General features: G+C 50.5%; 103 protein-coding genes, 1 tRNA gene, 1 other RNA gene and 3 pseudogenes (1 of these 108 cut by a window edge). 56 read left to right on the top strand and 52 right to left on the bottom strand.

Features of this window, described 5'->3' with window-relative positions:
• Positions 1-34 precede the first annotated feature (34 nt).
• The 8 genes from speB to dagF all read left to right on the top strand — a co-directional run bounded on the left by speB (position 35) and on the right by dagF (position 8,530).
• Positions 35-955 (top strand): agmatinase, encoded by a 921-nt coding sequence (gene speB, locus FQZ95_RS17635; RefSeq protein WP_000105566.1) that lies wholly within the window; start codon positions 35-37, stop codon positions 953-955.
• Positions 956-1,213: 258 nt separating this feature from the next.
• Complete coding sequence (gene dagR, locus FQZ95_RS17630; RefSeq protein ID WP_032185088.1) at positions 1,214-4,012, top strand: transcriptional regulator DagR; 2,799 nt, start codon at positions 1,214-1,216, stop codon at positions 4,010-4,012.
• A gap of 118 nt (positions 4,013-4,130) precedes the next feature.
• On the top strand, positions 4,131-4,559 hold the full coding sequence (locus tag FQZ95_RS17625) for a PTS sugar transporter subunit IIA (RefSeq protein WP_032185087.1): 429 nt from the start codon (positions 4,131-4,133) through the stop codon (positions 4,557-4,559).
• A gap of 10 nt (positions 4,560-4,569) precedes the next feature.
• On the top strand, positions 4,570-5,055 hold the full coding sequence (locus FQZ95_RS17620) for a PTS system mannose/fructose/N-acetylgalactosamine-transporter subunit IIB (protein ID WP_032185086.1): 486 nt from the start codon (positions 4,570-4,572) through the stop codon (positions 5,053-5,055).
• A gap of 25 nt (positions 5,056-5,080) precedes the next feature.
• Positions 5,081-5,830 carry a PTS mannose/fructose/sorbose/N-acetylgalactosamine transporter subunit IIC gene (locus FQZ95_RS17615; protein WP_000380263.1) on the top strand — a complete coding sequence of 250 codons (750 nt, stop codon included), beginning with the start codon at positions 5,081-5,083 and terminating at the stop codon, positions 5,828-5,830.
• Positions 5,827-6,687 carry a PTS system mannose/fructose/sorbose family transporter subunit IID gene (locus FQZ95_RS17610; RefSeq protein WP_160530475.1) on the top strand — a complete coding sequence of 287 codons (861 nt, stop codon included), beginning with the start codon at positions 5,827-5,829 and terminating at the stop codon, positions 6,685-6,687. The genes FQZ95_RS17615 and FQZ95_RS17610 overlap by 4 nt, the downstream gene beginning before the upstream one ends.
• 3 nt (positions 6,688-6,690) lie before the next feature.
• Complete coding sequence (gene dgaE, locus FQZ95_RS17605; RefSeq protein WP_088541723.1) at positions 6,691-7,800, top strand: D-glucosaminate-6-phosphate ammonia lyase; 1,110 nt, start codon at positions 6,691-6,693, stop codon at positions 7,798-7,800.
• Positions 7,787-8,530, top strand: a complete 744-nt coding sequence (gene dagF, locus FQZ95_RS17600; protein WP_032185084.1) for a 2-dehydro-3-deoxy-phosphogluconate aldolase — start codon at positions 7,787-7,789, stop codon at positions 8,528-8,530. Before dgaE ends, dagF begins: the two co-directional genes overlap by 14 nt.
• A 55-nt stretch (positions 8,531-8,585) precedes the next feature.
• Here dagF and loiP read toward each other — a convergent pair whose 3' ends face one another.
• On the bottom strand, positions 8,586-9,344 hold the full coding sequence (gene loiP / locus FQZ95_RS17595; RefSeq protein WP_000701841.1) for a metalloprotease LoiP: 759 nt from the start codon (positions 9,342-9,344) through the stop codon (positions 8,586-8,588).
• 277 nt (positions 9,345-9,621) lie between these two features.
• Here loiP and tkt point away from each other — a divergent pair, with 277 nt between their 5' ends.
• Positions 9,622-11,613 carry a transketolase gene (gene tkt / locus FQZ95_RS17590; protein WP_000098632.1) on the top strand — a complete coding sequence of 664 codons (1,992 nt, stop codon included), beginning with the start codon at positions 9,622-9,624 and terminating at the stop codon, positions 11,611-11,613.
• 219 nt (positions 11,614-11,832) lie between these two features.
• Here tkt and FQZ95_RS17585 read toward each other — a convergent pair whose 3' ends face one another.
• Positions 11,833-12,741, bottom strand: coding sequence for a prohibitin family protein (locus FQZ95_RS17585; RefSeq protein WP_000646925.1), 909 nt, complete (start codon positions 12,739-12,741; stop codon positions 11,833-11,835).
• A gap of 374 nt (positions 12,742-13,115) precedes the next feature.
• On the opposite strand from FQZ95_RS17585, the gene cmtB reads away from it, so the two are divergent.
• The 6 genes from cmtB to FQZ95_RS17555 are packed head-to-tail and all read left to right on the top strand — an operon-like array spanning position 13,116 to position 18,470.
• Positions 13,116-13,559, top strand: a complete 444-nt coding sequence (cmtB, locus tag FQZ95_RS17580) for a PTS mannitol transporter subunit IIA (protein WP_160530464.1) — start codon at positions 13,116-13,118, stop codon at positions 13,557-13,559.
• Positions 13,560-13,586: 27 nt separating this feature from the next.
• Complete coding sequence (cmtA, locus tag FQZ95_RS17575) at positions 13,587-14,975, top strand: PTS mannitol transporter subunit IICB (protein WP_088541722.1); 1,389 nt, start codon at positions 13,587-13,589, stop codon at positions 14,973-14,975.
• Positions 14,976-14,989: 14 nt separating this feature from the next.
• Positions 14,990-16,267 carry a zinc-binding dehydrogenase gene (locus FQZ95_RS17570; RefSeq protein ID WP_105287662.1) on the top strand — a complete coding sequence of 426 codons (1,278 nt, stop codon included), beginning with the start codon at positions 14,990-14,992 and terminating at the stop codon, positions 16,265-16,267.
• Positions 16,264-17,229, top strand: coding sequence for a class II fructose-bisphosphatase (glpX, locus tag FQZ95_RS17565; protein ID WP_105287661.1), 966 nt, complete (start codon positions 16,264-16,266; stop codon positions 17,227-17,229). Before FQZ95_RS17570 ends, glpX begins: the two co-directional genes overlap by 4 nt.
• Positions 17,230-17,250: 21 nt before the next feature.
• Entirely contained in the window at positions 17,251-17,760 is a 510-nt protein-coding gene (gene fumE, locus FQZ95_RS17560) for a fumarase E (RefSeq protein WP_105287660.1), read from the top strand.
• Positions 17,757-18,470 carry a nucleoside/nucleotide kinase family protein gene (locus FQZ95_RS17555; RefSeq protein ID WP_032185078.1) on the top strand — a complete coding sequence of 238 codons (714 nt, stop codon included), beginning with the start codon at positions 17,757-17,759 and terminating at the stop codon, positions 18,468-18,470. Before fumE ends, FQZ95_RS17555 begins: the two co-directional genes overlap by 4 nt.
• Here the strand turns inward: FQZ95_RS17555 and FQZ95_RS17550 are convergent.
• The 5 genes from FQZ95_RS17550 to FQZ95_RS17530 are packed head-to-tail and all read right to left on the bottom strand — an operon-like array spanning position 18,442 to position 21,518.
• Positions 18,442-19,119 (bottom strand): ABC transporter ATP-binding protein, encoded by a 678-nt coding sequence (locus tag FQZ95_RS17550; protein ID WP_160530463.1) that lies wholly within the window; start codon positions 19,117-19,119, stop codon positions 18,442-18,444. The genes FQZ95_RS17555 and FQZ95_RS17550 overlap by 29 nt on opposite strands.
• Positions 19,113-19,790: an ABC transporter ATP-binding protein gene (locus tag FQZ95_RS17545; protein ID WP_032185119.1), complete on the bottom strand. Its 678-nt coding sequence runs from the start codon at positions 19,788-19,790 to the stop codon at positions 19,113-19,115. The genes FQZ95_RS17550 and FQZ95_RS17545 overlap by 7 nt, the downstream gene beginning before the upstream one ends.
• Positions 19,778-20,485, bottom strand: coding sequence for an energy-coupling factor transporter transmembrane component T (locus FQZ95_RS17540; RefSeq protein WP_032185076.1), 708 nt, complete (start codon positions 20,483-20,485; stop codon positions 19,778-19,780). Before FQZ95_RS17540 ends, FQZ95_RS17545 begins: the two co-directional genes overlap by 13 nt.
• Entirely contained in the window at positions 20,486-21,064 is a 579-nt protein-coding gene (locus FQZ95_RS17535) for an ECF transporter S component (RefSeq protein ID WP_000113903.1), read from the bottom strand.
• Between the two features lie 22 nt (positions 21,065-21,086).
• Complete coding sequence (locus tag FQZ95_RS17530) at positions 21,087-21,518, bottom strand: PPC domain-containing DNA-binding protein (protein ID WP_001603470.1); 432 nt, start codon at positions 21,516-21,518, stop codon at positions 21,087-21,089.
• A 371-nt stretch (positions 21,519-21,889) separates the two neighbouring features.
• On the opposite strand from FQZ95_RS17530, the gene epd reads away from it, so the two are divergent.
• The 7 genes from epd to srsR all read left to right on the top strand — a co-directional run bounded on the left by epd (position 21,890) and on the right by srsR (position 29,305).
• Positions 21,890-22,909, top strand: a complete 1,020-nt coding sequence (epd, locus tag FQZ95_RS17525; protein ID WP_000218480.1) for an erythrose-4-phosphate dehydrogenase — start codon at positions 21,890-21,892, stop codon at positions 22,907-22,909.
• 49 nt (positions 22,910-22,958) lie between these two features.
• Complete coding sequence (gene pgk / locus FQZ95_RS17520) at positions 22,959-24,122, top strand: phosphoglycerate kinase (RefSeq protein WP_000111269.1); 1,164 nt, start codon at positions 22,959-22,961, stop codon at positions 24,120-24,122.
• Positions 24,123-24,336: 214 nt separating this feature from the next.
• Complete coding sequence (gene fbaA, locus FQZ95_RS17515; protein WP_000034372.1) at positions 24,337-25,416, top strand: class II fructose-bisphosphate aldolase; 1,080 nt, start codon at positions 24,337-24,339, stop codon at positions 25,414-25,416.
• 357 nt (positions 25,417-25,773) lie between these two features.
• Positions 25,774-26,634 (top strand): small-conductance mechanosensitive channel MscS, encoded by an 861-nt coding sequence (mscS, locus tag FQZ95_RS17510; RefSeq protein ID WP_000389817.1) that lies wholly within the window; start codon positions 25,774-25,776, stop codon positions 26,632-26,634.
• Positions 26,635-26,772: 138 nt separating this feature from the next.
• Positions 26,773-27,408, top strand: coding sequence for an arginine exporter ArgO (argO, locus tag FQZ95_RS17505; protein WP_000493350.1), 636 nt, complete (start codon positions 26,773-26,775; stop codon positions 27,406-27,408).
• Between the two features lie 92 nt (positions 27,409-27,500).
• Positions 27,501-28,241 (top strand): oxidative stress defense protein, encoded by a 741-nt coding sequence (locus FQZ95_RS17500; RefSeq protein ID WP_000669834.1) that lies wholly within the window; start codon positions 27,501-27,503, stop codon positions 28,239-28,241.
• Positions 28,242-28,408: 167 nt separating this feature from the next.
• Positions 28,409-29,305, top strand: a complete 897-nt coding sequence (gene srsR / locus FQZ95_RS17495; RefSeq protein ID WP_000350807.1) for a LysR family transcriptional regulator SrsR — start codon at positions 28,409-28,411, stop codon at positions 29,303-29,305.
• Here the strand turns inward: srsR and scpC are convergent.
• The 5 genes from scpC to argP form a co-directional block, all read right to left on the bottom strand.
• Positions 29,302-30,780 carry a propionyl-CoA:succinate CoA transferase gene (scpC, locus tag FQZ95_RS17490; protein ID WP_000449950.1) on the bottom strand — a complete coding sequence of 493 codons (1,479 nt, stop codon included), beginning with the start codon at positions 30,778-30,780 and terminating at the stop codon, positions 29,302-29,304. The genes srsR and scpC overlap by 4 nt on opposite strands.
• 23 nt (positions 30,781-30,803) lie before the next feature.
• Positions 30,804-31,589: a methylmalonyl-CoA decarboxylase gene (gene scpB / locus FQZ95_RS17485; protein ID WP_000122080.1), complete on the bottom strand. Its 786-nt coding sequence runs from the start codon at positions 31,587-31,589 to the stop codon at positions 30,804-30,806.
• A 10-nt stretch (positions 31,590-31,599) separates the two neighbouring features.
• Positions 31,600-32,595 carry a methylmalonyl Co-A mutase-associated GTPase MeaB gene (meaB, locus tag FQZ95_RS17480; RefSeq protein ID WP_039021540.1) on the bottom strand — a complete coding sequence of 332 codons (996 nt, stop codon included), beginning with the start codon at positions 32,593-32,595 and terminating at the stop codon, positions 31,600-31,602.
• Positions 32,588-34,732, bottom strand: coding sequence for a methylmalonyl-CoA mutase (gene scpA / locus FQZ95_RS17475; protein WP_105276716.1), 2,145 nt, complete (start codon positions 34,730-34,732; stop codon positions 32,588-32,590). The genes meaB and scpA overlap by 8 nt, the downstream gene beginning before the upstream one ends.
• A gap of 203 nt (positions 34,733-34,935) precedes the next feature.
• Positions 34,936-35,829 (bottom strand): DNA-binding transcriptional regulator ArgP, encoded by an 894-nt coding sequence (gene argP, locus FQZ95_RS17470; protein WP_001360955.1) that lies wholly within the window; start codon positions 35,827-35,829, stop codon positions 34,936-34,938.
• A gap of 140 nt (positions 35,830-35,969) precedes the next feature.
• On the opposite strand from argP, the gene FQZ95_RS17465 reads away from it, so the two are divergent.
• The 4 genes from FQZ95_RS17465 (at position 35,970) to FQZ95_RS17450 (ending at position 38,781) form a co-directional block, all read left to right on the top strand.
• On the top strand, positions 35,970-36,155 hold the full coding sequence (locus tag FQZ95_RS17465) for a hypothetical protein (RefSeq protein ID WP_088541714.1): 186 nt from the start codon (positions 35,970-35,972) through the stop codon (positions 36,153-36,155).
• Between the two features lie 178 nt (positions 36,156-36,333).
• On the top strand, positions 36,334-36,993 hold the full coding sequence (rpiA, locus tag FQZ95_RS17460; protein ID WP_000189743.1) for a ribose-5-phosphate isomerase RpiA: 660 nt from the start codon (positions 36,334-36,336) through the stop codon (positions 36,991-36,993).
• 255 nt (positions 36,994-37,248) lie between these two features.
• A complete protein-coding gene (gene serA / locus FQZ95_RS17455) occupies positions 37,249-38,481 on the top strand; it encodes a phosphoglycerate dehydrogenase (protein ID WP_001151604.1) in 1,233 nt (410 codons plus the stop codon).
• Positions 38,482-38,721: 240 nt separating this feature from the next.
• Entirely contained in the window at positions 38,722-38,781 is a 60-nt protein-coding gene (locus FQZ95_RS17450; protein WP_106883864.1) for a type I toxin-antitoxin system Ibs family toxin, read from the top strand.
• A gap of 100 nt (positions 38,782-38,881) precedes the next feature.
• On the opposite strand, the gene FQZ95_RS17445 is transcribed toward FQZ95_RS17450, so the two are convergent.
• The 3 genes from FQZ95_RS17445 to zapA form a co-directional block, all read right to left on the bottom strand.
• Entirely contained in the window at positions 38,882-39,484 is a 603-nt protein-coding gene (locus FQZ95_RS17445; protein ID WP_001604817.1) for a 5-formyltetrahydrofolate cyclo-ligase, read from the bottom strand.
• Positions 39,485-39,504: 20 nt separating this feature from the next.
• Positions 39,505-39,688: non-coding RNA, 6S RNA (gene ssrS / locus FQZ95_RS17440), on the bottom strand.
• Positions 39,689-39,729: 41 nt separating this feature from the next.
• Positions 39,730-40,059 (bottom strand): cell division protein ZapA, encoded by a 330-nt coding sequence (zapA, locus tag FQZ95_RS17435; protein WP_001276008.1) that lies wholly within the window; start codon positions 40,057-40,059, stop codon positions 39,730-39,732.
• Positions 40,060-40,226: 167 nt separating this feature from the next.
• Between zapA and ygfB the strand changes: the two genes are divergently transcribed.
• The 4 genes from ygfB to ubiI are packed head-to-tail and all read left to right on the top strand — an operon-like array spanning position 40,227 to position 44,556.
• Positions 40,227-40,805 carry a UPF0149 family protein YgfB gene (gene ygfB, locus FQZ95_RS17430; protein ID WP_001295378.1) on the top strand — a complete coding sequence of 193 codons (579 nt, stop codon included), beginning with the start codon at positions 40,227-40,229 and terminating at the stop codon, positions 40,803-40,805.
• Positions 40,806-40,830: 25 nt separating this feature from the next.
• Entirely contained in the window at positions 40,831-42,156 is a 1,326-nt protein-coding gene (pepP, locus tag FQZ95_RS17425) for a Xaa-Pro aminopeptidase (RefSeq protein WP_105276715.1), read from the top strand.
• Positions 42,153-43,331: a 2-octaprenyl-6-methoxyphenyl hydroxylase gene (ubiH, locus tag FQZ95_RS17420; RefSeq protein WP_160530462.1), complete on the top strand. Its 1,179-nt coding sequence runs from the start codon at positions 42,153-42,155 to the stop codon at positions 43,329-43,331. The genes pepP and ubiH overlap by 4 nt, the downstream gene beginning before the upstream one ends.
• A 22-nt stretch (positions 43,332-43,353) precedes the next feature.
• Positions 43,354-44,556, top strand: coding sequence for an FAD-dependent 2-octaprenylphenol hydroxylase (ubiI, locus tag FQZ95_RS17415; RefSeq protein WP_105287658.1), 1,203 nt, complete (start codon positions 43,354-43,356; stop codon positions 44,554-44,556).
• Positions 44,557-44,629: 73 nt separating this feature from the next.
• Here ubiI and FQZ95_RS17410 read toward each other — a convergent pair whose 3' ends face one another.
• The gene (locus FQZ95_RS17410) at positions 44,630-44,713 is read right to left on the bottom strand and encodes a hypothetical protein (protein WP_122633141.1); all 84 of its coding nucleotides are present in this window, start codon (positions 44,711-44,713) and stop codon (positions 44,630-44,632) included.
• A gap of 289 nt (positions 44,714-45,002) precedes the next feature.
• Here FQZ95_RS17410 and gcvT point away from each other — a divergent pair, with 289 nt between their 5' ends.
• The 4 genes from gcvT (at position 45,003) to FQZ95_RS17390 (ending at position 50,477) form a co-directional block, all read left to right on the top strand.
• A complete protein-coding gene (gene gcvT, locus FQZ95_RS17405; RefSeq protein WP_044713457.1) occupies positions 45,003-46,097 on the top strand; it encodes a glycine cleavage system aminomethyltransferase GcvT in 1,095 nt (364 codons plus the stop codon).
• A 22-nt stretch (positions 46,098-46,119) separates the two neighbouring features.
• Positions 46,120-46,509, top strand: a complete 390-nt coding sequence (gene gcvH, locus FQZ95_RS17400; RefSeq protein ID WP_001295377.1) for a glycine cleavage system protein GcvH — start codon at positions 46,120-46,122, stop codon at positions 46,507-46,509.
• Positions 46,510-46,626: 117 nt separating this feature from the next.
• Positions 46,627-49,500, top strand: a complete 2,874-nt coding sequence (gcvP, locus tag FQZ95_RS17395) for an aminomethyl-transferring glycine dehydrogenase (RefSeq protein ID WP_039021535.1) — start codon at positions 46,627-46,629, stop codon at positions 49,498-49,500.
• Positions 49,501-49,733: 233 nt separating this feature from the next.
• Entirely contained in the window at positions 49,734-50,477 is a 744-nt protein-coding gene (locus FQZ95_RS17390) for an SDR family oxidoreductase (protein ID WP_000150658.1), read from the top strand.
• A 56-nt stretch (positions 50,478-50,533) separates the two neighbouring features.
• Here FQZ95_RS17390 and bglA read toward each other — a convergent pair whose 3' ends face one another.
• Positions 50,534-51,967: a 6-phospho-beta-glucosidase BglA gene (gene bglA / locus FQZ95_RS17385; RefSeq protein ID WP_157944747.1), complete on the bottom strand. Its 1,434-nt coding sequence runs from the start codon at positions 51,965-51,967 to the stop codon at positions 50,534-50,536.
• Between the two features lie 44 nt (positions 51,968-52,011).
• Between bglA and yqfB the strand changes: the two genes are divergently transcribed.
• Positions 52,012-52,323, top strand: coding sequence for a N(4)-acetylcytidine aminohydrolase (gene yqfB / locus FQZ95_RS17380; protein WP_001182952.1), 312 nt, complete (start codon positions 52,012-52,014; stop codon positions 52,321-52,323).
• Positions 52,324-52,486: 163 nt separating this feature from the next.
• Entirely contained in the window at positions 52,487-53,146 is a 660-nt protein-coding gene (trhA, locus tag FQZ95_RS17375; RefSeq protein WP_000250274.1) for a PAQR family membrane homeostasis protein TrhA, read from the top strand.
• A 194-nt stretch (positions 53,147-53,340) separates the two neighbouring features.
• On the opposite strand, the gene ygfZ is transcribed toward trhA, so the two are convergent.
• Complete coding sequence (gene ygfZ / locus FQZ95_RS17370) at positions 53,341-54,321, bottom strand: tRNA-modifying protein YgfZ (RefSeq protein ID WP_032171975.1); 981 nt, start codon at positions 54,319-54,321, stop codon at positions 53,341-53,343.
• A 251-nt stretch (positions 54,322-54,572) separates the two neighbouring features.
• Here ygfZ and sdhE point away from each other — a divergent pair, with 251 nt between their 5' ends.
• Positions 54,573-54,839 (top strand): FAD assembly factor SdhE, encoded by a 267-nt coding sequence (sdhE, locus tag FQZ95_RS17365; RefSeq protein ID WP_000354046.1) that lies wholly within the window; start codon positions 54,573-54,575, stop codon positions 54,837-54,839.
• Complete coding sequence (locus tag FQZ95_RS17360; protein ID WP_000244774.1) at positions 54,820-55,227, top strand: protein YgfX; 408 nt, start codon at positions 54,820-54,822, stop codon at positions 55,225-55,227. Before sdhE ends, FQZ95_RS17360 begins: the two co-directional genes overlap by 20 nt.
• Before the next feature lie 39 nt (positions 55,228-55,266).
• On the opposite strand, the gene fldB is transcribed toward FQZ95_RS17360, so the two are convergent.
• Positions 55,267-55,788, bottom strand: a complete 522-nt coding sequence (gene fldB / locus FQZ95_RS17355; protein WP_001055865.1) for a flavodoxin FldB — start codon at positions 55,786-55,788, stop codon at positions 55,267-55,269.
• A gap of 111 nt (positions 55,789-55,899) precedes the next feature.
• Between fldB and xerD the strand changes: the two genes are divergently transcribed.
• From xerD to lysS, 5 genes are all read left to right on the top strand, one after another.
• On the top strand, positions 55,900-56,796 hold the full coding sequence (xerD, locus tag FQZ95_RS17350; protein ID WP_000806638.1) for a site-specific tyrosine recombinase XerD: 897 nt from the start codon (positions 55,900-55,902) through the stop codon (positions 56,794-56,796).
• A gap of 24 nt (positions 56,797-56,820) precedes the next feature.
• On the top strand, positions 56,821-57,531 hold the full coding sequence (gene dsbC / locus FQZ95_RS17345; RefSeq protein WP_105276710.1) for a bifunctional protein-disulfide isomerase/oxidoreductase DsbC: 711 nt from the start codon (positions 56,821-56,823) through the stop codon (positions 57,529-57,531).
• Between the two features lie 5 nt (positions 57,532-57,536).
• Positions 57,537-59,270: a single-stranded-DNA-specific exonuclease RecJ gene (recJ, locus tag FQZ95_RS17340; protein WP_105276709.1), complete on the top strand. Its 1,734-nt coding sequence runs from the start codon at positions 57,537-57,539 to the stop codon at positions 59,268-59,270.
• Between the two features lie 90 nt (positions 59,271-59,360).
• Positions 59,361-60,459, top strand: a protein-coding gene (gene prfB, locus FQZ95_RS17335; RefSeq protein WP_001701073.1) for a peptide chain release factor 2 whose coding sequence is annotated in 2 segments (ribosomal slippage) — positions 59,361-59,435 and positions 59,437-60,459 — 1,098 coding nt in all. Because the reading frame shifts where the segments join, the coding sequence is not laid out codon by codon here.
• 9 nt (positions 60,460-60,468) lie between these two features.
• Positions 60,469-61,986 carry a lysine--tRNA ligase gene (lysS, locus tag FQZ95_RS17330; protein ID WP_000003061.1) on the top strand — a complete coding sequence of 506 codons (1,518 nt, stop codon included), beginning with the start codon at positions 60,469-60,471 and terminating at the stop codon, positions 61,984-61,986.
• Positions 61,987-62,028: 42 nt separating this feature from the next.
• On the opposite strand, the gene idi is transcribed toward lysS, so the two are convergent.
• Entirely contained in the window at positions 62,029-62,577 is a 549-nt protein-coding gene (gene idi / locus FQZ95_RS17325; protein ID WP_105276708.1) for an isopentenyl-diphosphate Delta-isomerase, read from the bottom strand.
• A gap of 54 nt (positions 62,578-62,631) precedes the next feature.
• Between idi and FQZ95_RS26485 the strand changes: the two genes are divergently transcribed.
• Positions 62,632-62,724 (top strand): hypothetical protein, encoded by a 93-nt coding sequence (locus tag FQZ95_RS26485; RefSeq protein WP_223344823.1) that lies wholly within the window; start codon positions 62,632-62,634, stop codon positions 62,722-62,724.
• On the opposite strand, the gene yqfG is transcribed toward FQZ95_RS26485, so the two are convergent.
• Both yqfG and uacT read right to left on the bottom strand, forming a co-directional pair.
• A complete protein-coding gene (gene yqfG / locus FQZ95_RS17320; RefSeq protein ID WP_001050745.1) occupies positions 62,699-62,824 on the bottom strand; it encodes a protein YqfG in 126 nt (41 codons plus the stop codon). The genes FQZ95_RS26485 and yqfG overlap by 26 nt on opposite strands.
• Before the next feature lies 1 nt (position 62,825).
• Entirely contained in the window at positions 62,826-64,274 is a 1,449-nt protein-coding gene (gene uacT, locus FQZ95_RS17315) for a urate/proton symporter UacT (RefSeq protein ID WP_001354956.1), read from the bottom strand.
• Between the two features lie 434 nt (positions 64,275-64,708).
• Here uacT and ygfT point away from each other — a divergent pair, with 434 nt between their 5' ends.
• Both ygfT and FQZ95_RS17305 read left to right on the top strand, forming a co-directional pair.
• Positions 64,709-66,628, top strand: a complete 1,920-nt coding sequence (ygfT, locus tag FQZ95_RS17310) for a formate-dependent uric acid utilization protein YgfT (RefSeq protein ID WP_105276707.1) — start codon at positions 64,709-64,711, stop codon at positions 66,626-66,628.
• Entirely contained in the window at positions 66,628-67,116 is a 489-nt protein-coding gene (locus tag FQZ95_RS17305) for a 4Fe-4S dicluster domain-containing protein (protein ID WP_000838417.1), read from the top strand. The genes ygfT and FQZ95_RS17305 overlap by 1 nt, the downstream gene beginning before the upstream one ends.
• A gap of 35 nt (positions 67,117-67,151) precedes the next feature.
• Here the strand turns inward: FQZ95_RS17305 and ghxQ are convergent, their stop codons facing one another.
• The 8 genes from ghxQ to mocA form a co-directional block, all read right to left on the bottom strand.
• Positions 67,152-68,519, bottom strand: a complete 1,368-nt coding sequence (ghxQ, locus tag FQZ95_RS17300) for a guanine/hypoxanthine transporter GhxQ (RefSeq protein WP_000012163.1) — start codon at positions 68,517-68,519, stop codon at positions 67,152-67,154.
• Between the two features lie 35 nt (positions 68,520-68,554).
• Positions 68,555-69,871, bottom strand: a complete 1,317-nt coding sequence (gene guaD, locus FQZ95_RS17295) for a guanine deaminase (RefSeq protein WP_001352959.1) — start codon at positions 69,869-69,871, stop codon at positions 68,555-68,557.
• 17 nt (positions 69,872-69,888) lie between these two features.
• The gene (gene xanQ, locus FQZ95_RS17290; RefSeq protein ID WP_001280192.1) at positions 69,889-71,289 is read right to left on the bottom strand and encodes a xanthine/proton symporter XanQ; all 1,401 of its coding nucleotides are present in this window, start codon (positions 71,287-71,289) and stop codon (positions 69,889-69,891) included.
• Between the two features lie 165 nt (positions 71,290-71,454).
• On the bottom strand, positions 71,455-74,325 hold the full coding sequence (locus FQZ95_RS17285; protein ID WP_160530461.1) for a molybdopterin-dependent oxidoreductase Mo/Fe-S-binding subunit: 2,871 nt from the start codon (positions 74,323-74,325) through the stop codon (positions 71,455-71,457).
• Positions 74,322-75,101 (bottom strand): molybdopterin-dependent oxidoreductase FAD-binding subunit, encoded by a 780-nt coding sequence (gene ygfM / locus FQZ95_RS17280; protein ID WP_105276705.1) that lies wholly within the window; start codon positions 75,099-75,101, stop codon positions 74,322-74,324. The genes FQZ95_RS17285 and ygfM overlap by 4 nt, the downstream gene beginning before the upstream one ends.
• A 50-nt stretch (positions 75,102-75,151) precedes the next feature.
• Positions 75,152-76,480, bottom strand: coding sequence for a putative aminohydrolase SsnA (ssnA, locus tag FQZ95_RS17275; protein WP_105276704.1), 1,329 nt, complete (start codon positions 76,478-76,480; stop codon positions 75,152-75,154).
• A 2-nt stretch (positions 76,481-76,482) separates the two neighbouring features.
• Positions 76,483-79,581: a putative selenate reductase subunit YgfK gene (gene ygfK, locus FQZ95_RS17270; protein WP_105276703.1), complete on the bottom strand. Its 3,099-nt coding sequence runs from the start codon at positions 79,579-79,581 to the stop codon at positions 76,483-76,485.
• 321 nt (positions 79,582-79,902) lie between these two features.
• Positions 79,903-80,481, bottom strand: coding sequence for a molybdenum cofactor cytidylyltransferase (gene mocA / locus FQZ95_RS17265; protein WP_032185058.1), 579 nt, complete (start codon positions 80,479-80,481; stop codon positions 79,903-79,905).
• A 102-nt stretch (positions 80,482-80,583) separates the two neighbouring features.
• Here mocA and yqeC point away from each other — a divergent pair, with 102 nt between their 5' ends.
• Complete coding sequence (yqeC, locus tag FQZ95_RS17260) at positions 80,584-81,354, top strand: selenium cofactor biosynthesis protein YqeC (RefSeq protein ID WP_105276702.1); 771 nt, start codon at positions 80,584-80,586, stop codon at positions 81,352-81,354.
• A 47-nt stretch (positions 81,355-81,401) separates the two neighbouring features.
• Positions 81,402-83,027: a selenium-dependent molybdenum cofactor biosynthesis protein YqeB gene (yqeB, locus tag FQZ95_RS17255; RefSeq protein ID WP_001020405.1), complete on the top strand. Its 1,626-nt coding sequence runs from the start codon at positions 81,402-81,404 to the stop codon at positions 83,025-83,027.
• Positions 83,028-83,067: 40 nt separating this feature from the next.
• On the opposite strand, the gene arcC is transcribed toward yqeB, so the two are convergent.
• The 5 genes from arcC to ygeW are packed head-to-tail and all read right to left on the bottom strand — an operon-like array spanning position 83,068 to position 89,197.
• The gene (gene arcC, locus FQZ95_RS17250) at positions 83,068-84,000 is read right to left on the bottom strand and encodes a carbamate kinase (protein WP_088541703.1); all 933 of its coding nucleotides are present in this window, start codon (positions 83,998-84,000) and stop codon (positions 83,068-83,070) included.
• A gap of 47 nt (positions 84,001-84,047) precedes the next feature.
• Positions 84,048-85,433, bottom strand: a complete 1,386-nt coding sequence (hyuA, locus tag FQZ95_RS17245) for a D-phenylhydantoinase (RefSeq protein ID WP_160530460.1) — start codon at positions 85,431-85,433, stop codon at positions 84,048-84,050.
• A gap of 52 nt (positions 85,434-85,485) precedes the next feature.
• The gene (locus FQZ95_RS17240; RefSeq protein WP_001107125.1) at positions 85,486-86,697 is read right to left on the bottom strand and encodes a YgeY family selenium metabolism-linked hydrolase; all 1,212 of its coding nucleotides are present in this window, start codon (positions 86,695-86,697) and stop codon (positions 85,486-85,488) included.
• Positions 86,698-86,754: 57 nt separating this feature from the next.
• Entirely contained in the window at positions 86,755-87,951 is a 1,197-nt protein-coding gene (dpaL, locus tag FQZ95_RS17235) for a diaminopropionate ammonia-lyase (protein WP_000110494.1), read from the bottom strand.
• 58 nt (positions 87,952-88,009) lie between these two features.
• On the bottom strand, positions 88,010-89,197 hold the full coding sequence (ygeW, locus tag FQZ95_RS17230; RefSeq protein WP_001360948.1) for a knotted carbamoyltransferase YgeW: 1,188 nt from the start codon (positions 89,195-89,197) through the stop codon (positions 88,010-88,012).
• 478 nt (positions 89,198-89,675) lie between these two features.
• On the opposite strand from ygeW, the gene FQZ95_RS17225 reads away from it, so the two are divergent.
• On the top strand, positions 89,676-91,454 hold the full coding sequence (locus FQZ95_RS17225) for a sigma-54 interaction domain-containing protein (RefSeq protein ID WP_105276701.1): 1,779 nt from the start codon (positions 89,676-89,678) through the stop codon (positions 91,452-91,454).
• Positions 91,455-91,493: 39 nt separating this feature from the next.
• On the opposite strand, the gene xdhC is transcribed toward FQZ95_RS17225, so the two are convergent.
• Genes xdhC through xdhA form a run of 3 tightly spaced genes read right to left on the bottom strand, consistent with a single transcriptional unit; the run spans position 91,494 to position 95,156 of the window.
• Positions 91,494-91,973, bottom strand: coding sequence for a xanthine dehydrogenase iron sulfur-binding subunit XdhC (gene xdhC, locus FQZ95_RS17220; protein WP_001016584.1), 480 nt, complete (start codon positions 91,971-91,973; stop codon positions 91,494-91,496).
• Positions 91,970-92,848, bottom strand: coding sequence for a xanthine dehydrogenase FAD-binding subunit XdhB (xdhB, locus tag FQZ95_RS17215; protein WP_105276700.1), 879 nt, complete (start codon positions 92,846-92,848; stop codon positions 91,970-91,972). Before xdhB ends, xdhC begins: the two co-directional genes overlap by 4 nt.
• 10 nt (positions 92,849-92,858) lie before the next feature.
• Positions 92,859-95,156: a xanthine dehydrogenase molybdenum-binding subunit XdhA gene (xdhA, locus tag FQZ95_RS17210; protein ID WP_160530459.1), complete on the bottom strand. Its 2,298-nt coding sequence runs from the start codon at positions 95,154-95,156 to the stop codon at positions 92,859-92,861.
• A gap of 415 nt (positions 95,157-95,571) precedes the next feature.
• Here xdhA and actS point away from each other — a divergent pair, with 415 nt between their 5' ends.
• The 3 genes from actS to FQZ95_RS17195 all read left to right on the top strand — a co-directional run bounded on the left by actS (position 95,572) and on the right by FQZ95_RS17195 (position 97,807).
• Entirely contained in the window at positions 95,572-96,324 is a 753-nt protein-coding gene (gene actS, locus FQZ95_RS17205; RefSeq protein ID WP_160530458.1) for an amidase activator ActS, read from the top strand.
• Positions 96,325-96,402: 78 nt separating this feature from the next.
• Positions 96,403-96,476: transfer RNA gene (locus FQZ95_RS17200), tRNA-Gly, on the top strand.
• Positions 96,477-96,640: 164 nt separating this feature from the next.
• On the top strand, positions 96,641-97,807 hold the full coding sequence (locus FQZ95_RS17195; RefSeq protein WP_001546991.1) for a tyrosine-type recombinase/integrase: 1,167 nt from the start codon (positions 96,641-96,643) through the stop codon (positions 97,805-97,807).
• A gap of 539 nt (positions 97,808-98,346) precedes the next feature.
• Here the strand turns inward: FQZ95_RS17195 and FQZ95_RS17190 are convergent.
• Positions 98,347-100,299: a hypothetical protein gene (locus FQZ95_RS17190; protein ID WP_001546990.1), complete on the bottom strand. Its 1,953-nt coding sequence runs from the start codon at positions 100,297-100,299 to the stop codon at positions 98,347-98,349.
• 574 nt (positions 100,300-100,873) lie between these two features.
• On the opposite strand from FQZ95_RS17190, the pseudogene FQZ95_RS17185 reads away from it, so the two are divergent.
• The 4 genes and pseudogenes from FQZ95_RS17185 to FQZ95_RS17170 form a co-directional block, all read left to right on the top strand.
• A pseudogene (locus tag FQZ95_RS17185) lies at positions 100,874-101,061 on the top strand (IS3 family transposase); the annotation flags it as partial.
• A gap of 225 nt (positions 101,062-101,286) precedes the next feature.
• Positions 101,287-102,456 (top strand): ABC-three component system protein, encoded by a 1,170-nt coding sequence (locus FQZ95_RS17180; protein ID WP_001546988.1) that lies wholly within the window; start codon positions 101,287-101,289, stop codon positions 102,454-102,456.
• 8 nt (positions 102,457-102,464) lie between these two features.
• Positions 102,465-102,932, top strand: coding sequence for a hypothetical protein (locus FQZ95_RS17175; RefSeq protein WP_001546987.1), 468 nt, complete (start codon positions 102,465-102,467; stop codon positions 102,930-102,932).
• A complete protein-coding gene (locus FQZ95_RS17170) occupies positions 102,929-104,872 on the top strand; it encodes an AAA family ATPase (RefSeq protein WP_001546986.1) in 1,944 nt (647 codons plus the stop codon). Before FQZ95_RS17175 ends, FQZ95_RS17170 begins: the two co-directional genes overlap by 4 nt.
• Positions 104,873-105,259: 387 nt before the next feature.
• Here the strand turns inward: FQZ95_RS17170 and FQZ95_RS17165 are convergent, their stop codons facing one another.
• From FQZ95_RS17165 to FQZ95_RS17110, 13 genes and pseudogenes are all read right to left on the bottom strand, one after another.
• A complete protein-coding gene (locus tag FQZ95_RS17165; RefSeq protein WP_001546985.1) occupies positions 105,260-105,481 on the bottom strand; it encodes a hypothetical protein in 222 nt (73 codons plus the stop codon).
• Positions 105,482-105,599: 118 nt separating this feature from the next.
• Positions 105,600-105,992: pseudogene (locus FQZ95_RS26480) on the bottom strand (VOC family protein).
• A 64-nt stretch (positions 105,993-106,056) separates the two neighbouring features.
• Positions 106,057-106,308 (bottom strand): zinc ribbon domain-containing protein, encoded by a 252-nt coding sequence (locus tag FQZ95_RS17155; RefSeq protein WP_001546982.1) that lies wholly within the window; start codon positions 106,306-106,308, stop codon positions 106,057-106,059.
• A gap of 127 nt (positions 106,309-106,435) precedes the next feature.
• On the bottom strand, positions 106,436-107,182 hold the full coding sequence (locus tag FQZ95_RS26475) for an SAM-dependent methyltransferase (protein WP_227474410.1): 747 nt from the start codon (positions 107,180-107,182) through the stop codon (positions 106,436-106,438).
• A gap of 366 nt (positions 107,183-107,548) precedes the next feature.
• A pseudogene (locus FQZ95_RS26470) lies at positions 107,549-107,977 on the bottom strand (class I SAM-dependent methyltransferase); the annotation flags it as partial.
• A gap of 106 nt (positions 107,978-108,083) precedes the next feature.
• Entirely contained in the window at positions 108,084-108,341 is a 258-nt protein-coding gene (locus FQZ95_RS17145; protein WP_001546980.1) for a YjhX family toxin, read from the bottom strand.
• Positions 108,342-108,669: 328 nt separating this feature from the next.
• The gene (locus tag FQZ95_RS17140; RefSeq protein WP_160530457.1) at positions 108,670-109,932 is read right to left on the bottom strand and encodes a PTS galactitol transporter subunit IIC; all 1,263 of its coding nucleotides are present in this window, start codon (positions 109,930-109,932) and stop codon (positions 108,670-108,672) included.
• 88 nt (positions 109,933-110,020) lie between these two features.
• On the bottom strand, positions 110,021-111,016 hold the full coding sequence (locus FQZ95_RS17135; RefSeq protein WP_160530456.1) for a 2-hydroxyacid dehydrogenase: 996 nt from the start codon (positions 111,014-111,016) through the stop codon (positions 110,021-110,023).
• 16 nt (positions 111,017-111,032) lie between these two features.
• Positions 111,033-111,794, bottom strand: coding sequence for an SDR family NAD(P)-dependent oxidoreductase (locus FQZ95_RS17130; protein WP_001546977.1), 762 nt, complete (start codon positions 111,792-111,794; stop codon positions 111,033-111,035).
• A gap of 11 nt (positions 111,795-111,805) precedes the next feature.
• Positions 111,806-113,344: an FGGY-family carbohydrate kinase gene (locus tag FQZ95_RS17125; protein WP_001546976.1), complete on the bottom strand. Its 1,539-nt coding sequence runs from the start codon at positions 113,342-113,344 to the stop codon at positions 111,806-111,808.
• A gap of 20 nt (positions 113,345-113,364) precedes the next feature.
• Positions 113,365-113,916: a glycerol-3-phosphate responsive antiterminator gene (locus FQZ95_RS17120; RefSeq protein ID WP_000479583.1), complete on the bottom strand. Its 552-nt coding sequence runs from the start codon at positions 113,914-113,916 to the stop codon at positions 113,365-113,367.
• A gap of 14 nt (positions 113,917-113,930) precedes the next feature.
• On the bottom strand, positions 113,931-114,722 hold the full coding sequence (locus FQZ95_RS17115; protein WP_000032488.1) for a class I fructose-bisphosphate aldolase: 792 nt from the start codon (positions 114,720-114,722) through the stop codon (positions 113,931-113,933).
• Positions 114,723-115,111: 389 nt separating this feature from the next.
• Positions 115,112-115,343: the 3' portion of a VOC family protein gene (locus FQZ95_RS17110; protein ID WP_001546974.1), read on the bottom strand. 161 nt of this gene lie beyond the right edge of the window; the window shows 232 of its 393 coding nt (coding positions 162-393); its start codon lies beyond the right edge, outside the window; its stop codon occupies positions 115,112-115,114.

Below are 115,343 nucleotides of genomic sequence, written 5' to 3'. Positions count from 1 at the left end.
TTTTTTATATCGACTTTGTAATAGGAGTCCACCCATGAGCACCTTAGGTCATCAATACGATAACTCACTGGTTTCCAACGCCTTTGGTTTTTTACGCCTGCCGATGAACTTCCAGCCGTATGACAGCGATGCTGACTGGGTAATTACCGGCGTGCCGTTCGATATGGCCACTTCTGGTCGTGCGGGTGGACGCCACGGTCCAGCGGCGATCCGTCAGGTTTCGACGAATCTGGCCTGGGAACACAACCGCTTCCCGTGGAATTTCGACATGCGCGAGCGTCTGAACGTGGTGGACTGTGGCGATCTGGTGTATGCCTTCGGCGATGCTCGTGAGATGAGCGAGAAGCTGCAGGCGCATGCTGAAAAGCTGCTGGCTGCCGGTAAGCGTATGCTCTCCTTCGGTGGTGACCACTTTGTCACGCTGCCACTGCTGCGTGCTCATGCGAAGCATTTCGGCAAAATGGCGCTGGTACACTTTGACGCCCACACCGATACCTATGCGAACGGTTGTGAATTTGACCACGGCACTATGTTCTATACCGCGCCGAAAGAAGGTCTGATCGACCCGAATCACTCCGTACAGATTGGTATTCGTACCGAGTTTGATAAAGACAACGGCTTTACCGTACTGGACGCCTGCCAGGTGAACGATCGCAGCGTGGATGACGTTATCGCCCAGGTGAAACAGATTGTAGGTGATATGCCAGTTTACCTGACTTTTGATATCGACTGCCTGGATCCTGCTTTCGCGCCGGGCACCGGTACGCCGGTGATCGGCGGCCTGACCTCCGATCGCGCCATTAAACTGGTACGTGGCCTGAAAGATCTCAACATTGTTGGGATGGACGTAGTGGAAGTGGCTCCGGCATACGATCAGTCGGAAATCACCGCTCTGGCAGCAGCGACGCTGGCGCTGGAGATGCTGTATATTCAGGCGGCGAAAAAGGGCGAGTAATTCGCTAAATATTTCCCGGTGTGCATAGTCATGCCGGGAAACATTCATCAGTGCGATATATGTTTTTATATTTCTACGCGACTTTTTCTTAGCTCTGTTCACCTGCCTGGTTGTTTCAGAACATAAGTAATATTTAAAACACGAATATTCAGAAACCAGATTGTCACAAGGAATATTAATTCTTCCCGGTAGTTCTCATTCTTACGTTTACAAATAGTGTATGTTCTGAACAACTATTGTTTTTTAAGCGGTAAAGAAATGAGACGGATTGATGTTATTTGCAAGGAGCTGGAGCGACTGACGTATGGGCTGGAACTGTCTGATTTAGCGAAGGAGAAAGCATTTACTGCTGAGGCGATTGGTTTTAACCTTGGGCTGGCACGTAACTCGGTTAGTAAAGATCTTAATCAATTATGGAATGAAGGCCTGGTGGTAAAAAGTCAGGGACGTCCTGTTTTTTTTCTACATCGTCACGCACTAGAATTGCTCATTAATCGAAAACTGGATGATTGCGAATGCATAGTTCATTCAGTGGCTAGTTTATTGCCAAAGAAAGAAAAATATACAGATGATGATCCGTTTTCCGGACTTATCGGATACGACCGTAGTCTCCGTGATGCGGTAGAAAAAGGCCGCGCAGCGGTGCTCTATCCCCACGGACTGCATGTGCTGTTAACCGGGGCATCTGGTGTTGGCAAAACATTCTTTGCTGAGTTAATGCATTGCTTCGCTTGTAAGCACACCATAGGTTCGCCACCTCCGTTGGTTTACTTTAACTGTGCCGAATATGCTCATAATCCGGAGTTGCTTTCCTCTCATCTGTTTGGTCACCATAAGGGGGCATTTACCGGGGCAAGCGAGAATAAAACGGGGCTGGTGGAGCAAGCTGACGGAGGTTATTTACTTCTGGATGAAGTGCATCGCCTCCCGTATGAAGGACAAGAGAAGCTCTTTTCTATTCTCGATAAAGGTGAATACCGCCCGCTTGGTTCAAGTGGGCCAACATATTCAATTTCGGTGCGCCTTATTTGCGCCACCACAGAGTTGGTCAACTCCTCACTATTGCGTACCTTCCAGCGGCGTATCCAGGTGTATATCGACTTACCGGGTATTCGCCAGCGTTCGGTCGAGGAGCAACTCGAATTGATTGTCAGCTTCTTCCAGCGCGAAAGTCGTAAAATTGAACGTACCATAAGCCTTGATAAAACCCTTTTGCACTGGTTGTTAAGTAAACCCCTGGAAGGCAATATCGGCCAGCTTAAAAGCGATATTCAGTTCTTGTGCGCGCAGGCGTGGGCGTCGGGAATGACCGAGCGCAATGATACACTAGAGTTAGATAAACGACTGGCGGAGATGCCGTTTAATACCACGCCGGAGCAGCGCCTGCTGGTCGATGCGTTGTTTGGCGGTAAAGATCGTTTGAACGTGGATGCGCGTACGTTGCCCGCGTTAAAAAATTCGTTGGCGACCAGCGCGGAAATAGAAGAGAGCGATCTGTTTTACAGTTTCCTGACTCGTGAATATGTCAATCTGCGCAACAGTAACGTGCCGCCCGCAGAAACGCTGGCTATCCTGAAAAACAAACTCAGTTCGATTTTTGAATACGGTCTCTATAGCCGCCATAGTACGGCGCATCCACCGCGCTATGGCGATCAAATTGAGGAGCGGGTGACGTTGCTGATCGGTTACGTGGAGCAGGTATTAGGATTTACGTTGCCAGAAAACCTGGCGAACCCGTTACGTAAACACTTTCTTGCGCTGATTGGCTATGTGCGGCGAGGGCTTATACCTCAACTCTATTCCTCCAGCTTGATTCTGGATCGCTGTAAAGATGAGTATGACAATGCCACGCTTCTGTGCCGCAAAATCAATGAGCTGCTGCATATTCAGTGCCCGGCGACGGAGGTGGTCTGGCTGTGCCTGTTCCTGAAAGAGTGTCGCCACTACCGCCAGCGCATCGACACCAGCCCGGATTGCGGCGTGATTCTAATCGCTCACGGTGCGACCACCGCAACGAGCCAGGCGCAATATGTGAATCGGGTGCTGGAGCGCGATCTGTTCTACGCAATTGATATGCCATTTGAGCAGTCGGTGCATGACACCCTGGAAACCCTGACCCGGATGATTCAGGACCGGTGCTGGCAGCGGCTGATACTGATGGTGGATATCGGATCGCTGGTTCATTTTGGCAGCACCATCAGCAAGCTGTTCCAGATTGACGTTCTGTTGTTGCCAAATATCACTCTGACCAGCCTGCTGGAGGTGGGGCTGGATTTAAGCTACGAAACTGGGGATCTATCGCAATTGGCTGTGCTTATGCAGAGTAAAAATATCCCTTGTCGGCTCTGCACGCCGCAGCAAGAGAGCGGTGGCAAAGTGCTGGTTATCTCATGTATAACCGGAATGGGGACGGCAGAAAAGATCAAAAAAGTGCTGGAGGAGAGCTTTGGCGAGCTGATGTCGCAGGACACGCGTATGGTGATTCTCGACTATAACGAGGTGCGCAGCCTGGAGCGTATTCAGCAGGCGCTTAATGCCAGTGAACGGCTGGCAGGGATCGTCGGCACCTTCCAGCCGGGACTGCCGGATATTCCGTTTATCTCGCTGGAGGAACTGTTTTCCGAGCAAGGGCCGGAGCTGGTGCTTAGCCTGCTGACTCCGGATCTCTCAAGCAGCGAGCGCCGACTGGAGATGGAGCGCAGCGCCATGCGCTTTATCAGCGCGCTGACCATGGAGAGCATCATCAACCATATTTCGGTGCTCAACCCGCAGCGAATTCTGAAAGAGATCGAGGACGTTCTGAACCACTTAACCAACACGCTCTCCCTGAAACCGAGCCGCCAGGTGACACTACGTTTTCTGATCCATTGCTGCTGCATGGTCGAGCGTATCGTGATTAACCGCAAACCGTTACAGATGGCGCTGGAAAACCGGCTTGATCTGGACGCTCGTGCCTTTAGCGTCATCAAATCCTCCTTTTTGCCGATTGAAGAGGCTTACGCTATCCGTTTATCGGACGCAGAATATTTTTATATCTACGAACTGCTCTACAGCTGATCCCCTGATTTACGGGGCTTAAGGCCTCATCCAATCTCTTTTCCTCTGAGCGTGACACAAATTCTGGCACGTCCTTTGCTCCTGACGAAATGTAAACACTGGAGCAAAGGAGGCTATTTTGACCACAACTGTATCTATTCATCCGTTACCTGAAATTTTGCTGCTAACTCACGGCGGCTGGGGGCTGCAGCTCTGCAACAGTCTGCGCATGGTGATGGGCGAAATCGAAGGCGTGACGGAAATCGCGCTGATGCCTGTCGATACGCTGGGCGAGTTTTACCAGCGCGTCGAAGCCGTGGTGAAAACCATGCCAGAAGGTTCGCTTATCGTGACCGATTTTATCGGCGGCACCACCTCTAACGTGGCGGCGCGGCTGAGCGCCGATTATCCGGTGGCGGTGATCTCCGGGCTTAATGCCTCGCTGCTGCTGGAGGCGCTGGACAAGCGCGAACATGGCCCACTGACCGCCTGCGTGGCCGATCTGGTGGAAGCTGGGCGCAACAGTTGCCTGGACGTCGTCTCCCATATTCGTCAATTACAACAGTAAGGAAAATCGTATGGCAAACATCGTGTTATGTCGCATTGACAGCCGTCTTATCCACGGACAGGTGGTGACGAAGTGGGTGGGGCAATCCCAGGCCAACCGTATTGCGGTGGTCAGCGACGAGCTGGATGCCGATCCGTTTATGAAAAATATCTACCTGATGGCCGCGCCGCCGAATATCAAAGTGGACTGCTTCAGCAACCAGAGCTTCGCGGCCGCGTGGAAAGACAACCAGCTGGGCGACGGCAACGTGCTGGTGCTGTTCCCGTCGCTGGCGGCGATTCAGGAAGCGGTGCAGCAGGGCTTTGACGTGGCTGATATTCAGGTTGGCGGCTTAGGCGGCGGGCCAAACCGTAAAGCGGTGTTCCAGAACATAACTCTGGATGAAAAAGACGTTGGCATTCTTAACGATTTGAAAAGTCGCGGCATTAAGGCTGTTTTCCAGACCATCCCGGAAGATAAGCCGCAGTCGCTGGACGATATCCTGAAAAAATTCTGACCCTCTGAACATGGGATAACAAATTATGGATACCTTACTTTTTGCAAGCCTGATGGGGCTGTATTACTGGTTTGCCCGGTTGCGCCTTGGCTATACCTTCTCCGCCATGCTGTTACAGCCAGTGGTGGTGGCGGTCTTTGTCGGCCTGCTGCTCGGCAACATGCCTGCGGCGATGATTATCGGCGCGGGGATGCAGTTGGTATATCTGGGTGTGACCTCAACGCCAGGCGGCAATGTGCCGTCAGACCCGGCGCTGGCGGCCTGTATCGCCATTCCTATCGCCGTTAAGGCCAATATGGACCCGAACCTGGCGATTGCACTGGCGATTCCATTTGGCGTTATCGGCGTATTCCTCGACCAGTTGCGTCGCACGCTAAATGCGGCCTGGGTGCATATGGCCGATAAACACGCGGAAACGGCCAATATGTCAGCCATTATGCGCTGCGCCTTTCTCTACCCGGCGCTGCTGGGGCTGGTGCTACGTTTCCCAGTGGTGTTCGCCGCCAACTACTTCGGCCAGAACGTAGTGGAAAGTTTCCTCAAGCTGATGCCGCACTGGCTGACCCACTCGTTTGAAATCATGGGCGGGATTCTCCCGGCGCTGGGCTTCGCCATCACCATTATGGTGATTGGTAAAAAGAGCCTACTGCCGTGGTTTATCGGCGGATTCTTCGCGGTGCTGTACCTCAAGGTGGACATCATGGCGATGGCGATTTTCGGCACCTGCGTGGCCTTCCTGATTAAAGGCCTGGCGAAAAATGAAGGAGCGGCATAATGAGCGGCGGCGTAATGCAGCATGAACTGGTGGAGCGCGCGCGGGAGTCCGGGGCGCTGACCAAAGCGGATATCACCAAAGCGTGGTTTATCTACTGGCTTGGCGCGGAAGTTTCCAGCTCCTATGAGCGTTTACAGAGCCTGATTTTCTGCGCCTCGATGACGCCGATTATTAAAAAGCTCTATCCGCAAAAGGAGGAGCAGGTGGAGGCGTTAAAACGCCATCTGAACTTCTTCAACTCAGAGCAGACGTTTGGCGCGGTGATCCAGGGGATCTCCATCGCCATGGAAGAGCAAAAGACCCGCGGCGAGGCGATTAACGATGCCTCTATCACCGGGATTAAAACCGGCCTGATGGGGCCGCTGGCCGGAATGGGCGACTCCATCATCTGGGCGGCCGTGATGCCGCTGTTGATTGCTATTTTTATCCCGTTCGCCGCCAATGGCAGCGCAATGGGCGGTATTTTGCCGCTGATTCTCTACCCGGCGATTACGCTGGCAATCAGCTACGGCATGGTGCACAAGGGCTATACGCTAGGGCGCGATTCGATTATCAGCCTGCTGCAGGGGGGGCGCATCAAGGAGCTTATCTACGGCGCTAACGTACTGGGGCTTATCATGATGGGTGCGCTATCCGCGAGCTTTGTCAAGATAACCTCACCTTTAAAAATTAGCGCACTGAAAGGCTCTGAAGTGGTGGTACAGCAGATTCTTGACTCCATCGCGCCCGGCCTACTGCCGCTGGCGGCAGTGTTCGCGATCTACTTCTATCTGGTGAAAAAGGGACCGCGTTACACCACGATTTTGCTGTCAATTGTGGCGTTGAGCGTGGTCTGCTCGCTGCTGGGAGTGCTGTAAGCCATGACGCAGAATATCTATCAACAACTGGGGCTGAAACAAGTGATTAACGCTTGCGGTAAGATGACGATTCTCGGCGTCTCCAGTGTCGCGCCGGAGGTGATGCAGGCCACCGCGCGTGCGGCATCCTCTTTCGTGGAGATTGATCAGCTGGTGGACAAAACCGGCGAGCTGGTCTCTCGCTTTACCGGGGCGGAGGATAGCTACGTTACCTCCTGCGCCTCGGCAGGGATCGCCATCGCTATCGCCGCCGCCATTACCCGCGGCGACAAGGCCCGGGTGGCGCTCATGCCGGATAGCTCCGGCATGGCCAATGAAGTGGTGATGCTGCGCGGCCATAACGTCGATTACGGCGCATCGATCCTCAGCGCGATCCGCTTAGGCGGCGGGCGCGTGGTGGAGGTGGGGTCAAGTAACCTGGCGGCTCTCTGGCAGCTGGAGAGTGCCATTACCGACGCGACCGCCGCGCTGCTGTATGTGAAGTCGCATCACTGCGTGCAGAAGGGGATGTTGAACATCGAGGACTTCGCCCAAGTCGCGCAGATGCACAACCTGCCGTTGATTGTCGATGCCGCCGCCGAAGAGGATTTACGTGCCTGGGTGGTGAGCGGAGCGGATATGGTGGTCTACAGCGGCGCAAAAGCCTTTAACGCGCCTACCTCCGGGTTTATCACTGGTAAAAAAATCTGGATTGCAGCCTGTAAAGCGCAGCATTACGGCATTGCCAGGGCGATGAAAATCGGCAAGGAGAACATGGTTGGGCTGGTTTACGCGCTGGAGAATTATCACCAGGGGCAGGCAATCATCACCGCGGAACAGCTCCAGCCAGTGGTTGAAGCGATTTCTGCGATTCACGGGTTAACGGCTGATATTGAGCAGGATGAAGCCGGGCGTGCAATCTGGCGTATTCGTATTCGGGTAAATGCGCAAGAATTTGGAGTTGCCGCTCGCGTCGTCGAAGCGCAACTGCGTGGTGGCGATATCGCGATTTATACACGGCGGTATAACCTCCACCAGGGCGTTTTTAGCCTTGATCCGCGTACGGTGGCGGATGGGGAGATGGCGCTTATCGTGGCGCGACTGAAGGAGATTGCAGATCATGCAAAAGATTAATTTCTATCATAATCGTGTGGCAATTAATGTGCTGGCGAAAGATATCGCCAATGCCCGTGAAATCTATGACGCCGCCGAAGGCCACGCGGTGATTGGCGTGCTTTCCGCGCAGTTCTCCTCGGTGGATGAGGGGATCCAGGAAGTTAAACGTTGGATGGCGGAAATACCGTCCATTTCAGTAGGTCTGGGGGCGGGTGACCCGGCGCAGTATTACAAAGCTGCGATGATTGCGGCGCAGATTCATCCAGCACACGTTAACCAGACCTTTACCGGTTGTGGTTTCGCGGCAGGCGCGCTTGCGACGACGGGCGGTGAGCAGACCCATGTCAACGCGCTGGTTAGCCCGACGGGAACGCCGGGCGAAGTGCTGATTTCCACTGGCGTTAGCAGCAGCCAGGGTACGCCTGCCCGCGTATCCTGCGATACGGCAGTGCGAATGATGCTAGATATGGGCGCACACGCGGCGAAGTTCTTTCCGATGGGCGGCGAGAAGTCGCTTCCGGAGCTATACGCGCTGGCGACCACGGCGGCGCGCAATGGTATGACGCTGATTGAGCCAACCGGCGGGATTGATTTGGATAACTTCAGTGTGATTCTAAAAACTTGTCTGGAGGCGGGTGTGCCGCGCATTATGCCGCATGTTTACAGCTCGATTATAGACCCTGATACGGGATATACCCGACCGGATGATGTAGCCGTTTTGCTGAATAAAGTGAAATCACTACTCTGATCGGGGATTCAGGCGTTACCGACCTACAATTATGTTGTAGATCGGTATGTCTGACTTATTTTATCCCATCCGCGCTCATACGATCGCGAATATGCTGGGCGCGTTCGGCGGATGCCGGATGGTCGTCAAACATTGAGCTTTGGCGGCCTTCTTCCAGTTTCGCCAGTTTTTCAAAGCTGGTGGCAAGACCAGCCGGGCTGATGCCGCGTTGGCGCAGAAGATCGTAAGAATAATCATCGGCTTCTGCTTCCTGGCGCTGGGAGAATTGCGAATTGACTAATTTCTCGCCCAGATCACCAAGTTGCGATTGCGATAAACTGCCGACAATCCCGCCCGCAGAGGCTGCCGCGACTCTCACGGCGTTGGTACCTAATGCAACTTGCATCCCTTTCTTCACATGGCCTAACGCGACGTGCCCCATTTCGTGACCGATCACCGCTTCGACTTCGTTATCCGTCATCATATCCATTAGCCCGCTATAGACGCGGATACAGCCGTTAGCCATTGCAAAGGCGTTCACATCCTTCGCCATATACACTTTGTAATTCACCGGCTGACCGTTGATATTGTTGCCTAGCGCATTGGCAATAGTTGTCAGACGTTTAGCGTATTCGCTATTGGCTGGCGCAATCGTCGCCTTGCTGTCCATCTCCTGACATGCCTGATCGCTCAGGGCTTTCACCTGCGCATCACTCAAACTGTAAGCCTGAAAAGCTTCCGCTCCTGATGAGAGCAGTCCGTTGGAGTCCATATTCTGGCAACCGGTCAGTACCGTTGCCACGCTCATTGCTACCAATAAGGCGCGAATTTTCATGTTTTCTCTTCCGCACAAGGTCAGGATTATTCTAAAAATGCGCCGTTTGCAGGTGAATCGACGCTCAGTCTCAGTATAAGGAAAAGCGCAGCGGACGGGCGAGCAGATTGCGCAACATGCGAGCATGATCCAGAGATTTCTGAAGCGGCAAAAGGATGTTCCATGTACATGACGCGCGGCTTGCGGTAAATTGTTGGCAAATTTTCCGGCGTAGCCCAAAACGCGCTGTCGTCAAGTCGTTAAGGGCGTGCCCTTCATCATCCGATCTGGAGTCAAAATGTCCTCACGTAAAGAGCTTGCCAATGCTATTCGTGCGCTGAGCATGGACGCAGTACAGAAAGCCAAATCCGGTCACCCGGGTGCCCCTATGGGTATGGCTGACATTGCCGAAGTCCTGTGGCGTGATTTCCTGAAACACAACCCGCAGAATCCGTCCTGGGCTGACCGTGACCGCTTCGTGCTGTCCAACGGCCACGGCTCCATGCTGATCTACAGCCTGCTGCACCTCACCGGTTACGATCTGCCGATGGAAGAACTGAAAAACTTCCGTCAACTGCATTCCAAAACTCCGGGCCACCCGGAAGTGGGTTACACCGCTGGTGTGGAAACCACTACAGGTCCGCTGGGTCAGGGTATTGCCAATGCAGTCGGTATGGCGATTGCAGAAAAAACGCTGGCGGCACAGTTTAACCGTCCGGGCCACGACATCGTCGACCACTACACCTACGCCTTCATGGGCGACGGCTGCATGATGGAAGGCATCTCCCATGAAGTTTGCTCTCTGGCGGGTACGCTGAAGCTGGGTAAACTGATTGCGTTCTACGATGACAACGGTATCTCTATCGATGGTCACGTTGAAGGCTGGTTCACCGACGACACCGCAATGCGTTTCGAAGCTTACGGCTGGCACGTTATTCGCGGCATCGACGGTCATGACGCGGCATCCATCAAACGCGCAGTAGAAGAAGCGCGCGCAGTGACTGACAAACCGTCCCTGCTGATGTGCAAAACCATCATCGGTTTCGGTTCACCGAACAAAGCCGGTACGCACGACTCCCACGGTGCGCCGCTGGGCGACGCTGAAATTGCCCTGACCCGCGAACAGCTGGGCTGGAAATATGCACCGTTCGAAATCCCGTCTGAAATCTATGCTCAGTGGGATGCGAAAGAAGCAGGCCAGGCGAAAGAATCCGCATGGAACGAGAAATTCGCTGCTTACGCCAAAGCTTATCCGCAGGAAGCCGCTGAATTTACCCGCCGTATGAAAGGCGAAATGCCGTCTGACTTCGATGCCAAAGCGAAAGAATTCATCGCTAAACTGCAGGCTAATCCGGCGAAAATCGCCAGCCGTAAAGCGTCTCAGAATGCGATTGAAGCGTTCGGCCCGCTGTTGCCGGAATTCCTCGGCGGCTCTGCTGACCTGGCACCGTCTAACCTGACCCTGTGGTCTGGTTCTAAAGCAATCAACGAAGATGCTGCGGGTAACTACATCCACTATGGTGTTCGCGAGTTCGGTATGACCGCGATTGCTAACGGTATCTCCCTGCACGGTGGCTTCCTGCCGTACACCTCCACCTTCCTGATGTTCGTGGAATACGCACGTAACGCCGTACGTATGGCTGCGCTGATGAAACAGCGTCAGGTGATGGTTTACACCCACGACTCCATCGGTCTGGGCGAAGATGGCCCGACTCACCAGCCGGTAGAGCAGGTCGCTTCTCTGCGCGTGACCCCGAACATGTCCACATGGCGTCCGTGTGACCAGGTTGAATCCGCGGTCGCGTGGAAATACGGCGTTGAGCGTCAGGACGGCCCGACTGCGCTTATCCTCTCCCGTCAGAACCTGGCGCAGCAGGAACGCACTGAAGAGCAGCTGGCAAACATCGCGCGCGGTGGTTATGTGCTGAAAGACTGTGCCGGTCAGCCGGAACTGATCTTCATCGCTACCGGTTCTGAAGTTGAACTGGCGGTTGCTGCCTACGAAAAACTGACTGCTGAAGGCGTGAAAGCGCGCGTGGTTTCCATGCCGTCTACCGACGCATTCGACAAGCAGGATGCGGCTTACCGTGAGTCTGTACTGCCGAAAGCGGTTACTGCACGCGTTGCGGTGGAAGCTGGCATTGCTGACTACTGGTACAAGTATGTTGGCCTGAACGGTGCTATCGTCGGCATGACCACCTTCGGTGAATCTGCTCCGGCAGAGCTGCTGTTTGAAGAGTTCGGCTTCACCGTTGACAATGTTGTTGCGAAAGCAAAAGAACTGCTGTAATCGGTAAGATGCTTTGTGAGAAGGGCCGCGAAAGCGGCCCTTCAGATTATTGGCAAAGTGCGCGTTGTTCATGTCGGATGCGGCGTGAACGCCTTATCCGACCTACAAGATCGTGCAAATTCAATATATTGCAGGAAGTATGTAGGCCTGATAAGCGTAGCGCATCAGGCAGTTTTGCCTTTGCCATCAGTCTCAAGGGCCGCGAAAGCGGCCCTTTTTTTACTTAGTAGAGATAAACGGAACTGTACTGCCGGGGATCATGGTATCGGGTAGCTTACCGTCCCAACGCTCAGCAGTGGTGAGGGCAACAAGTCCGGGATTATCCCGCAGAGCTTCACCGCGCAGGCGGATCGCTTCTGCTTCAGCCGCACTTTTTAAACGAATAGTTTCAGCCTCTGCCGCGCCTCTTACGCGAATAGTCTCAGCTTCTGCTTTGGCTGCCGCCAGTTTACTGTCTGCTTCTGCCTGGGCCTGAGTTACCGCTATTTGCGCCTGGATTTTCTCTGTTTCCAGATTTTGCTTACGTGTGGCAATGGCGACTTCTGCTTTCATTCGATCTTCAATCGATTTTTCATAAGCGTCAGAAAAATCAATATTTTCAATCTGGACACCATCAATCACCACCGGGCCAACAACGGCTTTACGCATCGCGTTTTGCAGATCCTGCACCAGTTTTGTACGATCCTGTACCGCGCTGATGGCGGTATATTGGCCGAAAACGTTCTCCAGTTGAGTTGGCAACTGACGGACAATCAGACGATCTTTTAATGCTTCAATGGTGTTGTAGGTTGTATAAACCGCGCCTGCTTCTGAAGGTTTAATGTGGAAGCTGACTGATACTGTCATTTGTGCCGGTTGCTGGTCGCGGCTGTAGGCCTGTAATCCCTGATAAACCACAGCCTGATTACGCGTGGAAATTTTCTCTACGCTTTCCATAAAAGGGATCTTAAAACCCAGACCCGGCTCGGCAACTTTTACGATTTTTCCGTAGCGCAGCAAAATGCCGCGTTCACCTTCATTAACGGTGTAATACGAGAGAAATGGCAGCACAACCACGGTAAGCACGCCAATGGCGATAGCAATAGATTTTTGTGGGCGAAATGAGGTTATTGAAACAGGTGCTTTCATGAGAATCTTCCTTGAGTAAAGTGTGGGAATATGTCACATGAGGTGAGGAGAAAACAGCCAACAGGTGAGAATTCAGAATCTATAAAGGGGGAGAGCGAAAAACATCGGCTAAAAAAGTATGTTTTCGAACATTCAATAGATAAATAGAGATATGCATCACAAATACATAGGCGGATAAAACATTGGTTTTGTGATAAACATAACAAACACAAACTTGACTTTATAAGTATAAATTTCATGTTGTTGTTATTTAACATTTTATTATTTTGGTTCATGTTTTTTTCTTCTCGCGTGCCCAATTGCTTTCATTAAATCGCACGAGTATTTTATTTTTACCGCCGGACGGTACCCTAAAAATAAAATAAGGATAATTTATGCGGCTTATTGATTATTTTCCAGAATCATCAATCTCAGTTATACATTCAGCAAAAGATTGGCAGGAAGCTATCAATTTCTCGATGGCATCATTGCTGGATAAAAACTATATCAGCGAGAATTACATTCAGGCTATTAAAGATTCAACACTCAACAATGGTCCTTATTACATTCTGGCACCTGGGGTGGCAATGCCTCATGCGCGACCGGAATGTGGGGCGCTTAAAACCGGGATGTCTTTGACGTTACTTAAACAAGACGTTTATTTTCCGGGGAATAACGAACCGATTAAATTACTTATCGGTCTTTCTGCTGCTGATGCCGATTCGCACATTGGCGCTATTCAGGCGTTAAGTGAATTGCTGTGCGAAGAAGAAATACTTGAACAACTCTTAACTGCAACATCAGAAAAACAATTAGCGGACATTATCAGCCGCGAATAATGACTCTCTCCTCTACAGGATAATATTATGGAAAACAAGTCTGCTCGTGCAAAGGTCCAGGCTTTTGGGGGCTTTTTGACGGCAATGGTCATCCCCAATATTGGTGCTTTTATTGCCTGGGGTTTTATTACTGCATTATTTATTCCTACTGGTTGGTTGCCTAACGAACATTTCGCCAAAATTGTCGGCCCGATGATTACCTATTTATTGCCCGTAATGATTGGTTCTACCGGTGGCCATTTAGTCGGCGGTAAACGCGGCGCAGTCATGGGCGGAATAGGGACAATTGGTGTAATCGTCGGCGCAGAAATCCCGATGTTCCTTGGTTCAATGATCATGGGACCGTTAGGTGGGCTGGTCATAAAATATGTTGATAAGGCACTGGAAAAACGCATACCTGCTGGTTTTGAGATGGTTATCAATAACTTCTCATTAGGTATCACCGGGATGCTCCTTTGTCTGCTGGGTTTTGAAGTTATCGGCCCGGCGGTGTTAATTGCCAATACTTTCGTCAAAGAGTGTATTGAGGCGCTGGTACATGCGGGCTATCTGCCTTTGCTGTCAGTCATCAATGAACCGGCGAAAGTGCTTTTCCTCAATAACGCGATAGATCAGGGCGTCTATTACCCGTTGGGGATGCAACAGGCTTCAGTTAACGGTAAATCCATCTTCTTTATGGTGGCGTCCAACCCTGGGCCTGGCTTAGGACTGCTGCTGGCGTTTACTTTGTTTGGTAAAGGGATGAGTAAACGTTCTGCGCCCGGGGCGATGATTATTCACTTCCTCGGTGGGATCCACGAACTGTATTTCCCGTATGTGCTGATGAAGCCGCTGACCATTATTGCCATGATTGCCGGCGGTATGTCTGGCACCTGGATGTTTAACTTACTGGACGGTGGTCTGGTGGCTGGTCCAAGTCCGGGGTCTATCTTTGCTTACCTTGCACTGACGCCGAAAGGCTCGTTCCTGGCGACAATTGCCGGTGTTACGGTAGGTACCCTGGTGTCCTTTGCTATCACTTCCGTAATACTGAAGATGGAAAAAACGGTGGAAACGGAGAGCGAAGATGAGTTTGCGCAGTCCGCCAATGCGGTTAAGGCGATGAAACAAGAAGGTGCATTCTCGTTAAGCCGGGTTAAGCGTATCGCCTTTGTTTGCGATGCGGGAATGGGCTCCAGCGCGATGGGCGCAACCACCTTCCGTAAGCGCCTGGAAAAAGCGGGGCTGGCAATTGAAGTAAAACATTACGCGATAGAAAACGTGCCTGCGGATGTGGATATCGTCGTTACTCACGCTAGTCTGGAAGGGCGCGTGAAACGCGTGACGGATAAACCGCTGATATTGATTAATAACTATATTGGCGATCCCAAACTCGACACTTTATTTAATCAATTAACCGCTGAACATAAAAACTGATTGCCGAGGTAAAAATGAAAACCAAAGTTGTTGCTATTTATGGCAAGCGGGATGTCCGTCTGCGCGAATTTGAACTGCCCAAAATTACCGATAATGAACTGCTGGTGAGTGTAATTTCTGACAGTGTGTGTTTATCGACCTGGAAAGCGGCGTTACTCGGTAGCGAACATAAACGCGTGCCCGACGATTTAGAAAATCATCCGGTCATTACCGGGCATGAATGTGCCGGGATTATTGTTGAAGTGGGGAAAAATCTTACCGACAAATATAAAAAAGGCCAACGTTTTGTATTGCAACCGGCGATGGGGCTACCAAGCGGGTATTCTGCGGGATACAGCTACGAATATTTTGGCGGTAACGCCACCTATATGATTATTCCAGAGGTAGCCATTAATTTGGGCTGCGTATTACCGTATCACGGATCTTATTTTGCTGCGGCGTCGCTGGCAGAGCCGATGTGCTGCATTATTGGCGCTTATCATGCCAATTATCACACCACGCAATATGTTTATGAGCATCGCATGGGCGTCAAACCTGGCGGCAATATTGCGCTGCTGGCGTGTGCGGGCCCGATGGGGATAGGCGCTATCGATTACGCTATTCACGGCGGCATACAACCGTCGCGGGTAGTGGTGGTCGATATCGACGACAAACGCCTGGCACAGGTGCAGAAGCTGCTGCCGGTGGAGCTGGCGGCCAGCAAAGGCATTGAGCTGATATATGTGAATACCAAAGGAATGGCCGATCCGGTACAGAAGCTGCGGGCGCTGACAGGAGATGCTGGGTTCGATGACATTTTTGTTTATGCGGCGGTGCCTGCTGTCGTTGAGATGGCTGACGAATTACTGGCGGAAGATGGCTGCCTGAACTTCTTTGCCGGGCCGACGGATAAAAACTTCAAAGTGCCGTTTAATTTCTACAACGTCCATTACAACAGCACGCACGTCGTCGGTACATCGGGTGGTTCAACGGACGATATGAAAGAGGCGATTGCCCTGAGCGCCACGGGGCAGTTGCAACCGTCGTTTATGGTGACGCATATCGGTGGCCTGGATGCAGTGCCAGAAACCGTTCTCAATTTACCGGATATCCCCGGTGGTAAAAAACTCATTTACAACGGCGTTACCATGCCGCTCACCGCCATTGCCGATTTTGCCGAAAAAGGCAAAACCGATCCGCTGTTTAAAGAGCTGGCGCGGTTAGTTGAGGAAACGCACGGCATCTGGAATGAACAGGCCGAGAAATATCTGCTGGCACAATTTGGCGTTGATATCGGGGAGGCCGCGCAATGATGTCCCTGGCGTGGCCATTATTTCGCGTTACGGAGCAGGCAGCGTTGGCTGCCTGGCCGCAAACCGGATGTGGCAACAAAAATAAAATTGATGGCCTGGCGGTCACCGCGATGCGCCAGGCATTAAACGATGTCGCTTTTCGTGGGCGAGTGGTTATCGGCGAGGGAGAAATTGACCATGCGCCGATGCTGTGGATTGGCGAAGAGGTGGGCAAAGGCGATGGGCCAGAAGTCGATATCGCGGTTGATCCCATTGAAGGTACGCGGATGGTGGCGATGGGGCAGAGCAATGCGCTGGCGGTCATGGCTTTCGCCCCTCGAGATAGCCTGTTACACGCGCCCGATATGTATATGAAAAAACTGGTTGTTAATCGGCTGGCGGCGGGCGCGATTGATCTGTCTTTGCCTCTGGCGGACAACTTGCGCAACGTGGCGAAAGCGTTGGGCAAACCGCTGGACCAGCTACGTATGGTTACGCTAGATAAACCGCGCCTGAGAGCCGCAATTGAGGAAGCGACACAACTGGGCGTGAAGGTTTTTGCCCTGCCGGATGGCGATGTCGCCGCCAGCGTGCTGACCTGCTGGCAAGATAATCCTTACGACGTGATGTACACCATCGGTGGCGCGCCGGAAGGTGTTATTTCTGCCTGTGCTGTTAAAGCATTGGGTGGGGATATGCAGGCCGAGCTGATTGATTTTTGTCAGGCAAAAGGGGATTACACGGAAAATCGGCAGATTGCAGAGCAGGAGCGCAAGCGTTGCAAGGAAATGGGCGTTGACGTTAACCGTGTGTACTCGCTCGATGAACTGGTGAGGGGGAACGATATCCTCTTTAGCGCTACGGGCGTGACGGGCGGTGAGTTGGTGAACGGTATCCAACAGACGGCGAATGGGGTGCGGACGCAGACATTACTGATCGGCGGCGCGGACCAAACGTGTAATATAATAGACTCCCTGCATTGATGGTGATCTATCGGAAGACCAATGGCGACGCTGACAGAAGATGATGTGCTTGAGCAACTGGACGCACAGGACAATTTATTGTCATTTATGAGAACTACACATGTCATTTTGCTCCAGGGGATACGCCAGTTTCTGCCGTCGCTGTTTGTCGATAATGATGAAGAGATCGTGGAATATGCAGTGAAGCCGTTACTCGCTCAAAGCGGCCCGCTTGACGATATTGATGTTGCGCTACGTTTGATTTTTGCGCTGGGGAAAATGGACAAATGGCTGTATGCCGATATCACGCACTTTTCCCAGTTCTGGCATTACCTGAATGAACAGGATGAAACGCCCGGATTTGCCGATGACATTACCTGGGATTTTATCAGCAACGTCAATAGCATAACCCGCAATGCGACGCTCTATGACGCGTTAAAAGCGATGAAGTTCGCTGATTTCGCCGTCTGGTCAGAGGTGCGTTTTAGTGGGATGGTCAAAACGGCGCTGACGCTGGCAGTAACGACCACCTTAAAGGAATTAACGCCGTGAAAATCGAACTGACGGTGAATGGATTGAAGGTACAGGCGCAGTACCCGAACGAAGAGATTGAAAATGTGCATAAACCGTTGCTGCGTATGCTGGCAGCCTTACAGACGGTAAATCCGCAGCGGCGTACCGTGGTTTTTCTTTGCGCTCCGCCGGGGACGGGTAAATCTACCCTAACCACTTTCTGGGAATATCTCGCGCAACAAGACCCGGAACTACCCGCTATTCAGACGCTGCCGATGGATGGTTTTCACCATTACAATAGCTGGCTGGATGCGCATCAATTGCGCCCCTTTAAAGGCGCACCAGAGACATTCGATGTGGCAAAACTGGCGGAAAATCTGCGCCAGGTAATGGAAGGGGATTGTACGTGGCCGCAGTACGATCGACAAAAGCATGATCCTGTTGAAGATGCGTTGCACGTTACCGCACCACTCGTCATCGTCGAAGGAAACTGGTTGTTGCTGGATGACGAGAAGTGGCGCCAGCTTGCGCAATTTTGTGATTTCTCGATCTTTATCAACGCGCCAGCTACTGCGTTGCGGGAACGACTGGTGGGGCGCAAGCTGGCGGGAGGGTTATCGCTGGCAGACGCAGAAGCCTTTTATGACCGTACCGATGGGCCGAATGTTCGCCGGGTGCTGGAAGAGAGTCTGCCTGCAAATTTGACCTTAATGATGACCGCTACGGGTGAATATCGTCTGGTGGATTAACGTTCCTGATTACACCATCTTCCAGTCGCACCACACGAGAGAAATGACGCCGGGTAAATGCGGCGTCATGACTGATTGCTACGACGCTCGTGCCTCGCTGGCGGCACTTTTCCAGCCAGCTTTCAAACACGCTCATCCAATTTTCGTCAAAATCCCGACTCGGCTCGTCCAGCAGCAATAGCGGCGGAGAGAGTGCTTCCAGGCAGGCGACGGCGACCATCCGTCGCTGCGCACTATGCAGATCTAACGGATGCGCGCTGGCAGTGTCTGCTAACTGACAGCATTGCAGGGCAGCATTGGTACGTTGAGTGATTTCATCCGCCAGGCATTTTTGCAGTTTCAAACCAAATGCGATCTCGTCAGCGACGGTGCTGTGAAAAAGCTGGTTTTCCGCTTCCTGAAACAGTACGCCAATCTTTGCTGCACGTTGGCGGTTTTTCAGGTTTTTCATCGCCTGTTGTTGCAGCATAACCGTACCGGCTGTGGGCGTAAGAAGACCTGCCATTACTCGTAACAGCGTCGATTTTCCCGCGCCATTGTCGCCGGTCAGCGCCAACCATTCACCTTGTTTGAGTTGCAGAGAAATGTCGCAAAGACAATCCGTTGCCGCGCCAGACCAGCGATAAGACATCTGATTTAACGTTAACATAGTGGCTGGAGCGCTCCGTTTTGCAATTGCCACGCTTGCTGGCAGTAGTTCAGGAAAGGTGTGCGATGACGTTCAAAAAGAATAATCAGCGAACCACGTTCAAACGCCCAGTGTTGTAAGCGCTGCAACAGCATTTCGCTGGCCTGCGGCGTCAGGCGACTAAAGGCTTCATCAAGAATTAATAGTTTTGGCTGCATCGCGATGGCGCAGGCGATGACCACGCGCTGTGTCTCTCCACCGGAGAGTGTTGCCGGGTGACGATGGCGCAACGGCTGGCACTCGGTCAGAGTCAGGGCAGCATCAATCCGCGCCATAATCTCCTCTTCAGCAAGACACAGATTTTCTGGCCCAAAGGCAACTTCTTCTTCCACGCTAAAGGTACAGCCGGAGAGCTGCAAATAGGGCGATTGCTGAACGAGCTGGATGGTGGCGGATTGTTCATTAAGCGGGAGATACCCAATGGGCGTACCGAGAAGCGTCCCCGTGCCGGTTATCTCTCCTGGCAGAAAGTCCGGATACCAGCCCGCCATCAGTTGCGCCAGCGTACTTTTGCCACTGCCGTTGTCACCAAAGATGGCGACTATCCCCGGTTTGACATAGTGAAAGTCATAACAGAACGGAGGGTGCGTTGAGTGTGTCGGGCAATAGCGAAACTGTTCTAACGTAACCATATCCACGCTCCGAATTCTGCCAGCATCAGCAAGATCATGGCGTAACGTGCCACTTTTTCCAGGTTACTGTCAGGCGGTGCCCATAACGTAGTGCGCCGGTTGTGGATCCGAAATGCCCGCATATCCAGCGCCGCACCACGGATAGCCAGATCGTTTAGCGCATTGTGTGTTAGCGGAATAATTAGCGCGGGTATAGCACGTAAACGCTGATACCAGCCCTCATCCAGCGGCACCCCACGGGCGCGCTGCGCTTCATGAATAATCGCTAATTGCCGTTTTAACTGCTCAACGACCAACAAAGGCCCAGCGAACAGATAAGCGACGCCCGGCGGCAGGCGAGAAGCAAACAAAGCGCGGATAAAACGTTGCACTGGGACGAATTGCATCCACAACTGCGAGGTTGAAACAATCGCCAGAATCCGCAACCAGAGCGTAATAGCATGCGTCCACCGTTCTGGCGAGCGTGGCGTGCCGCTTAGCCATTCTGTCAGCCAGCCACCGTGTACCAGCCACAGTCCAGCCCCCAGCGAGAACATCAGCCAGACAACATATTTTACCCGCCGCCGCGTGGCCTTTAGCGCAATAAGGCAGAAAAAGGTCGCCGCGCTATAGAATGGCAGTATTGTCTGTGTGGGCAGGATAAGCGTGGTGCAGGCCGCCAGCGCCCACAGCGTTAGGGATGTAAACGGATGCATTTAGCGCACGGCAGCCATTGCCGGAAAATGGCGCGTGGTGCGAATCGGCAGCTGACGCAGTAAAAGCCAGACAATCACCGCTGTAAGAATTTTATCGACCAGGTTTGCGCCTATCACCGTAATCGCCACCGACTCCACCAGGTTTTGCCCCATAGAGTGCATCCAGGCAACGAACAAATCGGCTCCGCTACCGGTGACACCGCCGAACAGCGCAGTACGCAGCGGTACAGCGACGACCGTTACTGCAAGCGTAATAATCACGCCGCTGACAACGACTTTTGGCAGGGTGCGAAACCAACCCGCTCGCGCCAGCCAACCGGCGACCAGGCCAATAACCATCGCCACGGGGGCAAAGGCGGCGGCGATCGGGTCGGTGAGCAATCCCCAGAGTAAATTGGTCAGTAAGCCGGTCAGCATCCCGATCACCGGACCAAGCAGTACCGCGCTAATAAGTGTGCCGATGGAGTCGAGAAATATAGGTAATTTGACCATGCTGGCCAGTTGCCCGCCAATCATATTGATGGCGATAGAGATAACAATCAACACCAGTGCTTGACTGGAAAAGTGGCGACGCGCCATAAGAAAACCTCTCTGAAAGTAGTTATTTAACGGGGGAAATATGCAATTCGTCGTAACCAGAAAGCGCGCAAGGTTGGCGGCTAAACGCCAGCTCCTCAAGGCAGCCGATCACCAGTTCAAGCGTGGTCCGCACGGTACAGCCGGGCATCATATGACCGCCAAGCATCGTGCCGTGTGGATCGGAAACGCAGAGATGAAGATGTTCACCACTCTGTTCCAGTGTGCCGTTCAATGCGATGACTTCGAACTTACCGCTTAGTAGGGCCGTGTTTTCTTGCCCGGCATAGCGTAAGGCGACGTCAGTCAGACTGCCGGTACAACCTGCAATCCACGCGGCGTGGAGTTGTTGTTGCTGCGCGAAGGCGCGTAATTGGGAGAGAACTTCCTGCCCTGGGAGCAGGCGCAGCGCGTAAAAGCGTGCGGAGGAAGAATATGGGTAGGGCAATGTCATCATTGGAGTACTCCGAAACTCGGACGTATTGCGGATAATATCGACGCTGCATCAGTCATATTCTGATATAAGTCAGGGTTTGTGACGGCACAACGAAAAGATTTTGCTACGCTTATTCGTGATTCTGCAAAGTGGAATAAATTCCACAGGGGCGGGGATGAAAACGTGACGTAAGTCAGATAATTGTCTTCTTTGACTGGACAATCATTCCTTTTATTCCACGTTTCGCTTATCCTAGCTGAAGCGTTTCAGTCGATTAAATGTTCGACAATTAACCAATCAGTCGCAGTTTGCGACAGGTAAGGTTTCCCCGGACGATTTGCTGGATTACTCTGTCTGGCAAATTTGCTCAGGGAAAACCTTGCAGGAGATCTATGACCGTACGCGTAGCGATAAATGGCTTCGGTCGCATCGGGCGTAATGTGGTTCGTGCTTTGTATGAATCCGGACGCCGGGCGGAAATTACCGTGGTGGCAATCAACGAACTGGCGGATGCTGCGGGCATGGCGCATTTGTTGAAATATGACACCAGTCATGGCCGTTTTGCATGGGAAGTACGACAGGAACGCGATCAACTTTTTGTTGGTGATGACGCCATCCGCGTATTGCATGAACGTTCACTGCAATCGCTCCCATGGCGTGAACTGGGCGTCGATGTGGTTCTCGACTGCACCGGCGTATATGGCTCCCGCGAGCATGGCGAAGCACATATTGCCGCCGGGGCCAAAAAAGTGCTCTTTTCACATCCTGGCAGTAACGATCTCGATGCGACCGTTGTTTACGGCGTCAATCAGGATCAACTTCGTGCGGAACACCGCATCGTTTCTAACGCTTCCTGTACCACGAATTGCATAATTCCCGTCATCAAATTGTTAGATGATGCGTACGGTATTGAGTCCGGCACTGTGACCACAATTCACTCCGCCATGCACGATCAACAGGTTATTGATGCATACCATCCTGACCTGCGTCGCACCCGGGCAGCCAGCCAGTCGATCATTCCGGTCGATACTAAACTGGCCGCCGGTATCACACGATTTTTTCCGCAATTTAACGATCGCTTTGAAGCGATTGCGGTACGTGTGCCAACCATAAATGTGACGGCAATCGATTTAAGCGTGACGGTGAAGAAACCTGTAAAAGCCAATGAAGTCAACCTGTTGCTGCAAAAAGCAGCACAAGGTGCATTTCATGGTATAGTTGACTATACGGAATTGCCGTTGGTCTCTGTAGATTTTAACCACGATCCGCACAGTGCCATTGTCGATGGCACCCAAACCCGGGTCAGTGGCGCACACCTGATCAAAACGTTGGTCTGGTGCGATAACGAATGGGGCTTTGCTAACCGAATGCTCGACACGACGTTAGCTATGGCTACTGTTGCTTTCAGGTAAGACGCAAGCAGCGTCTGCAAAACTTTTAGAATCAACGAGAGGATTCACCATGTCTGTAATTAAGATGACCGATCTGGATCTTGCTGGGAAACGTGTATTTATCCGTGCGGATCTGAACGTACCAGTAAAAGACGGGAAAGTAACCAGCGACGCGCGTATCCGTGCTTCTCTGCCGACCATCGAACTGGCCCTGAAACAAGGCGCGAAAGTGATGGTAACTTCCCACCTGGGTCGTCCTACCGAAGGCGAGTACAACGAAGAATTCTCTCTGCTGCCGGTTGTTAACTACCTGAAAGACAAACTGTCTAACCCGGTTCGTCTGGTTAAAGATTACCTCGACGGCGTTGACGTTGCTGAAGGTGAACTGGTTGTTCTGGAAAACGTTCGCTTCAACAAAGGCGAGAAGAAAGACGACGAAACTCTGTCCAAAAAATATGCTGCACTGTGTGACGTGTTCGTAATGGACGCATTCGGTACTGCTCACCGCGCGCAGGCTTCTACTCACGGTATCGGTAAATTCGCTGATGTTGCGTGCGCAGGCCCGCTGCTGGCAGCTGAACTGGACGCGCTGGGTAAAGCACTGAAAGAACCTGCTCGCCCGATGGTGGCTATCGTTGGTGGTTCTAAAGTATCTACCAAACTGACCGTTCTGGATTCCCTGTCCAAAATCGCTGACCAGCTGATCGTGGGTGGTGGTATCGCTAACACCTTTATCGCGGCACAAGGCCACGATGTGGGTAAATCCCTGTACGAAGCTGACCTGGTTGACGAAGCAAAACGTCTGCTGACCACCTGCAACATTCCGGTTCCGTCTGACGTTCGCGTAGCAACTGAGTTCTCTGAAACTGCACCGGCTACCCTGAAATCTGTTAACGATGTGAAAGCTGACGAGCAGATCCTGGATATCGGCGATGCTTCTGCGCAGGAACTGGCTGAAATCCTGAAGAATGCGAAAACCATTCTGTGGAACGGCCCGGTTGGCGTGTTCGAATTCCCGAACTTCCGCAAAGGTACTGAAATCGTGGCTAACGCTATCGCAGACAGCGAAGCGTTCTCCATCGCTGGTGGCGGTGACACTCTGGCAGCAATCGACCTGTTCGGCATTGCTGACAAAATCTCCTACATCTCCACTGGCGGCGGCGCATTCCTCGAATTCGTGGAAGGTAAAGTACTGCCTGCAGTAGCGATGCTCGAAGAGCGCGCTAAGAAGTAAAAAATCACAGGGCAGGGAAACCTGCCCTTGTTGCAGCGCGCTTTTAGAGCACGCATTTTTTCATACTCTAAATAATTCGAGTTGCAGGAAGGCGACAAGAGAGTGAATCCTCAGGAGCTTACATAAGTAAGTGACTGGGGGGAGCGAACGCAGACGCAGCACATGCAACTTGAAGTATGACGAGTATAAGGCCCGACGATACAGGACAAGAGACATGTCTAAGATTTTTGATTTCGTAAAACCTGGCGTAATCACTGGTGATGACGTACAGAAAGTTTTCCAGGTAGCAAAAGAAAACAACTTCGCACTGCCAGCAGTAAACTGCGTCGGTACTGACTCCATCAACGCCGTACTGGAAACCGCGGCTAAAGTTAAAGCGCCGGTTATCGTTCAGTTCTCCAACGGTGGTGCTTCCTTTATCGCTGGTAAAGGCGTGAAATCTGACGTTCCGCAGGGTGCTGCTATCCTGGGTGCGATCTCTGGTGCGCATCACGTTCACCAGATGGCTGAACACTATGGTGTTCCGGTTATCCTGCACACCGACCACTGCGCGAAAAAACTGCTGCCGTGGATCGACGGTCTGCTGGACGCGGGTGAAAAACACTTCGCAGCTACCGGTAAGCCGCTGTTCTCTTCTCACATGATCGACCTGTCTGAAGAATCTCTGCAAGAGAACATCGAAATCTGCTCTAAATACCTGGAGCGTATGTCCAAAATCGGCATGACTCTGGAAATCGAACTGGGTTGCACCGGTGGTGAAGAAGACGGCGTGGACAACAGCCACATGGACGCTTCTGCACTGTACACCCAGCCGGAAGACGTTGATTACGCATACACTGAGCTGAGCAAAATCAGCCCGCGCTTCACCATCGCAGCGTCCTTCGGTAACGTACACGGCGTATACAAGCCGGGTAACGTTGTTCTGACTCCGACCATCCTGCGTGACTCTCAGGAATATGTTTCCAAGAAACACAACCTGCCGCACAACAGCCTGAACTTCGTATTCCACGGCGGTTCCGGTTCTACTGCTCAGGAAATCAAAGACTCCGTAAGCTACGGCGTAGTGAAAATGAACATCGATACCGATACCCAATGGGCAACCTGGGAAGGTGTTCTGAACTATTACAAAGCGAACGAAGCTTATCTGCAGGGTCAGCTGGGTAACCCGAAAGGCGAAGATCAGCCGAACAAGAAATACTACGATCCGCGCGTATGGCTGCGTGCCGGTCAGACTTCGATGATCGCTCGTCTGGAAAAAGCATTCCAGGAACTGAACGCGATCGACGTTCTGTAAGATATTCCTTTCTGCTTACCTCAAGGCCCGCTCTGCGGGTCTTTTTTTCGCCAAAAGCAAAATTGCCTGATGCGCTACGCTTATCAGGCCTACATGTATCCTGCAATATACTGAATTTACAGGCTTTTGTAGGCTGGATAAGGCGTTCACGCCGCATCCGGCATGACAAAGTGCACATTGATATCTGTCTGAGCCCCGCTCTGCGGATCTTTTTTCACCATAAGCAAGGTGATGCAGATGAGAAATCTGTGATCTATTTGGCAAAATTATGCTTTATTGTTTACCCTTGTCAGACTGCCCGTCATAAGGCGGCGGAGTGTATTTCTCCATTTTGAGTCAGTTGAAAAGGAATATTGAATGGAAGATTTGAATGTTGTCGATAGCATAAACGGCGCGGGGAGCTGGCTGGTGGCTAACCAGGCGCTGCTGCTAAGTTATGCAGTAAACATCGTGGCGGCACTCGCGATCATCATCGTTGGTTTGATTATCGCGCGGATGATTTCCAACGCGGTGAATCGCCTGATGATCTCCCGTAAAATCGATGCCACCGTTGCTGATTTTCTTTCTGCATTAGTCCGTTACGGAATTATCGCCTTTACGCTAATCGCTGCACTGGGGCGCGTGGGCGTACAAACCGCGTCAGTCATTGCTGTACTCGGTGCCGCAGGCTTAGCTGTTGGTCTGGCTTTGCAGGGGTCACTGTCTAACCTGGCCGCTGGCGTGTTACTGGTCATGTTCCGCCCGTTCCGTGCCGGAGAATATGTTGACCTCGGCGGCGTAGCCGGTACTGTGCTGAGCGTGCAGATTTTCTCCACCACCATGCGTACTGCAGACGGTAAAATTATCGTTATTCCGAACGGTAAAATTATTGCTGGGAATATTATTAACTTCTCCCGCGAGCCAGTTCGCCGTAACGAATTTATTATTGGCGTGGCGTATGATTCCGATATCGATCAGGTTAAGCAGATCCTGACCAATATTATCCAGTCTGAAGACCGCATTTTGAAAGATCGCGAAATGACTGTGCGTCTGAACGAACTTGGCGCATCGTCGATTAATTTCGTGGTCCGCGTCTGGAGCAAAAGCGGCGATCTACAAAACGTGTACTGGGATGTGCTGGAGCGTATTAAACGTGAATTTGATGCCGCCGGTATCAGCTTCCCGTACCCGCAAATGGATGTGAACTTTAAGCGGGTGAAAGAAGACAAAGCTGCATAATCAACGCTGAGGCCAGATAATACTCTCTGGCCTCTCTCTTATTAGTTTTTCTGATTGCCAATTAATATTATCAATTTCCGCTAATAACAATCCCGCGATATAGTCTCTGCATCAGATACTTAATTCGGAATATCCAACGTGTTTTCTTATTATTTTCAAGGTCTTGCACTTGGGGCGGCTATGATCCTACCGCTCGGTCCACAAAATGCTTTTGTGATGAATCAGGGCATACGTCGTCAGTACCACATTATGATTGCCTTACTTTGTGCTATCAGCGATTTGGTCCTGATTTGCGCCGGGATTTTTGGTGGCAGTGCGTTATTGATGCAGTCGCCGTGGTTGCTTGCGCTGGTCACCTGGGGCGGCGTAGCCTTCTTGCTGTGGTATGGTTTTGGCGCTTTTAAAACAGCAATGAGCAGTAATATTGAGTTAGCCAGTGCCGAAGTCCTGAAGCAAGGCAGATGGAAAATTATCGCCACCATGTTGGCAGTGACCTGGCTGAATCCGCATGTTTACCTGGATACTTTTGTTGTACTGGGCAGCCTTGGTGGGCAGCTTGACGTCGAACCAAAACGTTGGTTTGCGCTCGGGACAATTAGCGCCTCTTTCCTGTGGTTCTTTGGTCTGGCTCTTCTCGCAGCCTGGCTGGCACCGCGCCTGCGCACGGCAAAATCACAGCGCATTATCAATCTGGTAGTGGGATGTGTTATGTGGTTTATTGCCTTGCAGCTGGCGAGAGACGGTATTGCGCATGCACAAGCCTTGTTCAGTTAGGCGCTATCTGATGGAAAAATAAAACAGAGGCGCTAAGCTTGCCTCCAGAGGTCCTGAATTTTGGGCAAGTCAATTAACACGGAGAGACTAACGTGAAGTTCAAAGTTATCGCCCTGGCGGCATTAATGGGTATTAGCGGGATGGCAGCGCAGGCTAACGAATTGCCGGATGGACCGCATATTGTCACCTCCGGTACGGCAAGCGTGGATGCGGTGCCAGACATTGCCACTCTTGCGATTGAAGTCAACGTGGCCGCGAAGGATGCCGCTACTGCCAAGAAACAGGCGGATGAGCGCGTCGCACAATACATTTCCTTCCTTGAACTCAATCAGATCGCGAAAAAAGATATCAGCTCAGCGAACTTACGCACCCAGCCAGATTATGATTATCAGGATGGTAAAAGTATCCTGAAAGGCTACCGTGCTGTGAGAACGGTGGAAGTCACGCTCCGTCAGTTAGACAAACTGAATTCCTTGCTGGATGGTGCGCTGAAGGCGGGTCTTAACGAAATTCGTTCTGTATCGCTGGGCGTGGCGCAGCCGGATGCCTATAAAGACAAAGCGCGTAAGGCAGCGATTGATAACGCGATTCATCAGGCGCAGGAACTGGCGAACGGCTTTCATCGTAAACTAGGGCCGGTATATAGCGTGCGCTACCATGTTTCCAACTATCAGCCCAGCCCAATGGTGCGGATGATGAAAGCCGATGCCGCGCCGGTCTCAGCCCAGGAAACTTACGAGCAGGCTGCTATTCAGTTTGATGATCAGGTCGATGTGGTCTTCCAGTTAGAACCTGTGGATCAACAACCCGCTAAAACACCTGCCGCACAATAATACTTGTAGCCCGACGTATTGGTCGGGCTAATGCCTTTACCCGATATTGCCTCCTTTTTCTGTAATTTTCTGTAAAACCATGACGTAATCACCTATCTTTGCTCGCGGTTTCATCAAGGATAGGCTAACTGAAACGGTTAAGCGGACAAGGATGCGGGGGAGCTGGGATGGACATTTTTATTTCGAAAAAGATGCGCAATTTCATTTTATTAGCGCAAACTAATAATATTGCCCGGGCGGCAGAAAAAATCCATATGACGGCTTCGCCATTTGGCAAAAGCATTGCCGCGCTGGAAGAACAAATTGGCTATACGCTATTTACCCGCAAAGATAATAATATCAGCCTCAATAAAGCCGGGCAGGAACTGTATCAAAAACTGTTCCCGGTTTATCAACGGCTTTCTGCGATTGATAATGAAATCCATAACTCAGGACGTCGTTCACGAGAAATTGTGATAGGCATAGATAATACTTATCCGACCATTATTTTTGATCAGTTGATTAGTCTCGGAGATAAGTACGAAGGCGTGACCGCCCAGCCAGTTGAGTTCAGCGAAAACGGCGTTATCGATAATCTTTTTGACCGTCAGTTAGATTTTATAATCTCCCCACAGCATGTATCTGCACGAGTTCAGGAACTGGAAAATCTGACTATCAGTGAACTACCACCGCTGCGATTGGGCTTTCTCGTTTCTCGCCGTTATGAAGAGCGACAAGAGCAAGAGTTGCTTCAGGAGCTACCCTGGCTACAAATGCGCTTTCAGAACCGGGCCAACTTCGAAGCAATGATTGATGCGAATATGCGTCCTTGTGGGATCAATCCCACCATTATTTATCGACCTTACAGTTTTATGGCCAAAATCAGCGCCGTGGAGCGCGGACATTTTCTGACGGTGATCCCGCATTTTGCCTGGCGACTGGTGAATCCGGCAACGCTGAAATATTTTGATGCGCCGCACAGGCCGATGTATATGCAGGAATATCTTTATTCAATCAGAAATCATCGTTATACCGCCACGATGCTTCAGCATATTGCTGAAGATCGTGACGGGACGAGTCATTAACCCAGCATCGAGCCGGTTGCAATTAAATTACGGTGTAAATCGAAGACGTGGCTAAGATCGTGGTGAATATGTCCGCCGGGCGCATTTTCCAGATAGCGATGCAGATAATCCCGATACATAGGATGTGCACAATTATCAATGATGGTGCGGGCGCGTTGAAGCGGGGAAAGACCACGCAGATCGGCGATCCCTTGTTCGGTGATGATCACTTTGACGCTGTGTTCGCTGTGATCAACATGGCTGCACATTGGCACGACGGTTGAGATCTTGCCTTCTTTAGCAATCGACGGGGCCATAAAGATCGACAGATACGCGTTGCGTTCAAAATCACCGCTGCCACCGATGCCGTTCATCAGATCGACCCCGGCTACGTGCGTTGAGTTGGCATGCCCGTAAATATCAAACTCCAGGCCGACGTTCAGAGCGATGACGCCCAGACGACGGATGATTTCCGGGTTATTGGAAATCTCCTGCGGACGCAACACAATGCGGCTGGCAAAGTAATCCATATTGTCGTAAATCTTGCGCAGGGAATCGGCCGAGATAGTCAGGCTGGAGGCGCTGGCCCCGCTGATTTTGCCCGTTTCCAGTAAATGCACCACCGATTCCTGTAGCACTTCCGAATACATCATGAACGGAGGAATTTCCGGGTTTTCCCCTAGTCGCGCCATGACTGCATTATTGATATTGCCCACGCCACTTTGCAGCGGCAGAAATTCCGGCGGAATACGCCCATGCGCCATTTCCTGCAACAAGAACGTGACCACGTTATCGGCAATCTGCTGGCACATGGGATTTTGCTTATCCAGCATATTACCGGCGTCGGGCAAGTTGGTTTCCACGACGGCGACAATCTTTTTCGGATCGATTTGCACATAGCGGGTACCGACGCGATCCATTGCATGGAAGATCGACACGCTATTGCGCCGCGGTGGCGCGCCAGGAATCACAATATCCGCCAGTTCTGCAACGCGCGGATCGTGATAGTGATTGAGTTCAATGATCACTTTCTTCGCCCGCAGCAGCCAGGTCGGCGCATTACCGATCCCGCTGGTTAACCAGACTCGACCATCCGGTGCCAGTGCCGATGCTTCAATGACGGCAACATCAATTTCGCCGAAGAAACCGTAATTGACCATTTGCGCCACTTCGCTCAAATGCAGGTCAACGAAACTCACCGCGCCCTGATTGATCTTTTTACGTAAACCGGACGATGTTTGATATGGCGCACGCCAGGAAACAGCATCGGCGTCAGAAAGTACATCGTCAGCGGCGGCGCTGATTGACGCCCCCGTCAGTAGGCGGATTTGATACGGCTTTTTGGCCTCATGCTGTTCGTTAGCTCTGCGGGCAATGGCGGTGGGAAGGGCTTTCGGCGAACCCGCCGGGGTAAAGCCGCTAAATGCCACCATGTCGTTATGCTGGATAATTTCTGCCGCTTCATCGGCGGTCATCCTTGTCCACTGAGTTTCCATTTTTACTCCTTCGTTCGCAGGGATTAATGACCAACGAAATTAGGTTTACGTTTTTCGAGGAAAGCGTTCATCCCTTCCTGGTAATCTTCGCTGTCATAAACCGCGCGGCGCATCCCCTGAATACGTTCAAATTCATCGGAGTTCATGGTGTGCGCTTCGCCCAGTACACGCAGTTCTTCTTTGATAACGGCAATGGCTAACGGCGCTTTCTCAGAGATGTGGTGCGCCATTTGTAAGGTGAAATCTTCCAGTTCTTCCACTTCCACAACATGGTTGAGGATGCCGACAGCCAGCGCGCGCTGGGCTGTGATTGGCGAAGCGGTAAAAATCAGCTCTTTGACAATGTGGAAGCCCGCGTCGCGGGTCAGGTTGTGAATGCCGACCAGGTTATACGGGACGCCGAGGTTTACAGGCGTCATTGAGAAGGTTGAGGTACTGGCGGCGATGATCAGATCGGAACTCATGATCATTTCAAATGCGCCCCCCCAAACACTACCTTCCACCATCGAAATGATCGGTTTCGGGAATTTTTGGATCATGCGGGTGATTTGACGCAACGGATCATCATAGGAGAGCGGATCGCGACCGCCAGACGGCAGTTCGTGAATATCGTGACCTGCGGAGAAGACTTTGGATCCACTCGGCGCGCGCAAAATGATACAGCGAATTTCCGGCCGGTTGAGATCGCTTAATGCCTGCATAAGATCATCAATAAAGACTTTACTTAAGGCATTAAGTTTTCGGCCATAGTTAAACTCAATGACCGCCACTTTGTTGATAGTGACAACGTTCACATACTGATAAGACATAAAAATTCCTTTAATCAAAATATTGCGTCTGGATAAATTCACTGAGCTGTCGCAGGCCGGTGCGCGGTGAGAGCGTATTGTTTTTGACCGCTAAAAGCGTCTGGCGGTAATAGCGATCGAAATCTTCATTCGCGAACAGGTGATTCAGTACTTCTTCTTCGGTTTGTTTACGCAGCCATTCCACCGATTGTTGTTGCCGCACTTGCTGTAAACGACCACTGGCAGTTAGCGCGGTTTTGAAGTCGATGATGGCGTGCCAGATCTCATCGATTCCACGTTTTTCCAGTGCGCTACAAGTCAGAACTCGTGGCTGCCATTCGTCGTATTTACGTCGCAGAATATGCAGGGCACTCTCGTACATATGCCGGGCAATGGCGACATTGGTATGGTTATCGCCATCGTCTTTGTTGATAACGATCAGATCTGCCACTTCCATCAGCCCCTTTTTAATCCCCTGCAGATCATCGCCGCCACCGGCAATTTGCAACGAGATAAAACAGTCCACCATGCGGGCGACTTCCGTTTCCGACTGTCCGACGCCAACCGTTTCGACAATCACTACGTCATAACCCGCCGCTTCGCATAACAGCATTAATTCCCGCGCTCGCTGACTGGCACCGCCCAGATGGCCGGAGGATGGTACCGGGCGAATAAACGCCGCCTCGGCACGCGCCAGGTCATTCATGCGGGTTTTATCTCCGAGAATGCTACCGCCAGTGACCGGGCTGCTGGGATCGACCGCAATAACTGCAACCTTTAATCCCTCACGAATCAACAACATGCCAAAGGCTTCAAGAAAGGTGCTTTTCCCCGCACCGGGTGTGCCAGTAACGCCCAGTCGCAGGGCGTTACCGCAGTACGGCATAATGGCATCAAGTAGTTGCGTACTTAGCGCCTGATGACGCGGGTGACGGCTTTCCACCAGCGTCATGGCCTGGGCGAGCGTGGCACGCTCACCCTGACGTAAGCGGCGAATACTTTCTGCCAGCGTGGCTTCATTAATCATGATGCTGGCTTATCAGATTCAGTACGTCGCGCACGCTGTCGAGCATAGGCGTACCTGGACCATAAATCGCCGCCACGCCGCGCTCCTGCAGGAAGGCGTAATCCTGCGGCGGAATGACGCCACCCGCGACCACGCAGATATCTTCGCGTCCCCATTTTTTCAGCGCTTCGACCAGTTCCGGGATCAGCGTTTTATGACCGGCAGCCAGTGAAGATGCGCCCACTACGTGAACGTCGTTTTCTACTGCCAGGCGAGCGATCTCTTCAGGTGTAGAGAACATCGGGCTTAAATCTACGTCGAAACCGAGATCGGAATAGGCGCTGGCGATCACTTTCGCGCCGCGATCGTGCCCATCCTGGCCCATTTTGGCGATCAGAATGCGCGGGCGACGACCATTGTCGGCAAGGAACTGCTCCGTTTGCGCAACAATAGCATCGAACTCGGAGGCCGATTTCTCAGACTGATGATAGCTTTGCGCAATCACGCCGGTAACACACTGGCTTGGCACCAGATAACGGTCGAAAGCGGCTTCCAGCGCATCGGAAATTTCACCCAGGGTGGCGCGAACGCGAGCGGCATTAACAGCGGCAGCCAGCAGGTTTTCGTTATGCTGTGCGGCGTGAGTCAGGGCGTTCAACGCGGCGGTTACGGCGGCATCATCACGGGTGGCGCGAATGCGTTCCAGCGAAGCAATTTGCTCGTTACGCACCATCACGTTGTCGATCTCAAGTACATCGGTTTCGTCTTCGTGATCCAGTTTGTACTTGTTGACACCAACGATGACACGCTTGCCCTGGTCGATCAACGACTGTTCGCGCGCGGAGGCCTCTTCGATCATTCGTTTTGGCAGACCTGCTTCGATCGCTTTCGCCATGCCACCGGCTTCGTCGATCTGTTGGATAATGGCTCTGGCTTGTTTGACGATTTGATCGGTCAGCGATTCAACGTAATAGGATCCGGCCAGTGGATCGACGGTGCGGCAGAGTTCTGATTCTTCCTGAATGATGATCTGGGTATTGCGGGCAATGCGTGCTGAGAAATCGGTAGGCAAACCAAGCGCTTCATCAAAGGCGTTGGTATGCAGTGACTGAGTACCGCCCAGCGTTGCAGCCAGTGCTTCAATGGTGGTGCGGATAACGTTGTTATACGGATCCTGTTCAGTCAGGCTCCAGCCTGAGGTCTGGCAGTGGGTACGCAGCGCCAGTGATTTCGGATCCTGTGCGCCAAATCCACTGACCGCTTCGCTCCATAAATAACGTGCCGCACGCAACATGGCGACGTTCATAAACAGATCCATGCCAATGCCGAAGAAAAACGACAGGCGAGGAGCGAAGTCATCAATTTTCAGCCCAGCGGAGATTGCTGCTTTGATGTACTCAATCCCATCAGCGAGCGTAAATGCTACCTGCTGCACGCAGTTGGCACCCGCTTCACCCATATGGTAACCGCTGATACTGATGGTATTAAATCGCGGCATGTTGCCGGAACACCAGGCGATGATGTCTGCGATAATACGCATTGACGGTTTTGGCGGGTAAATATAGGTGTTGCGGCAAAGATACTCTTTGAGGATATCGTTTTGAATGGTGCCGGTCAGTTTATCGGGTGTAACACCTTGCTCTTCTGCGGCGACAATATAAAACGCCAGTACTGGTAGTACTGCGCCATTCATGGTCATCGAAACCGACATTTTATCCAGCGGGATCTGGTCGAACAGGACTTTCATATCTTCCACGGTGTCGATAGCAACGCCCGCTTTGCCGACGTCGCCCGCCACGCGCGGGTTATCGGAGTCGTAGCCACGGTGGGTGGCAAGGTCAAACGCAACGGAAAGACCTTTTTGCCCGGCGGCCAGGTTACGGCGATAAAAAGCGTTGGACTCTTTTGCTGTTGAAAATCCAGCATACTGACGGATGGTCCACGGTTGGGCGGTATACATAGTGGCACGCGGGCCACGAACGTAGGGCGGCAAACCAGGAAGGGTACCTGTCACTTCCAGATTATCGAGATCGGCTTCAGTATACAGCGGCTTGATGGCGATCCCTTCTGCGGTTTGTTGAACCAGCGAGTCGACAGTTTTCTCCCGACGACTCAATTCCTTGTTGGCAATCTGTTGCCACTCCTGCACGTTAGACATTATTTGCTCCATAAAACGCAATCAAAATGAGGGTATTTGCGCTTACGGTGAGCTTTTTACGTGGGTTTGTCGCCAGCAAAAAAAATGCATTCAGACGTCGTTTTTTGCCGCCTGAGATTTGTCTATTTTGTGATGTGATTCAAGGAATACAAAAAGAACTGGAGGTGATGCCTGGTATGTATTACCAGGCATTATTTGATGGATTATTCCTGACGAAGAACTTTGTGACCATAATCGAGCAACGCATCAGTGACTTTACGCATCATGCGGCTTTCAGGAGCAAAGCGGTGCCAGTAGAGCATCCGGCGTTGAAATAGCCCTGGCGTTAAGTCAATCAGTTCGCCGCTGGCCAGTTCTTTCTCGATTTGCAGATGTGGGATCATACAGCAGGTGGTCCCCTGACGAGCAAGTTGCACGAACGCTTCTGAAGAATTAACGATATGGCAGGGTACGCTGCCTGGAGGCAGATCAAAGTTTTGCTGCAAAAAGGCCTGGTGCATATCATCAAGATGGTCAAACGCGACCACTGGCGCTTTCAGTAATGCCGAACGCGTTACGCCGTTAGGGAAATATTTTTCGGCAAACGGTTTTGAGCTGACGAACAGATAGTCAAGCGCACCGAGCTTATCGACAAGACAACTCGGCAGCGCCTGATGTTGAATACTCACCGCGCCGACCACTTCGCCGCGGCGCAGACGTTCCTGAGTGCGGGTTTCATCTTCTACCTGCAAGTTGAGGCGGATAGGCGAATCAGCTAACACAGGAGCCAGCGCCGGAAGCAACCACGTCGCCAGACTGTCAGCGTTGACCGCCAGTGAAAGCAGCAGCGGAGTTGAACCGGTTTGTTCATCGCCCAGCCACTCTTCTTCCAGTAACTCCACCTGGCGTAGCAGTGCCAGCAGTTTTTGCCCTTGTTCCGTCGGGCGCGGCGGTACGGTACGCACCAACAGCGGCTGCCCGAACATATTTTCCAGTTGCTTAATGCGCTGTGAGACGGCTGATTGTGTAATGCACAGCTTTTGTGCCGCGCGCTCAAATCCTCGTTCACGTATCACCGCATCCAGTGCCTGTAATGTTCTGTAGTCCGGGCGTTTCATTGCTGTTGTCTGCTCCTGGTAAATGCTTTTTCCTGCACTATGACACAATTTTGCGTCAGGTTGCATATACCGAAGCCGTCGGCGGGTACATTTGTATCAGTGGTTAAACACGCAGCTTAAAAGATCAGGGATTTGCGCTATTGCATTTCGCTCAGCGAGTTCGCGCCCTGGTTATGTTGAATGGCGTGGCGTTATTGCCTCTGTTCGCACCGTGGAGCGGCATACCCAGACCGTTGTATGCTTTATTTGCCGGGCGAAAGGGGATGCCCGCCATTGCGCGATATTTTATGGATGAGTTAACCACGCGGCTTGCCAACGGGGTCTGAATCGCTTTTTTTGTATATACTCGTCATACTTCAAGTTGCATGTGCTGCGTCTGCGTTCGCTCACCCCAGTCACTTACTTCTGTAAGCTCCTGGGGATTCACTCTCTTGTCGCCTTCCTGCAACTCGAATTATTTAGAGTATAATGCGTGTGAAATTTCATACCACAGGCGAAACGATCATGACGCAGGATGAATTGAAAAAAGCAGTAGGATGGGCGGCACTTCAGTATGTTCAGCCCGGCACCATTGTTGGTGTAGGTACAGGTTCCACCGCCGCACACTTTATTGATGCGCTCGGCACGATGAAAGGCCAGATTGAAGGGGCTGTTTCCAGTTCAGATGCTTCCACAGAAAAACTGAAAAGCCTGGGCATTCACGTTTTTGATCTCAACGAAGTCGACAGCCTTGGCATCTACGTCGACGGTGCAGATGAAATCAACGGCCACATGCAGATGATCAAAGGCGGCGGCGCGGCGCTGACCCGTGAAAAAATCATTGCTTCGGTTGCGGAAAAATTTATCTGTATTGCAGACGCTTCTAAGCAGGTTGATATTCTGGGCAAATTCCCGCTGCCAGTAGAAGTTATCCCGATGGCACGTAGTGCAGTGGCGCGCCAGCTGGTGAAACTGGGCGGTCGTCCGGAATACCGCCAGGGCGTGGTGACCGATAACGGCAACGTGATCCTCGACGTCCACGGCATGGAAATCCTTGACCCGATAGCGATGGAAAACGCCATAAATGCGATTCCAGGCGTGGTGACTGTTGGTCTGTTTGCTAACCGTGGCGCGGACGTTGCGCTGATTGGCACACCTGACGGTGTCAAAACCATTGTGAAATGATCTGACGGGGGAACCTCCCCCGTTAAAAAAATTCTCTTCATTAAATTTGGTGACATGTGTCACGTTTTTACCTGGCTATTGTCGATTGCTCTAAATAAATCCTCTGAACCAGCATATTCATCCAAGAAATACCTTTGCGTGATATTTCCTCAACATCGCGACGCAAACGTTCATATTGCCGCAATATTATTTTTTGATATGTTGAAAGGCGGATGCAAATCCGCACACAACATTTCAAAAGACAGGATTGGGTAAATGGCAAAGGTATCGCTGGAGAAAGACAAGATTAAGTTTCTGCTGGTAGAAGGCGTGCACCAAAAGGCGCTTGAAAGCCTTCGTGCAGCGGGTTACACCAACATCGAATTTCACAAAGGCGCGCTGGATGATGAACAATTAAAAGAATCCATCCGCGATGCCCACTTCATCGGCCTGCGATCCCGTACCCATCTGACTGAAGACGTGATCAACGCCGCAGAAAAACTGGTCGCTATTGGCTGTTTCTGTATCGGAACAAACCAGGTTGATCTGGATGCAGCTGCAAAACGCGGGATCCCGGTATTTAACGCACCGTTCTCCAATACGCGCTCTGTTGCGGAGTTGGTAATTGGCGAACTTCTCCTGCTATTGCGCGGCGTACCGGAAGCCAACGCTAAAGCACACCGTGGTGTCTGGAACAAGCTGGCAGCTGGCTCTTTTGAAGCGCGCGGCAAAAAGCTGGGTATCATCGGCTATGGTCATATTGGTACACAGTTGGGCATTCTGGCTGAATCGCTGGGAATGTATGTTTACTTTTATGATATTGAAAACAAACTACCGCTGGGCAACGCCACTCAGGTACAGCATCTTTCTGATCTGCTGAATATGAGCGATGTGGTGAGTTTGCATGTGCCAGAGAATCCGTCTACCAAAAATATGATGGGCGCGAAAGAGATTTCACTAATGAAGCCCGGCTCGTTGCTGATTAATGCCTCGCGCGGAACGGTGGTGGATATTCCGGCGCTGTGTGACGCGCTGGCGAGCAAACACCTGGCAGGTGCGGCAATCGATGTCTTCCCGACGGAACCGGCGACCAACAGCGATCCATTTACCTCTCCGCTGTGTGAATTCGACAACGTCCTTCTGACGCCACATATTGGCGGTTCGACTCAGGAAGCGCAGGAGAATATCGGCCTGGAAGTTGCGGGTAAATTGATCAAGTATTCTGACAATGGCTCAACGCTCTCTGCAGTGAACTTCCCGGAAGTCTCGCTGCCACTGCATGGTGGGCGTCGTCTGATGCACATCCACGAAAACCGTCCGGGCGTGCTGACTGCGCTGAACAAAATCTTTGCCGAGCAGGGCGTTAACATCGCTGCACAGTATCTGCAAACCTCAGCGCAGATGGGTTATGTGGTTATTGATATTGAAGCTGACGAAGACGTTGCCGAAAAAGCGCTGCAGGCAATGAAAGCTATTCCGGGCACCATTCGCGCCCGTCTGCTGTACTAATTCCCCTTCTCTGAAAATTAACGGGCAGGTCACTGACTTGCCCGTTTTTTTATCCCTTTTCCCGCGCATGTCACTGCCATTTGTAGTGCGCTGCAATTGCCTTTGCGAGTCTGCTCGAAGAAATAAATCAAAGCCAGATCAATGCGTTGTGCTTATTTAAAGAGAGTTTACGATGGCAGGGCAGCATGGGGCTGTAACGGTAAAGCCCTCACCGAAGCGAGGGCTTGAAGGAGAAGGGTTATGATGCGACTTGCCATCATACTGATTGTACTGTTACTCATAAGTTTGCCAGCTTATTAACAGTCAGTCACAGGGGAGGAGTCATCCTCCCTTACCCTTACTCACTAAATTAGGTTAAAGAATCAACGATGTCAATCAGGGCGATGCAGGTGTGTCGCCCTTACCACTCCCAGACTTTCGACGGTGTAACCACCGCAGGAAGTGGGATATCCCACTCTTCAACGGGGAGTTTTTCCACCAACTGACAATCATGCGCATAACCCACCGGTTGCATTTGATAGCGCTGCCAGTTCTGTAAGGTCCGATCATAAAAACCACCGCCCATTCCCAGGCGCTGACCGTACTCATCAAAGGCGACCAGCGGTGTGATCAACACGTCTAATCGGGAAAGGGGTAGCACGTCACGCACATCCAGTTTTGGCTCATGGATCTTCAACCTGTTCATCACCAGTTCGCTTTGCGGATGGTAATTCAGGAACAGCAAATTACCGGCACTAAAGGGATGCAAAACTGGAAGATATACGCGCTTACCGGCGCGCCAGAGTTGTTCTATGAGTGGCTGGGTGTCGAGTTCGCCATCAAAAGAGAGGAATACAGCGACCGTATGTGCCATCACCACCGGGGGATACGTCATCATCCGGGTAGCGGCTTGTTGACCCATTTCCTGCTGTTGTTCCGGCGTTAACGCACGACGACGTTGCCGAATCATTTTGCGGATTTCTTGTCGGGATAATGTCAGTGGGAGTTCTGGTAGTTGCGTCATGGCTGGTGCCAGATAAGAAGGGAATCTCCGAGATGCCGCCGCAGGCTGTAACCCTTGAACCCTTGGTTCAAGGTGAATGTGTCGTCGCAGTTTTAAGGCTTCTCGGACGGACCGAGCATGCTCACCAACCGCGGAGCGCCACATTCTTGTGGTATGAAATATCGGCTCAGGGGACTGGCCCGCTTGCGAACATCTCAGAGAAATTTTGTCTTCACGGTTACTCTACCACAGTAAACCGAAAAGTGTCATTCAAAGTTTTGGTTAGTTTTTTCGGTGATGCGACCTTGTTCAAGTAACGCTTGTTCTATGGTCTGCTGCAGCATCCGAATACGCTGTTCCATACTTGCCGCGTAGTCACGAGTCTTCGCTTTTTCTTGCGCTAACTCATAGCTGATATTCAATGCGGCAATGAAGACCAACTGTTCAGTATTTGTGACTCTAGTGCGTTCTTTCAGATCTTGCAACCGTTGGTTCAGATCGTCCGCTGCCTGATTCAACGCATCCCTTTGGTCAGGCGGGCAGTTCACACGCAGTGAACGGCCAAAAATTTGGATATCGACGGGTTGTGCAGACATGCCACCTTCCTGCTGATTGACTGCGCTGCCTTCGTCTTTAGACCCATGGTCTGCGAAGGGGCGACACTATAGCTACCCTGATGAGAAGAGACAAGCCCTTTTCTGGTCCACCAGGGCCCAAAGTGGTAGCATATCATGAATATTCCTCCCTTTGACGACGAATGCTTATGTCTATACAGAACGAAATGCCTGGTTACAACGAAATGAACCAGTATCTGAACCAACAAGGGACGGGTCTGACCCCTGCTGAGATGCATGGTTTAATCAGTGGGATGATATGTGGTGGTAACGATGACAGCTCATGGCTGCCGCTGCTTCACGACCTGACGAACGAAGGCATGGCTTTCGGTCATGAGCTGGCACAGGCATTGCGCAAAATGCACTCTGCTACCAGCGATGCCCTGCAGGATGACGGCTTCCTTTTTCAGCTTTATCTGCCTGATGGCGATGATGTCAGCGTTTTCGATCGGGCTGATGCGCTGGCAGGTTGGGTTAATCACTTCCTGCTTGGTCTTGGCGTTACGCAACCGAAGCTGGACAAAGTGACCGGCGAAACCGGTGAAGCCATCGACGATCTGCGTAACATCGCGCAGCTGGGCTACGACGAAGACGAAGATCAGGAAGAGCTGGAAATGTCGCTTGAAGAGATCATCGAGTACGTCCGTGTTGCCGCGCTGTTATGCCACGACACCTTTACTCATCCGCAACCGACCGCGCCAGAAGTACAAAAACCGACTCTACACTAAAAACAAAAAACGTAAGGAGAGTGTTATGAGTGAGATATCCCGGCAAGAGTTTCAGCGTCGCCGTCAGGCCCTGGTGGAGCAAATGCAACCCGGCAGCGCCGCGCTGATTTTTGCTGCACCAGAAGTAACACGTAGCGCCGACAGCGAATACCCCTATCGTCAGAACAGTGACTTCTGGTACTTCACCGGCTTTAACGAACCGGAAGCGGTGCTGGTGCTGATTAAAAGTGATGACACTCATAACCACAGCGTTCTGTTTAACCGCGTACGCGACCTGACGGCAGAGATCTGGTTTGGTCGCCGCTTAGGTCAGGATGCTGCACCGGATAAACTGGGCGTTGATCGCGCACTGGCGTTCAGCGAAATCAATCAGCAACTTTATCAACTACTTAATGGTCTGGATGTGGTGTACCACGCCCAGGGCGAATATGCATATGCTGATGAAATCGTGAACAGCGCGCTTGAAAAACTGCGTAAAGGTTCGCGACAGAATCTCACCGCCCCGGCAACGATGATCGACTGGCGTCCCATTGTTCATGAAATGCGCCTGTTCAAATCACCAGAAGAGATTGCCGTACTTCGCCGCGCGGGGGAAATCACCGCCCTGGCGCATACCCGGGCGATGGAAAAATGCCGTCCGGGAATGTTCGAGTACCACCTGGAAGGCGAAATTCACCACGAATTTAACCGCCACGGTGCGCGCTATCCTTCCTATAACACCATTGTCGGCAGCGGTGAAAACGGCTGCATTCTGCACTACACCGAAAACGAGAGTGAACTGCGCGACGGTGACCTGGTGTTGATTGACGCGGGTTGTGAATACAAAGGTTACGCGGGCGATATTACCCGCACCTTCCCGGTCAACGGCAAATTCACCCAGGCCCAGCGTGAAATCTACGACATTGTGCTGGAGTCTCTTGAAACCAGCCTGCGGCTGTATCGTCCGGGAACTTCCATTCAGGAAGTCACTGGTGAAGTGGTGCGCATCATGGTTAGCGGCCTGGTAAAACTCGGCATCCTGAAAGGTGATGTTGATGAACTGATCGCTCAGAACGCCCATCGTCCTTTCTTTATGCATGGCCTTAGCCACTGGTTAGGTCTGGATGTCCATGATGTTGGTATTTATGGTCAGGATCGCTCGCGCATTCTGGAACCGGGCATGGTACTGACCGTAGAGCCGGGGCTGTATATTGCGCCGGATGCAGAAGTGCCAGAACAATATCGCGGTATCGGCATTCGTATTGAAGACGACATTGTGATTACCGAAACCGGTAACGAAAACCTCACCGCCAGCGTGGTGAAAAAGCCGGAAGAAATCGAAGCGTTGATGGCAGCTGCGAGAAAGCAATGAGCGTAATCATCGTCGGTGGCGGCATGGCGGGCGCGACGCTGGCGCTGGCTATTTCCCGGTTAAGTCACGGGGCGCTGCCGGTACATTTGATTGAAGCGACCGCGCCAGAGTCACATGCTCATCCGGGCTTTGATGGACGAGCTATTGCGCTGGCGGCGGGTACTTGTCAGCAACTGGCGCGCATCGGCGTCTGGCAATCTCTGGCTGATTGCGCAACCGCCATCACCAGCGTGCATGTCAGCGATCGTGGTCATGCCGGATTCGTCACCCTCGCCGCAGAAGATTACCAACTGGCGGCGCTGGGGCAGGTTGTCGAATTGCATAATGTCGGGCAACGGCTGTTTGCATTACTGCGCAAAGCACCTGGCGTAACGCTGCATTGCCCTGATCGCGTGGCTAACGTTGCCCGTGCTCAGAGTCACGTTGAAGTGACGCTGGAGAGTGGCGAGACGCTGACGGGCTGCGTGCTGGTAGCCGCTGATGGCACCCATTCCGCGTTAGCCACCGCGTGCGATGTTGACTGGCAGCAGGAGCCTTACGAACAACTGGCCGTGATTGCGAACGTTGCGACTTCCGTTGCGCACGAAGGCCGGGCGTTTGAGCGTTTCACACAATATGGCCCGTTGGCGATGTTGCCGATGTCTGACGGACGCTGTTCGCTGGTCTGGTGTCATCCACTGGAACGGCGCGAAGAGGTGCTGTCGTGGAGCGACGAGACGTTTTGCCGTGAACTCCAGTCGGCCTTTGGTTGGCGACTTGGGAAAATTACCCACGCTGGTAAACGCAGTGCTTACCCGCTGGCGTTAACCCGCGCCGCCAGACCTATTACCCATCGTACCGTGCTGGTGGGCAATGCGGCGCAAACTCTGCACCCGATTGCCGGGCAAGGGTTCAACCTCGGTATGCGGGATGTGATGAGCCTTGCGGAAACGCTGACTCAGGCTCAGGCACGTGAAGATGACATCGGTGATTACGGCGTATTGTGCCGTTATCAGCAGCGTCGGCAGAGCGATCGAGAAGCAACCATCGGCGTCACGGACAGCCTTGTACATCTTTTTGCCAACCGTTGGACGCCGCTGGTTGTCGGGCGCAACATCGGGCTGATGGCAATGGAATTATTCACTCCGGCACGCGATGTGCTGGCGCAGCGCACCCTCGGTTGGGTGGCGCGTTGAAGGCGGTTTTAAGGAATAAACAATGCAAAGTGTTGATGTAGCCATTGTTGGCGGCGGCATGGTGGGGCTGGCGGTTGCCTGCGGCTTACAGGGGAGCGGCTTACGCGTTGCCGTACTGGAGCAGCGCGTACCGGAACCCCTGGCGGCGGATGCACCACCACAACTGCGCGTTTCGGCTATCAATGCCGCCAGCGAAAAATTACTCACCCGTCTTGGCGTCTGGCAGGAGATTCTCTCCCGCAGAGCCAGTTGCTATCACGGCATGGATGTGTGGGACAAAGACAGTTTTGGTCACATTTCGTTTGACGATCAAAGCATGGGCTATAGCCATCTTGGGCATATCGTTGAAAATTCAGTCATTCACTACGCGCTGTGGAACAAAGCACAGCAGTCCTCAGATATCAGCCTGTTAGCCCCTGCAGAATTACAGCAGGTCGCCTGGGGAGAGAACGAAACCTTCCTGACGCTGAAAGACGGCAGCATGTTAACGGCGCGTCTGGTAATTGGCGCAGACGGCGCTAATTCCTGGTTGCGCAACAAAGCCGATATTCCGCTGACTTTCTGGGATTATCAGCATCACGCGCTGGTGGCGACCATTCGCACGGAAGAACCGCATGATGCGGTGGCGCGACAGGTTTTCCATGGCGAAGGCATTCTGGCCTTTTTGCCGCTTAGCGATCCGCATCTTTGCTCAATTGTCTGGTCACTGTCCCCAGAGGAAGCACAGCGGATGCATCAGGCAGGCGAAGACGAATTTAACCGCGAGTTAAATATCGCTTTTGATAATCGCCTGGGCTTATGCAAGGTTGAGAGTGAACGTCTGGTGTTCCCGCTGACTGGGCGTTATGCGCGCCAGTTTGCCGCGCACCGTCTGGCGCTGGTGGGCGACGCCGCGCATACCATTCACCCGTTGGCGGGGCAGGGGGTGAATCTCGGCTTTATGGATGCTGCAGAGCTGATTGCTGAACTGAAACGGTTGCATCGTCAGGGTAAAGACATCGGGCAGTACATTTACCTGCGTCGCTATGAGCGTAGCCGCAAGCACAGTGCGGCGCTGATGCTGGCAGGTATGCAGGGATTCCGCGATCTGTTTTCCGGGGCTAATCCGGCGAAAAAACTGCTGCGTGATATTGGCCTGAAACTGGCCGATACGCTTCCTGGCGTTAAACCACAACTTATCCGTCAGGCAATGGGATTAAACGATTTGCCTGAATGGCTGCGCTAAAAATTTCTCTTCTGCTGTTTATTTGATACCCATCACACTTTCATCTCCCGGTTTTTTCGCCGGGAGATTTTCCTCATTTGAAATAAACTAATTTCACCTCCGTTTTCGCATTATATTTTCTAATGTCACGAATTTTTGATTTAGTGTTTTTTGACATTTTTTCAGTTCTTAATGTTGTCTTATTCAAATTAACTTTCTCATCTAATTATCTTTGTATAGAGAATGGTCGTTTTTTGGTTTTTTATTCTGTTGCAATTTTGACGTTTTTTAACCATAAGCTAATGTGATGTTTAATTTTACCTTATGGTTAACAGTCTGTTTCGGTGGTAAGTTCAGGGAAAAGAGAACGATTGCGTTGGGGACCGGGAGTGGCTCCGATGCTGGGTTTCGTGGTGATAATTTCACCATGAAAAAGTTGTCAGCCCCGCTTATTCAATGAGGACAAGATGGCACAACAGACTCCTTTGTACGAACAACACACGCTTTGCGGCGCTCGCATGGTGGATTTCCACGGCTGGATGATGCCGCTGCATTACGGTTCGCAAATCGACGAACATCATGCGGTACGTACCGATGCCGGAATGTTTGATGTGTCACATATGACCATCGTCGATCTTCGCGGCAGTCGCACCCGGGAGTTTCTGCGTTATCTGCTGGCTAACGATGTGGCGAAGCTCACCAAAAGCGGCAAAGCCCTTTACTCGGGGATGTTGAATGCCTCTGGCGGTGTGATAGATGACCTTATCGTCTACTACTTTACTGAAGATTTCTTCCGCCTCGTTGTTAACTCCGCCACCCGCGAAAAAGACCTCTCCTGGATTACCCAACACGCTGAACCTTTCGGCATCGAAATTACCGTTCGTGATGACCTCTCCATGATTGCCGTACAAGGGCCGAATGCGCAGGCAAAAGCTGCCACACTGTTTAATGATGCTCAGCGTCAGGCGGTGGAAGGGATGAAACCCTTCTTTGGCGTGCAGGCGGGCGATCTGTTTATTGCCACCACCGGTTATACCGGTGAAGTGGGCTACGAAATTGCGCTGCCCAATGAAAAAGCGGCGGATTTCTGGCGTGCGCTGGTGGAAGCGGGCGTTAAGCCCTGCGGTCTGGGCGCTCGTGACACACTGCGTCTGGAAGCGGGTATGAATCTGTATAGCCAGGAGATGGACGAAACTATTTCTCCTTTAGCCGCCAACATGGGCTGGACCATCGCCTGGGAACCGACTGATCGTGACTTTATCGGTCGTGAAGCTCTGGAAGCGCAGCGTGAACATGGCACAGAAAAACTGGTTGGTCTGGTGATGACCGAAAAAGGCGTGCTGCGTAATGAACTGCCGGTACGTTTTACCGATGCGCAGGGCAATCAGCATGAAGGCATTATCACCAGCGGTACTTTCTCCCCGACGTTGGGTTACAGCATTGCGCTGGCACGCGTGCCGGAAGGTATTGGCGAAACGGCGATTGTGCAAATTCGCAACCGTGAAATGCCGGTAAAAGTGACGAAACCTGTTTTTGTGCGTAACGGCAAAGCCGTCGCGTGATTTACTTTTTGGAGATTAATTGATGAGCAACGTACCAGCAGAACTGAAATACAGCAAAGAACACGAATGGCTGCGTAAAGAAGCCGACGGCACTTACACTGTTGGCATCACTGAGCACGCTCAGGAGCTGTTAGGCGATATGGTGTTTGTTGACCTGCCGGAAGTGGGCGCAACAGTTAGCGCGGGCGATGACTGCGCGGTTGCCGAATCGGTAAAAGCGGCGTCAGACATTTATGCGCCAGTAAGCGGTGAAATCGTGGCGGTAAACGACGCACTCAGCGATTCCCCGGAACTGGTGAACAGCGAACCGTATGCAGGCGGCTGGATCTTTAAAATCAAAGCCAGCGATGAAAGCGAACTGGAATCACTGCTGGATGCGACCGCATACGAAGCATTGTTAGAAGACGAGTAACGGCTTTATTCCTCTTCTGCGGGAGAGGATCGGGGTGAGGATATTTACGCCTCACCCTCACTCTCTTCGCAAGGAGAGAGGTTCACAATTCACTGCACGTTTCAGGAACCATCGCTCATGACACAGACGTTAAGCCAGCTTGAAAACAGCGGCGCTTTTATTGAACGCCATATCGGACCGGACGCCGCGCAACAGCAAGAAATGCTGAATGCCGTTGGCGCACAATCGTTAAACGCGCTGACCGGCCAGATTGTGCCGAAAGATATTCAGCTTGCGACCCCGCCGCAGGTTGGCGCACCGGCGACCGAATACGCCGCGCTGGCGGAACTCAAGGCTATTGCCAGTCGCAATAAACGCTTCACGTCTTACATCGGCATGGGTTACACCGCCGTGCAGTTACCGCCGGTTATCCTGCGTAACATGCTGGAAAATCCGGGCTGGTATACCGCGTATACTCCGTATCAACCTGAAGTCTCCCAGGGCCGCCTTGAAGCACTGCTCAACTTCCAGCAGGTAACGCTGGATTTGACTGGCCTGGATATGGCTTCGGCTTCTCTTCTTGACGAAGCCACCGCTGCCGCCGAAGCAATGGCGATGGCGAAACGCGTCAGCAAACTGAAAAATGCCAACCGCTTCTTTGTTGCTTCTGACGTGCATCCGCAAACGCTGGATGTGGTACGTACTCGTGCCGAAACCTTTGGTTTTGAAGTGATTGTCGATGACGCGCAAAAAGTGCTGGATCACCAGGACGTCTTCGGCGTGCTGTTACAGCAGGTCGGCACTACCGGTGAAATTCACGACTACACCGCGCTTATCAGCGAACTGAAATCACGCAAAATTGTGGTCAGCGTTGCCGCCGATATTATGGCGCTGGTGCTGTTAACTGCGCCGGGTAAACAGGGCGCGGATATTGTCTTTGGTTCGGCGCAACGCTTTGGCGTACCGATGGGCTACGGTGGCCCGCACGCGGCATTCTTTGCGGCGAAAGATGAATACAAACGCTCAATGCCGGGCCGTATTATTGGTGTATCGAAAGATGCTGCGGGCAATACCGCGCTGCGCATGGCGATGCAGACTCGCGAGCAACATATTCGCCGTGAGAAAGCGAACTCCAACATTTGTACTTCCCAGGTACTGCTGGCAAACATCGCCAGCCTGTATGCCGTTTATCACGGTCCGGTTGGCCTGAAACGTATCGCTAACCGCATCCACCGTCTTACTGATATCCTGGCTGCAGGTCTGCAACAAAAAGGTCAGAAGCTGCGCCATGCGCACTATTTCGATACTTTGTGTTTGGAAGTGGCCGACAAAGCGGGCGTGCTGGCGCGTGCCGAAGCGGCTGAAATCAACCTGCGTAGCGATATTCTGAATGCGGTGGGGATCACCCTTGATGAAACCACCACGCGCGAAAACGTGATGCAGCTTTTCAGCGTACTGCTGGGCGATAATCACGGACTGGACATCGACACGCTGGACAAAGACGTGGCTCACGACAGCCGTTCTATTCAGCCTGCAATGCTGCGCGATGACGAAATGCTCACCCATCCGGTGTTTAATCGCTACCACAGCGAAACCGAAATGATGCGCTATATGCACTCGCTGGAGCGTAAAGATCTGGCGCTGAATCAGGCGATGATCCCGCTGGGTTCCTGCACCATGAAACTGAACGCCGCCGCCGAGATGATCCCAATCACCTGGCCGGAATTTGCCGAACTGCACCCGTTCTGCCCGCCGGAACAGGCCGAAGGTTATCAGCAGATGATCGCGCAACTGGCTGACTGGCTGGTGAAACTGACCGGTTACGACGCCGTCTGTATGCAGCCGAACTCTGGCGCTCAGGGCGAATACGCGGGGCTGCTGGCGATTCGTCATTATCATGAAAGCCGCAACGAAGGACATCGCGATATCTGCCTGATCCCGGCTTCTGCGCATGGCACTAACCCGGCTTCCGCGCATATGGCAGGAATGCAGGTGGTGGTTGTGGCGTGTGATAAAAACGGCAACATCGATCTGACTGACCTGCGCGCGAAAGCGGAGCAGGCGGGCGATAATCTCTCCTGCATTATGGTGACCTATCCTTCCACCCACGGCGTGTACGAAGAAACGATCCGTGAAGTGTGTGAAATCGTGCATCAGTTCGGCGGTCAGGTTTACCTTGATGGCGCGAACATGAACGCCCAGGTTGGCATCACTTCGCCGGGCTTTATTGGCGCGGACGTTTCGCACCTTAACCTGCATAAAACTTTCTGCATTCCGCACGGCGGTGGTGGTCCGGGTATGGGACCGATCGGCGTGAAAGCGCATTTGGCACCGTTTGTTCCGGGTCATAGCGTGGTGCAAATCGAAGGCATGTTAACCCGTCAGGGCGCGGTTTCTGCGGCACCGTTCGGTAGCGCTTCTATTCTGCCAATTAGCTGGATGTACATCCGCATGATGGGCGCAGAAGGGCTGAAAAAAGCAAGCCAGGTGGCAATCCTCAACGCCAACTATATTGCCAGCCGCCTGCAGGATGCCTTCCCGGTGCTGTATACCGGTCGCGATGGTCGCGTGGCGCACGAATGTATTCTCGATATTCGCCCGTTGAAAGAAGAAACCGGCATCAGCGAGCTGGATATTGCCAAGCGTCTGATCGACTATGGTTTCCACGCGCCGACCATGTCGTTCCCGGTGGCGGGGACGCTGATGGTAGAACCGACTGAATCTGAAAGCAAAGTGGAACTGGATCGCTTTATCGACGCGATGCTGGCTATCCGCGCAGAAATTGACCAGGTGAAAGCCGGTGTCTGGCCGCTGGAAGATAACCCGCTGGTGAATGCTCCGCACATTCAGAGCGAACTGGTCGCCGAGTGGGCGCATCCGTACAGCCGTGAAGTTGCAGTATTCCCGGCAGGCGTGGCAGATAAATACTGGCCGACAGTGAAACGTCTGGATGATGTTTACGGGGACCGTAACCTGTTCTGCTCCTGCGTACCGATTAGCGAATACCAGTAATTTACTGATTCGACTATCTTCTAAAGGCGCTTCGGCGCCTTTGACACTGATGTCAAACTCAACATTGCCTGATGCACCTCGTTTATCAGGCCTACATAGTCTGTGCAATGTATTGAATTTGCACGATCTTGTAGGCTGGATAAGGCGTTCACGCCGCATCCGGCATAATAAAAGCACTTTGTCATCAATAATTTGAAAGGCGCTTCGGCGCCTTTATTTTTTTAGGAAAACAAATGACTATAGCACTTGTGACCGGTGGCAGTCGCGGCATCGGGCGGGCAACTGCATTACTGTTGGCGCAAGAAGGGTATACGGTGGCGGTTAATTATCAGCAAAACCTCCACGCGGCGCAGGAAGTGGTGAAGTTAATCACGCAAGCCGGTGGCAAGGCATTCGTGCTTCAGGCGGATATCAGCGACGAAAATCAGGTCATCGCAATGTTTACAGCAATCGATCAGCACGATGAACCGCTAGCCGCGCTGGTCAATAACGCCGGGATCTTGTTTACCCAGTGCACCGTAGAAAACCTTACCGCAGAGCGAATCAACCGGGTACTTTCCACCAATGTGACGGGATATTTTCTCTGCTGCCGCGAGGCGGTAAAGCGCATGGCGCTTAAGAACGGCGGTAATGGCGGTGCTATCGTCAATGTCTCGTCAGTGGCTTCACGGCTGGGATCGCCGGGAGAATACGTTGACTATGCGGCATCGAAAGGGGCGATTGATACGTTAACCACAGGGCTGTCACTGGAAGTCGCCGCGCAGGGGATCCGCGTTAACGGCGTGCGGCCAGGGTTTATTTATACCGAAATGCACGCCAGCGGTGGCGAACCTGGACGCGTTGATCGCGTTAAGTCGAACATCCCCATGCAGCGTGGCGGACAGGCGGAAGAGGTCGCGCAGGCCATCGTCTGGCTGTTAAGTGATAAAGCCTCTTATGTCACGGGAAGTTTTATCGATTTGGCGGGTGGAAAATAAAACAGGAAAGTTATCTGACCGGATGCAACGAGTATTGCATCCGGTACTTCATCGACTTAAAACTTCTCGCCGTTGCTGGCAATCACCTCTTTGTACCAGTCAAAGCTCTTCTTACGTGAACGCGACATATCGCCAGTACCGTCGTCATGTTTATTCACATAGATAAAGCCGTAGCGTTTGCTGTACTGCCCGGTGGTGAACGACACGCAGTCGATGCAACCCCACGGCGTGTAGCCCATCAGATCCACGCCATCGTAAGTCACCGCCTTTTTCATCTCTTCAATATGAGCTCGCAGGTAATCAATGCGGTAGTCGTCGTTGATGCTGCCATCTTCTTCCACTTTGTCGTAAGCGCCAAAACCGTTTTCGACAATAAACAGCGGCTTCTGGTAACGCTCATACAGTTCGCAAAGTGCGTAACGCAGACCCACCGGATCAATCTGCCAGCCCCAGTCCGAAGCCTTAACAAATGGGTTCGGTACGCTGCCTTCAAAACCAGAGATCGCATCGCCGGTGCCGCCTTCGGCCTTCACTGCGTTGGTCATGTAATAGCTGAAACCAAGATAATCGCACGTGCCTTCACGCAGTACATCGAGATCGCCGTCTTCCATTTTGATGTTAAATCCGCGACGCTCCCACTCGTTCAACACATACGACGGGTAATAGCCGCGTAGCTGCACATCGGTAAAGACGTAGCGTTCGCGCATCGACTCCTGAGCGAACATCACATCGTCCGGGTTACAGGAGTAAGGATAGAGCGGCACCATCGCCAGCATACAGCCGACTTTCATCTCCGGGTTAATGCGACGCGCGGCTTTCACTGCCAGGGCGCTGGCGACAAACTGGTGATGCAGCACCTGATACATCGTCTCTTCCGGGTTTTCATGTTCGGTATACACCACGCCAGAGCAGCAGTAACCGAACAGCGGTGCACGCCAGTTACGCTGGTTGTTAATTTCGTTGAAGGTCATCCAGTATTTGACTTTATGCTTATAGCGTTCAAATACCACTTCCGCGAAACGTACAAAGAAATCAACCACTTTACGGTTAGTCCAGCTACCGTATTGCTGCACCAGATGCAGCGGCATTTCAAAGTGGGAGAGGGTGATCACCGGTTCGATGTTGTATTTCAGCAGTTCATCGAACATATCATCGTAGAACTTCAGCCCTTCTTCGTTTGGCTGAGTTTCATCACCTTTTGGGAAAATGCGCGTCCAGGCGATGGAAGTGCGAAAACATTTGAAGCCCATTTCGGCAAATAGCTTGATGTCTTCCTTGTAGTGACCATAAAAATCAACGGCTTCATGGTTTGGATAGTATTTTCCTGGCAAGACTTCTTTGGTGATTTCGCGCGGCACGCCGTGTGCGCCACCGGTCAGAACGTCACAAATGCTCGGCCCTTTGCCGCCTTTGTTCCAGCCGCCTTCGACCTGATGAGCGGCAACTGCGCCGCCCCATAAGAAATCTTTCGGTAAGGTGAGTTTTTTCACTATCATAGGCTCCAGATGAGTCAATTCTTACAGGAAATAGTACCATGCAGCCAAACGACATCACTTTTTTTCAACGTTTCCAGGATGACATTCTGGCTGGTCGTAAAACCATCACCATCCGCGACGAGTCTGAATCGCACTTCAAAACGGGTGATGTGCTTCGTGTCGGGCGTTTTGAAGATGACGGTTATTTTTGCACGATTGAAGTCACCGCAACCTCAACCGTAACGCTGGATACACTGACGGAAAAACATGCAGAGCAGGAAAATATGACCCTGACTGATCTGAAAAAGGTCATTGCCGATATCTATCCCGGCCAGACACAGTTTTATGTGATTGAATTTAAATGCCTTTAAATTGAACTCACGCCTGTTAGTTGAAATTTCGCATTTAATTTCATGATTTTTCGGAGATTAGTCTCAAATCAGAATTTATTTTAGCTAACAGGTGTTCACTGGAACTATTCTCAGTTACGCTGGAGAGGTATACATGTGCGTGTACGTTTCTCCGGAGTAAGTTATGGTTCAGAAGCCCCTCATTAAGCAGGGATATTCGCTGGCAGAGGAAATTGCCAACAGCGTCAGTCACGGCATTGGGTTGGTGTTTGGTATCGTTGGGCTGGTGTTGCTACTGGTTCAGGCGGTGGATCTCAATGCCAGCGCCACAGCGATAACCAGTTACAGCCTCTATGGCGGCAGTATGATCCTGCTGTTCCTCGCTTCGACGCTGTATCACGCCATTCCTCATCAACGGGCAAAAATGTGGCTGAAGAAATTTGACCACTGCGCTATTTATCTGTTGATTGCCGGAACCTATACGCCTTTTTTGCTGGTGGGGTTGGATTCTCCGTTAGCGCGCGGGTTGATGATTGTTATCTGGAGCCTGGCATTGCTGGGTATTCTGTTTAAACTGACCATCGCGCACCGATTCAAAATTTTATCTCTGGTGACCTATCTGGCGATGGGCTGGCTGTCGCTGGTGGTAATTTATGAAATGGCAGTTAAGCTCGCGGCGGGCAGTGTTACCTTACTGGCGGTAGGCGGAGTGGTTTATTCGCTCGGGGTGATTTTCTATGTCTGCAAACGCATTCCGTACAATCATGCCATCTGGCACGGCTTTGTGCTCGGCGGCAGCGTGTGCCACTTTCTGGCGATCTATTTGTATATTGGGCAGGCGTAATGGGTGTGCCTTTGTAGGCCTGATAAGACGCGTCAGCGTCGCATCAGGCATCGGATCGCAACTGCCGGATGCGGCGTGAACGCCTTATCCGGCCTACGGGCCGCGTCCTTGGTGTGATAAAGGCACCAAATCCCAGGCATGATAAGACGCGTCAGCGTCGCATCAGGCAATAGTCGCCGGAGCGATACAGAGATTTACTCTTCGAGCGAATACGGCAGCGGCTCGATATGCAATGTATTCGCATCGTCACGTACGCGGAAGATGCTGTCCGGTTCCATATCGTTATTCATGACGACCTGTACCACGACCTGACCATCTTCCAGTTTTACCGCAGCCAGCACCGTACCGGTACGACGCCAGTTCTCGCCCATTTTCAGCTCTAAATCTTCACCCGCTTCCGGCAGTCGGCTGGCGCTACCTGCCAGCAGCCAGAGGGCACGTTTGTTGGCACCGCGGAATTTAGCTCGTGCCACCATCTCTTGTCCGGTATAACAGCCTTTTTTAAAGCTGATGCCGCCCAGCGCCTGGAGGTTGGTCGCCTGTGGGATAAACTGCCCGCTGTTGGCGGCATCAATCACCGGAAAACCCGCTTCAATGTTTAATGCCAGCCACTGTTGGCTATTGTTCAGTTCTGCTTCACCGCGCAGTTTATCGGTCAGCGTATTGGCGGTAGCTTCATCGGTTACGATCAGGAAACGTTCTGCTGGGTGTTCAAACCATAGCAGGGTAGTCGCACCTTCTCTGATAACCTGCTTTTCCTTCGAAGGTAATTCACTAAAGAGGTTAGCCAGCGCAGCGCGTGCCTGAAAACCGGCAACACCAAGCAGCACACGTTCATCGTCTGGCGCGATGGTCACTTTAGAGAACACCGCATATTTTTTCAGTTCAGTCAGTTGTGACTCGCGCACGCTGCGCCGTTCAATCCACGCAAAGCCATCGCCGTCGCGGAACAGACGTAAATTGCTCCACATTTTGCCTTTGGCGTCGCAATGGGCGGCGAGCAGGTGCTGATCTTCTGTCATCTGGCTGACATCTGCTGTCACCTGACCCTGCATATATTTTTCGCTGTCCGCGCCAGTAATGGTGGCAAGCGCCCAGTCATCAAGCGTCATCAGCGTCAGCGGTAAACGGGCAGAAGCCGTAGGCTGACGGGGAGGAAAAGGTGTAAAAGCCATAATGGAGTCCTGTTTTACAAACGGCGTATTTATGACTAATGGTAAAAGAGCTATGAGGCAATGCAAGTGCTTTCACTACGCGATCTGTGCCTTCTGATATGCTTTGCGAGGCGACTACCAAAAAAATGAAGCCCTTGAAATATTGTGGGTTAATTTCGCGATCGCGATTGTGTTTACTGATATTCCCGCAAAAGAAGTCGAAAAACACGTTACAATAGCCTGGTACTGGATTTTCGTGAGACAGGAAGAAGATGGACATTAATAACAAAGCCCGCATTCACTGGGCATGCCGCCGTGGTATGCGCGAACTCGATATTTCAATCATGCCGTTTTTCGAACATGAGTACGACAGCTTAAGTGATGACGAAAAACGCATCTTTATTCGTCTGCTGGAATGTGACGATCCCGATCTGTTCAACTGGCTGATGAATCATGGTAAACCGGCCGATGCAGAACTGGAAATGATGGTCCGACTCATCCAGACACGGAACCGGGAACGTGGTCCTGTGGCAATCTGATCTGCGCGTCTCCTGGCGCGCGCAGTGGCTTTCCTTGCTGATTCATGGGCTGGTTGCCGCTGTTATTTTACTCATGCCCTGGCCGTTAAGTTACACCCCGTTATGGATGGTGTTACTTTCGCTGGTGGTGTTTGATTGCGTTCGCAGCCAGCGACGCATTAATGCCCGCCAGGGGGAAATTCGCCTGTTGATGGACGGGCGTTTGCGTTGGCAAGGGCAGGAGTGGTGCATCGTCAAAGCGCCGTGGATGATTAAAAGCGGCATGATGTTGCGTTTACGTTCTGATAGCGGTAAACGTCAGCACTTGTGGCTGGCAGCCGACAGCATGGACGAAGCCGAATGGCGGGATTTACGGCGGATTTTGTTGCAACAAGAGACGCAAAGATAAAGATGACGGCAAAGGCTGTGTGCTAAGCCGTCAGTGACATCAGGCGTAATGCTCTGCCATTTCGTTGAGGATTTGCTCGCACCAGCTCTGAATACGCTCGTCGCTAAGGTCATACTGGTTAGTTTCGTCCAGTGCCAGACCCACGAACAGTTGCCCGTCAGCAATCACCGGTTTCGGGCTGGTAAACTCATATCCTTCCGTTGGCCAGTAGCCGACGAACTTCACGCCTTTGGTCGAGAGTTTGTCATGCAGCATGCCGAGCGCATCGAGGAACCACTCGCCGTACCCCAGTTGATCGCCAAGCCCATACAGCGCAACAATTTTACCTTCGAGATTCAGGTCGTCGAGCTGATCCCAGATGGCTTCCCAGTCTTCCTGGATTTCGCCAAAATCCCAGGTCGGGATACCCAGAATGAGCACATCGTACTGCTCCATTAATTTCGGGGAGTCGTCCTTGAGGTTATGTAAGGTCACCAGTTCTGGGCCGATAATATCGCGGATTTTTTCTGCCGCCATTTCGGTGTAACAGGTGCTGGAACCGTAAAAAAGACCCATATTCATAACGTAAGCTTCTCGATTCTGCTGTGGCTTTTGCGGCTAGTGTATCAGAATCGCTTTAGTCACGGCACAATAAGGCATAATGGATCAAATGAGTGACCATAAGGGGCGCAAGTGAAACAGGATCTGGCACGCATCGAGCAGTTTCTTGATGCTCTGTGGCTGGAAAAAAATCTGGCTGAAAATACGTTGAACGCATACCGTCGCGATCTGTCAATGATGGTGGAGTGGTTGCATCACCGCGGGTTGACGCTGGCGACGGCGCAAAGTGACGATTTGCAGGCATTACTGGCAGAACGGCTGGAGGGTGGGTATAAAGCCACCAGCTCAGCGCGTTTGCTGAGTGCAGTGCGCCGATTGTTCCAGTATCTTTATCGCGAAAAGTTTCGTGAAGACGATCCCAGCGCGCATCTCGCTTCGCCGAAATTGCCCCAGCGTTTGCCAAAAGATTTAAGCGAAGCGCAGGTCGAACGATTATTACAGGCACCATTAATTGATCAGCCACTGGAGCTGCGCGATAAAGCCATGCTTGAAGTGTTGTATGCTACCGGGCTGCGAGTCTCTGAACTGGTCGGGCTGACAATGAGTGATATCAGCCTGCGTCAGGGCGTAGTGCGGGTCATTGGTAAAGGCAACAAAGAACGCCTTGTGCCGTTAGGTGAAGAGGCGGTTTACTGGCTGGAAACTTATCTGGAACACGGGCGACCGTGGTTGCTAAACGGTGTGTCAATTGACGTGTTGTTTCCCAGTCAGCGCGCGCAGCAGATGACGAGACAAACCTTCTGGCACCGCATTAAACATTATGCTGTGCTGGCGGGTATCGACAGCGAAAAGCTGTCACCGCATGTGTTGCGTCACGCTTTTGCCACTCATTTATTAAATCATGGTGCGGATTTACGCGTGGTGCAGATGCTACTGGGCCACAGCGATCTCTCCACCACGCAAATTTATACGCATGTCGCTACCGAGCGACTGCGGCAACTTCATCAACAGCATCACCCGCGGGCGTGATGTCTGAAAAGAACGGGAAGATTTATGAAGAAAGGTTTTATGTTATTTACGTTGTTGGCGGCGTTTTCAGGCTTTGCTCAGGCGGATGACGCGGTAATTCAACAGACGTTAGCCAAAATGGGCATCAAAAGCAGCGATATTCAGCCTGCACCCGTGGCTGGCATGAAGACAGTTCTGACTAACAGCGGTGTGTTGTACATCACCGATGACGGTAAACATATCATTCAGGGGCCAATGTATGACGTTAGCGGAACGGCTCCGGTCAATGTCACCAATAAGATGCTGTTAAAGCAACTGAACGCGCTTGAAAACGAGATGATCGTTTATAAAGCGCCGCAGGAAAAACACGTCATTACCGTGTTTACTGATATTACCTGTGGTTACTGCCACAAACTGCATGAGCAAATGGCAGACTACAACGCGCTGGGGATCACCGTGCGTTATCTTGCTTTCCCTCGCCAGGGGCTGGAGAGCCAGGCTGAGCAACAAATGAAAGCCATCTGGTGTGCGAAAGATAAAAAGAAAGCGTTTGATGATGTGATGGCGGGTAAAGCTGCCACTCCGGCAAGTTGCGATATCGATATTGCCGATCATTACGCACTTGGCGTCCAGCTTGGCGTTAGTGGCACTCCGGCAATTGTGCTGAGCAATGGCACACTTGTTCCGGGTTACCAGCCGCCGAAAGAGATGAAAGAATTCCTCGACGAACACCAAAAAATGACCAGCGGTAAATAATTCGCGTGAAACAACAGATACAACTTCGTCGCCGTGAAGTCGATGAAACGGCAGACTTGCCCGCTGAATTGCCTCCCTTGCTGCGCCGTTTATATGCCAGCCGGGGAGTACGCAGTGCGCAAGAACTGGAACGCAGTGTTAAAGGTATGCTGCCCTGGCAGCAACTGAGCGGCGTCGAAAAGGCCGTTGAGATCCTTTACAACGCTTTTCGCGAAGGAACGCGGATTATGGTGGTCGGTGACTTCGACGCCGACGGTGCCACCAGCACGGCTCTAAGCGTGCTGGCGATGCGCTCGCTTGGTTGCAGCAATATCGACTACCTGGTACCAAACCGTTTCGAAGACGGTTACGGCTTAAGCCCGGAAGTGGTCGATCAGGCCCATGCCCGTGGCGCGCAGTTAATTGTCACGGTGGATAACGGCATTTCCTCCCATACGGGGGTTGAACATGCTCGATCGTTGGGCATTCCGGTTATTGTTACCGATCACCATTTGCCGGGCGAAACATTACCCGCGGCGAAAGCGATCATTAACCCTAACTTGCGCGACTGCAATTTCCCGTCGAAATCACTGGCAGGCGTGGGGGTGGCGTTTTATCTGATGCTGGCGCTGCGCACCTTTTTGCGCGATCAGGGCTGGTTTGATGAGCGCGGCATCGCAATTCCTAACCTGGCAGAACTGCTGGATCTGGTCGCGTTGGGGACAGTGGCGGACGTCGTGCCGCTGGATGCTAATAATCGCATTCTGACCTGGCAGGGGATGAGTCGCATCCGTGCCGGAAAGTGCCGTCCAGGGATTAAAGCGTTGCTGGAAGTGGCCAACCGCGATGCGCAAAAACTCGCCGCCAGCGATTTAGGTTTTGCGCTGGGGCCACGTCTCAATGCAGCCGGGAGACTGGATGATATGTCCGTTGGTGTGGCGCTGTTGCTGTGCGACAATATCGGCGAAGCGCGAGTACTGGCAAATGAACTCGATGCGCTAAACCAGACGCGAAAAGAGATCGAACAGGGAATGCAGGTTGAAGCCCTGACCCTGTGCGAGAAACTGGAGCGCAGCCGCGACACGCTACCCGGCGGGCTGGCAATGTATCACCCGGAATGGCATCAGGGCGTTGTCGGTATTCTGGCTTCGCGTATTAAAGAGCGTTTTCACCGTCCGGTTATCGCTTTTGCGCCTGCGGGTGACGGTACGCTGAAAGGTTCCGGTCGCTCCATTCAGGGGCTGCATATGCGTGATGCGCTGGAGCGGCTAGACACACTCTACCCCGGCATGATGCTGAAGTTTGGCGGTCATGCGATGGCGGCAGGCCTGTCGCTGGAAGAGGATAAATTCGAACTCTTTCAGCAACGGTTTGGCGAACTGGTTACTGAGTGGCTGGACCCTTCGCTATTGCAAGGCGAAGTGGTGTCAGACGGTCCGCTAAGCCCAGCCGAAATGACCATGGAAGTGGCGCAGCTGCTGCGCGATGCTGGCCCGTGGGGGCAGATGTTCCCGGAGCCGCTGTTTGACGGTCATTTCCGTCTGCTGCAACAGCGGCTGGTGGGCGAGCGTCATTTGAAAGTCATGGTCGAACCGGTCGGCGGCGGTCCGCTGCTGGACGGTATTGCTTTTAATGTCGATACCGCCCTCTGGCCGGATAACGGCGTGCGCGAAGTGCAACTGGCTTACAAGCTGGATATCAACGAGTTTCGCGGCAACCGCAGCCTGCAAATTATCATCGACAATATCTGGCCAATTTAGCGTCATATTATCTATAAAAAAGAGCGTGGATTGGGTACAATCCCGCTCTTATCACCGCATTTTGACTAGCTCAATAAAAGAAATCAGACCATGTTTGAAATTAATCCGGTAAATAATCGCATTCAGGACCTCACGGAACGCTCCGACGTTCTTAGGGGGTATCTTTGACTATGACGCCAAGAAAGAGCGTCTGGAAGAAGTAAACGCCGAGCTGGAACAGCCGGATGTCTGGAACGAACCCGAACGCGCACAGGCGCTGGGTAAAGAGCGTTCCTCCCTCGAAGCCGTTGTCGACACCCTCGACCAAATGAAACAGGGGCTGGAAGATGTTTCTGGTCTGCTGGAGCTGGCTGTAGAAGCTGACGACGAAGAAACCTTTAACGAAGCCGTTGCTGAACTCGACGCCCTGGAAGAAAAACTGGCGCAGCTTGAGTTCCGTCGTATGTTCTCTGGCGAATATGATAGCGCCGACTGCTACCTCGATATTCAGGCAGGTTCTGGCGGTACGGAAGCACAGGACTGGGCGAGCATGCTTGAGCGTATGTATCTGCGCTGGGCTGAATCGCGTGGTTTCAAAACTGAAATTATCGAAGAGTCGGAAGGTGAAGTGGCGGGTATTAAATCCGTGACTATCAAAATCTCCGGCGATTACGCTTACGGCTGGCTGCGTACAGAAACTGGCGTTCACCGCCTGGTGCGTAAGAGCCCGTTTGACTCCGGCGGTCGTCGCCACACGTCGTTCAGCTCCGCGTTTGTTTACCCGGAAGTCGATGATGATATCGATATCGAAATCAATCCGGCGGATCTGCGCATCGACGTTTATCGCGCATCCGGCGCGGGTGGTCAGCACGTTAACCGTACCGAATCTGCGGTGCGTATTACTCACATCCCAACCGGGATCGTGACCCAGTGCCAGAACGACCGTTCCCAGCACAAGAATAAAGACCAGGCCATGAAGCAGATGAAAGCGAAGCTTTATGAACTGGAGATGCAGAAGAAAAATGCCGAGAAACAGGCGATGGAAGATAACAAATCCGACATCGGCTGGGGCAGCCAGATTCGTTCTTATGTCCTTGATGACTCCCGCATTAAAGATCTGCGCACCGGGGTAGAAACCCGCAACACGCAGGCCGTGCTGGACGGCAGCCTGGATCAATTTATCGAAGCAAGTTTGAAAGCAGGGTTATGAGGAACCAACATGTCTGAACAACACGCACAGGGCGCTGACGCGGTAGTCGATCTTAACAATGAACTGAAAACGCGTCGTGAGAAGCTGGCGAACCTGCGCGAGCAGGGGATTGCCTTCCCGAACGATTTCCGTCGCGATCATACCTCTGACCAATTGCACGCAGAATTCGACGGTAAAGAGAACGAAGAACTGGAAGCGCTGAACATCGAAGTTGCCGTTGCTGGCCGCATGATGACCCGTCGTATTATGGGTAAAGCCTCCTTCGTTACTCTGCAGGACGTTGGCGGCCGCATTCAGCTGTACGTTGCCCGTGACGATTTACCGGAAGGCGTTTACAACGATCAATTCAAAAAATGGGATCTCGGCGATATCCTCGGCGCGAAAGGTAAACTGTTCAAAACCAAAACGGGTGAACTGTCTATCCACTGTACCGAGCTGCGTCTGCTGACCAAAGCACTGCGTCCGCTGCCGGACAAATTCCACGGTTTGCAGGATCAGGAAGCGCGCTATCGTCAGCGTTATCTGGATCTCATTTCTAACGATGAATCCCGCAACACCTTTAAAGTGCGTTCGCAGATCCTCTCTGGCATTCGCCAGTTCATGGTGAATCGTGGCTTTATGGAAGTTGAAACGCCGATGATGCAGGTGATCCCAGGCGGCGCGGCGGCGCGTCCGTTTATCACCCATCACAATGCGCTGGATCTCGACATGTACCTGCGTATCGCGCCGGAACTGTACCTCAAGCGTCTGGTGGTTGGTGGCTTCGAGCGTGTATTCGAAATCAACCGTAACTTCCGTAACGAAGGTATTTCCGTACGTCATAACCCAGAGTTCACCATGATGGAACTCTATATGGCTTACGCGGATTACAAAGATCTGATCGAGCTGACCGAATCGCTGTTCCGTACTCTGGCACAGGATATTCTCGGTAAGACGGAAGTGACCTACGGCGACGTGACGCTGGACTTCGGTAAACCGTTCGAAAAACTGACCATGCGTGAAGCGATCAAGAAATATCGCCCGGAAACCGACATGGCGGATCTGGACAACTTCGACTCTGCGAAAGCGATTGCTGAATCTATCGGCATCCACGTTGAGAAGAGCTGGGGTCTGGGCCGTATCGTTACCGAGATCTTCGAAGAAGTGGCAGAAGCACATCTGATTCAGCCGACCTTCATTACTGAATATCCGGCAGAAGTTTCTCCGCTGGCGCGTCGTAATGACGTTAACCCGGAAATCACTGACCGCTTTGAGTTCTTCATTGGTGGTCGTGAAATCGGTAACGGTTTTAGCGAGCTGAATGACGCGGAAGATCAGGCGCAGCGCTTCCTGGATCAGGTTGCCGCGAAAGACGCAGGCGACGACGAAGCGATGTTCTACGACGAAGATTATGTCACCGCACTGGAACACGGCTTACCGCCGACAGCAGGTCTGGGAATTGGTATCGACCGTATGGTAATGCTGTTCACCAACAGCCATACCATCCGCGACGTTATTCTGTTCCCGGCGATGCGTCCGGTGAAATAAGCATTACGTTATGCTCACAACCCCGGCAAATGTCGGGGTTTTTTATTTAAGCTGGGTAAATGCAGATAATCGTTTTCTGGCTTCGCGATTTGTCGCCTGCATCACCATCCACGGACTGAACGCCCACGGCGTGGCATCAATACCGCGTAAAACCGCTGCTAAATCACACCATTGATAATCCATCACTTCATCATCGTTGATCTGTAACGCACTGGTCGTGCGTGCGGCAAATACCGGACATACTTCATTTTCTACAATGCCATTCGGATCGGTGGCGCGGTAGCGAAAGTCAGGATAGACCGGTTCTGGTGCTGTTATTTCCACACCCAGTTCAAAGCGGCAACGGCGGATCACCGCGTATTCGTTGCTTTCGCCCAGTTGTGGGTGCCCACAAACCGAGTTAGTCCACACGCCCGGCCATGCTTTTTTGCTAAGGGCGCGGCGGGTAACTAATAATTGCCCTTTGGCATTAAACAGCCAGCAGGAGAACGCGAGATGTAAGAGAGTGTCTGCCGTGTGTGCGGCATACTTTTCCAGCGTACCCGTGGGAACTCCCTGTGCATTCAATAAAATGACGTGTTCCGTTTGCATAATTTCTCACATGTAATTCTAATCACTCATCATTATAGATAATTGAAGAGTGAAATGATTAACCAAGTGAGCGTTTATCGACAACCGCCCGTTTTGAGCGGATGTCGACAGGTAAAACCATTTAAAAAAGCAGCATCATATATTTGAAGCGACTTTCAATGGCCATTGCAACACAGTCAGAAATGACAGGAATAGAGAGAGTAAAAAGCAACAACAGACTGAATATAGCGCGCATTAAAAGATTCATATTATTCTCCATGCTCATTTTTCTTCAGCTTGCGCATCAGAAGCCACATACGTACTGTCCTGACTTTTAAATCTTTATCAGAGACGGATTCCTTCACCAGATCAGCATGATGCTGATAGCCATTAAAGAAGACGTTCAGCACAACGGCGCTAAGGGTTGCGAGCATAATGCCGCTATGCAGCAACGGTTGCAGTACGGCCGGTAACTTAGAAAAGAAATCGTGTGAGAGCGTCGGAGTCATGCCAACGCCGAGACTGATCGCCACAATATAGAGGTTGTAACGGTTAGTGGTGTAGTTACAGCGCGACAGAATTCGAATCCCCGTCGCCAGTACCATGCCGAACATCACCAGCCCTGCGCCGCCAAGCACAAATTGCGGAATCGAGGCTACCAGCACCGCCATTTTGGGCACCATGCCAAACATGATTAATATGATCCCCGAAGAAATACACACCCAGCGACTATGAACGCGAGTCACGCTAACCAGGCCAACGTTTTGAGAAAATGACGTGTGGGGGAAGCTGTTAAACGTTCCGCCTATCATTGTCCCTACACCATCGACACGCAGCCCGCGAATAATATCGTGCGAAGAGAGTTTACGACCGACTATTTCACCCAGTGCCAGGAACATCCCCATCGACTCGATAAACACGATGATTAACACAGCGGTCATGGTTAGAATAGAAACGGGGTCAAATACCGGCATACCAAACGACATTGGGGTGACAATCGCAAACCACGAAGCATCATGTAGCCCGGACAAATTGACTTCATTCATCATCCACGAAAGTAAAAAGCCAAATACAATCCCCAGTAATACGGCGACGTTGGACATAAATCCTTTCGCATAGCGAGTAATGAGCAAGATAAAAATTAAGACGGCAAAGGAGATACCTAAATAAACGGGATTACCATATTGCGGATTCCCTTTACCTCCAGCGGCCCAGTCAATACCGACCTGAATAATGCTAAGCCCGATAGAAGTAATAACCACACCGGTAACCAGTGGCGGGAATAAAGGCATTAAGCGACCGATAAGTGGTGCTAATAATGTGGTGATAAATCCCGCGGCGATAGTGGCACCAAATATCCCCAGCAGGCCGATATCCGGGTTCATGCCAATGGCTATCATTGGTGTTACAGCAGCAAAGGTTACCGACATAATCACCGGCAGACGGATCCCCATAAAGCGGCCGATACCGATACATTGTAATAATGTGACGATCCCGCAGCAAAAGAGATCCGAGCTAATGAGCATCGCAATAGCTTCTTTTGAGAGGCCCAGTCGGTCACCAATCATAAGAGGAACAGCGACTGCACCTGCGTACATTACAAGGACGTGTTGCAGACCGAGTATGATCAGCTTTCCTGGTGATAATATGCGGTCAACCTCATCAGTTGGGCGGTCTTGCCCTGAAGATGAGGGAAGTTGGGAATCTATGGCGCTCATCAGTGTTTCTCCTTTCGCCCGCCAGAGTAAAAAGCAACCGTTTACGTTCATGAAACTGTTTAAACACATGCTCGTGGAGTGCCAGTTTTTGCAAGGAAGGGGAGTTAGAGACAGGAATTGCGGAGGCAATCACATAATCGTGATTAAACTACGAAAATGAGAAGAGAACCAGACAGTGGAATTATCTGCAATTTTCTCATATTGATATTTTATTAATCATTCTGGCATGTAGCTCTCTCGCATTTAATCAAGTTTATCTGGATAGCTCTCTTTTGGACCTTGATGTTGAAATAATGAAAGCGGCACAGATTGAGGGGTAATAATTTGAACTTAGTCACAAACTTATAATTAAAAATTCATTCTACCTAATATATGCCCGTTTATTGCATCGCGAACTTTGAGAAGACATAACTCATTAAATGAAAGGGATGCAAATGAATAAGTTTATCGCTGCTGAAGCTGCGGAATGTATAGGCTGTCATGCTTGTGAAATTGCCTGTGCGGTGGCACACAATCAAGAAAACTGGCCGCTGAGTCACAGTGACTTTCGACCGCGTATCCACGTTGTAGGGAAAGGCCAGGCTGCGAATCCGGTGGCCTGTCATCACTGCAACAATGCTCCTTGCGTTACGGCTTGTCCGGTTAATGCTCTGACTTTCCAGCCCGATAGCGTACAACTGGACGAGCAAAAATGTATTGGTTGTAAAAGATGCGCAATCGCTTGCCCCTTTGGCGTCGTTGAGATGGTCGATACGATTGCGCAGAAATGCGACCTTTGTAACCAGCGCAGTTCCGGCACGCAAGCCTGTATTGACGTATGCCCAACACAGGCGTTACGGCTGATGGACGATAAAGGGTTGCAGCAGATAAAGGTGGCCCGCCAGCGCAAAACGGCAGCAGGAAAAGCGTCATCAGACGCTCAGCCATCTCGCAGTGCAGCGTTGCTCCCCGTTAACTCGCGTAAAGGCGCAGATAAAATTTCAGCGAGTGAACGGAAAACCCACTTTGGCGAAATTTATTGCGGGCTGGATCCACAACAAGCGACTTATGAGAGTGACCGCTGTGTTTATTGCGCCGAAAAAGCTAACTGCAACTGGCATTGCCCGCTGCATAACGCTATTCCGGATTACATCCGTCTGGTGCAGGAAGGAAAGATTATTGAAGCGGCAGAACTTTGCCACCAGACCAGTTCCTTACCAGAAATCTGCGGCAGGGTATGTCCACAGGACCGTCTTTGTGAAGGCGCATGTACTTTGAAAGATCACTCTGGCGCAGTCTCTATCGGTAATCTGGAACGCTACATCACCGATACCGCGCTGGCGATGGGCTGGCGTCCTGATGTCAGCCATGTTGTTCCCCGTATCGAAAAAGTGGCGGTGATTGGCGCAGGGCCTGCAGGGTTAGGGTGTGCTGATATTCTGGCGCGCGCAGGAGTTCAGGTTGATGTCTTTGATCGCCATCCAGAAATTGGCGGTATGCTGACTTTTGGCATACCTCCTTTCAAACTCGATAAAACGGTATTAAGCCAGCGGCGAGAGATATTCACCGCAATGGGAATCGACTTTCATCTTAACTGTGAAATTGGCCGCGATATTACCTTTAGCGATTTAACTTCTGAATATGATGCCGTTTTCATCGGCGTGGGGACTTACGGGATGATGCGAGCAGATCTGCCGCATGAAGATGCGCCCGGTGTCATTCAGGCTCTACCGTTCCTGACTGCCCATACCCGCCAGTTGATGGGATTGCCGGAGTCTGAAGAGTATCCGCTGACGGATGTGGAAGGTAAGCGAGTCGTGGTATTGGGCGGTGGCGATACGACCATGGATTGTTTGCGGACTTCCATCCGCCTCAATGCCGCCAGCGTGACCTGCGCGTATCGTCGTGATGAAGTCAGTATGCCGGGCTCGCGCAAAGAGGTGGTCAATGCGCGCGAGGAAGGTGTCGAGTTTCAGTTCAATGTTCAGCCGCAATATATCGCTTGTGACGTAGATGGGCGTTTAACTGCGGTGGGCCTTATTCGTACCGCTATGGGTGAGCCGGGTCCGGATGGACGCCGTCGTCCTCGTCCGGTAGCGGGTTCAGAGTTTGAGCTGCCTGCCGATGTTCTGATTATGGCCTTTGGTTTCCAGGCGCATGCCATGCCGTGGTTGCAAGGCAGCGGAATTAAGCTCGATAAATGGGGCCTGATTCAAACCGGGGACGTCGGGTATTTACCTACCCAGACGCACCTGAAAAAAGTCTTTGCTGGTGGGGATGCAGTTCATGGCGCGGATCTGGTTGTCACTGCAATGGCCGCAGGAAGGCAAGCGGCGCGCGATATGTTAACTCTGTTTGATTCGAAGGCATCGTGATGAAATCGTTAATTATCGTTAATCCGGCTGACTGTATTGGCTGCCGTACTTGTGAAGTGGCCTGTGTGGTCGCTCACCCTTCAGAACAGGAGTTGAATGCCGATGTCTTTTTACCCCGGCTGAAGGTACAGCGACTGGACTGCATCAGTGCGCCGGTGATGTGCCATCAGTGTGAAAACGCCCCTTGTGTTGGCGCTTGCCCCGTGGGAGCGCTGACGATGGGCGAGCAGGTGGTGCAGGCCAATTCTGCCCGTTGTATTGGCTGTCAGAGTTGCGTCAGTGCGTGCCCGTTTGGGATGATAACCATTCAGTCGTTGCCGGGGGATACCCGGCAACAAATTGTGAAATGCGATCTCTGTGAACAGCGGGAAGAGGGGCCTGCCTGCGTTGAATCTTGCCCGACACAGGCGCTGCAGTTGCTTACTGAAAGAGAACTCAGGCGAGTCCGCCAGCAGCGTATTGTTGCCAGCGGTGAGAATCCTCTCTGAAAGAATTCTCCGCGCTGAAAGGCGCGGAGAATCTATTAGATAGCCCATCCACCCGCGTAAAATGCGACCAGTGCGGCAGTAATGATTACCGTACCAATATTCAGCTTTTGCCATTCGCGTGCAAAGACGCGGCCTACGACCAGTGTCACAAAGCCCAGCATAATACCGGTAACGATATTACAAGTCAGAACGATAAACACGGCACACACCAGGCCAGCCATTGCGTCAATAAAATCGTTGAAATCCAGCTTCGAGACGTTACTTAACATCAGCAAACCTACGTACATCAGAGCGGGTGCAGTGGCGTAACCAGGGATCAAAAATGACAGTGGTGATAAAAACAGAATCAACAGGAATAACGCCCCCACTACGGTTGCGGTCAACCCTGTTTTACCCCCGGCGGCGGTTCCTGCCGCTGATTCGATATAAACCGCTGCGGGCGCAGCACCCACCAGGCCGGAGAATATTGAACTTACTGAGTCACTGGTCAGGGCTTTACCGCCGTTGATGATCTGGTTGTCTTTATCTAACAAATTCGCCTGACCGGCGACGGCACGGATGGTACCGGTGGCGTCGAACACTGCGGTCATCACCAATGCCAGTACACTCGGAAGTACAGTTGGCTGGAGTGCCCCCATAATATCGAGGCTGAAAATCAGAGACTTACCATCTTCGCCAGTCAGACTGGGCATCGCCACCAGACCGTGGTACTTCACCGCTGGATCAAAGATTAAGCCGATGATCGAAATTGCAATAATCACCAACAAGATCCCGCCAGGTACGCGGCACTTTTCCAGACCGAAGATGACCGCCAGACCCAGTAAGCTCATCATCACCGGGAAGGAGGTAAACGCACCGAGCGCCACCGGCAAGCCTTCAATCGGGTTTTTGATAACCATTCCCACACCGTTAGCAGCAATCAGCAGCAGAAACAGGCCGATACCGATACCTGTGCCGTGAGCGATACCCATCGGTAAATTACGTAATATCCAGGTTCGCACACCGGTTACAGAAATGGCGGTGAAGATGACGCCCATCAGAAAGACCGCACCCAGTGCGACAGGAACGCTAATTTGTTGCCCGAGTACCAGACTGAATGCGGTAAATGCCGTTAAGGAAATAGCGCAACCAATCGCCATTGGCAAGTTGGCCCACAAGCCCATCAGCAACGAGCCGAAGCCCGCGACCAGACAGGTGGCAACAAACACAGCTGCGGGAGGAAAACCTGCTTTGCCCAGCATTCCCGGAACGACGATAACGGAATAAACCATGGCCAGAAAGGTCGTTAAGCCAGCCAGTACTTCCTGACGAACGGTACTGCCACGAGCGGTAATTTTAAAATAATTATCCAGCGCGCCTTGTGGCTTTGGTGCGTCCGGTGTTTGTAGGATGTCTCCAGACATAATGATGTCCTCACGAGGATGTTAAAGTTTTATTATTAGTTGCGTTCGTACACCAGACGACCATCAACGTAGGTGCGGTAGATCGAACGGTCATCGCCCAACGTCATCATCACGAACAATTTGTCGACTAAAGAAACAGAGTTGTCATAGCGCAGCTGCTGTAGCGGGGTGGCGGTGGGTTCCATCACCACGAAATCAGCCTCTTTGCCAGGTAAAAAGTTGCCAATCAAATCGTCAAGGCCCAGAGATTTCGCCCCGCCGAGCGTGGCAAGGTAAAACGCTTCATATGCCGAGAGGCGATAGCCTTGTAATTGCAACACTTTGTAGGCTTCGTTCAGCGTTTGCAGCATGTTGAAAGTTGTTCCTGCGCCAATGTCAGTCCCCATGCCCACTTTGACTTTCTTCTGCCATGCTTTTTTCAAGTTGAATAAGCCACTGCCGAGGTAAAGGTTGGAGGTAGGACAGAAAGCAATGCTGGATTTGGTTTCGCTGAGACGATCCCACTCTTTCTCTTCGAGATGGACGCAGTGAGCAAAGACACAATTTTTACCTGTCAGACCGTACTGATGGTAAACATCCAGATAACCATCATGGTCAGGATAAAGCGATTTGACCCAGGCAATTTCATCTTTATTTTCACAAAGATGGGTATGTACCCATGTGTCGGGATACTCTTCTTTCAGGCGTTGCGCCATCGCCATCTGTTCAGGAGATGAGGTTGGGGCGAAGCGTGGCGTAATCGCATACAACAGACGACCATTTTTGTGCCAGCGTTCGATCAGTTCTTTGCTTTGGTGATAGCTGCTTTCGGCAGTGTCGAGCAGATAATCCGGTGCGTTGCGGTCCATCATCACCTTACCGGCAATCATACGCATATTGATATGACTGGCGGCTTCAAACAGCGCATCAACGGATTGCGGATGAACGGTACCAAACACCAACGCTGTGGTGGTTCCGTTACGTAAAAGCTGCTTGATGAAGAACGCCGACATTTCGCGGGCGTACTCTAAATCCTCATAACGACGTTCAGTAGGGAAGGTGTGTTTATTCAACCACTCCAACAATTGTTCACCATAGGCCCCAACCATTTCACTTTGCGGATAATGGATATGTGTATCGACAAAGCCCGGTACTACCAGTTTGCCGCGATAGTCGCGCACGCGAATGGTGTCAGGAATTTGATGCTTTCCGTCTTCCCATTCGCCAAACCATTCCACTTTTCCCTGTTTAATGAGTAATAAACCATCCTCAATAAACCGCAGCGCAGAGGCAATCTCTTCCGGGTTATCGACCGTACGGGTGACATCAATAAAACTGCCTCGTACCGCTTTTAACGTGTGTTCTCCTGACATCATTGACTCCTTTACTGTTAATCCATCTCTTCCGCTGAGGTAATACCAGGCAGAACGTTTTCCTGTCGGTAGCCACCAGGGAGGATAATATTTAATAAAATCGCAGTTAATCCACCAGCACAAATAGGGTTTTCAACTAATACATAAATAGAGGCTGGCAATATTTTAAAAATTTCCGGGTCGTAGGAGACGCCAAGCCCTAAACCTAAAGAAGTGGCGACAATAAGTGTTTCACGGCGCTTTAATCCGTTGGTGATGATGATGCGAATCCCAGCGATGGCAATCATGGAAAACATCAACGTCATTGCGCCTCCCAGAACAGCCGAGGGAATGGTCGTGAAGAAGCCGCCAATCATCGGAAACAAGCCGAGAATAACCAACATGACCGCGATGGTTCGCCCGACATAACGTGAAGCGACACCGGTCATCTGAATAACCCCATTATTTTGCGCAAACGTGGTTAACGGTAATGAACCGACAGCGGAAGCGATAACCGAAACCAGGCCATCTGCCAGTACGCCGCCTTTCAGACGCGACTGATACTCTTCTCCCTGGATGGGGCGGCGGGAAACCATTGCCGTGGCGGTGATATCACCGACAGCTTCCAGCACGCTAAGCAAATAAATCGTGCCGACCACCAGGAACTGATGGAAGCTGAAACTAAACCCGTATTTGAACGGATGCGGGATGGTGATTAACGGCAAATTGCGCATACTGCTGAAATCCACCATGCCCAGGCATAACGACGCGATATAACCGACACATAGCCCAATGGCAATCCCTCCCATGCGTAGTAACGGACTGCGGCAGCAGTTAAAGCCGATCACCACAATCAAAACCAATAAACCAACGCCGAGATGTTCGTAATTGCCGAACGTACCGCTGCTTTTGGCAGCAAATCCTCCACCAAAATCGATAATGCCGACTTTAATCAGGCTTAAGCCGATCATCAGCACCACAATGCCGCTAACGGTAGGTGTAATAACCCGACGTAAATAGGGCAGGATAAAAGAAGAGCCGACAACCAGAAATGCGCCAACGAAGGAGACGCCGAGAAGCGACGACATGATTAACTCTTCGTGAAAACCATCGCTTTTCATGCTGCTGCCCAGCGCAATCATGACTGTAACAAATGAAAAATTGACTGACTGAATTGAGAGTAGGCCAGAACCGACGATGCCATAGCGGTTTACCTGTAACCAGGTACCAATACCAGAGGCGATCATCGCCATAGAAACAAGATAGGCGGTTGTTTCAGCGGAAAGCTGTAAGGCCGCACCCACGATTAACGCAGGGGTTACCATCGGAACGAAAATTGCCAACAGATGGGTAATGGCACCAACGAGAGCCTGATGAAAGGGAGGGCGATCCTCCAGTTCAAATATAAGGTCAGAACCTGCATGGTTTATATCAGACATCCCTTCACTCCTTTTAAAGTAAATTTGATCATCTGAATCAGTAAAATAAATTCCCACGAATTTGGGGCGCAGGACGCCTTGAGAACGGCTTATCTCATTTTCGCAGTCAACTATTTAGTCATCGTTCAAACAGAGAAACAGGCCGCCGAAGCGGCCATTTATTATTTATATTTTTTCCAGCGCGGTGAGTATTTTCTCCGGTGTGAAATGCCATTCGCGTAACCAGATGCCGCAGGCATCGTGAATTGCGGTAGCAATCGCCGGAGCTGCGCCATTTACACCGATTTCTGAGATTGATTTCGCCCCGAATGGGCCGACTTTATCGTCGCTCGGCACCAGCACAGCGCGGAAATCACGCGGAATGTCACCAATTTTCGGTGCGCCGTAACTGCGTAAATCACGCGTTAACGGGTGGCCTTCGGCGTCATAAATGATTTCTTCGCTCATACTGTGCCCGATAGCACGCAGGGTGGCTCCGTAGATTTGTCCCAACGCTAACTCTGGATTGACCGGTGTACCACAGTCCAGCAAGGCGTAGAATTTATCCAGGCGGATTTCACCCGTACGTGTGTTGACGGCAACTTCAGCAAAGTTTGCGCCATACGGGAAGGCGAAATCAGGCGTGATATAACTGGCAGTTCCCACCAGTGAACCAAAACCGGTGCCGGTTTCGCCTTTATGGGCAATATCCCCGAAACTAACTTCGCCTTTCTTGCCGCGCACGACGCCCGGCGTTGCTAGTTGAACATCTGCCACTGGCTCACCCAACATTTGCGCGCCGTGGAACAGAATTTTATCCCGCAGATTTTCCGCTGCCAAACGCGCCGCGTTACCCGAGAAGCAAGTACCGGACGAGGCATATGCGCCTTTATCAAACAACGCATGATCGGTATCACCGGAGATAACATGCACGTCCTGCGGTGGGCAGTGCAGCACTTCTGCTGCCAGTTTCGTCACCACGGTATCCAGACCAGTACCAATATCCGCACCGCCAGAATGAACAATAAAGGTACCGTCCGATTCCAGTTTAATCATGCAGTTAGCCTGATCGATATCCGGGATCCCCGATTTCTGCATGATAATGGCGACGCCGCGACCGATGTGCCAGTCACCATTTTGCGGTTTTGGTGAAGACCATTGGATCATCTCGCGACCCTGACGCAGGATCTCTTCCAGCGCGCAGCTGGCGGCGGAAGGAACGGAGGTCGGCGCTTTACCTTCACCAATCGCACCGAGAATTTTCAGCTCTTGCCCTTCGTGTACCCGGTTACGTTCGATAATTTCCAGTTGGTCGATCTGTAACTGTTCAGCCAGTTCCGCTAATGCCATAGTGATAGCGAAGTTACCTTTCGGTGCACCATAACCCTGATAAGCACCATTTGGACAAATGTTGCTGTAGTAGGTGGTGACCTGGAAATCGACGTTATCGCACGGATATAACGGCAGCGACAGCGCCGGTCCGTTACATGGTACGGTGAGTGAGTGATTGCCGTAAGGGCCTGTGTTGGCGCGGAAATCCATCTTCACGGCCGTCAGGCGACCATCTTTCTTTGCCCCCAGTTTGACGGTGACTTTCGCGACGTGACGAGAGGTGTTAGCAATAAACTCTTCTTCACGGGTGTAGCGGAACAGTACCGGACGCCCGGTCACGCAGGTTGCCCAGGCGCACACTTCTTCCAGCAGGATGTCCTGTTTAGACCCAAAACCGCCGCCAACTCGCTCTTTAATTACATGAACTTTATGTTGTTTCATGCCCACGAGGCGCGCGACCTGGCGGCGTAAGTGCCATGGTACCTGGGTGGAGGCGTGGATAACCAGACGATCGCCGTCCATACGGGTAAAGCATATATGAGTTTCAGTCGGGCACTGCTGCGCCTGCGTTGAGTTATAGGTTCGCTCAATGATCACATCGGCATCGGCAAAGCCTTTGTCCATATCGCCAATATGACCATGAATACTGGCGGCGATATTTTTACGGGGGCGAGAACCGATCGGGAAGTTGATGATCATATGCTCGCCGCGCTGGGCTGCATGGCTGTTATCGTCTTCCAGAGTATCTGGCGCACCAGCAACATACACCACCGGTTCATCGTGCACGACAGGCGCATCTTCCGCCATTGCCTCGTCAATCGACATTACAGGTTTAAGCACTTCATATTCAACGTCGATGAGCTTCAGTGCTTCGAGCGCAATTTCTTCACTTTCTGCGACGACCGCAGCAACGCGATCGCCGACGTGACGCATTTTCTTGCCGAACATACGGCGGTCAAGCGGTGACGGTTCCGGTGCGCTCTGACCACCCGGGGTGTAGTAGATATCCGGGCAATTCAGATGAGTAATAACGTGGACGACGCCTGGTAAGGCTTCAGCTTTGCTGACATCCAGGTGAGTAATCAGTGCGTGAGCGTGAGGGCTACGTAACATTTTAATGACGCAGGCGTCAGCCGTTACGCGGTCTTCAACATAGCAGGGTTTCGCCTGCACCATTTTTGCGGCATCAGTTTTAGGATAATGCTTACCAATGACTTCAAGGTCATCGCGGAAAGTCGGAGCGATATCAATGGTGGCCTGCGGGTTATTTTTACGTGCAACCGCCAGTTCAATGACCTGATAGTATTGTTGCCAGCCTGCATCGCGACTGAACAAACCAGAAAGCGCGTCGTCGATCTCTTCGCGGGTCGGTGCGGCGATACGCTCGAGCAGATCAGTGATAATCAGAGCCGCAGCTGGATCGTTATAACCAGACTGCGCCACGCCAACATCAACCATTGCCTGTTGAACCAGACTTAACTCGTTCCATTTGCCCAGAGACTCTGCGGTACGAATATCTGCCTTCTCTAACTGTGCGGCGATAAGCAAGGACGCGTTAACGATATTACCGTTAAAGATAATTGCGTCAGAACCGGCAAACCCGAATCCATCATCGCTGTTGCGTACAGAGTGCATTCCCATGTTAAACAACAGCTTTTGCACGTTTTCGCCTGGATTAACGGTTAGCTCCTGAGGCGCGCCATTTAAAGTAAAGTGGATGATCATACGGCTTCCTCCCCAGCCTGTTGGCAGTCGGCATAAAGGTCGGCTACCAGAACTCCCGTGATATAGCGTTTATAGGCCACGCTGCCCCGCAAATCTTCCTGCGGGAAAATGGCGTTGGCGACAGCCTGTTCAAGTGCATTGCCTTCCAGGTTTTGTTTTTCAACATCGTGCAGACGCAGTGCTTTACTGGCCACGCCATCCAACGCAATTCGCATACCGTCGTGATCGGTAAACGCAACGGCTGCCGTTACTACCGTTAACCCAGCCTGAGAACGGCTAATTTTGCGAGTCGCACAGGTGCGATACGGATCTTTAATGATGATTTCGGTTAGCAGGTGATCGCATGGGCAGGCCAGGTACTCCTCAATTGACAGAGTTTCACCGTTGCCAAAAACCAGTTCGGCATCTAGTGCCAGCAGGACGGGAAGCAGCACCGACTCTTCCTGCCGGGCGGCGATTTCACCACCAATGGTCGACTGATTACGAATATGGCGAGAATAGACAAAGCCGAGAGCCTCACGCAGTGCTGCAGGAATAAACCGTGCATCACGCAGTGTTTGCAAGCGAGACATCGCGCCAATCCGCAATGCACCGTTATCCCAGTCAACCCAGTCCAGTTCCAGATCCTGTAAGGATATGGCAATCTTTTTATCGGTACGGGTTGGTGTGGCGTTGAGTTTACTGCCTCCGGCGAACCAGACGGCTTCATCCTGGTAGCGGCGCTTCAGTTCCAGCGCCTGTTCGACAGAGTCGGGCCTGAAAAATTGTTCAATCATCTTCTTTCCTTATTTAACCCTCTTCCCTGCGGGAAGAGGGTATTTGTCATTTATGCCAGCGCATCCATCCGACGCCACATAGCAGCAGCGGCTTTTCTGGCTTGCGCATAAATGGAATCGCAATCGAAGTTAAACTGACGGTCTTCATAGACCATAACGCCGTTGACCATCACGCTGTGGACGCTGCCTGAACCCATGCCGAAAGCGATATGTCCAGCGATATTGTCTGCCAGCAGTGGCGTCGGCGAGTTGTAATCGCAAATGGTTAAATCGGCTTTATAACCGGTTTCCAGCAGGCCAAATTTCGCGCCAAAGTTGCGGCTCATCAGTTCGTTGCCGTTAGCCAGAGCTTTGGCAAAGCTGTCAGGCCACAGCGGACCACCCGCATCGCGATGTTTAAAGAAGGCAAATTTCATCTCTTCAAACATATCTGAACCAATACCGTCCGTACCCAACGCCAGATTGCGGATGTCGCAAAGATGATGGTTGTAGCCGACATGGTTGTTCATGTTTGAACGGGCGTTATGCACCAGGAATGCATCACGCTGATTGAGCAACGCGATGTCGTCTTTAGACAGATAAAGCCCATGAGCGACCAGCGTTTTGCTGTCGATGAGATCGAATTGCGCTAATCGTGCCAGCAGATCTTTGCCGTACCAGTGATGACTATGGGAAACATCGTAAAGGTCTTCCGCAGCGTGAATATGTAAACCACGGCCTGTGGCTTTCACGGCCTCACGCAGCATTTCCAGACCGGCATCCGGCACAGTAAACGGCGCGTGAGCACCAATATGAGCCTCTACCAGATACGGTTCAGTTGCCGCTTTCTTCGCATCATCAATCTGACGGGCGAAGCGGATATTTTCCTCTACTCCTTCCTGTAGTTCTTTAATGCCGTTGTTACGGTCAGTGGTTTCAAAACAGGTCATCGCACGCAGGCCAACTTTTAAAAATGCGTTGCGCAATGTGGAGAGCGACCCGCTGATATACGCCGGAGAGGCATGGTGATCGATAACAGATGTACAGCCGCTCTTAATCGCTTCCAGTGAACAAATCAGCCCGCTGTAATAGAGCGACTCTTCATCAAGGGCGCGATCGAGCCGCCACCAGAGATTTTTCAGCGTTGAAATGAAATCCGGGCAGGGGGCGATGTTTGCCATAATTCCACGGGAAAGCCCCGAGTAAAAATGGTTGTGCGAGCAGACAATTCCCGGCATCACAATCCGACCATGCATCTCTTTGTAGTTGGCATCGGGGTAGCGTTGCGTCAGCGCATCGCCGATAGCGACAATCACATCATTTTCGATGGCGATATCAACGCCTTCCTGCACTTTCGCCGGGTGTAACTGCACTGCGGTGACATTCTTCAGAATCAACATGATTACACCTCCACGCGGCCCAGCAGATAATGATGATGCTGGTGGACATGGCTAATGATGCGGCACATATCGTTCAGCTCCGGTGGTACGTTGTTGAACTGACCTTCGCTGTCGATGTTTAACACCCAGCTTTGGTTATTCAGACGTACTCGTACCCGGCAATCTTCCACAAGGAAGCCTGGGTTGCTGCTGTTATCAAAGTCTTGCGACAGGCTGAAGACGGTGATTTTGTCTTTGTACGGTTTACCGTTCCACGGACAGAACTGAGCACAGTTGCCGCATTCGTTACAGTAAGCGTCGAGGTGCAGCGTCTGGAAACGGTTCTGGAAGCCAGGGACCGCAATGGATACGTTGGCGCGGTTCGGGCAGACATCCACACACTTGCTGCAAACGTAGTTACATTCAAGGCAGCGAGCGGCTTCCTGGGCGACAAACGCGTCACGATCGTCGCTATCCACCAGGGTGATAGAGATATCGCCTTTGCGTTGATAGATTTCCGCCGGATTGACGTTGTTCCAGTATTTATCGTTCTGGTGGGAACGGATATTTTCCCGACTAAGGATGGCATCGGTAGCCCGACGCGCAGTTCCGACAGCAGCGACAATGGAGGATGGTCCGCGCTGTACGTCGCCGATCATAAAGACGTCAGTCAGACGAGTTTCGCCATTATGGTCGACGTCTGGCCAGCCATTTTTGTCCAGCGGCACGCCCATCGCATTCAGGGCTTCAGTATCCTGCTGTTCGCCAATGGCGGTGATCAGGCTGTCTACATGCAGTGTTACTGTTTCGTTGGTTTCAACCGGACGGCGACGACCTTTCTCATCAGGTTCGCCAAGCGACATAACGCGCAAGGTTAAGGTGCCATCAGCATCGAAACGTTCCGGATTATTCAGGAAACGGAACTCCACGCCGTCGTGCAACGCTTCTTCATACTCTTCGCGCCATGCGGGCATCTCTTGCAGTGAACGACGATAAACGACCGTTGCTTTTTCTACGCCTGGAACGCGTAACGCCGCACGAGCGCAGTCCATTGCGGTGTTACCCGCCCCGACAACGACCACATGCTTGCCCAGCTTGAGCGTAGTGCCTTTGTTGTATTCACGCAGGAAGGGGAGTGATTTCCACACATTTTGGTTGTCGCCCGCCAATTTCACACCGCTATTTTTATCAGTGCCGGTGGCAATCAGAACATAGTGGAAGCCCTGATTTTTTAACTGTTCAACGGTCAGATCGGGTGAGCAGCCATACTCAAATTTCACGCCGTGAGCGGCAACAAAATCGATATCGTGCTGAATTAACTCTGCAGGAATACGGAACTGAGGAATGATATTTTTCACCACGCCGCCCGCATTGGCTTCGCGTTCAAACAGCGTAACCGGATGGCCCGCTCTGGCAAGGAAGTAACCTGCTGCCAGACCCGCCGGACCTGCACCAATCACGGCAACCGGATGGCGTGAACCAGAACCGGCTGGTTTGTGCCAGCGTTGCTTATATTCATCCCAACCTTTTTCCAGCGCGACTTTTTTCAGTTCGCGGATATTCAGCGCACTGTCGTAATCCAGGCGGGTACAGTTGTATTGGCACTGGTGATCGCAAATATGACCGGTAATGGCGGGCAGGGCGTTGCGTTGGTAGATGAGTTCCAGTGCGTCGGCATAGCGGTGTTCGCCAAGCAGACGGATGTATTCCGGAATATCCTGTTTAATGGCGCAAGCAGTAACGCACGGTGCAACGTAGCAGTCGGTCAGCGGCAGGTCTTCTGCCACTTCAATACGCTCTTCTGGCTTCCAGTGTTTCTGCGTGTATTCCATGGTTAACGCGTCTGCTGCCAGTTTGTTCAGTCGTTCGACGTCAACATGGTCAAGCCCCCAGGCGTCGGAGCCTTCCAGCTCGCGCATGCAGGCACTTAAGCGCAGATAGCCGCCAGGTTTCAGCAGGTCGGTTGCCATAGTAATAGGGCGAATACCAGTATCAAAAATATCGCGGATAGTCAGCTGACTGGCACCACCGGAATAAGAAATGGGCAGTTTGCCGTCAAAGGCGCGAGAGAGAACTGCTGCAACATTGATGGAGAGCGGGAACAGCGCACGGCCTGACATATACATCTCTTCACCAGGCAGTGCACCTTTGTTATTAATGGTGCCGAGGGTATTGGTCAGTTTGACGCCAAAGCCGAGTGATTTTTCTTTTGCCAGTACCATCAGGCGTTCCAGCATTTCCAGCGCTTGCGTCAGCTTGAGGTCGTGATCAAATGACTCTTCTTTTAAGCCTATGTAACCGAAACCGCAGACATCGAGGATCTCACGAACACGCGCGTACCCCAGTAAGGTCGGGTTGAGTTTCACAAAGGTATTGAGCCCTTTTTCTTCCAGCATGTAGCGGCAAATGGCTTCGATTTCATGCGGAGGACAGCCGTGCATCGTGGAGAGGGTAACGCCTTGTACCATGCTGGTGGGGATGCGTGCCGGTAAGGCCTGCAAGCATTCGCGTTTTTCCTGTAAGCCGTGGCGGGCTAAAAATGCGTCATCCTGGAGTAATTTATTCAGCGTATCGCGATATTGAGCGAATTTCGGATGGTCAGATGCGTCCATCATATTATCGATGAACTGTTGCATCGGCGGTTGCTTAATACCTTCGAGGTTGTAACCGACGCTCATATTAAAGATGAACGATTTACCGGAATCAGAAGGCTGGAACATCGCTTCGAGAAGGTGCAGGGCAAACCAGGCTTTGAGGTATTCATCCCAGGCTTTAAGCAGGGTAAATTCGGTGGACCATTCGGTGTTAAAGCACTCGTCTTCGGCATCAATACAGGGCTTTTCCAGCTCCAGGCGGTCAAGAATTTGGACGGTTTTTAGTTCGATGAAGCGTCCGCCAGTCAGCCAGGATGTGACAATATTTTGCGCGAGCTGCGTGTGCGGACCAGCGGCAGGGCCGACGGGAGTGGCACAGGTTTCACCGAAGACGCTAACAGTTTTACCTTTTACGGGTGAGTAAAACTGTTGCTCGGGAATACCAAAGATTGAGCGTTGTTGTTGGTATTCATCAAATATGCGCGTCAAAAGTTCCTCAAACGGAATGGGACGCATAATATCCCCCATAACCCTCTCCTTAGCTTATACAGATATCATTGAGTGACCGGTGTTGAGAAATCCGGTGGTTTAGGGGGATAGAGCAACAATCGCACCACTCTTGCCAGGTTTGGCGGGAAATATAAAAAAATGTGAGGCGGCTCGAAACTTAAGGGCTTTTTGTGAATGAACTCACAGGTGCCAAATGAGAATTAAAATCACTCCTGGGAATTATTATTACCAGCCCATTTATCACTTTTTCTCTTTTCTCAAAATCAGTGATTCCTTATCATAATGATAAAGCAGGCTGGATGGTTTAAATATTTGAACGCAAACGTTTAACTACGTTTTCTAAATTTCAGTATACCTTTTTTGCGCTGTAATAAAGTCGTCCGGAGTATCAATATCTAAAATTATTTCTGCATTCTCTATTTCGACGGAATAATGTTCTCCCATAAGGAGTGCCTGACGCATATTGGTGACATTGGGTCGCTGGGTTGCCTGCATCAGGCATGGCTTTGACACTAAAATCGGATGGCCGGGGATACCTTTATGGAGTGGCAGTATTGCGCCATCATTACGTAACGACCAGATTTTTCTAAAAATATCGATGGTGAGGGTTGGCATGTCACCGTGGGTGAGAAAACAATGTTCGGTTTGCACCGCGGGTACTGCGGCCTTTACTGATGTCAGTAAACCCTGCGCATAATTTGGGTTGTGGATAATAGTGATATTACTCTGGTTCGCATAACGTTCGTGCAGTTCATTACCACGATAGCCGGTGACTAAAATAATTCGGCTACAAAACTGCAACGCATTTTTGATACTTGCATCAAGAATTGTTCCCTCTTGCCAGGGTAACATCATTTTCCATTGCCCCATTCTTGATGATAATCCGGCAGCGGTAATTATACAGTCGATGGCTGACATAGTGGTTCCATTATTAATAGGGGCTAATAACGCCTGTTAATTGCGTTACTTCCTGATGGATTAAGTTGGGGATAATTTATCCCAGAGAGGTCATAAAGACTCGTGAAAAGTATAGTTGACCCATCGGCATTATTCATTGATTTAGGCGCGCAGAAACGCCCCACTGTGATTTCTGTTGTTGGGGCTGGGGGGAAAACCAGCTTGCTTTTTTGGCTGGCAGAACTGCTCCAGGCTAGCGGCAGGCGTGTGTTAATCACTACGACGACACATATGTTTATGCCAACGTCTCACTGGCCCGTGGTTTTCTGTCGTGATCCCGCCATGCTTCCTCATACGTCTCTTACATCCCCCATTTCATTTTGTTTTCACAGCTGGAAAGCGAACCAGGGAAAAGTGCAGGGATTTATGCCAGAAGCGATTGATGCACTGGTGCAACGACCAGAGTGTGACGTAATTCTCATTGAGGCAGATGGCTCGCGTGGAATGCCGTTAAAAGCGCCTGATGAGCACGAACCTTGCATACCCAAAAGCAGTTGCTGCGTGATTGCTGTGATGGGAGGACATATTTTGGGTGCGAAAGTGAGCACAGAAAATGTCCATCGCTGGTCGCAGTTTGCTGATATTACCGGGTTAACACCTGATGCAACCTTGCAACTGAGCGATCTCGTTGCGCTGGTTCGCCACCCTCAGGGCGCATTTAAAAACGTACCGCAAGGTTGTCGGCGAGTCTGGTTCATTAACCGTTTTTCTCAATGTGAGAATGCGATTGCGCAAAGCGAGCTCCTTCAACCGCTGCAACAACACGACGTAGAGGCAATCTGGCTGGGCGATATACAAGAACATCCTGCAATCGCGCGCAGATTTGTGAATTAGCGGCCCGGGTATTCCGGGTTACTGAAAGGATATCCATTGAGGTTGGTATGAATATTTTCACAGAGGCTGCAAAACTTGAAGAGCAAAATTGTCCGTTTGCGATGGCGCAAATTGTTGATAGCCGAGGCTCGACTCCCCGCCATTCTGCACAAATGTTAGTGCGCGCCGATGGTTCTATCGTCGGTACAATTGGTGGTGGAATGGTTGAGCGGAAGGTGATTGAAGAGTCGCTTCAGGCATTGCAGGAACGTAAGCCGCGATTATTCCATGGACGTATGGCTCGTAACGGTGTGGATGCTGTCGGGTCAGATTGTGGAGGTGCAATGTCCGTGTTTATCAGCGTCCATGGTATGCGTCCTCGTCTGGTGTTGATTGGCGCGGGGCATGTCAACCGGGCGATAGCCCAGAGTGCGGCGCTATTAGGATTTGATATTGCCGTTGCCGATATTTATCGCGAAAGCCTTAATCCTGAATTATTCCCACCATCAACCACGCTTCTCCATGCTGAGTCGTTTGGTGCGGCAGTGGAAGCACTGGATATTCGCCCTGATAATTTTGTCCTGATTGCCACGAATAATCAGGATCGTGAAGCCCTCGACAAACTCATTGAACAGCCCATTGCATGGCTGGGGTTGCTGGCAAGTCGCCGCAAGGTTCAGCTTTTCCTACGTCAATTGCGTGAGAAAGGCGTGGCTGAAGAACATATTGCCCGTTTACATGCGCCCGTTGGTTACAACATAGGTGCGGAAACGCCGCAGGAGATCGCCATCAGCGTGCTGGCAGAAATATTACAGGTGAAAAATAACGCGCCGGGTGGGCTGATGATGAAACCTTCTCATCCTTCCGGACACCAGCTGGTGGTGATTCGCGGTGCGGGGGATATCGCCAGTGGTGTGGCGCTACGTCTGTATCATGCGGGTTTTAAAGTGATCATGCTGGAAGTGGAAAAGCCGACGGTGATTCGTTGTACCGTGGCGTTTGCCCAGGCTGTGTTCGACGGCGAAATGACGGTCGAAGGTGTTACTGCCCGTCTGGCAACCAGCTCTGCTGAGGCGATGAAACTTACCGAACGCGGATTCATCCCTGTGATGGTAGATCCCGCCTGTTCATTGCTTGATGAACTGAAACCGCTTTGCGTGGTGGACGCTATTCTGGCGAAACAGAATTTGGGTACGCGGGCAGATATGGCACCAGTAACAATCGCGCTTGGGCCGGGCTTTACTGCTGGGAAGGATTGCCATGCGGTAATTGAAACAAATCGCGGGCACTGGCTCGGTCAGGTGATTTACTCTGGTTGTGCGCAGGAGAATACCGGTGTTCCCGGCAATATTATGGGGCATACCACCCGACGGGTGATCCGTGCTCCTGCTGCAGGCATTATGCGATCCAACGTGAAATTAGGCGATCTGGTGAAAGAGGGCGATGTGATTGCCTGGATTGGTGAGCATGAAATTAAAGCACCATTGACGGGGATGGTGCGTGGCTTGTTGAACGACGGACTGGCGGTGGTCGGTGGTTTTAAAATTGGTGATATCGATCCACGTGGTGAAACGGCTGATTTCACCAGCGTTTCTGATAAAGCCCGGGCAATTGGCGGCGGCGTACTTGAGGCGTTAATGATGTTGATGCATCAGGGCGTTAAAGCGACAAAAGAAGTGCTGGAAGTGGCTTAAATGAAAATGGCCGGATGGTATTACCCACCCGGCCTTTAAATTACTGACAAATCACCGTTCCGGTTTTGCCTTCAATCCCTTCTTTCGCTTTGCTCAATACGGTAATCAGTGCTTCGCGTCCAGCGCGAGAGCGAGCAAACGAGGCGGCTGCTTCCACTTTAGGCAGCATAGAACCTTTCGCAAAATGACCTTCTTCGATAAAGCGTTCAGCATCACTTAATGACAGGCGATCGAGCCACTGTTCGTTCTCTTTACCGAAGTTAATGGCCACTTTTTCTACCGCAGTCAGAATGATCAGCATATCGGCATCAATCATTTCTGCTAAACGGGCGCTGGCCCAGTCTTTATCGATAACCGCACTGGCACCGCGCAGATGGTTGCCTTCACGAATAACAGGAATGCCACCACCGCCAACGGTGATCACCACCTGGCCTGCTTCTACCAGCGCTTTTACCGTCTCTTTTTCAATGATATCAACCGGTTTTGGTGAAGCAACAACACGGCGATAGCCGCGACCAGCATCTTCTTTCAGGGTGTAGCCCTGTTTTGTCAGAAGTTCAGCTTCCTGCTCGGTAAAGAACGAACCGATCGGTTTGGTCGGGTTGAGGAATGCCGGATCGTTAGCGTCGACTTCGACCTGGGTCACCAGAGTGACAACGGGTTTATGAATGCCACGGGAGAGCAACTCTTCCCTTAAGGCGTTTTGCAAATCGTAACCAATATATCCCTGGCTTAAGGCAACACAGACAGACATCGGCAGCATTGGCGAGTGCGCTTCAGTTTTTGCGGCGGCTTCAAAGGCCTGGTTAATCATGCCTACCTGCGGCCCGTTACCATGAGTGACGATGACCTCATGTCCCTGGGCAATTAAATCAACAATTGCCTGAGACGTAATTTTTACCGCTTTCATTTGTCCGGCTAGATCGTCGCCCAGCGCATTCCCGCCCAGGGCGAGAACAATTTTCTTACTCATTTTTCCTCACTCATCATTCTTGATTGTGTATAGATCCCTGGCAGTGGTTAGAGCACGGGAGGGACAAACGGTTTGCGTCGCAGGAAACGACCTCGCCCGGCTTTACCTGTAAAGGTGCCGTCACAGAAAATCGTTTCACCACGGGATAATGTTCTGACAATCGCGCCCTGACAGGTAAACCCCTCCCAGGGCGAGTAGTCGGCGTTGTCGTGGAGATGGCTATGCTGAATTTGTTGGCTCTGACGTGGGTCGATAATCACCACGTCACCATCGGAACCGGGCGCTAATATCCCTTTTTGCGGCCACAGGCCAAACAGCCTGGCGGGCATTGCACTGGTTAGTTCAACAAAACGTTCCGGTGTTATACGTCCCGTCATCACTCCACTGGAAAACAGTAACTGCATGCGGTTTTCCACACCGGGTAAGCCATTTGGGCAGCGACTGAAATCGCCTTTAGAAATTTGCAGGCGTTGAGCCATCGAGAAGGTGCAGTGATCGGTCGCCACCACGTCAATCGCACCATCACTAATGCCACACCACAGTTTGTCCTGCTCGCGTACGTTACGCAGTGGTGGGCTAAGAATGAACTTCATGCCGTCTTCTGTATCGTAACTGCGTTCGTCCAGCAGGAGATATTGCGGGCAGGTTTCAACCCAGACTGGCTGCTGATTCGCGCGGGCAAGACGCAGATAATCCAGACCTAAGCCGTTAGAGAGGTGGACGATATAGAGCGAGGCGTTACCGGCAATTTGTGCCAGGTTAATCATGCGGGCGATGGCTTCCGCTTCGCATTCCAGAGGGCGACTCAAGGCGTGATAGCGCGGCGCGGTTAACCCTGCGGCAATAAACTCCGCCCGCTTGCTGGCGATAGCCGCGTCATTTTCCGGGTGCACGGTGGTCAGTGCGCCAGACTCATGCAAGCGGCGTAATGCCTGCAACACTTCATCATCGTTGAGTTTATATTGATAGGTTAAATAGAGTTTAAAACTGCTCAGCCCTTCTTCGACCATCATCGGAATTTCGTCGAGGATGGCGTGATTAATGTGCTGGATAACACCGTGAAAGCTGTAGTCAATAACCGCTTTATGGGCGGCATAACCACGATAAACTTCCAGTTGATGGCGTAATCGGCAGCCATTTGGTCCAAATCCCATATGGTCAATAATGGTTGTTGTACCGCCACACGCAGCTGCGCGGGTACCGGTAAAAAAATCATCACAACTGCGCGCGATGCCGACATCAATATTGAAGTGTGTATGGACATCTACGCCGCCAGGGAAAACGTAACAGCCAGTAGCATCAATTTCTTCATAAGGGAGCTGCGGCGAAATATCGGAGCCCAACTGGCGAACAATCCCGCTTTCAATCAGCAAATCTTGTTTGGCTTGTCCATCTGCGTTAACGACAGTGCCGTTTTTGATCAATACGCGCATAGCAAACTCCAAAAACCCTCCGGCGAACCGGAGGGGAATAAGTGAAGAGTAATTATTCGGTTGCCAGCCAGCTTAACGGGATTGCAGCGTACATCGCGGCACAGGTCACCAGGTGAGATTTCCAGGTTTTTTCGTTAGGTGCATGCGCTTCAGGTTCTTTACCCGGGCCAAAGCCGATCACCGGAATGCCGTGACGACCCATGATAGATACGCCGTTAGTTGAGAAGGTCCACTTATCAACAACCGGCGCTTTGCCAAACAGACCTTCGTAGGCATTCACCAGTGCTTTAACAGTGAAGTGATCTTCTTCCACTTTCCAGGTCGGGAAGTAGCATTCGGTTGGGTAAACCAGGCCAGTCCAGGACGGACGGTCGTAGTTGTACATAGAAACAACCGCGTTAGCTTTCTGTACCGCAGGCAGGGCGCGGATTTCGTCCAGCGCGCCTTCCCAGGTTTCGCCCCAGGTCAGACGACGGTCGATTGAAACTGCGCAGCTATCTGCTACAGCGCAACGGCTTGGGGATGTGAAGAAAATTTCAGAAACGGTGAGGGTGCCTTTGCCGAGGAATTCATCATAGCCCAGGCGCTGGGAGAGTTCTTGTAATTCGCCAAGAATCGGACCCATTTTGAAAATGGCGTTGTCACCGCGTTCTGGTGCAGAACCGTGGCAGCTAACACCCTGAACATCAATGCGAATTTCCATACGACCGCGTTGACCACGGTATACCTGGCAATCAGTCGGTTCAGTACTGACCACAAATTCCGGGCGAATGCCGGATTGTTCAATAATGTACTGCCAGCACAGACCGTCGCAGTCTTCTTCCTGCACCGTACCGGTAACCAGCAGGGTATATTCATCTTCCAGACCGAGGTCTTTAATGATTTTACCGGCATAAACCATAGAGGCCATGCCGCCTTCCTGGTCGGAAGTACCGCGACCACCGATCAGTTCATCAGTTTCCATGCCTTCGTACGGATCGAAGTCCCAGTTTTTGATGTTGCCAATGCCGACGGTATCAATATGAGCATCCATTGCCACCAGACGCGGGCCGTGACCGATATAACCGAGAACGTTGCCCATCGGGTCGATTTCAACTTTATCGAAGCCGACTTTTTCCATCTCTTCTTTAATACGATGCACTACGCGTTTTTCGTCGCAGCTTTCGCTGGGGATCGCAACCATGTCGCGCAGGAAGCGAGTCATGTCTGCCTGGTAATCTTTTGCTTTTTCAAGAATCAGTTTGAATGGAATATTCTTAGCCATTATTTTTCTCCAGATTTTTTACTCCCCGTTTTGCGGGGAGCAGTTCCAATAGGGTGATTAAGGTGCTACAGAGTGTTTGCCTTCCCAGACAACTTCGCGGTAGTGCTTCACGTCGGTGTCGCCTTCAGTGCTGATAACCAGCACCACTGCATCTTTGTTCAGCGCTAGTTTTTCCATCAGGCTTTGACGTTGCGGGTGATAATGAACCGCCGCGAGAACGCCCAAACCGACAGCGCCGGATTCACCGGAGATGATGCGCGGGTCGTTGCCGTACGGATTACCCAGCACGCGCATACCTAATGCGGCAACGCTGTCCTGGCAGGAGATGAATTGGGTGGCGCAGTTACGTAGGATTTCCCAGCCCAGTGGGTTAGGTTCGCCGCAAGCCAGGCCCGCCATGATAGTGGCCATATCGCCGCCAACGTTGACGATGTCGCCTTTGACACCAGAACGATAGATACAGTCAGCTTTGTCAGGTTCAACAATAATGCTGTGCAGGTTTTGCGGGCTGTAGACGTCGACCAGATAACCCAGTACGCCGCCGGCCATCGCGCCGACACCGGCTTGCAGCAGAACGTGAGTTGGGGTTACGCCCATTTCACGCATTTGCTCGACGGCTTCATCTGCCAGAGTGGCATAGCCCTGCATGATCCAGGTTGGGATTTTGGTGTAGCCTTCCCAGGCGGTATCTTGCACCACTTCCCAGCCGTGTTGCTGCGCGTGTTGCATGGTCAGGCGAACGGTATCGTCATAGTTCATATCAGTGACGATGCACTCGGCTCCGAGGTTCAGAATGGCGTCAACGCGTTCCTGAGCGGAACCTTTCGGCATGTAAATTACCGCGTTCTGACCGAGTTGCTGTGCTGCCCAGGCAACACCGCGCCCGTGGTTGCCGTCGGTCGTTGTAGCAAATGTCATTTTTTCGCCGATGGCATTTTTCAGATGCTCGAATGACAGTGTTTCGATATCAAGATGATATTTTTCGCACAACAACTGAGCGATGGCATATGCGCCGCCGAGCATTTTGAATGCGTTCAGACCGAATCGTTTTGATTCGTCCTTAACGAGAATTTTTTTCACCCCAAAAAGGTTTGCGAGATCGTCCAGCGCGCAAAGTGGTGTTGGGCGATAGCCAGCAATTTTCTGGTGGAACTGGCGCGCCAGTTTTGCCTGGCTTTGCGAAAAGAGCGGTGATGTTTCGCCGTTGAAAAATTTGTTATCGGCGATATCAATCTTCAATGAGAAAACGGACATATCCTATCCTTTTGGCCTCTGGAAATAGAGAGCCGACCTGTCGATCGGCCCGAGGGGGTTATTTCACGCGTTCTTGCGCTTCTTTCAGCAGTTGTTCGAGCAGTGCGCCTGGTTTGGAATATTTACGGGAAAGGATCATTGCTGCGATGATGTATGGCTTCCAGCTGGCTTCTTTGTAGGTCGCGATACGGTATTTTTCGAATACGCCTTCAGTGACTTCACCTTCTTTGCAGGATACGCCGCTGATATCTGCTGGCAGGCAGTGCATGTACAGGGCTTCGCCATCACGGGTCAGTTCCATCATCTCTTCAGTGCAATGCCAGTCTTTGTGTTGCGCGTTCTGTGCCAGACACTGTTTTTCCAGTGCTTTTAAGCCTTCGTGATCGTTCGCACGCAGCAGTTCAGTACGCTCTTCCATCACTTTGTAAGGTGCCCATGACTTCGGATAAACGATGTCTGCGTCTTTGAAGGCTTCTTCCATGCTGGTGACCTGACGGAAGCTACCGCCAGAGGCTTTAGCATTATTTTTAGCTACTTCAACTACATCCGGGATCAAATCGTAGCCTTCCGGATGGGCCAGGGTGACATCCATACCGAAGCGGGTCATCAGGCCGATAATGCCTTGCGGTACAGAGAGCGGTTTGCCGTAGCTTGGCGAGTATGCCCAAGTCATGGCGATTTTTTTACCTTTCAGGTTTTCGAGCGAACCAAAGTGTTCACGCAACCATGCCAGGTCAGCCATTGACTGAGTCGGATGGTCGATATCGCATTGTAGGTTCACTAAAGCCGGACGCTGTGGAAGCACGCCCTGCTTGTAGCCGTCATCAAGCGCAGCGCCAACTTCACGCATATAGGCGTTACCTGCGCCCAGATACATATCGTCACGAATACCAATAGCGTCGGCGCAGAAGGAGATCATATTGGCGGTTTCACGTACGGTTTCGCCGTGAGCGATTTGTGATTTGCCTTCGTCGAGATCTTGCTGTGCAAGGCCGAGCAGGTTAAGCGCGGAAGCATAAGAGAAGCGGGTACGGGTGGAGTTGTCGCGGAATACGGAAATACCTAATCCACTATTAAAGACTTTGGTTGAGATGTTTTCAGCACGCAGTGCTTTTAATGCTGCGGCAACGTCCAGTACTTGTTTCAGTTCATCAGGCGTCTGTTCCCACGTTAACAAAAAATCTTTCTCGTGAAGGTGAGAGGTCAGCGAATTGATATCCTTAATCAGCTCATTAACAGTTTTCATCATAAAGTCCCGGTAGTGGAATGACAGGCAAAGTGGTTTATTTCACTGTGACTTGCCAAAGTGATTGGTGTTTTCACAGCTATACCAGGGACTAACAATAAGTGTGCCAGAATTATCCACACGGCTATAAAAGACTAATTTGACGGGTAATGTGTGGTGTAGATCACAAATTGATGCCAGCTTCCGGTTGTGTGTAAAATACGAAAACGTTTGGCTTTTTTTATTGCGTTGTTTATTTGCTGCTAAGTATCAGAAATAAGATAAAGGGGCAGGCTATCCCTCGTCAGTTTGATAAACTCACCGCTGTAATTCTCATATTGATATAGAAATGTGATATCTCTTCCATAATTTCATTAGAAAGTGATAAAAACCTTATGTTTTTATCAAAGCCAATTTCGCCTGAGTTAATATCATGATGATCTGTGAACCATCAACGTCTTCAATGATCGACTTTTAAGTAAGTCTGGAAGGTAAAGCTATGGAGCTTGCTACTACGCAGTCAGTATTGATGCAAATTCAACCGACAATTCAGCGTTTTGCCAGAATGCTTGCCAGCGTTTTGCAGCTTGAGGTTGAGATCGTTGATGAAAACTTGTGTCGCGTCGCCGGAACGGGCGCGTATGGGAAGTTTCTTGGCCGCCAGTTGAGCGGCAACTCACGCCTGCTCCGCCACGTCCTGGAAACGAAAACTGAAAAAGTTGTGACACAGTCTCGCTTCGATCCCCTTTGCGAAGGTTGCGATAATAAAGATAATTGTCGCGAAAAAGCATTTCTGGGTACGCCTGTCATTTTACAGGATCGTTGTGTTGGGGTGATAAGTTTGATTGCAGTTACCCACGAGCAACAAGAACATATCAGTGATAATTTACGCGAGTTTTCTGATTACGTTCGCCATATATCCACCATTTTTGTTTCGAAACTTCTGGAGGATCAGGGACCAGGAGATAACATCAGTAAAATATTCGCGACCATGATCGATAATATGGATCAGGGCGTATTAGTTGTTGATGACGATAATCGGGTTCAGTTTGTTAATCAGACGGCCTTAAAAACACTCGGTGTTGTGCAAAATAATATTATTGGGAAACCTATCCGTTTCAGACCATTAACATTTGAGAGTAATTTTACCCACGGACATATGCAACATATTGTTTCGTGGGACGATAAAAGTGAATTAATCATTGGTCAATTGCATAACATTCAGGGCAGACAATTATTTTTAATGGCGTTTCACCAATCGCATACCAGTTTTTCTGTAGCAAATGCACCTGATGAACCGCATATTGAACAATTGGTTGGCGAGTGCCGTGTTATGCGGCAATTAAAACGACTCATTAGCCGTATTGCACCCAGCCCATCCAGCGTTATGGTGGTTGGTGAAAGCGGCACGGGTAAAGAAGTCGTCGCGCGTGCAATCCATAAGTTGAGTGGAAGACGAAATAAACCCTTTATTGCTATCAACTGTGCCGCGATTCCTGAACAACTTCTGGAGAGCGAACTATTCGGTTATGTTAAAGGCGCATTTACTGGCGCTTCAGCCAACGGTAAAACAGGGTTGATTCAGGCGGCGAATACGGGCACGCTGTTTCTCGATGAAATTGGTGATATGCCATTAATGTTGCAGGCTAAATTACTGCGCGCTATTGAGGCGCGTGAAATACTGCCGATTGGTGCCAGTAGCCCAATTCAGGTCGACATCCGAATCATTTCTGCAACTAACCAGAATTTGGCCCAGTTCATTGCCGAAGGTAAATTCCGCGAAGATCTCTTCTACCGACTCAATGTTATCCCGATCACTCTTCCACCGCTGCGTGAACGTCAGGAAGATATTGAACTGCTGGTACATTACTTTTTACATCTGCATACCCGTCGTCTGGGATCGGTTTATCCTGGCATTGCTCCCGATGTCGTCGAGATATTGCGTAAGCATCGTTGGCCCGGAAACCTGCGCGAGTTAAGCAATTTAATGGAATATCTGGTTAACGTTGTTCCTTCAGGTGAAGTTATCGACAGCACGCTATTGCCTCCAAATTTGCTGAATAATGGCACAACGGAGCAAAGTGATGTAACAGAGGTCAGCGAGGCGCACTTGGCACTCGATGATGCGGGCGGCACGGCGCTGGAGGAGATGGAAAAGCAAATGATCCGCGAGGCGCTTTCACGTCATAGCAGCAAGAAGCAAGTTGCTGATGAACTGGGTATCGGCATTGCTACGCTCTATCGCAAGATAAAGAAATATGAGTTGTTAAACGCATAACCTCAGTAAATCCGGCCTGAGTTCAGGCCGGATATCCTTTTACTTCGTTTTCTCGCAATCCAGAACTGTATTTACAATCATCTGATACCCCGTGCAGCGACAAAGATTTCCCGCCAGGCCGCGACGAATCTCCGTAATAGTTAATGGCTTCTCGCGTGGTTTCGCCAGCATTGCCGTGGTAGCCATAATCAGGCCAGGCGTACAAAACCCGCACTGCACCGCGCCGGATTTCGCATAAGCTTGCTGGACATGAGAAAGTTTTCCGCCTTTCGCTTCACCTTCCAGCGTGCGGATTTCTTTGCCTTCAGCCCAGGCGGCAAGGTATAAGCAACTGTCTATCGCAGTACCGTCGACCAGCACCGTACAGGCACCACATTCACCCACGCAGCAACCTTGCTTGACGCTTAGCAGCCCTTGTTCGCGGAGTAATTCCGAGAGCGGCGTGCCTGGCGCGGCGTGAAGCTGAAAAGGTATCCCGTTAATGGTGCATGCGATGGTAATTGTTTCGCTGTGATTCATTGCAATTTTCCCCCCGCCGCGGCGACGGCTTCGCTAATCACTTTTTTAGTCATCGTCTGGATGAGATGCAGACGAAACTCTTTGCTGGCCCGCCATGAAGAACGCGGGGCGACATCCTGCAGGACTGATTCGCTGATGGCTTCCAGCGTTTGCAGGTTTAATGGCGCATTTTGTGCAGTTTGTTCGGCATGTTGGCAGCGAATCGGCGTTGGCGCGGCAACGCCAAATGCCAGGCGTAATTCGCTGAAATTGCCGTTATCCAGTCGGCAATGTGCGGCACAGCCAATCGTTGAAATATCCATCGCATCGCGCATGGCATATTTAAAATGGGCGCTGCCTGCGTGTTCTTTCGGCTGGGGCGGAAAATGAAAGGCGACAAGGATTTCGTCATGCTCAAGGGATACTTTGCCCGGTCCGGTGTGGAAGCCATTAATCGGGACGAAATGAACACCGCGCGGGGAGTGGATCTCCAGCTTCGCATCATAAATTAGCGTTGGCGTGGCAGAATCCGCGCTGGTGGCTCCATTGCAAATATTTCCTCCGTAGGTAGCGACGTTACGGATCTGCGGTCCAGCAATGGACGAGGCCGCAGCACATAACGCCGGGAGATGACGTTGAGTTACAGGATCTTCAATGAGCTGGGTAAATGTCGTTGCTGAGCCGATGCGTAGCGAGTCATCTTCCGCTAGCGTAATTCCACGAAGCTCCGTCAGATTGTGGATATCAACAATATGGCGATAACGGTCATTGTGATGGTGGAGCTGAATCAGTACGTCAGTGCCACCGGCGAGCAGTTTGGCCTGTGGGTTGTCAGCCAGCAGGTTTATTGCATCGGCAAGGGATGCTGCGCGATGGTAAGAAGCAAAATCAAACATGATGTTATCCTCAAATCAATCCTGCCAGATGGAACTCTTCATATAACCGTTTTGGCGTCAGCGGCAGTGTATTGATTGCAACACCGGTAGCCATTTTCACCGCGTTACGAATAGCAGCGGCAACAGGAATTATTGGTGGCTCACCCAGTGACTTATGTCCGTATGCGGATTGCGGCTCATTGATTTCGACGAACGCGCTTTCCAGTTGTGGCAGATCTGGCATGGTCGGCATTTTGTAATCCAGCAGATTGGGGTTACGGACCACGCCGCTTTTCGCATCGATGATCATTTCTTCAAATAGCGCCCAGCCAATGCCCATCCCCATTCCGCCGTGTACCTGACCTTCTGCCAGCAACGGATTAAGAATATGACCCGAATCATGAACGTTGAGGATGCGGTTGATGGTGACTTTGCACAGCGCAATATCGACCGTCAGATCAACAAAGGTACAGCCAAATGCTGGTGGGTTAGTGGTGGTTTTGATGGAGCTTTCGGCAGAGAGCTGCCCGCCGCGTTCAGGGTGGTAGAAGGCGTCCATCGCCAGATCTTTTAACGACAATAACGATTCCTCCGGTCGTTCAACCAGCACGATATGGCCTTTTATTAGGGTCAGATTCATTGCTGACTGATGTAGCATGACAGCGGCGTGAGCGATGATTTTCTCTTTTAATAACAGTGCCGCACTGCGCAACGCAGGCGCGGCAACATAGCTCTGGCGTGAAGCAAATGCGCCGGGATCGAACGGCGTAACGTCGGTATCTTGTGTTGAAATAACGCGAACGTCGCTGACCGGAACCCCTACGGTTTCTGCCACCATTTGCGAGAACACGGTGTCGGCACCCTGGCCAATTTCCGTCGCGCCGCTTTGCATATTGATGGTTCCATCCTGATTCATCAGAAGGCGCGCGCCGGCTATTTCTACGCCGACAGGCCAGGTGTTAGAGGTGTAGCTAAAACAGGCGACGCCAACGCCCCGGCGTAAATTGCCTTGCTGGTTCTGGCATTCTGCACGGCGTTTTTCCCATTCAAAGATTTTCCGGCCTTTTTCAAGACACTCCGGTAACCCTGCGCTGTAAATACGTTTGCCCGTGAGCGGATTAGCATCTCCTTCGCGGGCAGCGTTGCGTAAACGAATTTCAATAGGATCAATATTTAACGCTGTCGCGGCGTCATCAAGCATTGACTCAACGGCAAATACGACTTGTGGCGCGCCATAACCGCGCATCGCTCCAGCCGAGGGGAGGTTGGTATAAAAGGTCTTTGAACTGTAAGCGTAGGCACAACGAGGATAAAGGTAAGCGACTTTATTTCCGCCCGCAGAAGCGATGGAGTGCCCGTGAGATGCATAAGCGCCAGTGTTAGACAGAACATCCAGACTATAACCTTTCAACGTTCCGTCTCGGTTTACGCCCATTTGCCCGTCAATAGTAAAAGCGTGGCGGGTACGGGTTGCGAGGAAACACTCTTCACGGCTAAGGGAAACTTTCACCGGAATGCCGCCAAGCTTGCTGGTCAGGAATGCCGCCATTGGCTCTTCCAGTACATCCTGTTTATTACCAAAACCGCCACCGACAAACGGTTTGATAACTCGTACGCATGACCAGGGAATATCCAGCGCCTGACCAACTACGCGGCGAACAATGTGCGGGATCTGGGTGCTGGAAACGATGGTAATTCGTGAATCATCTTCCATCCATGCCAGTGAGGTCACGCTTTCCATATGACAATGTTGAATGACCGGCGTCTGATAGTGCCCCTGGACCTGGTGATCGGCGGCATCAATTGTTTGTTGGACATTGCCCGTCGACATCGTGCTTTGTTTAAGTAAATTACCGCCGTTATGGATTGGTGCAGCGTCTTCTGCCAACGCCGCTTCTGGTGTGGTGATAACAGGTAATTCTTGCCACTCAATGCTGACCAATTGCGCCGCTTTTTCTGCAGTAAGTTCATCGCGGGCAACGACGATGGCAACTGCGTCACCATGATGACGAACATGGCGAGTTAGTAGTGCGCGATCAGCGGTATCGCGCTTATTTTCGTCAAGTGTCCAGGCATGCCCCGCTGTAGCGAATGGGATATCAGGCACATCTTCCCAGGTAAAAATCGCCAGTACGCCAGGCAAACTTCTGGCTTGTTCATCATTAATACTTACAGCATAACCATGTGCGATAGGGCTACGTACATATTTCGCGTAACACATGCCCGCCATAACATAATCGTCAGTATATCGTGCCCGCCCAGTGACCTTAGCAATGGCATCGACGCGCATGCATGATTCACCCGTAGCGGTTGCTTCCCGCGCTTCCATAGAAATCCCCTCGATTTGAACATTTGGTTCTTATGGCAAAGATTTAGTCTAAGCAGGCAAGATTTACGCCAGAAACGACGATAAGCGTTAAGGGAGGAAGGAAGTGTGATGATGTTAAAAAAACACAGATATGATACGAAACAGGACCCTGAATAGGGGCAGTGATACGTATCAATATGAGTGGCGATAAAATCAATGTGATAAATCAGGATTATTACGCATCAGGATGGGAAATAGGGTAAAAGAGTCAGGAACTTCGATACCACCACAGCAAATATTTTGCTTATGATACTTCCCTTTGCCAAATGAAATTAATCTCTTTCTCAATTACCTCGTTTTTCCAGAAGCGAGAGATTGGGTATCCAGAGGCTGGCTGCTATGATATGGCGTCTTGTTTTTTAAGCGAGGAAAGATTTTGAGTGCGGGACGCCTGAATAAAAAATCTCTGGGTATCGTGATGTTGTTATCGATTGGACTGCTTTTAGCGGGCTGTTCGGGTAGCAAATCATCCGATACAGGAACGTATTCCGGCTCCGTTTACACCGTGAAACGGGGGGATACGCTATATCGTATTTCGCGCACCACGGGAACCAGCGTAAAAGAGCTGGCGCGGCTGAACGGCATTTCCCCCCCTTACACCATTGAAGTTGGTCAGAAACTAAAACTGGGTGGGGCGAAAAGTAGCAGTACACGTAAAGCAACCGCCAAATCAACGACCAAAACCGCATCGGTTACACCGTCATCAGCGGTACCGAAATCTTCCTGGCCGCCAGTAGGGCAACGTTGTTGGTTATGGCCAACGACAGGGAAAGTTATCATGCCGTATTCGACAGCTGATGGCGGCAATAAAGGGATTGATATCTCAGCTCCACGGGGTACACCTATTTACGCCGCGGGTGCAGGAAAGGTGGTGTATGTGGGCAACCAGCTGCGTGGCTACGGTAATCTCATCATGATTAAACACAGTGAAGATTACATTACGGCTTACGCCCATAATGACACGATGCTGGTAAATAATGGGCAAAGCGTGAAGGCTGGGCAAAAAATCGCCACTATGGGGAGCACTGATGCGGCATCTGTTCGCCTGCATTTCCAGATTCGTTACCGTGCAACGGCAATTGATCCGCTGCGTTACTTGCCGCCTCAGGGCAGCAAGCCAAAATGCTGATGGCGAATTAATCAGCAGTCAGCAGCGCGGCACTTGCTAAGAAGAGCGTAAGGTTTATAATGCCTTACGCATCTCGAAGCGGGCGTAGTTCAATGGTAGAACGAGAGCTTCCCAAGCTCTATACGAGGGTTCGATTCCCTTCGCCCGCTCCAAACTCAAGTCTCCTGAAGTCTACCAAACTCAATTTTCCCTTGATAAATCAGCAGTTATAGCATTCTATTAGTCTATTGAACTCAATTGTACTCCCCTAGGGTCAAGCTCAACGTGGGGGTATGGATGGGGGTATAATTGTACCCCCTGCTGAGAGGTACCCCCAATGAAGCTGACTGCTCGTCAGGTTGAAACTGCGAAACCCAAAGAGAAGCCCTACAAACTGGCCGATGGTGGTGGGCTTTACCTGCTGGTTAATCCCAACGGTAAAAGATACTGGCGTCTCAAATACCGTTCGTTAGGTAAAGAGAAGCTGCTCGCTATTGGCGTTTACCCCGATGTTTCTTTAGCTGAAGCCAGAAGCAAGCGAGAGGATGCTAAAAGGACATTAGCGGCTGGCAACGATCCTTCTCTTGAACGGAAAATTGAAAAACTTAGTCGTCAACAAGACGCAGAAAACTCTTTTGAGGCTATCACGCGGGAGTGGTATCAGCGTCGCTATGACCGCTGGTCTGTCTCCTACCGCGAAGAGATGCTGAGAACCTTCGAAAAGGATGTGTTCCCTTATATCGGTCACCGGCCAATCAAAGATATCAAGCCGATGGAGTTGCTTGCAGTTCTTTCAAAGATAGAAGCAAGAGGGGCAACTGAGAAGGTCCGTAAGGTTCGCCAGCGCTGTGGAGAGGTTTGGAAGTATGCTGTTGTGACTGGCAGGGCCGAGTACAATCCAGCACCTGATCTAGCCAGCGCCGTGAGTCCTCATGAGAAAGAGCACTATGCTTTTTTAACCCAGGATGAATTGCCTGAGTTTCTTCGGACTCTGAACACCTATGCCGGTAGTGTGCTTGTAAAGATTGCGATGCAATTGCTCATTTTAACGGGAGTAAGGCCAGGGGAATTGAGGCAAGCGGAGTGGCAGGAGTTTGATTTTGAGCGGAAGGTTTGGAACGTGCCAGCAGAGCGCATGAAAATGCGCCGCCCTCATCTGGTTCCGTTATCAAGCCAGGCAATTGACCTGCTTAATCAGCTTAAACCCATAACGGGAACAGGAGCGTTGCTGTTCCCGGGACGTAATAACCCAAAGAAACCGATGAGTGATATGGCTTTGACTGTGTTGGTAAGGCGCATCGGCTATGCAGGTCGCGTTACGGGGCATGGATTCCGCCACACTATGAGTACTATTTTGCATGAGCAGGGATTTAATTCAGCTTGGATCGAGCTACAGTTGGCTCACGTCGATAAGAACTCAATTCGTGGGACCTATAACCATGCTCAGTATCTAGAAGGGAGGATGGAGATGATGCAGTGGTATGCAGATTATATTGGCAAGTAAAAATCAATCATAGCTTTTGAGACTATAGTTAAATTAGTTAGTTATTAGTAGGTAGCGCGAATTCTTTAGCTTAGCTCCTCCGTTTTGGAGGAGTTGAACACCAGTAATTTTTTTGTACTGATTTTCATTTCTGCTTACTTCTGAAACGTTACATTTGCGTTTAACTGTCTATATATTGCCGCTTACGCACATTCCCCTCTAATAACCAAGGTTATGTTTCAGGTGCCAATGCCACCCATTCATCATAAATGGGGGCATCCGTAAACCATTCACCTTCCAGGAGCAGATCCGCCTTGCAGAAGAGTTGGTTGCAGCCCATCAGCGTGTCACCAGTATTGTCGTAACGAACAGCAATGCCCCCTCAATCATCGAGCTATACGAAAGCAAAGGCTTCAAGTTAAGTCCCTTCACGCTTTACGATCTATCTCCAGCGAAGGCAACGGTCGTGAGTTTATTTCTGACATCGTGGGAATTCGAGTTTGATGGATATAGGTTAAGAGACCATATAATTTGGCCTCTTAACAGAAGGTTATACTTTATTAAACCGTTGCATCTACCTCTAATACTCTTAAAGCCTTTAGGTAATTAACATCTACTGACTCCGGCCTTTTCACCATCTCAATAATTAAATGGTATGGAATTGGAAATCTCGGAATCTCTTTTCTATCCACTCTTTCAATATCCTTTAAGACCTTTGATAAATTAGTGTCTTCAACAGTCAATAGATATTTTTTAACAGATTCTATAATCGTGTCCGTCATAAACCTATTAGAATTTCTTTCATGCTTTAATATAGTAGCGTAAACATCATGTTTCTCGATAGGGAGTGTAACCACCTCGGGTATTTCATAATAATCGGAGTAATTTAAGTTAATTCTGTAGCGTTGAGCGACTTGAAGTTTAAAGTATTCATATATTACTCTATGAAGCTTGATTGGTTTTGCGACCCCCTCTTTAGCAAAAACTTCCAAATATTCTGCCAGAATAAAGCTGGAGTGAGTGAAAACTTTTTGATTATAGAACTTCAGATTATCCTGAACATAATTTTCATAGTAATCACCAGGGTAGGCTTCTAGCAAAAAAACAGTCCTTTCCTCGTCAGTAAAGTTAGTAGAATATGATTCACCTAAATTGTCTGAAAAATAATGTAAAAAATGTGAGTAGGTTACTGATTCATACTGCGGAGGGGTTAATATTAAACCAAAAAGATCAGCGATTTCTTCATAGGTCTCAATGGAATTATAGTTTTTTTTCTTATTGTGACTATCGTAGAAATATTCCGAATAGAACTCTCTGCGAGTTGGCGATGTTGAAAGGCAGTCAATATACTCCGCAGGAAAGTTTCTATCATGATACTCTAAATTAAGATTGGCAATTATGTAATGAATTCTCTTTTTTGCCCACATATCCATAAATGGAGATGTAAACATATTACTGATTAAATTTAAAACGGTATTAGCATATAGCTTTGATTTATTTTTTTGATCGTAAAAAAACAAAGCCATAATCCCTTCAGCTATATTCTGATTGAAACTTATTGCATTAAAAAAGCCAACTGATAATTTAATATTTGGTAAGAAATGGGAGTACGCATTCTGTGAAACTATGTCATGGTACTTAGATATCCCTTCATCGTTCACATAATTATATATCTCAAGTATTTCATCGAAGCTATAATTCTCCGCAAATGAATTTATTGAGTCAATTCGTTTGTCGTCCCACTCCTTAATGTCCTGGGTAACTGCACCCCGAGAGAGAAATAATTCAGGCGTCACATCTTGAATTTCCTCAAGGGTAGATAACTTCGAAAACAGCCCCACATCTGTAACGTCAATAATTTCCGATTCATTAACAAATGAAGACTCTGAAATAACATGCCCAATGTTATCAAAGAATGAGAAAGGTTTACCATTATTCCCAGTATTTGGTTGAGACCATGTAGGATAGAATGAATTAATTTCGCCGTTTCGATATAGAACAGCGATCCTCATGCAATTCAACGGTTCGTCTATTTTATAATAACAAATTAACTCACCATCACGGCTTTCATGTTTGCTGATGTTCAACAAAGCATCATTCAGTAAATCAAGAATCTCGCTCTCACCAACTGTCTTTGGAAATAGTGTTTTCCAGAGAAATCCTGATTTATAATTATTCTCAGGAAATAATGTCATCTTTGCTGCTTTAGAGGTGAAAACTGACTCTGGTAATTTTAACAAAATAGTTCCATTTTGAAGTTCTCGCTCGTAGTACCATTCGTCATTGGTTTTGTTATTATAGAGTAAAATATTTTTCAGACCGGGAGTTTTACTTAAATAAGACTGCCATCCTGAATAGGTGTGTAATCCTCCAGAGATTACTTTTTTAGCAATACGCCCATTATCAGTTTCAAACACCTTATCCGTGACTTCGCCGTGGAGGACATGATCAAGAGCATTTTTGGACAGTGTAAGTTTAAGATTTTCGTTTATTTGATATGTGTGAAGTACCATTGTTTAAACTAATCCATTGTAAGAGAATTGAATAAAAGGATACTTTAACTTACCTCCTCCTCTAAAGCATTACAAAAAATGAGGAGTTGTCTTTAAGTGATCACAACAAAAAATCAAAATTCTCCGCATTTCAAATGTAACGATTCATAAACTGCCCACACGTACAACAACTGTAGGCATTTTTATGCCAAAAATCGCAGTCAAAACCTCAAGTTGCTCTGGGTACGGTAAGTTCCCTTCCTGCCCGCCAACTGAAGCCGTGGACTTTGTTACGGTCAACGGCTTCGGTGTATTCGCCCAGGGCAATGCCTACACCTCTCATTCTGACGGGAAAACCTCTTATGAAGGCACGGAGTTATCTACAGGCCCATGGATCACTATCAACGGTATGCCTGTTGTCTGTGAGGGAGATCCTGTGTCTTGTGATTCAACGGCTTCCAGTGGTGACCAACTGGTGATGTGATCAACTAAAACTGGCCACCACTTTAGAGTTTTTCCAGTATCGGCTTTCCGATTCGTTTGTGGGTAACCCTCCGTTATAGTCATGCGGCCTTAGTGCGCTGTAATACCCGACGATAATGCGGTGGCCGAATCGTTCTTCAGTTCTGTGAAAAAAGAGCGGATCAAAAAGCGCATCTATAAAACTCGGGATCTGGCCCGAGCCGATATCTTCGATTACTTTAAAGTGTTCTACAACGGGCCCAGCGCCACAATCATCTCGGCGGCGTCAGTCCGGAGGCCTTTGAACAGGCCTCGTCGTGAGGACAGGATATGTCTACAGCCATGGGGTCAGTCCATACTTACAGGAAGCCTTTGTGAAACCGAAATTGTGATTTTGACAATTGAAGTGTGCTGGAATTGCTTGTAAGTTACTTTATATAAAGAGGAAAAAGGGGCTTATTACTTCCACTATATAATAAATCTACCCACTTTTTCTGAATCGTTAGATTTACCCCTAGAGAAATTCCCCGGCGACACGGAGTAAATATGAAGAAAAGTTGCGTAGTTTTTGTACATGGGTTCACAGGAGGCGCAGGTACTTGGAAGAATAGCAAGGGGGAGAGTTTTTCGGACTTGTTAAGGGCTGATCGTGAAATCGATCAGTCTTATGATTTTTATGAGTTTGATTACTATACAAAGATTGCCAGTTTAGTTGATTCTGCACTGGTAGTTAGGCTGCTCAGTTTGGTTGGTTTGGGCTCGGGGAAAGTCAAGAAAAACCAACCTATCAGACGAATTAGTGAACTGCTAAGTACCTATGTTAGGACCAACCTAAGTAGCTATGATAGTGTCATATTTATTGCTCACAGCATGGGGGGGTTGATTGTTAAAGACTATATCTTAAACCATGAAAAAGGAGACACACCGGAGCCAATTGGTTATCTATCTCTCGCAGTCCCTCACAAAGGATCCATTGGTGGCTATTTGCTGGGTTCATTCAATCTTAATGCCAAAGAGCTTCAGCCATTAAATGCTTATAGCGACACACTAAACAATGCGTGGATAGATGCAAAAGAGAGCCTCCCCAAAGCTCAGTACTATATTGCACTACATGACGAATGCGTCGACGAGGTTAGTGCTTTGCCGTTTACTGTAAAAAGATCAGATAAATTTGTGGTTGATCATGACCATATATCCATTTGTAAGCCATCTGACGTTAATGATATGGTTTGTGCTCAGGCAGCCAACTTCTTAAAAAGCCGAGCTTATGATTTTACAATGTCCGAGTTAGCGACAACAGTATACAAACCGGAGTCAAACTCATACGAGAAAGAGATATTTGTTATTAAAATGATCTTATCGGACGTAGGTGAAAAGGGGATTGATGATGCTAAAGGATCATTTTTTCACGCAGAGATAATAACTAAAGCAGCAGATAAAAAGGACCGGATAACTCTCCAAGACCTACAGACGAAGGTTCTTTCTCTATATCAACAATCCTACAACGCGCATTCTAGCAAGCTCGAAGCAAATGAAGTCTTTGCTAAAGTCCATGACTTACTATTGGAGCAAGACTCTAAGGTTCTGGTTAGTGGCGTGAACTACATTAACTTTATGCACAAGAAGGGACTACTGCATCAGTTGGCAAACAAACTTAATACTCAAGTTACTTGGTCTGACAAAATTGGAATCCAAGATATCTTGGCAAAAATGTAGAGGTCATCATGTCTTCGATAATTGATTATCGCGAAGAGTTTTTTGTACGTCTTTATCGGTGCTGGTTGATCGTTAGCATTTTAGGATTCAACCAAAAAGGTAAGAATATTCTATCTATCAAAAAAGCGGCTTTTTTCGATTTTTTGGTAAGAAATCCAAAATTATTTCATGAATTTCTCGTGAAATTTGACCGACTTTCAAATGAACCTCCTTGCTCAGAAATTCTGTACTCAAGCAATATTGACTATGGTGCATTCCAGGAATATCAAGAATTTTTGAAAAGCGTTTTAGTGTTAGAAAGCGAAGGCTATTTAGAAATTACACGCGCAGGAGATGATTTCTTTATCGCATCGACTAATAAAAAGTTTGCCGAAGCAATGACCCCTCCACCAACGTGGCAAATTAACATAGGTTTACTCAAGCCGCTGGTGAGTAAGTCTCTCAGTGTGCTTTATAAAGGAGTTCTTAGCAAATGAACACGGAAAATAGCCCTTACATTTTTGTGAAGAAAATTGTTATCCACGGAGTGGATACCTCGTATGAGGCAACATTTGAAAATGGTATAAATCTGATTTGGGGGGACATGGACTGTGGTAAATCCAGTATTCTGAATCTGATTGATTACTGCTTAGGAGGAAGTAATGATACCCTCACGTATGGTGAGATTTTGGCTAAAGGTAGAACTGCATACTTAGAGGTAGACCTTAACGGTAATGTAATTACCTTCGAGCGGCCTATTTTAGACTCATTAGCTCCAGTGAAGGCATATCGAGTTCCTTATTCATTGATCCTAACGACATACCCCATGCTCTTATCTGCCGATTCGCAAAAATCACTTCCCGACGGCTGGATTTCTGATTTTATTTTGGATGCTCTAGGGATTCCTAAAGTTAGCATCAAAGAGTCTCGTTACCGTGATGAGGCGAACTCTGATCGACTCAGTTTCCGTGACTTGATGAAATTAATGTACCTAAAACAAACAAAAGTTGGCGCTGATAGTTTATTGAATTACGGTAATCCTATAGTATTTAATAAAAACATTGAAGTTCAGAAGTTTGTTTACAATATTCACGACGACAAGTTGGCCTCCCTGAATAAAGAGTTGCAGATGGAGACACAAGCACTACACCTCCTGCAAGCTTCTGAAACTGCTATCTCAAAATTCTTATGTGATGTAAACATCACCACTAAAGCTCAGAACGATAGTGATGATCTTATCACTTCAAAAGAGCTTGCACTTAGCGAACTGGAAGAAAACGCGGAAAAATTAAAGGCAGACTATGAGTTCTCTAGCGCTGTTTCTCTTGAGATGGCGCGCGAAATCGTGCAAATGAGATCAAGCGTTTCTCATTTGAAGTCAGAGCGTCTAGAACTTGAGAAACAACATAATAATTTTTCTAAACTAAAGAATACATACCAGAGCGATCTAGAGTCTCTAAATATATCTAAACTTACAAGAGTCTCTATATCTAATCGCAACATTATAGATACAACGCTCCCTTGCCCACTGTGCTCTAGTGAAATTAGCTTAGCAGCCCCCCAACTCACTGATAGCGACTTAGAGGCAGAGATTAAATCTATTAAGAATAGACTCGCTGGAGTGCTCGTAGCACTAGAAAATATTTGGGCTAAAAAAATAAATCTTCTTGAACAAGAAACTGATATATCGAAGAAGCTAAGTTCGTTAACTGTTGATTTTGATAAATTTAATATAGAGAACATATCTGCTCTTTTATCCTCTATCGAAGCGCTTGAGCGTGCAAAGGTCGAGATTAAGGTCAGCATCGCTTCAGCTAAAAGAGACTTGGCTATCAATAACAAATATTCTGATATATCAAAGGGAATTCAAGATAAAAATTCAGTTATTTTTGCGCTAAAACGCAATATAAAATCGGTAGAGGACGGGCTTACGGGACTTGATGATGTAGTATCTAGCTTGAGCGGTATATTTAGAAAATACATTTCAAATAGTGGGCTTCAAAACGTCCATGACGTATATGTAAATAAAAAATTCATCCCTCACTTTCGCGATATAAGTTACTACAACACAACTTCTGGCGGCGTAAGAACCATCATGTCCATCGGAGGATTCGTATCTAGAATGGAGTATTTACTCTCTACCGCCGGAAATCTCCCTACTTTTCTTATGGTAGATACACCAGGTCAAAATATTGGACGAAGGGGAAGAAAGGATGATGACTCAGCCCTTTCAGATCCTGTCCTCTACAACAATATATTTAAACAATTCCTTGGGCTGGTGAACAAAGCTCGAGCAGAAAATAGACTATTTCAGATCATTGTTGTTGACAATGATTTGCCGCCGGTTCTAGAGGAAGGAGGGGATTATCACTTGGTGAAAAGATTCAGCAAGAATGGTGGAGAGTTTGAAAAGGGATTGATTAATGATTACGAGTAGTGGCGCAAAGTAATTCATGTTTAATCAATTTCTGGAGCTCTTTAGTAAGATAAATGCTACCTATTAGCATTACGGAATCAACGGTGTAACCAAACATGCACGCAACAACTTTGCTCCAGATTCCCGGTGTTGGGACGTTAATTCTGCTCTTCGCTCATAGCACACCTTGAGCCGTCCATAGTTGTCCGCTTCGTGCCAGAAGCAGAAGCGGACTATTTTTAGGTCGTCATTCAATCTTCTATTGAGGTCATTTCTTCAGAGAGTCATTGTCTTAGAATTAGTATTTTAAATGGATATAGGTTATCTGAACGGTATACTAAATCTTATCCCCGCTCAGCCTGAAGTTTGTACTGAGCAAACGTAACAATAAGGCTTCCTGCTGCTACATCATCTGCAATCAAAACACTGCGTCAGCTTGTTGACAATGGCCAATTGAATACCGCGAACAAGTGTAAGAACTCCCAGCAACTCTGCTTCATAGTCCTCTTTTGTTAGCCCCTTAAATCCCTGATATTTCATCCACTCAGCATCATTACGATACACCATAAAACTATCAATTTCGTGTGAATGAAATGTTCGAATGATGCATCTTGACGATATTATTTGCATAAGGCTTCCTGTTTAATGATTCTCCTGCCCCAGTCTCTGCGACTACAAGAGTTACCGCCTGACTATGTCCGGTGCGTCGCCGCTTTCATACACAACACGAAAACTGTCAGTTTGATGTTCAACCCTCATCGGCATAGAATACAAACGCCAGCTTATTGCCATCTGGATCGCGTACATAAGCACTATGGAATCCTTGTCCGTACTGCGGCCTGTGATCCGGCGCACCTTCATCCACGCCTCCCAGACTTAGGGCAAGCGCATGCAACTGTCTGATATGTTGAACAGAGCGGGCGTTCAGCGCCACCATCGTGCCATTACCAACCCCGGCGGGCTGCCGATCAAAGGGCATGCCAACGCAGAGTCCGATGGTATGGTTATCGCTGAACGTCCCTCAGGACGCGCCCTCTTCATTACGGCCTGACTTTGGATGTCCAAGCAATTCCATCAGCGGATCGTAGAACCTTATGGCGAGTGACAGGTCATTGGTCCCTGGCATAATGTGAGAAAACATCTGCTCTCCTTTATGGAATCAGGGGAGTGAAGATAGCCTGCCTAAATCACGCAGGCTTTGTTTTTCATTCATCTGCTTTATGGGCCCAGGCGGGCATCGCCGTCAGATAACGTTTTGCCCGTTTTGTTGCTTCTTCCGGGCCGACTTTTTGCCAGGAATCAAGGAAGCTGGCCAAGCCTGATACCGCCTCTTCCCAGGGTTTAAGATTGCCGTTGCTGTCGCTGCAATACGCACAATATTGATCGCTGGCACTGTGTGCATCGGGTGCCGACATCGGCATTCCGCAAGCCTGACAGAACTGTTCATGTTGTGACATATGATGCTCCTTATGGTGACATCCTGATTAATAAATATACTGAGTATGTATTGTGCAGGTGATGCCTCAGATCAAAGCAAAGGCGAAGCCCCCGGTATTTCCGGTCAGAAATACCGGGAACCTGTTGTTATCTGGCAATAAGCGCGAACACGCCCCAGCCAAAGTATTCCCGCGCGTACGTTACGTGGCGTTTCGGCGAGATGTTTAGCTCGGCCCTGACTTCCGCTACGAAGTCATCATCAGGATTAGCCTCCAGCCAGCGGCGCATGGTCAGCCATTTCGCTGCCTCATACCGGTCCCAGCCTTCCTGGTCTGCCAGTACCATTTCCACCACGTCGTAGCCGAGTTCATCGAACGCACTCACAAGCCCCGGAAGCGTCAGGAAATCGGTTGACGAGCTGACGCCACAGGCCTGGGCTATCTCGTCCGTTGCCGGTAGCTGACGCCAGTAGGGTTCGCCGATAAGCATGATCCCGCCCGGTTTCAGGCTTTGCGCCAGCAGCTCAACCGTCCCGGCAAACCCACCGGCAATCCATGTCGCGCCGACACAGGCGGCTATATCGCATTTCTCTTCTGCAACATACCCGGCGGCGTCGTTATGAATGAAATGAACCCGATTGGTGACGCCCAGTTCTTCCGCACGCAGTCTGGCCTGCTCGCTGAACAACTGACTCATGTCGATACCGACACCAGTAATGGCGTGATCCCGGGCCCAGGTACAGAGCATCTCGCCCGAGCCGCTGCCGAGGTCAAGAATGCGGGTGCCCGGCTTCATGCGCAGCACGCGACCCAGCGTGGCATACTTCTCTTCGGTAAACGGATTGTGGATGCGGTGTTCGCTTTCACTGATGGTAAAAATACGTGGGATATCCAATGTGGAATTCCTTTTATTGCGTTGAGTATTAAGAGGGTGTTTCTCTGATATATTTGCTTTTTCAGCCAGCAGAACAAACAGCTTCCTTTCAAATGTCTCGCTGACTGGCCAGTCGTGGCTTTCAGGAGGAGGAAGCAGGGCAAACCCGGCATTGTTGAGCAGGCTGACGTACTCGTCATTGCGCCAGGCCGTCATCTGGCTGCCGAAACGGGTGGTTCGACCGTTTTCCTCTATGGCCCAGAACAGCGTTGAGCTGGTCTGCGCTTCTTCATCCCAGTCATGTTCCGTCAGAAGCAGATGAGGGACGCCCAGAAACAGCCCGTCCTGACAGCGTTGCCAGCTCGGTTCAGCCATTCCCTGACGCTTAACTTCGTCGAAAGTATGTACTTCAGTGAGCAGCCTGCCACCCGACTCCAGCCACAGCGCGCAGCGGCTGACGAGTGAGCGCGCATCCGCCGCGCTAAACACATTCAGTTCCCCGAATGTCATCATAATGAAATCGAATGATTTATCCGGCCAGTATGCGCGGACATCCTGCTGAACATAGTCGATATTCAAGCCTGCGTTCTGCGCCTGCTGACGAGCCCAGTTCACAGATGCCGGTGAGAAATCCACACCGGTGCAGTGAAATCCGCGCTCCGCTAAGCGGTGGGTATAAAAGCCGGGTCCGCAGCCGAGATCGAGGATATATGCGCCAGGGGATAACTGGCTGGCGATCCACTCGACCTGCAGCTCAATGACCTCCCGCCTGCGGCTGGCCCAGTCGTGATCCTGCGACAAATGGTTCGCCAGCATGCGCTGGCTGAAGGCCGGTTCATCCCACGGGATTTTACTTTCCTGCGCCGAAAGGTGAATGTGCCGGGATGAGGAAATAAGGGTGCTGATATCCATCATGCTCTCCTTAACGATTATCTGGCTGTGCGCGAACGTTATTCAGCCCGGTGGTGTTGATGCGGTACGGCTGACCGTTGACGGACTTGATCAGTTTTTTGGTTTTGAGTTTTTTGAAGGTGGCGAGGGTGCAGTCGGTGAGCAACAGCCCTTCGCGGGTATAGCATTCAACGGCGGTGATGCGACCTGATGCATCGCGGACGTGCGCGATTCGACCACCTTTGGCGAGAACGTGTAAGGTACGTTGTTCCTGACGAGATAAATTCATACTGAAGAACCTGTTTAATCATCATGTGCAATTCGTGCAAACACACAGCGGTGTTCGCATTCGATTTCGGCGCATTGATAATCAGTCCGGCCTGAAAAGGTCGGTAAGCTGATTATCGGATGATTACATTCTCCAGCATCAAAGCCTCGGGTAGAGTTGAAAGGTATTTACGGGGGTAATGGTAACACACAGTATTAACATGGGTATTCGCCAGTTCGAAAAGTGTGACCTGGTTCAGGAAACGTTATGCAGCCGTGCAAAATTAGAATTAAAACGTGGGCAACAGAGGGCTGAAAATTGCCCTCTGTTTTCGTAATCAATATTTTGATTACGGCGCAGTACTGAAAAACTCCCCAAACTTGACTGCCAGCCAGCCAACCGGTGTAGTAGCGCCCCCGACAATATTGGTAATTTCAGACATCCCTTCCGGCACCGGAATGTTGGAGTTAACCGCCGCCTGGGTATATTCCTTCGAAATGTCCGTTCCGACGTACAAAATGCAGCTGACGATCAATGTGCCGCTAATGAACATGCGGAACATATTACGTTTACAGAATGGCGTGACCATCGCCAACAGGAACATCAATGAAGCCAGGTCGACAAATGGCAGAACACGGTTGCCGGGCAGAATAATAGACAGCACCACGGCCATCGGGATTAACAACAGTCCGGTTGCCAGCACCGAAGGTTCGCCAATCAATAACGCGGTATCCATGCCGATGTAAAAGTCACGGTCAGGGAATTTGGCCTTCAATTTTGCTTCTGCGGCATCACGGACTATCAGTAATCCTTGTACCAGTATCTCAATCATTTTGGGCAACAGCAGCATAGCGGCGGAGACTTTGATTGCCAGCGAAACGGCAGCCGAAACGTCGTACCCGGCAAGGAAAGCCAGCAACAATCCCAGTACAAAACCTAGTGTCAAAGGCTCACCAAATACGCCGAACTTTTTATTAATGCTTTCCGGATCAAAATTAATTTTATTGATAAGCGGAATTTTATCAATAATGTAATTACAGGCAATACCAAAGGGTACGTAGGCTATACAGGTAAGATGGGGGAAGGAAATCCCTTTGAGATTATAATTTTTTTGCAAATACGGGGCGGTTAAATCTGCTGCCAGTAGAGTTAAGACAAAAATACCAAATGTTATGCCGACAGAAAGCCAGTAGTTACCGGTTCCGGCGTACACGACCGAACCCATTATCAGGAATATCCAGTAGTTGAAGATATCGATATTCACCGTTTTGGTTAATTTGAGCAGCAGCATGGCCAGATTGATGACAATAAAACCGACTACCACAGACAGCATCAGTGGAGAGCCCCAGCCAATCGTTGAAGCGGTCGGCCACCCGGTGTCGACGACATTTAGCTGCAGGCCGATGCGCTCGACCATTGCCTGAGATGCTGGACCAATGTTCGTCAGCAGCAGGCCAATTACCAGGCCGACGCCTTCAAACCCAATACCGACCAGCATCCCGGCTTTAAATGCCGTGCCAATTTTTACCCCAAAGCAAAGTGCTATGATAAAGAATATTACTGGCATCATTACTGATGCCCCCAGACTAATAATGCTGTTGATAATATCCATAATTATTCCTTAACAAGGCGGCCGAATTGGGCGCGAGCGAAGCCGAGCCCAATGGGCTGTATAAAAACCTTAAAGGTCTTTTTTATATTTAACTGAGTTTCTTCAGCAAGATCTCAGCGAATAGTTTGGGTGAATTACTGAAGGCGTCGAGCGTACTGCCCGCAATATGCGGGGTGATGGTTACGTTATTCAGTAAATAAAACGCGCTGTCGTCAGGTAACGGCTCATCGTCGAAAGTATCCAGCGCCGCCCCCATGATTTTTCCGGTCTGTAGAGCGTCAATCAGATCGCGTTCATTGATTAGCCCGGAGCGCGCGGTGTTAACAATAATGGCGCTGCTTTTCATTAACCCGAAATGGTGTGCGTTGATCAGGTTTTCGGTTTCCGGCGTCATACGGGCATGGAGTGAGACAACGTCAGCCCGTGTTACCAGCTCGTCAAGGGTATCGACTTTCTCATAGCGTTCGTGGCCGGAGACGTACTTATCATAAAAGATAATTTCCGTGCCGAAGGCGCTAAGAAAACCCGCGACGAGTTGAGCAATATGACCCAGGCCAACCAGACCGACAACCTTACCGCTAAGCTCTGGAATAGCCTGATGATTCGGGCTGTCTTTACGCCAGAACTTATCGCGTAACGCATCATGAGAACGGGCAATATTGCGCATTTCGGCCAGCATCATCCCGACCGTAAATTCCGCCACGCTGCGGGCATTGCGCCCCGGCGTGTTCATTACCTCAATTCCCCGGGCCAGTGCGACCTGCTGGTTGACGTTTTCAACGCCCCCTCGCAATACCCCGATGTATTTGAGCTTTGGCAGTTTATCCAGCACTGCCGTATTGACCGGAGCAAACTGGGTTATCAGGATTTCAAAGTCGTCAGCACCCTCGAGTAAGGCTGCGGGTAACGTAACCGCTTCTGCGCCTTCCTGCTCGACCCGCAGATTATCCTCCTGCAATTTTTCGATCGAATCATGCGACCATTCACGAACTTCAACGTCGATACCTTTATCCCTGAGCGCATTAAGACCTGCATCCATCATCGCTTTGTTGATAAAAAGATCGGCAATTGCCAGACATTTCATAGTGATTCTCCATAGATTAACGCATCAACATACCGCCGGTGACATCCACAGTTGCTCCCGTCATATAGCTGGTTTTAGGAGAAACCATGAAGACCCCGATGTCGGCAATTTCATTTGGCTGAGCTACCCGACCTACTGGAATCCGGCTGACGTAATAGGCTGGGTCCTGTTCAATATTTTTACGGATCATCGCGGTGTCCATAATCCCGACAGCGATGTTGTTCACGTTGATATTTTGTTTTGCTACCTCTCTTGCCAGCGAGATAGAGAAAGCTACCAGGCCCGCTTTACTGGCCGCGTAATGGGCATGGCCGGTTGTGGATCCATGGAATGCAGCCTGTGAGGTAATATTCAAAATGCTGCCTGCCTGATCTTGTTGTAGGCAGTGATTCACAAACAATTGGCTTAAATGGAATACCGCTTTCAGGTTCACATTCATTACCAAGTCCCAGTCTTGTGGGGTTATCTCGGTGACGTAACCACTGAGCCAGATACCGGCGTTATTGACCAGAATGTCGGCCTTTCCCATCTGCTCAATGCAGGCCGCAAAGAGATGCTCCCGGCTTTTCTCATCGGCAAGATCGGTTTTCACCGCAATAATTTTGACGTCAGTGGTGGATTTCACCTGTTCAATCAGTAATTCCGGGCACTCTTCATCACGCAGGTACGTGAAACAGATATTGACGCCTTCTTTAGACAGGGAAAGGACAAATTCCCGGCCAAGCCCCGTGGCTCCACCGGTGACGATGGCTGTGCGGTGTTTCAGATTTAGATCCATTCATTCCTCACTTAATGCGTGATGTAGTTACTGCAGCTTTTCCATGGGGACTGCATTTCAGATAACAGGTTTTTGTAGAGCTGATATTTGTCCTGGTACACTTGCAGATGGGCCGGATTCGGCGTCACGGTTCGCGCGACGCGCACCATTTCATTGGACGCGGCGAAGACATCATCAAACCAGCCAATCATGACAGCGGCTGTCATTGCGGTACCGAGTGTGCCGTGTTCTTTGACATCAACAATCTCAAGCGTGCACTGGAAGATATCGGCAAAGACCTGTAGCCAGACCGGCGAGTTGGTCACTCCCCCAGCAATTCGGATGGTGCGACTCAAATCCGGATTGATGTTCCGTAAACGTTCGGTGTGATAGAGATGGCTGAACGCCACACCTTCGTAAATCGCGCGCAGGAAATGCGCTTTTTTATGGAAACTGTTCACCCCAATAAAGCCTGCTGAGGCATCGCGAATGGTGTTAGAGCCAAATACGAAAGGAAAGAACAGCAGATGGCTTTCTTCTGGCGTCGTAGATAAGACCAGCGAGTTACACAACTCATAGACGGAAGATCCCTGAGCAGCAGCGGTTTCCCGGTCGTTCTCCATGAAATTATTGATAAACCATTCAAGATTACTGGCAGACGTCGGACTAGCCTCTGTTATCAGCCATTTACCGTCGATCGGGTAAATCGAAGTCATAAACAGATCTTCGTCGATAACCGGATGGTCAGTCACATATTCATTGATGCTCCAGGTTCCGGTGATGATAGCCAGCTTATCAAGAGTGTTAATCCCGGAGGCGACAGACGAGGCGGAAATGTCGAACACGCCGCCAGAGACGGGGGTGCCTGCGCATAAGCCTGTCTGACGGGCGACTTCATCGGTTATCCGACCGCAGCATTCCGTGGACAGCTTGACGGGTGGCAATTTCGCACGCAGGTCAGCAAGCCCCCACCATGCCAGTAGTTCATCATCATACTTGCGGTCACGTACGTTAATCAGGTTGGTCCCGGAGATGTCAGTAAGCTCAAGATAAGCCTCTCCGGTCAGGTAGAAGCGGATCAGGTCTTTTACCATAAAAATGGTATGTGCTTTCTGCAGCACCTCCGGCTCGTTATCCTTCAGCCAGGCCAGCAGAGCAATGGGTTGTCCGGCCCAGATTGACTGCATGGTTTTAGGCAGGATGTCGGTCAAAAACTCGGGTGAGTTTTGCCACTTTTCCACGTACTCTTTTGCCCGACTGTCGGTTGAGATAATGCCGTTGCGGACCGGGTTGCCAGCTTCATCTACCAGATACAAACCGTTTCCATGTCCGGTGACGGCGATTCCTTTGATTTGACTGGCGTCGATCCCTGATTGCTCAATCGCTTTTTTGATGACCTCGATGTTAGCCGCCCATAGCTCGGTAATATCGCGTTCGGTATGAAATTCCCTGGGTGTCAGCATCCGGGTGGATTTTGACGCGATAGAAACCACGCTGCCGTTGCGATCGTAGATAGCCGCCTTAGTGACTGTCCCGCCATTATCGATACCCATTACATATTCATCTTTCATTACCGTGGACTCCTTATTGGTTACCATAAACCCGGCTCGCTGGTGGTTATTCCTTTAAACCCGGCATGGAATATTTTATCTACAAGGTATTTCCGCTTTACAAAGCCTCCGGCGATGAATATCACGTCAAAGCCATTTAAGTTTCGGCTAATCAATTCTAGGCACTGGCAGGCATATTCAGCAGGTAAGATTTCTATTGCATCCGGCGGGTTATGTTTAACGATATCGATAGACTGATCCAGCGATCGAGAATCGATAAGTAACACCCGAAAAATAGTCAATAACCCCTCTTTTTTTGCATAGCGCAGGGCGGAGAGATTGGAAGAAATAACACCATCAACTTTATAATAACTTTTCAGTAGATTGATCCCAGCCTGATCGGGTTTAAACCCGCCGAGTAACTCCAGATGGACCAGAACCTTCTTACCACTTTGATGACATTTGCCTATCAGTGATTGCAGATTGCCGATATTGGCCTCTGACAACAGAACATATTCCGATGCACAGGATAATGCCTTGTCAAAATGCTTATACTTTCTTACTGAAGGAATGATGGTGTTATTTAAAAACATATTAGTATCCGATTTTATTTAGCCATATAGAGGCTGTATGCTTCTTCCGCAGAGGCATTTTCGTGGACGATAGCATTCAGGCCTGCGACCACTCTGTCTGGTCGCGGGTCCTGAGTGATATTTCGACCCACTGCCACCCCTTTAGCCCCAACCTGCATACAGTGCTGAACAAACCTGAAGTAACCATCAATGCCGGTTTTTGGGCCACCAAGTGCAAGGACGGGAACGCCTGCCGCTTCGACGATCAAGCGGTCTTCCGCTGTACCTGTAAAACGTGTTTTGATGACATCGGCCCCCAGTTCCACTGCGGCGCGAGCCGAGGCGGCGATAATTGCCGGGTTGTTCGAGTCGTCGCTAGTCACGGGGTAGCCATAGGGAAGTGATTCGACAATTAGCGGCACGTTCCAGCGGTCTGCGGCCTGTGCCAGTTGCATTGCCATGATGTGCGTTTTTTCTTCGTTGAAGGCACCCGGGAAGGTCATGCAGACGACACCTTCAGCGCCGACTTTTAATGCATCTTCAACGGTAAACATCGGGGTAGTATCGGGAACGGTATTATCAAAAATACTGACTGTACTATCGACGCGTAATACAACAGGAACCGAATTTAATGGCTCACGAAAATTTTTCAGCATACCGTACGTGACCAACGCACAATCCAGCCCTTGCTCAACCAATGCCGGCAGTTGGTTTATCGTATTATCAATACCATTTGTTTTCGTGGAAAAATAGTAACCATCCAGTGCTAATGTCACTGATTTACCATCTTTTGCAAAAATCTTTGAGAGACGGCGTTCTTTAGACATTTATTTACTCCTTAGCAAGATAAAAAAACAAAAAAAAAGCCCTCAGAGACACACGTCTCTGAGGGCTTTCTATTCACATACCCTTGTGATAATGGTTCAGAAATCTAAATCATTATCAGTTAATTTGTTTTGCAACTTGAGAGGGGTTTAAACTATGTTTTTATTTAAATCCGTTCTCTTGCGTGCTTAAATAACTAACATGCTCAGGATTAGCTTGTCTAGCGTGAGTGCCAAAACTGAGATGCTGATCACGTCATTTTTTATTCTTGTAAGAATCATCGGTGCTCCAATTTAATGCAATCAGTTGAAATAAAACAACTAAACTATCTCGTCGAAGATTTTCTGGCGGGCGAGTTATTTAGCCCGGAAGACTTTTGATACCACATTCGTTATTCCACCAAATCGTAGAATACAAACGCCAGTTTATTGCCATCCGGATCGCGTACATAAGCACTATGAAATCCTTGTCCGTATTGCGGCCTGTGCTCCGGCGCACCTTCATCCGCGCCCCCCAGACTAAGGGCAAGCGCATGCAACTGTCTGATATGTTCAATAGAACGGGCGTTCAGCGCCACCATGGTGCCATTACCAACGCCCGCTGGTTGTTGGTTAAAAGGCCTG

Origin of the sequence: Escherichia sp. HH41S, from assembly GCF_009820115.1 — a bacterium.
In the GTDB taxonomy this organism is placed as follows: Bacteria; Pseudomonadota; Gammaproteobacteria; order Enterobacterales; family Enterobacteriaceae; genus Escherichia; species Escherichia coli_F.
The sequence above is the reverse complement of the archived record's forward strand: the minus strand, read 5'-3'. Positions and strand labels throughout refer to the sequence as shown.

Excerpts from the sequence above, each read along its gene's own strand:
- ygeW (WP_001360948.1), bottom strand. The coding sequence starts at position 89,197 with ATGAAAACTGTTAATGAGCTGATTAAGGATATCAATTCGCTGACCTCT.
- fumE (WP_105287660.1), top strand. The coding sequence starts at position 17,251 with ATGGCGACGCTGACAGAAGATGATGTGCTTGAGCAACTGGACGCACAG.
- idi (WP_105276708.1), bottom strand. The coding sequence starts at position 62,577 with ATGCAAACGGAACACGTCATTTTATTGAATGCACAGGGAGTTCCCACG.
- arcC (WP_088541703.1), bottom strand. The coding sequence starts at position 84,000 with ATGAGTAAGAAAATTGTTCTCGCCCTGGGCGGGAATGCGCTGGGCGAC.
- ygfT (WP_105276707.1), top strand. The coding sequence starts at position 64,709 with ATGAATAAGTTTATCGCTGCTGAAGCTGCGGAATGTATAGGCTGTCAT.
- serA (WP_001151604.1), top strand. The coding sequence starts at position 37,249 with ATGGCAAAGGTATCGCTGGAGAAAGACAAGATTAAGTTTCTGCTGGTA.
- yqeB (WP_001020405.1), top strand. The coding sequence starts at position 81,402 with ATGAATATTTTCACAGAGGCTGCAAAACTTGAAGAGCAAAATTGTCCG.
- FQZ95_RS17240 (WP_001107125.1), bottom strand. The coding sequence starts at position 86,697 with ATGGCTAAGAATATTCCATTCAAACTGATTCTTGAAAAAGCAAAAGAT.
- cmtA (WP_088541722.1), top strand. The coding sequence starts at position 13,587 with ATGGAAAACAAGTCTGCTCGTGCAAAGGTCCAGGCTTTTGGGGGCTTT.
- dagR (WP_032185088.1), top strand. The coding sequence starts at position 1,214 with ATGAGACGGATTGATGTTATTTGCAAGGAGCTGGAGCGACTGACGTAT.
- xdhC (WP_001016584.1), bottom strand. The coding sequence starts at position 91,973 with ATGAATCACAGCGAAACAATTACCATCGCATGCACCATTAACGGGATA.
- fldB (WP_001055865.1), bottom strand. The coding sequence starts at position 55,788 with ATGAATATGGGTCTTTTTTACGGTTCCAGCACCTGTTACACCGAAATG.
- xanQ (WP_001280192.1), bottom strand. The coding sequence starts at position 71,289 with ATGTCTGATATAAACCATGCAGGTTCTGACCTTATATTTGAACTGGAG.
- tkt (WP_000098632.1), top strand. The coding sequence starts at position 9,622 with ATGTCCTCACGTAAAGAGCTTGCCAATGCTATTCGTGCGCTGAGCATG.
- ubiH (WP_160530462.1), top strand. The coding sequence starts at position 42,153 with ATGAGCGTAATCATCGTCGGTGGCGGCATGGCGGGCGCGACGCTGGCG.
- FQZ95_RS17125 (WP_001546976.1), bottom strand. The coding sequence starts at position 113,344 with ATGAAAGATGAATATGTAATGGGTATCGATAATGGCGGGACAGTCACT.
- ghxQ (WP_000012163.1), bottom strand. The coding sequence starts at position 68,519 with ATGTCTGGAGACATCCTACAAACACCGGACGCACCAAAGCCACAAGGC.
- FQZ95_RS17620 (WP_032185086.1), top strand. The coding sequence starts at position 4,570 with ATGGCAAACATCGTGTTATGTCGCATTGACAGCCGTCTTATCCACGGA.
- yqfG (WP_001050745.1), bottom strand. The coding sequence starts at position 62,824 with ATGAATCTTTTAATGCGCGCTATATTCAGTCTGTTGTTGCTTTTTACT.
- glpX (WP_105287661.1), top strand. The coding sequence starts at position 16,264 with ATGATGTCCCTGGCGTGGCCATTATTTCGCGTTACGGAGCAGGCAGCG.
- xdhA (WP_160530459.1), bottom strand. The coding sequence starts at position 95,156 with ATGGAAGCGCGGGAAGCAACCGCTACGGGTGAATCATGCATGCGCGTC.
- FQZ95_RS17195 (WP_001546991.1), top strand. The coding sequence starts at position 96,641 with ATGAAGCTGACTGCTCGTCAGGTTGAAACTGCGAAACCCAAAGAGAAG.
- ygfZ (WP_032171975.1), bottom strand. The coding sequence starts at position 54,321 with ATGGCTTTTACACCTTTTCCTCCCCGTCAGCCTACGGCTTCTGCCCGT.
- argP (WP_001360955.1), bottom strand. The coding sequence starts at position 35,829 with ATGAAACGCCCGGACTACAGAACATTACAGGCACTGGATGCGGTGATA.
- loiP (WP_000701841.1), bottom strand. The coding sequence starts at position 9,344 with ATGAAAATTCGCGCCTTATTGGTAGCAATGAGCGTGGCAACGGTACTG.
- FQZ95_RS17115 (WP_000032488.1), bottom strand. The coding sequence starts at position 114,722 with ATGTCTAAAGAACGCCGTCTCTCAAAGATTTTTGCAAAAGATGGTAAA.
- scpB (WP_000122080.1), bottom strand. The coding sequence starts at position 31,589 with ATGTCTTATCAGTATGTGAACGTTGTCACTATCAACAAAGTGGCGGTC.
- yqfB (WP_001182952.1), top strand. The coding sequence starts at position 52,012 with ATGCAGCCAAACGACATCACTTTTTTTCAACGTTTCCAGGATGACATT.
- ygfM (WP_105276705.1), bottom strand. The coding sequence starts at position 75,101 with ATGATTGAACAATTTTTCAGGCCCGACTCTGTCGAACAGGCGCTGGAA.
- dagF (WP_032185084.1), top strand. The coding sequence starts at position 7,787 with ATGCAAAAGATTAATTTCTATCATAATCGTGTGGCAATTAATGTGCTG.
- FQZ95_RS17120 (WP_000479583.1), bottom strand. The coding sequence starts at position 113,916 with ATGTTTTTAAATAACACCATCATTCCTTCAGTAAGAAAGTATAAGCAT.
- FQZ95_RS17130 (WP_001546977.1), bottom strand. The coding sequence starts at position 111,794 with ATGGATCTAAATCTGAAACACCGCACAGCCATCGTCACCGGTGGAGCC.
- ubiI (WP_105287658.1), top strand. The coding sequence starts at position 43,354 with ATGCAAAGTGTTGATGTAGCCATTGTTGGCGGCGGCATGGTGGGGCTG.
- mocA (WP_032185058.1), bottom strand. The coding sequence starts at position 80,481 with ATGTCAGCCATCGACTGTATAATTACCGCTGCCGGATTATCATCAAGA.
- dpaL (WP_000110494.1), bottom strand. The coding sequence starts at position 87,951 with ATGTCCGTTTTCTCATTGAAGATTGATATCGCCGATAACAAATTTTTC.
- dgaE (WP_088541723.1), top strand. The coding sequence starts at position 6,691 with ATGACGCAGAATATCTATCAACAACTGGGGCTGAAACAAGTGATTAAC.
- ssnA (WP_105276704.1), bottom strand. The coding sequence starts at position 76,480 with ATGTTGATTCTGAAGAATGTCACCGCAGTGCAGTTACACCCGGCGAAA.
- FQZ95_RS17155 (WP_001546982.1), bottom strand. The coding sequence starts at position 106,308 with ATGTCACAACATGAACAGTTCTGTCAGGCTTGCGGAATGCCGATGTCG.
- hyuA (WP_160530460.1), bottom strand. The coding sequence starts at position 85,433 with ATGCGCGTATTGATCAAAAACGGCACTGTCGTTAACGCAGATGGACAA.
- trhA (WP_000250274.1), top strand. The coding sequence starts at position 52,487 with ATGGTTCAGAAGCCCCTCATTAAGCAGGGATATTCGCTGGCAGAGGAA.
- FQZ95_RS17175 (WP_001546987.1), top strand. The coding sequence starts at position 102,465 with ATGTCTTCGATAATTGATTATCGCGAAGAGTTTTTTGTACGTCTTTAT.
- FQZ95_RS17410 (WP_122633141.1), bottom strand. The coding sequence starts at position 44,713 with ATGTCAAAAAACACTAAATCAAAAATTCGTGACATTAGAAAATATAAT.
- pgk (WP_000111269.1), top strand. The coding sequence starts at position 22,959 with ATGTCTGTAATTAAGATGACCGATCTGGATCTTGCTGGGAAACGTGTA.
- scpC (WP_000449950.1), bottom strand. The coding sequence starts at position 30,780 with ATGGAAACTCAGTGGACAAGGATGACCGCCGATGAAGCGGCAGAAATT.
- meaB (WP_039021540.1), bottom strand. The coding sequence starts at position 32,595 with ATGATTAATGAAGCCACGCTGGCAGAAAGTATTCGCCGCTTACGTCAG.
- xdhB (WP_105276700.1), bottom strand. The coding sequence starts at position 92,848 with ATGTTTGATTTTGCTTCTTACCATCGCGCAGCATCCCTTGCCGATGCA.
- speB (WP_000105566.1), top strand. The coding sequence starts at position 35 with ATGAGCACCTTAGGTCATCAATACGATAACTCACTGGTTTCCAACGCC.
- fbaA (WP_000034372.1), top strand. The coding sequence starts at position 24,337 with ATGTCTAAGATTTTTGATTTCGTAAAACCTGGCGTAATCACTGGTGAT.
- gcvH (WP_001295377.1), top strand. The coding sequence starts at position 46,120 with ATGAGCAACGTACCAGCAGAACTGAAATACAGCAAAGAACACGAATGG.
- guaD (WP_001352959.1), bottom strand. The coding sequence starts at position 69,871 with ATGTCAGGAGAACACACGTTAAAAGCGGTACGAGGCAGTTTTATTGAT.
- FQZ95_RS17550 (WP_160530463.1), bottom strand. The coding sequence starts at position 19,119 with ATGTTAACGTTAAATCAGATGTCTTATCGCTGGTCTGGCGCGGCAACG.
- dsbC (WP_105276710.1), top strand. The coding sequence starts at position 56,821 with ATGAAGAAAGGTTTTATGTTATTTACGTTGTTGGCGGCGTTTTCAGGC.
- FQZ95_RS17225 (WP_105276701.1), top strand. The coding sequence starts at position 89,676 with ATGGAGCTTGCTACTACGCAGTCAGTATTGATGCAAATTCAACCGACA.
- FQZ95_RS17540 (WP_032185076.1), bottom strand. The coding sequence starts at position 20,485 with ATGCATCCGTTTACATCCCTAACGCTGTGGGCGCTGGCGGCCTGCACC.
- FQZ95_RS17615 (WP_000380263.1), top strand. The coding sequence starts at position 5,081 with ATGGATACCTTACTTTTTGCAAGCCTGATGGGGCTGTATTACTGGTTT.
- mscS (WP_000389817.1), top strand. The coding sequence starts at position 25,774 with ATGGAAGATTTGAATGTTGTCGATAGCATAAACGGCGCGGGGAGCTGG.
- FQZ95_RS17170 (WP_001546986.1), top strand. The coding sequence starts at position 102,929 with ATGAACACGGAAAATAGCCCTTACATTTTTGTGAAGAAAATTGTTATC.
- FQZ95_RS17530 (WP_001603470.1), bottom strand. The coding sequence starts at position 21,518 with ATGATGACATTGCCCTACCCATATTCTTCCTCCGCACGCTTTTACGCG.
- zapA (WP_001276008.1), bottom strand. The coding sequence starts at position 40,059 with ATGTCTGCACAACCCGTCGATATCCAAATTTTTGGCCGTTCACTGCGT.
- uacT (WP_001354956.1), bottom strand. The coding sequence starts at position 64,274 with ATGAGCGCCATAGATTCCCAACTTCCCTCATCTTCAGGGCAAGACCGC.
- FQZ95_RS17445 (WP_001604817.1), bottom strand. The coding sequence starts at position 39,484 with ATGACGCAACTACCAGAACTCCCACTGACATTATCCCGACAAGAAATC.
- pepP (WP_105276715.1), top strand. The coding sequence starts at position 40,831 with ATGAGTGAGATATCCCGGCAAGAGTTTCAGCGTCGCCGTCAGGCCCTG.
- scpA (WP_105276716.1), bottom strand. The coding sequence starts at position 34,732 with ATGTCTAACGTGCAGGAGTGGCAACAGATTGCCAACAAGGAATTGAGT.
- FQZ95_RS17285 (WP_160530461.1), bottom strand. The coding sequence starts at position 74,325 with ATGATCATCCACTTTACTTTAAATGGCGCGCCTCAGGAGCTAACCGTT.
- sdhE (WP_000354046.1), top strand. The coding sequence starts at position 54,573 with ATGGACATTAATAACAAAGCCCGCATTCACTGGGCATGCCGCCGTGGT.
- FQZ95_RS17165 (WP_001546985.1), bottom strand. The coding sequence starts at position 105,481 with ATGCAAATAATATCGTCAAGATGCATCATTCGAACATTTCATTCACAC.
- FQZ95_RS17390 (WP_000150658.1), top strand. The coding sequence starts at position 49,734 with ATGACTATAGCACTTGTGACCGGTGGCAGTCGCGGCATCGGGCGGGCA.
- FQZ95_RS26485 (WP_223344823.1), top strand. The coding sequence starts at position 62,632 with ATGATTAACCAAGTGAGCGTTTATCGACAACCGCCCGTTTTGAGCGGA.
- ygfB (WP_001295378.1), top strand. The coding sequence starts at position 40,227 with ATGTCTATACAGAACGAAATGCCTGGTTACAACGAAATGAACCAGTAT.
- gcvP (WP_039021535.1), top strand. The coding sequence starts at position 46,627 with ATGACACAGACGTTAAGCCAGCTTGAAAACAGCGGCGCTTTTATTGAA.
- FQZ95_RS17145 (WP_001546980.1), bottom strand. The coding sequence starts at position 108,341 with ATGAATTTATCTCGTCAGGAACAACGTACCTTACACGTTCTCGCCAAA.
- FQZ95_RS17545 (WP_032185119.1), bottom strand. The coding sequence starts at position 19,790 with ATGGTTACGTTAGAACAGTTTCGCTATTGCCCGACACACTCAACGCAC.
- cmtB (WP_160530464.1), top strand. The coding sequence starts at position 13,116 with ATGCGGCTTATTGATTATTTTCCAGAATCATCAATCTCAGTTATACAT.
- FQZ95_RS17305 (WP_000838417.1), top strand. The coding sequence starts at position 66,628 with ATGAAATCGTTAATTATCGTTAATCCGGCTGACTGTATTGGCTGCCGT.
- gcvT (WP_044713457.1), top strand. The coding sequence starts at position 45,003 with ATGGCACAACAGACTCCTTTGTACGAACAACACACGCTTTGCGGCGCT.
- FQZ95_RS17570 (WP_105287662.1), top strand. The coding sequence starts at position 14,990 with ATGAAAACCAAAGTTGTTGCTATTTATGGCAAGCGGGATGTCCGTCTG.
- ygfK (WP_105276703.1), bottom strand. The coding sequence starts at position 79,581 with ATGGGGGATATTATGCGTCCCATTCCGTTTGAGGAACTTTTGACGCGC.
- epd (WP_000218480.1), top strand. The coding sequence starts at position 21,890 with ATGACCGTACGCGTAGCGATAAATGGCTTCGGTCGCATCGGGCGTAAT.
- FQZ95_RS17135 (WP_160530456.1), bottom strand. The coding sequence starts at position 111,016 with ATGAAATGTCTGGCAATTGCCGATCTTTTTATCAACAAAGCGATGATG.
- FQZ95_RS17190 (WP_001546990.1), bottom strand. The coding sequence starts at position 100,299 with ATGGTACTTCACACATATCAAATAAACGAAAATCTTAAACTTACACTG.
- rpiA (WP_000189743.1), top strand. The coding sequence starts at position 36,334 with ATGACGCAGGATGAATTGAAAAAAGCAGTAGGATGGGCGGCACTTCAG.
- lysS (WP_000003061.1), top strand. The coding sequence starts at position 60,469 with ATGTCTGAACAACACGCACAGGGCGCTGACGCGGTAGTCGATCTTAAC.
- srsR (WP_000350807.1), top strand. The coding sequence starts at position 28,409 with ATGGACATTTTTATTTCGAAAAAGATGCGCAATTTCATTTTATTAGCG.
- FQZ95_RS17535 (WP_000113903.1), bottom strand. The coding sequence starts at position 21,064 with ATGGCGCGTCGCCACTTTTCCAGTCAAGCACTGGTGTTGATTGTTATC.
- FQZ95_RS17180 (WP_001546988.1), top strand. The coding sequence starts at position 101,287 with ATGAAGAAAAGTTGCGTAGTTTTTGTACATGGGTTCACAGGAGGCGCA.
- FQZ95_RS17585 (WP_000646925.1), bottom strand. The coding sequence starts at position 12,741 with ATGAAAGCACCTGTTTCAATAACCTCATTTCGCCCACAAAAATCTATT.
- FQZ95_RS17140 (WP_160530457.1), bottom strand. The coding sequence starts at position 109,932 with ATGGATATTATCAACAGCATTATTAGTCTGGGGGCATCAGTAATGATG.